Source organism: Dickeya chrysanthemi NCPPB 402 (assembly GCF_000406105.1).
Taxonomy (GTDB): domain Bacteria; phylum Pseudomonadota; class Gammaproteobacteria; order Enterobacterales; family Enterobacteriaceae; genus Dickeya; species Dickeya chrysanthemi.
Genome location: NZ_CM001974.1, coordinates 1,713,507 through 1,828,849, shown reverse-complemented (window position 1 = coordinate 1,828,849; position 115,343 = coordinate 1,713,507). Strand labels below are relative to the sequence as shown.

Annotated in this window: 108 protein-coding genes, 2 tRNA genes, 4 pseudogenes and 1 riboswitch (1 of these 115 only partly in view); of the genes and pseudogenes, 66 read left to right on the top strand and 48 right to left on the bottom strand. The window is 48.5% G+C overall.

What is annotated here, in order from left to right; translation table 11 throughout:
• The 6 genes from hlyD to clsB form a co-directional block, all read left to right on the top strand.
• A protein-coding gene (gene hlyD / locus DCH402_RS08245; RefSeq protein ID WP_040000660.1) for a secretion protein HlyD crosses the window boundary here: on the top strand, nt 1–145 show its 3' portion. It extends 860 nt beyond the left edge of the window; only the last 145 of its 1,005 coding nucleotides appear in the window; its start codon lies off the left edge, out of view; it ends in the stop codon at nt 143–145.
• Nucleotides 135–1,886: an ATP-binding cassette domain-containing protein gene (locus DCH402_RS08240; RefSeq protein ID WP_040000659.1), complete on the top strand. Its 1,752-nt coding sequence runs from the start codon at nt 135–137 to the stop codon at nt 1,884–1,886. Before hlyD ends, DCH402_RS08240 begins: the two co-directional genes overlap by 11 nt.
• Complete coding sequence (locus DCH402_RS08235; RefSeq protein ID WP_050583281.1) at nt 1,870–3,015, top strand: ABC transporter permease; 1,146 nt, start codon at nt 1,870–1,872, stop codon at nt 3,013–3,015. Before DCH402_RS08240 ends, DCH402_RS08235 begins: the two co-directional genes overlap by 17 nt.
• Before the next feature lie 58 nt (nt 3,016–3,073).
• Nucleotides 3,074–4,198 carry an ABC transporter permease gene (locus tag DCH402_RS08230; RefSeq protein WP_040000657.1) on the top strand — a complete coding sequence of 375 codons (1,125 nt, stop codon included), beginning with the start codon at nt 3,074–3,076 and terminating at the stop codon, nt 4,196–4,198.
• 91 nt (nt 4,199–4,289) lie between these two features.
• A complete protein-coding gene (locus DCH402_RS08225; protein ID WP_040000656.1) occupies nt 4,290–5,060 on the top strand; it encodes an endonuclease/exonuclease/phosphatase family protein in 771 nt (256 codons plus the stop codon).
• Nucleotides 5,057–6,259: a cardiolipin synthase ClsB gene (clsB, locus tag DCH402_RS08220; protein ID WP_040000655.1), complete on the top strand. Its 1,203-nt coding sequence runs from the start codon at nt 5,057–5,059 to the stop codon at nt 6,257–6,259. The genes DCH402_RS08225 and clsB overlap by 4 nt, the downstream gene beginning before the upstream one ends.
• A 55-nt stretch (nt 6,260–6,314) precedes the next feature.
• Here the strand turns inward: clsB and DCH402_RS08215 are convergent, their stop codons facing one another.
• From DCH402_RS08215 to moaA, 9 genes are all read right to left on the bottom strand, one after another.
• Complete coding sequence (locus tag DCH402_RS08215; protein WP_040000654.1) at nt 6,315–7,025, bottom strand: Bax inhibitor-1/YccA family protein; 711 nt, start codon at nt 7,023–7,025, stop codon at nt 6,315–6,317.
• 153 nt (nt 7,026–7,178) lie between these two features.
• Complete coding sequence (locus DCH402_RS08210) at nt 7,179–8,213, bottom strand: ABC transporter ATP-binding protein (RefSeq protein WP_040000653.1); 1,035 nt, start codon at nt 8,211–8,213, stop codon at nt 7,179–7,181.
• Entirely contained in the window at nt 8,210–9,802 is a 1,593-nt protein-coding gene (locus DCH402_RS08205; RefSeq protein WP_027712385.1) for an ABC transporter permease, read from the bottom strand. The genes DCH402_RS08210 and DCH402_RS08205 overlap by 4 nt, the downstream gene beginning before the upstream one ends.
• Nucleotides 9,803–9,836: 34 nt before the next feature.
• Complete coding sequence (locus DCH402_RS08200; protein WP_040000651.1) at nt 9,837–10,853, bottom strand: iron ABC transporter substrate-binding protein; 1,017 nt, start codon at nt 10,851–10,853, stop codon at nt 9,837–9,839.
• A gap of 243 nt (nt 10,854–11,096) precedes the next feature.
• On the bottom strand, nt 11,097–11,549 hold the full coding sequence (gene moaE, locus DCH402_RS08195; protein WP_027712387.1) for a molybdopterin synthase catalytic subunit MoaE: 453 nt from the start codon (nt 11,547–11,549) through the stop codon (nt 11,097–11,099).
• A gap of 3 nt (nt 11,550–11,552) precedes the next feature.
• Nucleotides 11,553–11,798 (bottom strand): molybdopterin synthase sulfur carrier subunit, encoded by a 246-nt coding sequence (gene moaD, locus DCH402_RS08190; protein ID WP_040000650.1) that lies wholly within the window; start codon nt 11,796–11,798, stop codon nt 11,553–11,555.
• Nucleotides 11,795–12,277: a cyclic pyranopterin monophosphate synthase MoaC gene (gene moaC / locus DCH402_RS08185; protein ID WP_027712389.1), complete on the bottom strand. Its 483-nt coding sequence runs from the start codon at nt 12,275–12,277 to the stop codon at nt 11,795–11,797. Before moaC ends, moaD begins: the two co-directional genes overlap by 4 nt.
• A gap of 6 nt (nt 12,278–12,283) precedes the next feature.
• Nucleotides 12,284–12,796, bottom strand: a complete 513-nt coding sequence (gene moaB / locus DCH402_RS08180) for a molybdenum cofactor biosynthesis protein B (RefSeq protein WP_012770227.1) — start codon at nt 12,794–12,796, stop codon at nt 12,284–12,286.
• A gap of 45 nt (nt 12,797–12,841) precedes the next feature.
• On the bottom strand, nt 12,842–13,831 hold the full coding sequence (gene moaA, locus DCH402_RS08175; RefSeq protein WP_027712391.1) for a GTP 3',8-cyclase MoaA: 990 nt from the start codon (nt 13,829–13,831) through the stop codon (nt 12,842–12,844).
• A riboswitch (molybdenum cofactor riboswitch) is annotated at nt 13,819–13,963 on the bottom strand. Its footprint overlaps the gene before it by 13 nt.
• Nucleotides 13,964–14,314: 351 nt before the next feature.
• Here moaA and yvcK point away from each other — a divergent pair.
• Nucleotides 14,315–15,235, top strand: coding sequence for a uridine diphosphate-N-acetylglucosamine-binding protein YvcK (gene yvcK / locus DCH402_RS08170; protein WP_040000649.1), 921 nt, complete (start codon nt 14,315–14,317; stop codon nt 15,233–15,235).
• 126 nt (nt 15,236–15,361) lie between these two features.
• On the opposite strand, the gene uvrB is transcribed toward yvcK, so the two are convergent.
• The 5 genes and pseudogenes from uvrB to bioB form a co-directional block, all read right to left on the bottom strand.
• A complete protein-coding gene (gene uvrB / locus DCH402_RS08165; protein ID WP_040000648.1) occupies nt 15,362–17,374 on the bottom strand; it encodes an excinuclease ABC subunit UvrB in 2,013 nt (670 codons plus the stop codon).
• Between the two features lie 733 nt (nt 17,375–18,107).
• Entirely contained in the window at nt 18,108–18,788 is a 681-nt protein-coding gene (gene bioD / locus DCH402_RS08160) for a dethiobiotin synthase (RefSeq protein ID WP_040000646.1), read from the bottom strand.
• Nucleotides 18,781–19,563 carry a malonyl-ACP O-methyltransferase BioC gene (gene bioC / locus DCH402_RS08155; protein ID WP_040000645.1) on the bottom strand — a complete coding sequence of 261 codons (783 nt, stop codon included), beginning with the start codon at nt 19,561–19,563 and terminating at the stop codon, nt 18,781–18,783. The genes bioD and bioC overlap by 8 nt, the downstream gene beginning before the upstream one ends.
• On the bottom strand, nt 19,550–20,704 hold the full coding sequence (bioF, locus tag DCH402_RS08150) for an 8-amino-7-oxononanoate synthase (RefSeq protein ID WP_040000644.1): 1,155 nt from the start codon (nt 20,702–20,704) through the stop codon (nt 19,550–19,552). The genes bioC and bioF overlap by 14 nt, the downstream gene beginning before the upstream one ends.
• Nucleotides 20,705–21,743, bottom strand: a pseudogene (gene bioB / locus DCH402_RS08145) (biotin synthase BioB). It abuts the gene before it with no gap.
• A gap of 89 nt (nt 21,744–21,832) precedes the next feature.
• Here bioB and bioA point away from each other — a divergent pair.
• From bioA to DCH402_RS08090, 11 genes are all read left to right on the top strand, one after another.
• Complete coding sequence (gene bioA, locus DCH402_RS08140; RefSeq protein WP_040000643.1) at nt 21,833–23,116, top strand: adenosylmethionine--8-amino-7-oxononanoate transaminase; 1,284 nt, start codon at nt 21,833–21,835, stop codon at nt 23,114–23,116.
• Nucleotides 23,117–23,690: 574 nt separating this feature from the next.
• Nucleotides 23,691–25,667, top strand: a complete 1,977-nt coding sequence (locus tag DCH402_RS08135) for a glycoside hydrolase family 3 protein (protein WP_050583280.1) — start codon at nt 23,691–23,693, stop codon at nt 25,665–25,667.
• Nucleotides 25,668–25,808: 141 nt separating this feature from the next.
• The gene (locus DCH402_RS08130) at nt 25,809–26,219 is read left to right on the top strand and encodes a CidA/LrgA family protein (protein WP_040000642.1); all 411 of its coding nucleotides are present in this window, start codon (nt 25,809–25,811) and stop codon (nt 26,217–26,219) included.
• Entirely contained in the window at nt 26,219–26,917 is a 699-nt protein-coding gene (locus tag DCH402_RS08125) for a CidB/LrgB family autolysis modulator (protein ID WP_040003498.1), read from the top strand. Before DCH402_RS08130 ends, DCH402_RS08125 begins: the two co-directional genes overlap by 1 nt.
• 228 nt (nt 26,918–27,145) lie before the next feature.
• Nucleotides 27,146–28,033, top strand: coding sequence for a cytidine deaminase (cdd, locus tag DCH402_RS08120; protein ID WP_040000641.1), 888 nt, complete (start codon nt 27,146–27,148; stop codon nt 28,031–28,033).
• Nucleotides 28,034–28,303: 270 nt separating this feature from the next.
• Entirely contained in the window at nt 28,304–30,001 is a 1,698-nt protein-coding gene (locus tag DCH402_RS08115; protein ID WP_040000640.1) for an NAD-dependent malic enzyme, read from the top strand.
• Nucleotides 30,002–30,202: 201 nt separating this feature from the next.
• Complete coding sequence (gene moeA / locus DCH402_RS08110; protein ID WP_040000639.1) at nt 30,203–31,438, top strand: molybdopterin molybdotransferase MoeA; 1,236 nt, start codon at nt 30,203–30,205, stop codon at nt 31,436–31,438.
• Nucleotides 31,438–32,196 carry a molybdopterin-synthase adenylyltransferase MoeB gene (gene moeB, locus DCH402_RS08105; protein WP_040000637.1) on the top strand — a complete coding sequence of 253 codons (759 nt, stop codon included), beginning with the start codon at nt 31,438–31,440 and terminating at the stop codon, nt 32,194–32,196. Before moeA ends, moeB begins: the two co-directional genes overlap by 1 nt.
• A 153-nt stretch (nt 32,197–32,349) precedes the next feature.
• Nucleotides 32,350–32,745 (top strand): acyl-CoA thioesterase, encoded by a 396-nt coding sequence (locus DCH402_RS08100; RefSeq protein WP_040000636.1) that lies wholly within the window; start codon nt 32,350–32,352, stop codon nt 32,743–32,745.
• A 102-nt stretch (nt 32,746–32,847) separates the two neighbouring features.
• A complete protein-coding gene (locus DCH402_RS08095; RefSeq protein ID WP_040000635.1) occupies nt 32,848–33,900 on the top strand; it encodes a glycosyltransferase in 1,053 nt (350 codons plus the stop codon).
• Between the two features lie 301 nt (nt 33,901–34,201).
• Nucleotides 34,202–34,756 (top strand): flavodoxin family protein, encoded by a 555-nt coding sequence (locus tag DCH402_RS08090; protein ID WP_012770253.1) that lies wholly within the window; start codon nt 34,202–34,204, stop codon nt 34,754–34,756.
• A 59-nt stretch (nt 34,757–34,815) separates the two neighbouring features.
• Here DCH402_RS08090 and DCH402_RS21185 read toward each other — a convergent pair whose 3' ends face one another.
• The 4 genes from DCH402_RS21185 to DCH402_RS08070 form a co-directional block, all read right to left on the bottom strand.
• Entirely contained in the window at nt 34,816–34,989 is a 174-nt protein-coding gene (locus DCH402_RS21185; protein ID WP_033580997.1) for a YqaE/Pmp3 family membrane protein, read from the bottom strand.
• Between the two features lie 155 nt (nt 34,990–35,144).
• Nucleotides 35,145–37,349 (bottom strand): discoidin domain-containing protein, encoded by a 2,205-nt coding sequence (locus DCH402_RS08080; RefSeq protein ID WP_040000634.1) that lies wholly within the window; start codon nt 37,347–37,349, stop codon nt 35,145–35,147.
• A gap of 94 nt (nt 37,350–37,443) precedes the next feature.
• Nucleotides 37,444–37,791, bottom strand: a complete 348-nt coding sequence (locus tag DCH402_RS08075) for a DUF3168 domain-containing protein (RefSeq protein ID WP_040000633.1) — start codon at nt 37,789–37,791, stop codon at nt 37,444–37,446.
• 586 nt (nt 37,792–38,377) lie between these two features.
• Nucleotides 38,378–38,467 (bottom strand) — tRNA-Ser (locus tag DCH402_RS08070).
• Nucleotides 38,468–38,561: 94 nt separating this feature from the next.
• Between DCH402_RS08070 and mtfA the strand changes: the two genes are divergently transcribed.
• The 3 genes from mtfA (at nt 38,562) to DCH402_RS08055 (ending at nt 40,971) form a co-directional block, all read left to right on the top strand.
• Entirely contained in the window at nt 38,562–39,329 is a 768-nt protein-coding gene (mtfA, locus tag DCH402_RS08065; protein WP_040000632.1) for a DgsA anti-repressor MtfA, read from the top strand.
• 133 nt (nt 39,330–39,462) lie between these two features.
• A tRNA-Asn gene (locus tag DCH402_RS08060) sits at nt 39,463–39,538 on the top strand.
• 161 nt (nt 39,539–39,699) lie between these two features.
• On the top strand, nt 39,700–40,971 hold the full coding sequence (locus DCH402_RS08055; RefSeq protein WP_040000631.1) for a tyrosine-type recombinase/integrase: 1,272 nt from the start codon (nt 39,700–39,702) through the stop codon (nt 40,969–40,971).
• Nucleotides 40,972–41,106: 135 nt separating this feature from the next.
• Here the strand turns inward: DCH402_RS08055 and DCH402_RS23040 are convergent.
• The 5 genes and pseudogenes from DCH402_RS23040 to DCH402_RS08035 form a co-directional block, all read right to left on the bottom strand.
• A pseudogene (locus DCH402_RS23040) lies at nt 41,107–41,419 on the bottom strand (helix-turn-helix domain-containing protein).
• A gap of 13 nt (nt 41,420–41,432) precedes the next feature.
• Nucleotides 41,433–41,675, bottom strand: coding sequence for a Sec-independent protein translocase subunit TatA (gene tatA, locus DCH402_RS08050; protein ID WP_012885292.1), 243 nt, complete (start codon nt 41,673–41,675; stop codon nt 41,433–41,435).
• Between the two features lie 147 nt (nt 41,676–41,822).
• Entirely contained in the window at nt 41,823–42,899 is a 1,077-nt protein-coding gene (locus DCH402_RS08045) for an alpha/beta hydrolase family protein (RefSeq protein WP_012885293.1), read from the bottom strand.
• 62 nt (nt 42,900–42,961) lie between these two features.
• Nucleotides 42,962–43,339 (bottom strand): DUF1330 domain-containing protein, encoded by a 378-nt coding sequence (locus DCH402_RS08040; RefSeq protein ID WP_012885294.1) that lies wholly within the window; start codon nt 43,337–43,339, stop codon nt 42,962–42,964.
• A gap of 190 nt (nt 43,340–43,529) precedes the next feature.
• Nucleotides 43,530–44,423 carry a LysR family transcriptional regulator gene (locus DCH402_RS08035; RefSeq protein WP_012885295.1) on the bottom strand — a complete coding sequence of 298 codons (894 nt, stop codon included), beginning with the start codon at nt 44,421–44,423 and terminating at the stop codon, nt 43,530–43,532.
• 484 nt (nt 44,424–44,907) lie between these two features.
• On the opposite strand from DCH402_RS08035, the gene DCH402_RS08030 reads away from it, so the two are divergent.
• Nucleotides 44,908–45,603: a heavy metal response regulator transcription factor gene (locus DCH402_RS08030; protein ID WP_040003497.1), complete on the top strand. Its 696-nt coding sequence runs from the start codon at nt 44,908–44,910 to the stop codon at nt 45,601–45,603.
• Nucleotides 45,604–45,611: 8 nt separating this feature from the next.
• Entirely contained in the window at nt 45,612–47,000 is a 1,389-nt protein-coding gene (locus DCH402_RS08025; RefSeq protein ID WP_012885297.1) for a heavy metal sensor histidine kinase, read from the top strand.
• Nucleotides 47,001–47,091: 91 nt separating this feature from the next.
• On the opposite strand, the gene bhsA is transcribed toward DCH402_RS08025, so the two are convergent.
• Entirely contained in the window at nt 47,092–47,346 is a 255-nt protein-coding gene (gene bhsA / locus DCH402_RS21175; RefSeq protein ID WP_071604683.1) for a multiple stress resistance protein BhsA, read from the bottom strand.
• A 305-nt stretch (nt 47,347–47,651) separates the two neighbouring features.
• On the opposite strand from bhsA, the gene DCH402_RS08020 reads away from it, so the two are divergent.
• From DCH402_RS08020 to DCH402_RS08010, 3 genes are all read left to right on the top strand, one after another.
• Entirely contained in the window at nt 47,652–48,776 is a 1,125-nt protein-coding gene (locus tag DCH402_RS08020) for an alpha/beta hydrolase (protein ID WP_012885299.1), read from the top strand.
• A 105-nt stretch (nt 48,777–48,881) separates the two neighbouring features.
• Complete coding sequence (locus DCH402_RS08015; RefSeq protein WP_012885300.1) at nt 48,882–49,541, top strand: flavodoxin; 660 nt, start codon at nt 48,882–48,884, stop codon at nt 49,539–49,541.
• Nucleotides 49,542–49,561: 20 nt separating this feature from the next.
• Nucleotides 49,562–50,248 carry a DUF4405 domain-containing protein gene (locus DCH402_RS08010; RefSeq protein WP_012885301.1) on the top strand — a complete coding sequence of 229 codons (687 nt, stop codon included), beginning with the start codon at nt 49,562–49,564 and terminating at the stop codon, nt 50,246–50,248.
• Nucleotides 50,249–50,389: 141 nt separating this feature from the next.
• On the opposite strand, the gene DCH402_RS08005 is transcribed toward DCH402_RS08010, so the two are convergent.
• The 5 genes from DCH402_RS08005 to DCH402_RS07985 form a co-directional block, all read right to left on the bottom strand.
• Complete coding sequence (locus DCH402_RS08005) at nt 50,390–51,133, bottom strand: NAD(P)H-dependent oxidoreductase (RefSeq protein WP_081642147.1); 744 nt, start codon at nt 51,131–51,133, stop codon at nt 50,390–50,392.
• Between the two features lie 24 nt (nt 51,134–51,157).
• Nucleotides 51,158–51,919, bottom strand: a complete 762-nt coding sequence (locus DCH402_RS08000) for an SDR family NAD(P)-dependent oxidoreductase (protein WP_040000630.1) — start codon at nt 51,917–51,919, stop codon at nt 51,158–51,160.
• 203 nt (nt 51,920–52,122) lie between these two features.
• A complete protein-coding gene (locus DCH402_RS07995) occupies nt 52,123–53,265 on the bottom strand; it encodes an NADH-dependent flavin oxidoreductase (protein WP_012885304.1) in 1,143 nt (380 codons plus the stop codon).
• A gap of 286 nt (nt 53,266–53,551) precedes the next feature.
• A complete protein-coding gene (locus DCH402_RS07990) occupies nt 53,552–54,190 on the bottom strand; it encodes a flavodoxin family protein (protein WP_040000629.1) in 639 nt (212 codons plus the stop codon).
• Between the two features lie 137 nt (nt 54,191–54,327).
• Complete coding sequence (locus DCH402_RS07985) at nt 54,328–55,341, bottom strand: zinc-dependent alcohol dehydrogenase family protein (RefSeq protein WP_012885306.1); 1,014 nt, start codon at nt 55,339–55,341, stop codon at nt 54,328–54,330.
• Between the two features lie 350 nt (nt 55,342–55,691).
• Here DCH402_RS07985 and DCH402_RS07980 point away from each other — a divergent pair, with 350 nt between their 5' ends.
• Nucleotides 55,692–56,687, top strand: coding sequence for an aldo/keto reductase (locus DCH402_RS07980; RefSeq protein ID WP_040000628.1), 996 nt, complete (start codon nt 55,692–55,694; stop codon nt 56,685–56,687).
• A gap of 126 nt (nt 56,688–56,813) precedes the next feature.
• Here the strand turns inward: DCH402_RS07980 and DCH402_RS07975 are convergent, their stop codons facing one another.
• Both DCH402_RS07975 and DCH402_RS07970 read right to left on the bottom strand, forming a co-directional pair.
• A complete protein-coding gene (locus DCH402_RS07975) occupies nt 56,814–57,491 on the bottom strand; it encodes an FMN-dependent NADH-azoreductase (protein WP_012885308.1) in 678 nt (225 codons plus the stop codon).
• A gap of 311 nt (nt 57,492–57,802) precedes the next feature.
• A pseudogene (locus DCH402_RS07970) lies at nt 57,803–58,395 on the bottom strand (NAD(P)H-dependent oxidoreductase).
• Nucleotides 58,396–58,613: 218 nt separating this feature from the next.
• Between DCH402_RS07970 and DCH402_RS07965 the strand changes: the two are divergent.
• From DCH402_RS07965 to DCH402_RS21170, 5 genes are all read left to right on the top strand, one after another.
• On the top strand, nt 58,614–59,516 hold the full coding sequence (locus DCH402_RS07965; RefSeq protein WP_012885310.1) for an AraC family transcriptional regulator: 903 nt from the start codon (nt 58,614–58,616) through the stop codon (nt 59,514–59,516).
• Between the two features lie 679 nt (nt 59,517–60,195).
• Nucleotides 60,196–61,110, top strand: a complete 915-nt coding sequence (locus DCH402_RS07960) for a hypothetical protein (RefSeq protein WP_012885311.1) — start codon at nt 60,196–60,198, stop codon at nt 61,108–61,110.
• Between the two features lie 152 nt (nt 61,111–61,262).
• Entirely contained in the window at nt 61,263–61,457 is a 195-nt protein-coding gene (locus tag DCH402_RS07955) for an AlpA family transcriptional regulator (protein WP_012885312.1), read from the top strand.
• 14 nt (nt 61,458–61,471) lie between these two features.
• Complete coding sequence (locus DCH402_RS07950; RefSeq protein ID WP_012885313.1) at nt 61,472–62,056, top strand: DUF2857 domain-containing protein; 585 nt, start codon at nt 61,472–61,474, stop codon at nt 62,054–62,056.
• Nucleotides 62,046–62,249 (top strand): TraR/DksA family transcriptional regulator, encoded by a 204-nt coding sequence (locus DCH402_RS21170; protein WP_012885314.1) that lies wholly within the window; start codon nt 62,046–62,048, stop codon nt 62,247–62,249. The genes DCH402_RS07950 and DCH402_RS21170 overlap by 11 nt, the downstream gene beginning before the upstream one ends.
• A gap of 175 nt (nt 62,250–62,424) precedes the next feature.
• On the opposite strand, the gene DCH402_RS07940 is transcribed toward DCH402_RS21170, so the two are convergent.
• On the bottom strand, nt 62,425–63,276 hold the full coding sequence (locus tag DCH402_RS07940; protein WP_012885315.1) for a LysR family transcriptional regulator: 852 nt from the start codon (nt 63,274–63,276) through the stop codon (nt 62,425–62,427).
• Nucleotides 63,277–63,376: 100 nt separating this feature from the next.
• Between DCH402_RS07940 and DCH402_RS07935 the strand changes: the two genes are divergently transcribed.
• The 11 genes from DCH402_RS07935 to virB10 all read left to right on the top strand — a co-directional run bounded on the left by DCH402_RS07935 (nt 63,377) and on the right by virB10 (nt 73,900).
• Nucleotides 63,377–64,240, top strand: coding sequence for a DMT family transporter (locus DCH402_RS07935; RefSeq protein ID WP_012885316.1), 864 nt, complete (start codon nt 63,377–63,379; stop codon nt 64,238–64,240).
• Between the two features lie 483 nt (nt 64,241–64,723).
• Nucleotides 64,724–64,957, top strand: coding sequence for a hypothetical protein (locus DCH402_RS07930; protein ID WP_040000624.1), 234 nt, complete (start codon nt 64,724–64,726; stop codon nt 64,955–64,957).
• Between the two features lie 76 nt (nt 64,958–65,033).
• Complete coding sequence (locus DCH402_RS07925; RefSeq protein ID WP_040000623.1) at nt 65,034–65,747, top strand: lytic transglycosylase domain-containing protein; 714 nt, start codon at nt 65,034–65,036, stop codon at nt 65,745–65,747.
• Complete coding sequence (locus tag DCH402_RS07920; RefSeq protein ID WP_040000622.1) at nt 65,744–66,037, top strand: TrbC/VirB2 family protein; 294 nt, start codon at nt 65,744–65,746, stop codon at nt 66,035–66,037. Before DCH402_RS07925 ends, DCH402_RS07920 begins: the two co-directional genes overlap by 4 nt.
• A gap of 10 nt (nt 66,038–66,047) precedes the next feature.
• On the top strand, nt 66,048–68,792 hold the full coding sequence (locus DCH402_RS07915) for a VirB4 family type IV secretion/conjugal transfer ATPase (RefSeq protein WP_040000621.1): 2,745 nt from the start codon (nt 66,048–66,050) through the stop codon (nt 68,790–68,792).
• A 20-nt stretch (nt 68,793–68,812) separates the two neighbouring features.
• Entirely contained in the window at nt 68,813–69,517 is a 705-nt protein-coding gene (locus tag DCH402_RS07910) for a TrbJ/VirB5 family protein (RefSeq protein WP_040000620.1), read from the top strand.
• An 11-nt stretch (nt 69,518–69,528) separates the two neighbouring features.
• Nucleotides 69,529–69,753: an EexN family lipoprotein gene (locus tag DCH402_RS07905; protein ID WP_039356896.1), complete on the top strand. Its 225-nt coding sequence runs from the start codon at nt 69,529–69,531 to the stop codon at nt 69,751–69,753.
• Nucleotides 69,754–69,763: 10 nt separating this feature from the next.
• Nucleotides 69,764–70,828 carry a TrbL/VirB6 family protein gene (locus DCH402_RS07900; protein ID WP_040000619.1) on the top strand — a complete coding sequence of 355 codons (1,065 nt, stop codon included), beginning with the start codon at nt 69,764–69,766 and terminating at the stop codon, nt 70,826–70,828.
• Between the two features lie 222 nt (nt 70,829–71,050).
• A complete protein-coding gene (locus DCH402_RS07890; protein WP_040000617.1) occupies nt 71,051–71,734 on the top strand; it encodes a VirB8 family type IV secretion system protein in 684 nt (227 codons plus the stop codon).
• Nucleotides 71,734–72,639, top strand: a complete 906-nt coding sequence (gene virB9, locus DCH402_RS07885; protein ID WP_040000616.1) for a P-type conjugative transfer protein VirB9 — start codon at nt 71,734–71,736, stop codon at nt 72,637–72,639. Before DCH402_RS07890 ends, virB9 begins: the two co-directional genes overlap by 1 nt.
• Before the next feature lie 19 nt (nt 72,640–72,658).
• Complete coding sequence (gene virB10, locus DCH402_RS07880; RefSeq protein ID WP_040003495.1) at nt 72,659–73,900, top strand: VirB10/TraB/TrbI family type IV secretion system protein; 1,242 nt, start codon at nt 72,659–72,661, stop codon at nt 73,898–73,900.
• A gap of 309 nt (nt 73,901–74,209) precedes the next feature.
• On the opposite strand, the gene DCH402_RS07875 is transcribed toward virB10, so the two are convergent.
• Nucleotides 74,210–75,217: a hypothetical protein gene (locus DCH402_RS07875; protein WP_040000615.1), complete on the bottom strand. Its 1,008-nt coding sequence runs from the start codon at nt 75,215–75,217 to the stop codon at nt 74,210–74,212.
• Nucleotides 75,218–75,254: 37 nt separating this feature from the next.
• Here DCH402_RS07875 and virB11 point away from each other — a divergent pair, with 37 nt between their 5' ends.
• From virB11 to DCH402_RS23030, 11 genes and pseudogenes are all read left to right on the top strand, one after another.
• Nucleotides 75,255–76,274: a P-type DNA transfer ATPase VirB11 gene (gene virB11 / locus DCH402_RS07870; RefSeq protein ID WP_040000614.1), complete on the top strand. Its 1,020-nt coding sequence runs from the start codon at nt 75,255–75,257 to the stop codon at nt 76,272–76,274.
• Complete coding sequence (locus DCH402_RS07865; RefSeq protein WP_040000613.1) at nt 76,271–76,669, top strand: cag pathogenicity island Cag12 family protein; 399 nt, start codon at nt 76,271–76,273, stop codon at nt 76,667–76,669. The genes virB11 and DCH402_RS07865 overlap by 4 nt, the downstream gene beginning before the upstream one ends.
• A 40-nt stretch (nt 76,670–76,709) precedes the next feature.
• Nucleotides 76,710–77,012: a TrbM/KikA/MpfK family conjugal transfer protein gene (locus tag DCH402_RS21160; RefSeq protein WP_071604681.1), complete on the top strand. Its 303-nt coding sequence runs from the start codon at nt 76,710–76,712 to the stop codon at nt 77,010–77,012.
• A gap of 49 nt (nt 77,013–77,061) precedes the next feature.
• The gene (locus DCH402_RS07860; RefSeq protein ID WP_040000612.1) at nt 77,062–77,367 is read left to right on the top strand and encodes a hypothetical protein; all 306 of its coding nucleotides are present in this window, start codon (nt 77,062–77,064) and stop codon (nt 77,365–77,367) included.
• 61 nt (nt 77,368–77,428) lie between these two features.
• Nucleotides 77,429–77,794, top strand: a complete 366-nt coding sequence (locus DCH402_RS22770; RefSeq protein ID WP_081642146.1) for a hypothetical protein — start codon at nt 77,429–77,431, stop codon at nt 77,792–77,794.
• Nucleotides 77,795–78,146: 352 nt separating this feature from the next.
• On the top strand, nt 78,147–79,883 hold the full coding sequence (locus DCH402_RS07850) for a type IV secretory system conjugative DNA transfer family protein (RefSeq protein ID WP_040000611.1): 1,737 nt from the start codon (nt 78,147–78,149) through the stop codon (nt 79,881–79,883).
• Nucleotides 79,884–79,891: 8 nt separating this feature from the next.
• A complete protein-coding gene (gene mobC, locus DCH402_RS07845; protein WP_040000610.1) occupies nt 79,892–80,695 on the top strand; it encodes a MobC family replication-relaxation protein in 804 nt (267 codons plus the stop codon).
• The gene (locus DCH402_RS20750) at nt 80,688–81,497 is read left to right on the top strand and encodes a DNA methyltransferase (RefSeq protein ID WP_233276338.1); all 810 of its coding nucleotides are present in this window, start codon (nt 80,688–80,690) and stop codon (nt 81,495–81,497) included. The genes mobC and DCH402_RS20750 overlap by 8 nt, the downstream gene beginning before the upstream one ends.
• Entirely contained in the window at nt 81,386–81,730 is a 345-nt protein-coding gene (locus DCH402_RS23035; RefSeq protein ID WP_233276337.1) for a site-specific DNA-methyltransferase, read from the top strand. Before DCH402_RS20750 ends, DCH402_RS23035 begins: the two co-directional genes overlap by 112 nt.
• A gap of 256 nt (nt 81,731–81,986) precedes the next feature.
• Nucleotides 81,987–83,402, top strand: coding sequence for a hypothetical protein (locus tag DCH402_RS07830; protein WP_040000608.1), 1,416 nt, complete (start codon nt 81,987–81,989; stop codon nt 83,400–83,402).
• Nucleotides 83,403–83,693: 291 nt separating this feature from the next.
• A pseudogene (locus tag DCH402_RS23030) lies at nt 83,694–84,099 on the top strand (transposase); the annotation flags it as partial.
• Between the two features lie 307 nt (nt 84,100–84,406).
• On the opposite strand, the gene DCH402_RS20745 reads toward DCH402_RS23030, so the two are convergent.
• From DCH402_RS20745 to DCH402_RS07805, 7 genes are all read right to left on the bottom strand, one after another.
• On the bottom strand, nt 84,407–87,529 hold the full coding sequence (locus DCH402_RS20745; RefSeq protein WP_050583279.1) for a hypothetical protein: 3,123 nt from the start codon (nt 87,527–87,529) through the stop codon (nt 84,407–84,409).
• On the bottom strand, nt 87,510–87,725 hold the full coding sequence (locus tag DCH402_RS22250; protein WP_152486902.1) for a hypothetical protein: 216 nt from the start codon (nt 87,723–87,725) through the stop codon (nt 87,510–87,512). Before DCH402_RS22250 ends, DCH402_RS20745 begins: the two co-directional genes overlap by 20 nt.
• The gene (locus tag DCH402_RS23370; protein WP_411431453.1) at nt 87,701–88,057 is read right to left on the bottom strand and encodes an ABC-three component system middle component 1; all 357 of its coding nucleotides are present in this window, start codon (nt 88,055–88,057) and stop codon (nt 87,701–87,703) included. Before DCH402_RS23370 ends, DCH402_RS22250 begins: the two co-directional genes overlap by 25 nt.
• The gene (locus tag DCH402_RS07820) at nt 88,035–89,318 is read right to left on the bottom strand and encodes an ABC-three component system protein (protein WP_040000607.1); all 1,284 of its coding nucleotides are present in this window, start codon (nt 89,316–89,318) and stop codon (nt 88,035–88,037) included. Before DCH402_RS07820 ends, DCH402_RS23370 begins: the two co-directional genes overlap by 23 nt.
• The gene (locus DCH402_RS07815) at nt 89,319–90,374 is read right to left on the bottom strand and encodes an MBL fold metallo-hydrolase (RefSeq protein WP_040000606.1); all 1,056 of its coding nucleotides are present in this window, start codon (nt 90,372–90,374) and stop codon (nt 89,319–89,321) included.
• 322 nt (nt 90,375–90,696) lie between these two features.
• Nucleotides 90,697–90,834, bottom strand: coding sequence for a TIGR02391 family protein (locus DCH402_RS21150; RefSeq protein WP_233276336.1), 138 nt, complete (start codon nt 90,832–90,834; stop codon nt 90,697–90,699).
• 325 nt (nt 90,835–91,159) lie between these two features.
• Nucleotides 91,160–92,104 carry an ArdC family protein gene (locus tag DCH402_RS07805; RefSeq protein ID WP_040000604.1) on the bottom strand — a complete coding sequence of 315 codons (945 nt, stop codon included), beginning with the start codon at nt 92,102–92,104 and terminating at the stop codon, nt 91,160–91,162.
• A gap of 541 nt (nt 92,105–92,645) precedes the next feature.
• On the opposite strand from DCH402_RS07805, the gene DCH402_RS07800 reads away from it, so the two are divergent.
• From DCH402_RS07800 to DCH402_RS07795, 3 genes are read left to right on the top strand one after another with little or no spacing between them, the layout of a single operon-like run.
• Nucleotides 92,646–94,292 carry an ATP-dependent nuclease gene (locus DCH402_RS07800; protein ID WP_233276335.1) on the top strand — a complete coding sequence of 549 codons (1,647 nt, stop codon included), beginning with the start codon at nt 92,646–92,648 and terminating at the stop codon, nt 94,290–94,292.
• The gene (locus DCH402_RS23025; protein WP_233276334.1) at nt 94,283–94,570 is read left to right on the top strand and encodes a hypothetical protein; all 288 of its coding nucleotides are present in this window, start codon (nt 94,283–94,285) and stop codon (nt 94,568–94,570) included. The genes DCH402_RS07800 and DCH402_RS23025 overlap by 10 nt, the downstream gene beginning before the upstream one ends.
• The gene (locus DCH402_RS07795; protein WP_040000603.1) at nt 94,567–96,243 is read left to right on the top strand and encodes a UvrD-helicase domain-containing protein; all 1,677 of its coding nucleotides are present in this window, start codon (nt 94,567–94,569) and stop codon (nt 96,241–96,243) included. The genes DCH402_RS23025 and DCH402_RS07795 overlap by 4 nt, the downstream gene beginning before the upstream one ends.
• Before the next feature lie 47 nt (nt 96,244–96,290).
• On the opposite strand, the gene DCH402_RS07790 is transcribed toward DCH402_RS07795, so the two are convergent.
• Nucleotides 96,291–98,036, bottom strand: coding sequence for an ATP-binding protein (locus tag DCH402_RS07790; RefSeq protein ID WP_040000602.1), 1,746 nt, complete (start codon nt 98,034–98,036; stop codon nt 96,291–96,293).
• 508 nt (nt 98,037–98,544) lie between these two features.
• Here DCH402_RS07790 and DCH402_RS07785 point away from each other — a divergent pair.
• The 3 genes from DCH402_RS07785 to DCH402_RS21145 all read left to right on the top strand — a co-directional run bounded on the left by DCH402_RS07785 (nt 98,545) and on the right by DCH402_RS21145 (nt 101,207).
• On the top strand, nt 98,545–99,297 hold the full coding sequence (locus DCH402_RS07785; RefSeq protein ID WP_040000601.1) for a KilA-N domain-containing protein: 753 nt from the start codon (nt 98,545–98,547) through the stop codon (nt 99,295–99,297).
• A gap of 324 nt (nt 99,298–99,621) precedes the next feature.
• The gene (locus tag DCH402_RS07780; RefSeq protein WP_040000600.1) at nt 99,622–100,899 is read left to right on the top strand and encodes a tyrosine-type recombinase/integrase; all 1,278 of its coding nucleotides are present in this window, start codon (nt 99,622–99,624) and stop codon (nt 100,897–100,899) included.
• Between the two features lie 98 nt (nt 100,900–100,997).
• Nucleotides 100,998–101,207: a hypothetical protein gene (locus tag DCH402_RS21145; protein WP_071604680.1), complete on the top strand. Its 210-nt coding sequence runs from the start codon at nt 100,998–101,000 to the stop codon at nt 101,205–101,207.
• On the opposite strand, the gene DCH402_RS22765 is transcribed toward DCH402_RS21145, so the two are convergent.
• Nucleotides 101,182–101,610, bottom strand: a complete 429-nt coding sequence (locus DCH402_RS22765; RefSeq protein WP_040000599.1) for a hypothetical protein — start codon at nt 101,608–101,610, stop codon at nt 101,182–101,184. The genes DCH402_RS21145 and DCH402_RS22765 overlap by 26 nt on opposite strands.
• A 515-nt stretch (nt 101,611–102,125) precedes the next feature.
• Between DCH402_RS22765 and DCH402_RS07770 the strand changes: the two genes are divergently transcribed.
• Entirely contained in the window at nt 102,126–102,320 is a 195-nt protein-coding gene (locus tag DCH402_RS07770; RefSeq protein WP_040000598.1) for a hypothetical protein, read from the top strand.
• Between the two features lie 84 nt (nt 102,321–102,404).
• On the opposite strand, the gene pilV is transcribed toward DCH402_RS07770, so the two are convergent.
• Together pilV and DCH402_RS07760 are read right to left on the bottom strand one after the other, a co-directional pair.
• Entirely contained in the window at nt 102,405–103,721 is a 1,317-nt protein-coding gene (gene pilV / locus DCH402_RS07765; RefSeq protein ID WP_040000597.1) for a shufflon system plasmid conjugative transfer pilus tip adhesin PilV, read from the bottom strand.
• A 142-nt stretch (nt 103,722–103,863) separates the two neighbouring features.
• Nucleotides 103,864–104,418, bottom strand: a complete 555-nt coding sequence (locus DCH402_RS07760; protein ID WP_040000596.1) for a type 4 pilus major pilin — start codon at nt 104,416–104,418, stop codon at nt 103,864–103,866.
• A gap of 402 nt (nt 104,419–104,820) precedes the next feature.
• Between DCH402_RS07760 and DCH402_RS07755 the strand changes: the two genes are divergently transcribed.
• Together DCH402_RS07755 and DCH402_RS07750 are read left to right on the top strand one after the other, a co-directional pair.
• Nucleotides 104,821–105,222: an H-NS family histone-like protein gene (locus DCH402_RS07755; protein WP_040000595.1), complete on the top strand. Its 402-nt coding sequence runs from the start codon at nt 104,821–104,823 to the stop codon at nt 105,220–105,222.
• A gap of 226 nt (nt 105,223–105,448) precedes the next feature.
• A complete protein-coding gene (locus DCH402_RS07750; protein ID WP_040000594.1) occupies nt 105,449–107,980 on the top strand; it encodes a DEAD/DEAH box helicase family protein in 2,532 nt (843 codons plus the stop codon).
• Nucleotides 107,981–108,350: 370 nt separating this feature from the next.
• Here the strand turns inward: DCH402_RS07750 and DCH402_RS07745 are convergent, their stop codons facing one another.
• The gene (locus DCH402_RS07745; protein WP_040000593.1) at nt 108,351–108,635 is read right to left on the bottom strand and encodes a conjugal transfer protein TraD; all 285 of its coding nucleotides are present in this window, start codon (nt 108,633–108,635) and stop codon (nt 108,351–108,353) included.
• Nucleotides 108,632–108,889 carry a hypothetical protein gene (locus DCH402_RS07740; RefSeq protein WP_040000592.1) on the bottom strand — a complete coding sequence of 86 codons (258 nt, stop codon included), beginning with the start codon at nt 108,887–108,889 and terminating at the stop codon, nt 108,632–108,634. The genes DCH402_RS07745 and DCH402_RS07740 overlap by 4 nt, the downstream gene beginning before the upstream one ends.
• Before the next feature lie 397 nt (nt 108,890–109,286).
• Here DCH402_RS07740 and DCH402_RS07735 point away from each other — a divergent pair, with 397 nt between their 5' ends.
• Complete coding sequence (locus DCH402_RS07735) at nt 109,287–109,793, top strand: hypothetical protein (RefSeq protein ID WP_040000591.1); 507 nt, start codon at nt 109,287–109,289, stop codon at nt 109,791–109,793.
• A gap of 94 nt (nt 109,794–109,887) precedes the next feature.
• Here the strand turns inward: DCH402_RS07735 and DCH402_RS07730 are convergent, their stop codons facing one another.
• Nucleotides 109,888–110,484: a hypothetical protein gene (locus DCH402_RS07730; protein WP_040000590.1), complete on the bottom strand. Its 597-nt coding sequence runs from the start codon at nt 110,482–110,484 to the stop codon at nt 109,888–109,890.
• Nucleotides 110,485–111,386: 902 nt separating this feature from the next.
• Between DCH402_RS07730 and mobQ the strand changes: the two genes are divergently transcribed.
• The gene (gene mobQ, locus DCH402_RS07725) at nt 111,387–112,808 is read left to right on the top strand and encodes a MobQ family relaxase (RefSeq protein WP_040003491.1); all 1,422 of its coding nucleotides are present in this window, start codon (nt 111,387–111,389) and stop codon (nt 112,806–112,808) included.
• 580 nt (nt 112,809–113,388) lie between these two features.
• Nucleotides 113,389–114,444: an HNH endonuclease gene (locus DCH402_RS07720; protein WP_040000589.1), complete on the top strand. Its 1,056-nt coding sequence runs from the start codon at nt 113,389–113,391 to the stop codon at nt 114,442–114,444.
• 217 nt (nt 114,445–114,661) lie between these two features.
• On the opposite strand, the gene DCH402_RS07715 is transcribed toward DCH402_RS07720, so the two are convergent.
• Nucleotides 114,662–115,343, bottom strand: a 682-nt coding sequence (locus DCH402_RS07715) for a hypothetical protein (RefSeq protein WP_233276333.1), incomplete at its 5' end; no start/stop codon positions are given.

Here is a 115,343-nt window from a genome sequence, read left to right as displayed (position 1 = left end):
GCCGAAAAACGTCGAAACCACCGAATTACGCACCGACCTGGTCTACCGGTTACGCATTATCGTGAATGACGCGGACGACGGTCTGCGTCAGGGCATGCCGGTGACCCTCACGCTGGTGCAGAACCGGGCGCGCCATGACCAATGACCCGCCGCTGATCCGCTTCGATGCGCTGGAAAAACGCTTCGCCGGTCTGGAGAAGCCGGCGCTGGCCAAGCTGAGTGCCGAGATTCGTGCCGGTGCGGTTACCGGACTGGTCGGGCCGGACGGCGCCGGCAAAACCACGTTGATGCGGATGCTGGCCGGATTGCTGACGCCCAGCGCCGGCACCATCCGGGTGATGGGGCTCGACCCGATAGCCGATGACCGTCAGCTACACGCCCGGCTGGGTTATATGCCGCAGAAATTCGGGCTGTACGAAGACCTCACGGTAATGGAAAACCTGACGCTGTACGCCGACTTGCGCGGCATTACCGGCGATACCCGGCGCGCCACCTTTGAGCGGCTATTGCAGTTTACCGACCTCACCCGCTTCACGACCCGGCTGGCGGGCAAACTCTCCGGCGGCATGAAACAAAAACTGGGGCTGGCCTGCACTCTGCTGGGTCAACCCAGTGTGCTGCTGCTGGATGAGCCGGGCGTCGGCGTCGACCCGATATCGCGCCGCGAGTTGTGGCGCATGGTGCACGAACTGGCGGACGACGGCATGTTGATACTCTGGAGCACCTCCTATCTGGACGAAGCGGAACAGTGCCGCGACGTGCTGCTGCTCAACGAGGGGGAATTGCTCTATCGGGGAGCGCCCGCCGACCTGACGCAACAGATGGCGGGTCGTTGTCTCTTGCTCGACCAGCCGGGCAGCAATCATCGCCGCCTGCTGCAACAGGCGTTGCGTCAACCGCAGGTGAGCGACGGCGTCATTCAGGGGCGCTATGTGCGGTTGATCCTGAAACCGCAGGCGGACAGTAATGCGCTGCTGCACACGCTCGGCCTGCCGCCGGACAGCGTGCAAAATACCGCGCCGCGTTTTGAAGATGCGTTCATCGACCTGCTGGGCGGCGGCCCCGGCGCGACCTCGTCGCTGACGGCTATCCTGCCGCAACTGGATACGCACCGTGGGGAAACGGTGATCGAAGCCCGCAATCTGACGAAAAAATTCGGCGATTTCGCTGCCACCGACCGGGTGAATTTTCAGGTGCGTCGCGGTGAAATCTTCGGTCTGCTGGGGCCGAACGGCGCCGGCAAATCCACCACCTTTCGTATGATGTGCGGCCTGCTGACGCCGACCGACGGTCAGGCGCTGGTACTGGGTATGGATCTCAAGACCCGCTCCGGACGGGCGCGCCAGCATTTGGGGTATATGGCGCAGAAGTTTTCGCTGTACGGCAACCTGACCGTGGAACAGAACCTGCGCTTTTTTTCCGGTGTTTACGGCCTGCGCGGTCAGCACCAACTGGATAAAGTGAACAGCATGGCGCAGGCATTCAACCTCCACCCTATTTTCCGGCAAACGCCGGATGCGCTGCCGCTGGGTTTTCGCCAGCGCCTGGCGCTGGCCTGTGCGTTGATGCACGAACCGGACATCCTGTTTCTTGACGAACCCACCTCCGGCGTCGATCCGTTTACCCGTCGGGAGTTCTGGCAGCACATTAACGGCATGGTGGACAAAGGGGTAACAATTATGGTCACCACCCATTTTATGGACGAAGCCGAATACTGCGACCGTATCGGATTGGTGTATCGCGGGCGGCTTATCGCCAGCGGCACGCCGGACGATCTCAAGCGACAGGCGGCTTGCGACGACATGCCGGACCCTACCATGGAACAGGCGTTTATTGCTCTGGTACAGGCGTATGATCAGGAGGCGCCGGATGCCGCGGTACATTGACGATCGTCGCTTTTCCTGGCGACGGCTGCGCGCCCTGTGTCTGAAGGAAACCCGGCAGATCCTGCGCGACCCCAGCAGCGCGTTAATCGCGTTTGTCATCCCATTATTGCTGCTGTTTATTTTCGGCTACGGCATCAATCTTGACTCCAGCCGCCTGAACGTCGGCGTGCTGATGGAGCAACACAGCGCCGAGGCCGACAGTCTGGCGCGCGCCTTTACCGGATCGCCGTATCTGGCCGTTACCCTCAGCGATAACCGCCCGGCGCTGATCGAACAGATGCAAGCCGGGCAAATTCGCGGGCTTCTCATCATCCCGGCCGATTTCGCCACCCGGCTGGCGCACCCGCAGGATCGCGCGCCGATTCAGGTGATCACCGACGGCAGCGAACCCAATACCGCGCAGTTCGTGCAGGGGTACGCTCAGGGGGTGTGGCAGCTCTGGCAACAACAGTACGCGCAGGACCACGGCAGCCGTTATCAGGCGCTGATCGAAATACAGACCCGCTACTGGTTCAATGCCGCCGCCATCAGCCGCCATTTCATTATTCCCGGCGCTATCACCATCATCATGACCGTGATCGGCGCCATCCTGACCTCACTGGTGATCGCCCGCGAGTGGGAACGAGGCACCATGGAGGCACTGCTGTCGACGCAGGTCACCCGCACCGAACTGCTGCTCACCAAATTGCTCCCTTATTATGTGTTGGGGATGATCGCCATGGTGCTGTGCGTGGTAGTGGCGGTATTGGTGCTGGGGGTGCCGTATCGCGGCTCGCTATGGCTACTGTTCGGCATGAGCAGCCTGTTTCTCGCCAGTACGCTGGGTATGGGGTTACTGATTTCGACCCTGACCCGCAATCAGTTCAACGCAGCGATGGTGGCGCTCAACGCCGCGTTTCTGCCGGCGGTGATGCTGTCCGGGTTTATCTTTGAAATTCACAGTATGCCAGTGTTGGTACAGGCGGTGTCGTACCTGATCCCCGCCCGCTATTTCGTCAGCACGCTGCAAACCCTGTTCCTGGCCGGGAACATCGGCAGCGTGTTGCTGATGAACCTGTTGTTTCTGATGACGTCGGCGGTGTTTTTCATCGGCCTGACCGCCTGGAAAACCCGGCGCCGGCTCGATTAGGTCAATCATGAGGTTGGTCAGTGCCACATTACCGTTGGTATGCCGAGGGAGAGAAGCCATGTTACATCGCGTGTGGACGCTAATCCGCAAAGAGCTTCAGTCATTGCTGCGTGAGCCGCAGACGCGCGCCATTTTGGTGCTGCCGGTGCTGTTGCAGGTGCTGCTGTTCCCGTTCGCCGCCACGCTGGACGTCACCGACGCTACGCTTGCCATTTACAGCGAAGACAATGGCCCGGCCGCGGTGGAACTGACGCAGCGTTTCGCCGGCGCCAGTGCATTCTCCCGCGTCATCATGCTGCACAGCCCACAGGACATCGCACCCGCGATTGATAACCAGCAAGCGCTGCTGCTGGCGCGTTTCCCCCCTGACTTTTCCCGCCAGTTAGCCAGCGGCGTACCGACCAGCATCCAGCTTTTGCTCGACGGACGCCACTCCAACAGCGCCCAGATCGCCGCCCGTTATATCCAGCAGATAGTGCAGGACTATCTACGGGAACGGGCCGACCTACGGGAACCGGCCGACGACCCGACACTGACGCACCAGAGCGAGTTGGTGATTCGCCACTGGTATAACCCCAATCTGGACTACAAATGGTTCGTGGTGCCGTCGCTGGTGGCGCTGATCACCACCATCGGCGTGTTGATCGTCACCGCCCTGTCGGTGGCGCGCGAACGGGAACAGGGCACGCTGGAACAATTGCTGGTGTCACCGCTGTCTACCGGGCAGATCTTTGTCGGCAAGGCGGTCCCGGCGCTGATTGTCGCCACCGTTCAGGCCAGCATCGTGCTGGCGGCCGGGATTCTGGCTTACCGTATCCCCTTTTCCGGTTCGCTGCTGCTGTTCTACCTCTGCATACTGGTGTACGGGTTATCGCTGGTAGGATTCGGGCTGCTGATTTCTGCGCTCTGCGCTACGCAACAGCAGGCTTTTATCGGCGTATTTGTCTTCGTGATGCCGGCTATTCTGCTCTCCGGGTATGTGTCGCCGGTTGAAAATATGCCGTTGTGGCTGCAACAACTTACCTGGGTTAACCCGGTACGCCATTTCACTGATATCACCAAACAGATCTATCTCAAAAACGCCAGCCTGGCGGTTATCTGGCATGGTATATGGCCGTTGCTGACGATCACCGCCACCACCGGCAGCGCGGCTTACGCTCTGTTTCGACGCAAGATAGGTTAGCCTTGCCGGGTTGGGCTGTAACCCGACGTCAGCGACGTCTTGCCAAACACTGACTACACTGATTTCAGTTACTTGGGTACGAGGGAAAACAATGGATACCATCTCGCAACCGTCGTTGGGTTTTTCGTTTACTGTGCTGACCATTAATACCCACAAAGGGTTCAGCGCACTGAATCGCCGCTTCATCCTGCCGGAACTGCGTGAGGCCGTACGATCGGTCTCCGCGGATATCGTCTGCCTGCAAGAGGTACTGGGTCGTCACTCTACGCACCCGCTACAGGTGGAGCACTGGCCGGATACCCCGCACTACGAATTTTTGGCCGAAACCATGTGGAACGATTATGCCTACGGGCGCAACGCAGTCTACCCGGAAGGCGAACACGGTAACGCGGTGCTGTCGCACTTCCCGATTTTTAGCTATCGCAATCTGGATGTATCGGTATCCGACAAGGCCCGACGCGGTATCCTGCACTGCGTACTGAAAGTGCCCAACCGGGATTTGCACATCCACGTGGTGTGCGTGCACATGGGGCTTACCGCGTCGCACCGGCGGCAGCAATTGGCGCTGTTGTGCGACCTTCTCGACACCCTGCCTGCCGATGCGCCGCTGGTGGTTGCCGGCGATTTCAACGACTGGCAAATGAAAGCCTGCGCCCTGTTAAAACGCCGCGCCGGTCTCGAAGAGGTGTTCAGCCAACATCTGGGTAAACCGGCACGGACCTTTCCGGCCCGTTTCCCGCTATTGCGGCTTGACCGTATCTACGTGCGCAATGCCCGCACTAGCGTCCCCCGATTGCTGCCGAGCAAACCCTGGTCGCACCTGTCCGATCATGCGCCGCTGGCCGTGGAGATACATTTGTGAAAACCGAATGGCGCGACGGCAACCAGATCGACCTGCTGGTAAATGGCGACGAATACTACCCCAGTGTGTTTGACGCCATCCGGCAAGCCCGCAACCGGGTGGTGCTGGAGACCTTTATCTGGTTTGAAGATAAAGTCGGCTACGCGCTGCGGGAGGTACTGATTGCAGCAGCCCGGCGTGGCGTCAGTATCGATGCCACCGCCGACGGTTACGGTTCGCACGACCTGTCGCCCGATTTTCTGGCACCGATGATCGAAGCCGGGGTGCGTTTTCATTTTTACGATCCTCGCCGCCGTCTGTTCGGCCTGATGCGCACCAACCTCTTTCGCCGGTTGCACCGCAAGATAGTGGTGGTAGACGGCCACACCGCCTGGATAGGCGGCATCAATTATTCCGCTGATCACCTGAGCGATTACGGTCCACAAGCCAAACAGGATTACGCGGTGAAAGTGCGCGGCCCGGTGGTGGACGATATCTACCGCTTTGTACTGGCGGCGCTGGCCCATGATGAAGAACCGCGTATCTGGTGGCGACAGCGTTTTCGTCGCGCGACTCGCAACCTGCATCCCGGTAATGCGCAGGCGCTCTTCGTCTGGCGCGACAACGGCCTGCACCGCCGCGACATCGAGCGCCAATACCTGCAAATGCTGCGGCGGGCCACACGTGAAGTGATTATCGCCAACGCCTATTTCTTTCCCGGCTACCGGTTATTACGGGCGATGCGCAAAGCCGCGCGGCGGGATGTGCGGGTACGGCTGATCATTCAGGGGCAACCGGACATGCCGATCGTTCTGATCGGCGCCCGGTTGCTTTACCCCTGGCTGGTGAACGCCGGGGTGGATATTTATGAGTACCGCCGCCAGCCGCTGCACGGCAAGGTCGCGTTGCAGGATGACTACTGGACCACCGTCGGCTCCAGCAATCTGGACCCGCTCAGCCTGGCGCTCAACCTGGAAGCTAATCTGTTTATCAACGACCGGGACTTCAATCAACAGTTGCAGGACAATCTGCACCAGCTTATCCGCGAAGACTGCGTGCAGGTTGACCCCTCGCAACTGCCGAAACGCTCATACTGGCAGGTACTCAAAGGGATGGTGGTGTTCCATTTCCTGAAGCGTTTCCCGTCGCTGGTCGGCTGGCTGCCGGCGCACAGTCCGCAACTAACGCAGGTGGGACCGGCGGATGACAACAGAAAATAACAAAAACAAACGGAGCCAGTTGGCTCCGTTTTTACTTATTTATCAACATCAATACTCAACGACGGCTGCCAAAAATGCGCAGCAGCATCAGGAACAGGTTGATGAAGTCGAGATACAGGGTCAATGCGCCCATGATCGAGTACTTGCGGAAATTATCCCGATCATCCACCGACAGCGCTTCGCCGATGTTTTTCAGCTTCTGCGTGTCGTACGCCGTCAGGCCGACAAACACCAGCACACCGATGTAGGTAATAGCGAGCTGCAACCCTTCGCTCTTCAGCCAGAAGTTCACCAGGGTCGCCAGCAAGATGCCAATCAACGCCATAAACAGCATGCTGCCCATACCGGTCAGGTCGCGTTTAGTGACATAGCCATACAGGCTCATCGCGCCGAACATCCCGGCGGTAATCACAAAGGTGCTGGCGATGGATTCGCCGGAATAGACGATGAAAATGCTGGATAGCGTCAGGCCGGTTAGCGCCGAATACAACATGAACAGCGTGGTGGCAACGCCGCCGCTCAGACGATGCACCATACCGGACAGCACAAACACCAGCCCAAGTTGGGCGATCACCAGTCCGTAAAAGGTAATTTTGCTGGAGAACACCAGTTGCAACACCGCCGGGGTATGGGCGGCATACCAGGAGACGAACGCCGTCAGCAGCAAACCGCAGGTCATCCAGCCATAGACCTGCGCCATATAGGTTTGCAGACCGGTACTGGCCTGTTGAACGATGGAACCGTTAGAACGTGGAAATCGATCCATGATGGAACCTTTGCATAAAGTGAAACAGAACAGGCTTGCGCCCACCTGTCTTTCAGCTTAACACAAAATGCCGCGGGCGGCGGGTAACACTTCCTCAACGGTCATCGCAAGGTGGCATGACATCGGCAGGACGCCGATGCCATGAAACGGCATTCAGTCCAGCCGATGCGCTTGCCCCACTACCGACAGATTGACGCCGCAACCCACGACGATATCTTCCCGGCTGACGCTTTTTAGTTCGATCACCTGCTGGCTGTTCGCCATCCGCAAGCGCAGTGTGGACACGAAGCCGGCAAACTCAATATTCGCCACCACCGCCTGCGGTGTGGCCGACGGCTCGGCCAACGTGACCTGAATCTGCTCCGGTCGCAGCATGATCCGCGCCGCGCTGGCAGATTGATTATCGTCAACCGCGATGTCGCCCAGCGCACACGCGGCGCGGCCGCCTTTCAGTTGTGCCGACAGCACCAGCGTATCGCCGAGAAACGCGGCGGTTCCTTCATCCACCGGGCGCAAATACAGCGACTGTGGCGACCCCACTTGCACCAGCCGCCCCTGCCGCATTACCGCGACCTGATCGGCAAACGACAGCGCTTCAGCCTGATCGTGGGTCACCAGAATCGACGCGACGCCCGCCTCCGCCAACAGCGAGGATACCGCCTGACGGGTAGCGGCGCGCAGGCCGGTATCCAACGCAGAAAACGGTTCATCCAGCAGCATCAACGCCGGGCGCTGAGACAACGCACGCGCCAGCGCCACCCGCTGTTGCTGGCCGCCGGACAACTCATGCGGCCACAGCGCCGCCAGTCGCGAATCGAGCGATACCATCGCCATCAATTCATCAATGCGTCGCTGTTTATCTTGCTTACTGCCATCAAGCCCAAAACCGATGTTCTGCGCCACGGTAAAATGCGGAAACAGCGCGCCGTCCTGCGGCACAAAGCCGATACCGCGCTGGTGGGCCGGCACCCATTGGGTCGCATCCGCCACGACGCGCGTTTGCAGACGCACCGTGCCGCAATCCGGCGCTTCAAAGCCGGCGATGATACGCAACAACGTGGTTTTACCGGAACCGGAGGGGCCGACAATGGCGGTACGGCTGCCCGGCGCCACCTGCAAGTCAATGCCGTCCAGCACCTTAACGGCGTTAAAAGATTTGCCGATGCCATAAAGTTCAAGCGTATTCATAAACCTGCCGTACGTTTCGATTGAGAATAGAGCAACCAGGTCAGCGGAAGCGACAGCACCACCATAATCAGCGCGTAAGGCGCGGCCGCCATATAGTCGATTTCACTGGTCAATGCCCAAAAGCCGGTCGCCAGCGTGCGGGTGCCGTTGGGCGCCAGCAACAGCGTGGCGGTCAATTCGTTGGTAACGGCAAGAAACACCAGCGCCGCGCCGGCTGCTGCGCCCGGCGCCGCCAGCCGCAACGTGATGCGCCACAGCGCCTGACCGGGCGAACACCCCAGGCTGCGTGCAACGTTTTCCAGTTCTACCGGCGCCTGCGCAATACCGGCGCGCAGGTTGATCAATGCACGCGGCATAAACATCAGCACATAGGCCAGCAACAGGGTGAATTCGGTTTGATACAGCGGCCGCAGAGTATGAATGGTCACCGTGACCAGCGCCAGCGCCACCACAATACCCGGCAACGCGCTGGTAATGTAATTGCATCCCTCCAGCAGACGATACAACCGTGACGGATAACGCACCGACAGCCAGGCCATCGGAAACGCGCACAGCGTTACCAACACTGCACCGCTGATACCCAGCCACAATGTCTGGCGCAGCGCGGGCCACAACTCGTCATTACGCCACACGTCCATGCCGCCCAGCCACAGCCAGCGGGTGAGCGTCATCAACGGCACGCCCAGCGCCAGCACGGTTAACGCCAGCGGCAACAACACGTAAGCGAAGCCAGCCACCGGCGACAGCCGCCAGGGCGTCTGGCTGCGGGCGCTGCCGGAACCGACGCGGGCATAGCGCGCGCGTCCGCGGGTCAGCGCTTCCAGCAACAACAACCCCATACAGCACAACACCAGCACGCCCGCCAGCATGTTTGCCGCCAGGCCGTTAAAGGTAGACTGGAACTGTTCGAAAATCGCGGTGGTGAAGGTGTCGAAGCGAATCATGGCGTACAAGCCGTATTCCGCCAGCAAATGCAGCGCAATCAGCAGCGAACCGCCCCATACCGCCAGCCGCAATTGCGGCAGCACCACACGAAAAAAGACGCGCCAGGGCCTGGCGCCCAGCGAGGTCGCGACATCTTCCAGGCTGGGATCAAGCCGGCGCAGCACCGCCGCCGCCGGCAGATAAATAAACGGGAAATACGCGAGAACCGACAGGAACACGCCTGCCGCCAGGCCATTCATGCCGGGCAACAGGCTAATCCAGGCGTAACTCTGGACAAAGGCCGGCACCGCCAGCGGCGCGGTCAACAGTAGCGACCACACCCGGCGACCCGGCAACGTCGTGCGCTCGGTCAGCCAGGCCAGCGCCACCCCGAGCAGCGTGCAGAGCGGCAACGTCACCGCCACCAGCAATACCGTATTGAGCAACAGTTCCCCGACCCGGGGCCGGAACACCAGCGTTTTTACCGTGTCCCAACCGGTATCGAGGGTAATGCCCACCACAAAGCCCAGCGGCAACAACGCCAGCAACGACAACAGCAACGCCATCAGCGCCATGCCGCCGCCGGCTATCCGGTACGGCCGCGCCCCCGGTCGCACCGGTTGGGGCACGCCGACGCCGGCGACTTTCCATTCCACATCGGCCATCTGTCTTATTGGACTCCCGCCCTGCACTGACACATTACAGCAGACCTGCTTCGGTCATCAGCTCAACCACTTTCTTGCCGTTGAGTTTGGCGGCATCCACTTTCGGCGCCTGCAAGTCTTTCAGCGGTTCCAGTTTCGGGTTGGATTCGGCATTCACGCCCACGGCGTATTCAAACGCGGTGTTGGTGCGCAGCACTTCCTGGCCTTTTTTGCCGGTGATCCACTTGATGAACGCCTGAGCCTGTTCTTTATGCTTACTGGAAGCCAGCACGCCGCCGCCGGAGATACTGACGAACGCGCCCGGATCCTGATGTTTGAAGTAGTACAGACGGACGTTTTTGCTGTTTTCGCCGGTTTTGGCGCCGTCAACGAACGGGTAGTAGTGATAGATGACGCCGCTATCGATCTGGCCGGCGTTCACGGCTTTCATCACCGTGCTGTTGCCTTTATACGCCGTGAAGTTGGCTTTCATGGCTTTCAACCATTCCAGCGTCGCTTTCTCGCCTTTCAGCTCCAGCATCGCGCTGACGATCGCCTGGAAATCAGCACCCGACGGAGAAGCCGCCCAACGGCCTTTCCATTCCGGTTTGGCCAGGTCCATCAGTGACGCCGGCAACTGCGCCTCGGTCAGTTTTTCCGGGTTGTAGACAAAGACCGTCGAGCGCGCGGCAATGCCTACCCAGCGACCGTGGGACGGACGATACTGCGGCTCCACTTGCGCCAGCGTGCCGGCATCCAGCGGCGCGAACAGATTGGCGTTATCCACCAGCACCATCGACGGCGAGTTTTCCGTCAAAAACACGTCGGCCGGCGAGGCATTACCTTCCTGCACCAGTTGGTTGCCCAATTCGCTGTCGCCGCCATTACGCAGCGTGACTTTGATACCGGTATCCTGAGTAAAACCTTCCACCCAGGATTTCACCAGATTTTCGTGCTGTGCGTTGTAAATCACGATACCTGACTCCTCCGCCTGTGCGCCGAAGGAGAACCCCATCATCAGGGAAGACGCCAGCAACGTGGCGGGGAACAGAGAAGCTATACGCCGTTTCATACCATTATCCTTTTCACTGTATGGCAATTAACTGTATGACAATAAAAGCGAATCAGGCGGAAAGTTACCGCGGTTCATTATCGTTGCATTAAAATGGAAATAAAAATGATTCTTATTAATTATTTCCTTAACACTATTTTAATGCAAATTTTATAATTCGCTGCTTTTTATCGTTTTTTTTCTGGTGATGAAATCATTTCGGCAAAAATCATGTAGCGGCGACAATCAATCCGCCGCTATCGGCTATGACCAACGATCTGCCGCCTGTCGATCGCTGTCGCGGGCATCGACCCAACGGTCGCCATCCGACGTCGCTTCCCGCTTCCAGAATGGTGCGCGCGTCTTGAGGTAATCCATGATGAATTGCGCCGCATCGAACGATGCCTGGCGGTGGGCGCCACTGACGCCGACAAAGACGATCTCGTCGCCGGGGAACAGTGCGCCTACACGATGAATCAGGCTTACCCGCTGAATCGGCCAGCGCTGCCGCGCTTCATCGACAATCTCTGCCAATGCCTTTTCGGTCATGCCCGGATAATGCTCCAGCGTCAGTGCGCTGACGTGATCGCCCAGATTGTGATTACGCACTTTGCCGGTGAACGTCACCACGGCGCCGTCCGTATCGCTGGTCGCCAGCCAGGCGTACTCGTCGCCGACGCTGAACGGTTCCTGCCCTACCCGAATGCGCGTTTCCATCGCTCAGCCTCCGGTGACCGGCGGGAAAAACGCCACTTCGTCGCCATCCGTCAACGGATGCGTCATCGTCACCAGCGACTGATTGACCGCCGCCAGCAGTTTGCCGTCTTCCAGCGCCAGCGCCCAACGGTCGCCGCGCTCACACAATGCCTGTCGTAACGATGCCACGTTCTGGTATTCCGCGGGCAACGATAATCGGTCGATGCCGGTCAGTTCACGCACCTGCGCAAAAAACAACACCGTAATCATGATGCCTCCGCCCTAAAATCGCCGGATTTACCGCCGCTTTTTGCCAGTAGCCGCACCGGGCCTATCACCATATCCTTCTGCACCGCTTTGCACATGTCGTAAATCGTCAGCGCCGCTACCGAGGCGGCGGTCAATGCTTCCATCTCCACCCCGGTCTTGCCGGTCAGCCGGCACAGGGATTCAATGCGCACCCGGTTATATTCCGGCTGGGCCTCCAGTTCAACGGCGACTTTGCTCAGCAGCAGCGGATGACATAGCGGAATCAGTTCCCAGGTACGTTTGGCGGCCTGAATGCCGGCGATGCGGGCCGTGGCGAAAACATCGCCCTTGTGGTGTCGCCCGTCGATGATCATAGCCAGAGTCTGCGGTGCCATTTCCACAAAGGCTTCGGCACGTGCCTCGCGCACGGTTTCGGCTTTGTCGGAAACATCCACCATGGCCGCCTCACCGGCGGCGTTAATGTGGGTCAGTTGTGCCATAGCTGCTTACTTTTTCAAATGAGGATAGAGGTTACAGGGTTTTTGGCGCGCATCCAGTTGCTCGCGGATAATGCGTTCCCAGGCGGTATGGCAGGCTTTGGTCGAGCCGGGCATGGCGAAAATCGCCGTCTGGTTGGCCAGCCCGGCGATGGCACGAGACTGGATGGTGGCGGTGCCGATCTCTTCGTACGACACCATTCGAAACAGTTCGCCAAATCCCTCGATTTCCCGGTCGAACAACACCCGCAAAGCTTCCGGCGCCAGATCGCCTGAGGTAAAACCGGTGCCGCCGTTAATCAGAATCACCTGCACATCGTCGCGGGCTATCCAGGCGGAAACCTGCGCACGAATGTGATACAGGTTTTCACCGACGATCGCGCTGTCCGCCAGATGATGCCCATCCTGCTGCAATGCCTCGCGCAAATAATCGCCGGATGTATCGTCGTCGGCAGTACGGCGGGAGGATATCGTCATCACCGCCACACGCAGAGGCATAAATTCGCTGCTGACCTTACTCATAAACACTCCGTAACGGTATTCCGTCATACCGTATTGTGCGGCTGCTCAGCCGCCGATAAAGGAAAGATTCGGGGTAATGCCGCTGTTGCCGTCATGCAGGAAATGCGCCTGTCGTTTGCTGCCAAGGCCGCCGGAGATACGCGATTTCAGCGCGTCCAACTGGTCGTCATCCGTCAGCAAATCACGCAGCGGAATGCCCTGCTCGCCGAACAGGCACAGATGCAGGTTGCCGATGGCCGAGACCCGCAGCCGGTTACAGCTCTGACAAAAGTCTTTTTCATACGGCATGATCAACCCCACCTCACCCTGATAATCCGGGTGCGAGAACACCTGCGCCGGGCCGTCGCTGCGTTCACGAACCTGCTGCTGCCAGCCTTGCTGCAACAGACGCTCGCGGATCACCTGGCCGGAAACATGGTGGCGACGAAACATCTCCCGCCCTTCACCGGTTTCCATCAGTTCAATAAAACGCAGTTGAATCGGCCGGGTGCGGATCCACTCGAGAAAGGTGTGCAGGCTACTGTCGTTGACATCGCGCATCAGCACGGTGTTGACTTTCACCCGGCGGAACCCGTTGGCGAAGGCGGCATCGATGCCGTCCATCACCTGACGAAATTTGTCCTGCCCGGTAATGGCATGAAACTGACGGGGATCCAGGCTGTCGACGCTGACGTTAAGGGCGGTCAGCCCGGCTTCGCGCCAGCTCGCCACATCCCGCGCCAGCCGGTAACCGTTGGTGGTGACCGCCAGCGTGCGGATGGCCGGATTTTCGCGGATGGCGGCAATAATATCGACGAAATCGCGCCGTAAAGACGGCTCGCCGCCGGTCAGGCGCACCTTTTCCGTGCCCAGATCGGCGAATGCCCGACCAATACGGCGGATTTCACTTAACGACAGAAAACGATGAGGGGTCGCGCCATTGGGCTGGTAGCCGTCCGGCAGACAATAAGTACAGCGAAAATTACAGACATCCGTTATCGACAGACGCAAATAGTAAAACTTGCGCGCAAACGCATCGGTCAGTTGACTCACCATAAACACCTTTCCAAATACGGGAGATGCGGGCATTTCTACCCTGCACCCTGGTGACCCGCAGGTCACGGCCAGAGAACCCTATCCGCGCTGACACGCGAACGTAGGCTCCGGGGCTAGGAGTTTGATTACCCGGCATCGAGCGCCGATGTCGGACAACCGTGATTACTTCATGAAGTCTATCGCCAAACCAAGCTTTCCGTCACTGGAAATGCGGTATATAAACTTGTATATAGCGGATTTTATTCACTATTTCCACCCGTAGGATAGCGGAAATTCGTTCAACTTTTCTGACCTGCGTCATAGGACGACGTATATCTCCTACTCCTGGTGGGGTACGCCCCGTCAATGCGGATGCGGCACCCAACCGATCGCGTCCGGCGGACAAAAAGCGTTGAAATTTTCTGTTAGTGCTGCGGCCTTACTCAGAGGTGTGCTATATATCCGCTACTTTTTAAGGTAGATAACCGGTATATAAGGGCATTTATGGGCAATCGCACGTTGGCGGAGCTGGGTAGCGTGGTCGCGTTGGGTGGCGGTCACGGGTTGGGACGCGTTATGTCGTCGCTCTCCTTTCTCGGCTCGCGGCTGACCGGCATCGTTACCACCACCGACAATGGCGGCTCCACCGGGCGAATTCGTCGCTCGGAAGGCGGCATCGCCTGGGGCGATACCCGCAACTGCCTTAATCAGTTGATCACCACACCCAGCGTCGCGTCGGCCATGTTCGAATACCGTTTCAGCGGTAATGGCGAACTGTCCGGCCATAATCTCGGCAATTTGATGCTCAAGGCGATGGATCACCTCAGCGTACGCCCGCTGGAAGCCATCAATCTGATACGCAATCTGTTGAAGGTAGATGCGCTGCTGATTCCGATGTCGGAACAACCGGTAGACCTGATGGCGATTGATACGCAAGGCAATCCGGTATACGGCGAAGTGGCGGTAGATCAGCTTGCCGCCCTGCCGCAGGACCTGATGCTCTACCCCGCCGCTCCGGCTACTCAGGAAGCGCTGGCGGCGATTGCCGCCGCAGATTTGATCCTGATAGGCCCCGGCAGTTTTCTTACCAGCCTGATGCCGCCGCTGCTGCTTACCGATCTGGCGCAGGCGTTGCATGATGCGCGCGCGCCGATGGTCTACATCGGTAATCTGGGGGTCGAGCAGAGTCAGATTGCCACCCGTCTGACGCTGGCGCAGAAGCTGCAACTTATCGAAAGCAAGATCGACCGGCGTATTATTGACGCAGTCGTCGTTTCCCCCCGAACCGATACTCAGGGCGTGAACGACCGTCTGATTATCCGGCAACCATTGGGCGCGCAGGATGTGCCGCATCATCATGATCGCGCATTACTCTGTGCGGCGCTGGAGCAGGCTGTGCACGCGCTCGGGCTGTGCGTAGCCTGAGTTTCAGTTTCTGAGTCGCGGTGTATGGGCCACGCCAGGCGTCGGATTGTTCATCACTCAGCCTCTCTCTGTGTATGGGCTGTGTATGGGCCGTGTATCCGCGCAGCGCCGCCGACATCTGTATCATCAGGACGCCGCAATAAACTGCTCGCGCAGCGCGTGGATTTCGTCGCGCAGACGGGCGGCTTCTTCGAACTCCAGATTCTGCGCATGAGCCAGCATCTGGCTTTCCAGCTCGCGGATTTTCTGGTCCAGCGCTTTCGGCGACAGTTGCTGATACTGCGCCGCCGGTTCCGCCGCTTTCTTGCCGCGCCCTTTCCCCCGGCCGTGGGTTGGCTGACCAATCTGCAGAATATCGCCAATCTTCTTGTTCAGACCCTGCGGCACGATGCCGTGTTGCTCGTTGTACGCCTGCTGTTTCTCGCGACGACGTTGGGTTTCGTTGATGGCGCGCTCCATCGACGGCGTAATCTTATCGCCGTACAAAATTGCCTTGCCGTTGAGGTTACGCGCCGCACGGCCGATGGTCTGAATCAGCGAGCGTTCAGAACGCAGGAAGCCTTCTTTATCGGCGTCCAGAATCGCCACCAGCGACACCTCCGGCATGTCCAGCCCTTCACGCAGCAGGTTGATGCCCACCAACACGTCGAACTCGCCCAAGCGCAAATCGCGAATGATCTCCACCCGCTCTACGGTATCGATATCCGAGTGCAGGTAGCGTACCCGCTCGCCGTGTTCCTCCAGATACTCGGTCAAGTCTTCCGCCATGCGCTTGGTTAACGTGGTGACCAGCACGCGTTCATTGATGGCGGAACGCTTGCGGATTTCCGACAACAAGTCGTCTACCTGGGTAGTCACCGGGCGCACTTCCAGTTGCGGATCCAACAGGCCGGTCGGCCGCACTACCTGATCGATTATCTCGCCGCCGGATTTTTCCAGCTCGTAATTGCCCGGCGTCGCCGAAACATAAATGGTTTGCGGCGCCAGCGCTTCAAATTCCTCAAATTTCATCGGCCGGTTGTCCAGCGCCGACGGCAGGCGAAACCCGTACTCCACCAACGTTTCCTTACGCGCCCGGTCGCCACGGTACATGCCGCCCAGTTGCGGGATGGTGACGTGGGATTCGTCGATCACCAACAGACCATCGGCCGGCAGGTAGTCGAACAGCGTTGGCGGCGGCTCGCCCGGCCCGCGGCCAGACAGGAAGCGGGAGTAGTTTTCAATGCCGGAGCAATAGCCCAGCTCATTCATCATTTCCAGATCGAAGGTAGTACGCTGCGCCAGCCGCTGCTCCTCCAGCAATTTATTGTTGGCGAGCAATACCTGACGCCGCTCTGCCAGCTCGACCTTGATCTCTTCCATCGCCTGCAGGATACGTTCGCGCGGCGTAACGTAATGCGTTTTGGGATAAATGGTGTAACGCGGCACCGTCTGCACGATGTGGCCGGTGAGCGGGTCGAACAGCGACAACCGCTCCACCTCTTCGTCGAACAACTCGACCCGCAATGCAATATCTTCGGATTCGGCGGGGAAAACATCGATGATCTCGCCGCGCACCCGAAACGTACCGCGCCCAAACGCCTGATCGTTGCGGGAGTACTGTAGCTCCGCCAGCCGCCGCAGAATGGCACGCTGGTCAATCAGCATGCCCTGCGTCAGGTGCAGCATCATTTTCAGGTAAAGGTCCGGATCGCCCAGACCGTAAATAGCGGACACCGACGCCACCACCACTACATCGCGCCGCTCCAGCAACGCCTTGGTGGCGGACAACCGCATCTGTTCGATATGTTCGTTAACCGAGGCATCCTTCTCGATAAAGGTATCGGAGCTCGGCACATAGGCTTCAGGTTGGTAGTAATCGTAGTAAGAGACGAAATACTCCACCGCATTCTCCGGGAAAAACGCCTTCATCTCGCCATACAGCTGCGCCGCCAGTGTTTTATTGGGTGCCAGCACCATGGTTGGGCGGTTGAGATCGGCAATCACGTTGGCGACGGTAAACGTCTTACCGGACCCCGTGACCCCCAGCAGCGTCTGGTGCGCCAGCCCGTCCTCCAGCCCCTCTTTCAGACGGCGTATCGCCTCAGGCTGGTCGCCGGCGGGTTTGAAGGCAGAATGCAGTTTGAACTCTTTACTCATGAGCAAGACACCCGGATAAAAAACGGTTGGAATCACGCATCGAACGTCGGCCAGGATCGACCGGCGTTGTCGGCAGGGAGAGACACAGCCTAGTATGAAAATCCCCGGCCAGATTTGCCAGCCTCATATTACTGGATATAAAAACAGCATCAAGTAATTCTTAACCATTGACCACACACCAACACGTGCCCTCGTTGACTAGCACAGAGTGATGTGGCTATCCAGCAAAAAATGACGCATTTATCCCCAGAAATACCGTTTCTCAAATTATCTGCACTGACCAGTGCCGGTGATTTATTCAAACAAGGCCGGTTGCAATAAAAGTGACTTGATTTTAATTAAATAATTGATTTTAAATGATTTAACAAAAAAGCGGAGATTAGCGCCAAACCAGGCGCAACCCGCGCCGGCTCTTGGCTGGCGCGTTTTTTCTAACCCTAATGCACACGGTTATCCACAGAAATGGTGGATAACTCCCACAAGCGCCCGCGCTCCCTGTATTGGCGTCTTTCGTTACCTTTCCCCGTCAGAAGCGCACAAGCTGCTTTTAAACAAAATTTCCGCGTTTGACTGGCCGGTTATTATAAAAAAAAGTACTAAATGACACAGACTTAGCAAAAAGAAAACTGCTGGCCCAGTGGATCGGACAGCAGTTTTCAAGATGGTTTTTTCTATCAATTTCAATCAGAAAAGGGGATAAAGCCGCCACTCACGTAACATTCACTTAAACTCGTTAACCTCTTAGTAAAGTGATGTTTAAGTAATCGCCAATATCCTGCTGAAACGGCTCGGATAAATGCGGGATTTCACCCAACAACGGCGCGGGAATGCTCTCCTGCAACGTTTGCAGATAGGCGGCGTGATAGCGACCGGGAGGCTGCACCACATTCGCGACCCATCCTGCCAGACGTAATCCGGCATGCCGTACCGCCTGCGCCGTCAAGAGTGCGTGGTTGATGCATCCGAGCTTCACGCCGACAACCAGAATCACCGGCAACGCTTCTTCCTGCACCCAGTCGGCGAAGGTTTGCCGCCCGGAAAGCGGCGTAAACCAGCCGCCGGCCCCTTCCACCAGCACCCAGTCGGCCTGACGCGCCAGACTGCGCAGGCCGTCGCTGAGGGTGGAAAAGGCAATCGGCCGGTTTTCCTCGGCGCTGACGATATGGGGCGAGGTCGGCGCCAAAAAGGCCAGTGGATTGACCGCTTCATACGGTAATGCCACCACGCTGTTGGCCTGTAGCTGTAAGGCATCGCTATTACGGATGCCGTGCGGCATGACATCACAGCCGGACGCCACCGGCTTATAACCGGCAGTGCGGTATCCGGCGCGGCGGGCCGCCTGCAACAACGCCACGCTGGCGACGGTCTTGCCCACTTCGGTATCGGTTCCGGTCACGAACCAACGTTCAGTCACGGTAAATTACTCCAAAAACGCGTTGATAGGTCAGGGGATACCCCTGTGGGTGGCGACAGTAGTGCATCGCCAACGCCGCCAATTGGCGACGGTTCAGCACGCCGTGTTCGCGGCCATCCCGTAGCCAGGTCGCACCGACGCCTTTCACCGAGCGCATCAGGCTCAGTACATCCGGAAAATGGCAGGTCGCCGGCGCCAGCGAGATTTCGGCGTGGTAGCCACGGCAGACGGAGACAATCGTCTCCAGCGACAAAAAGCGGTTAATACGTCGGGATCCGTCCAGTCGCTGCCAGGCATCGTCCAGTTCAGCCAACGTGCCCTGCGCCAGCGTACAAAAGGCAATCACCCCCCCTGGTCGGGTAACTCGATAAAGTTCGGCCAGCCCGGCGGACAAATCATCGCACCACTGAATTGCCATATTACTGAAACTGATATCCACACAGCCATCCGCCAGCGGCAGGTGTTCGATATCGCCCTGAAGATAGTGCGTTGCCGAGCGTCGCTGACGCGCCACCGCCAGCATTTCCGTCGACAGATCCAGCGCCGTCACCCGTTTTCCGCCCGCCTGCCAGCGGGCGCTGAAATAACCGGTGCCGCAGCCGGCATCCAGCAGTTCGCCGCCGGCATGGCCGTCGACCAGTGTCATCAGGTGTTCGCCGCTTTCGCGTTGCAGGGCGGCGAAGCGGTCGTAATGGGAGGCGGCCCGGCCGAACGCGCGGGCGATCGCCAGTTTATGGGCGCCCGGCGATAGCACATCAGGGTTAGCCAGCGTCATATAACACCTCCAGCAAACGGTCGATATCTTCCGGCTGATGGCTGGCAGTCAGGGTAATGCGCAAGCGAGCGGTACCCGGCGGCACGGTGGGCGGCCGAATAGCGTTGACCCACAACCCTTGTGTCCGCAGTTGTTGCGACAGCGCCAGCGACCAGGCGTTATCGCCGACAATCAGCGGCTGAATGGCGCTTTGCGATGCCAGCAGGCGAAACGGCAGCCCGGCAGCGCCTTCGCGAAACTGCTGAATCCGCTCCGTCAGTACGGCGCGACGGGCTGCGCCGTCGTCACCGCGAATGATTGTCAGCGCCGCCGACAACGCGCAGGCTTGCGCCGGCGGCATGGCGGTGCTGTAAATCAGATGCCGGGCAAACTGCAACAGGTACTCCGCCACCGACTGGCTGCACAACACCGCCGCCCCGCTAACGCCAAACGCTTTGCCGAAGGTGACGATCAGCAATTCAGGTTTTACGCCTTGCTGGTTGCTACAACCGCGGCCTTGCTCACCCACGGTGCCGATGCCGTGGGCATCATCCACCATCAGCCATGCGCCATGTTCACGACAGCGCTGATGCAATGCCGCCAACGGTGCGGTGTCGCCATCCATGCTGAACACGCCTTCGGTGACCACCAGCGTCTGGCCGCCGACCGGTTTCTCCAGCAATTGTTGCAGTGACTCCGGCTGATTATGGTGAAAGCGGCGTAACGCGGCGGGCGACAGGCTGGCGGCTTCCAGTAGCGAGGCATGACTGAGGCGATCCGCCAGAATACGATCGCCTTCCGCCAGCAGCGCGGTGACCACTGCCTGATTCGCCGCAAAACCGGAGATCATCAACAGCGCCCGGTCATACCCCAGCCAGTCGGCCAGTTGTTGCTCCAGTTGCTGATGCATGGTGGTATACCCGGTCACATGGCCGGAACCACCGCTGCCCACGCCGAACTGTTCCGCCCCTTGCCGCCAGGCGCGCACCATCGCCGGATGCTGGCTCAGCCCCAGATAGTCATTACAGGAAAAATTGAGATAACGCCGTTGCTCACGCACCAACCAGCGACCGCTGCCGCCGTCATTAGGCAGACGTACCCGGTAGGCGTCCTGCGCCTGTCGCTGCGCCAGCGCCTGATCAATCCGTTGCTGCCAGCTCATTTACACCGCCGCGTTGTAATATTGATCGGTATCGGCGTGCAGCAGTCGCTCCGCCAGGTGCTGCTGTTGCTGGTTATCGCCGTATTCGGTCTGGGTTTGCTGCGGGTTCAGCCCCAGTTTGCGAAACAGCAGCAAGTCCTTATCTTCTTTCGGATTCGGCGTGGTCAGCAGTTTGCAGCCATAGAAGATGGAATTAGCGCCCGCCATGAAACACATCGCCTGCGTCTGTTCGCTCATCTGCTCACGCCCGGCCGACAGCCGGACATAAGACGTCGGCATCATAATGCGCGCCACGGCAATGGTGCGGATAAAATCGAACGGGTCTACATCCTCGTTTTCCGCCAGCGGCGTCCCCTTCACTTTTTACCAGCATGTTGATCGGCACGCTCTCCGGCGGCGTCGGCAGATTGGCCAGTTGCACCAGTAACCCGGCGCGATCGCGCACCGTTTCGCCCAGACCGACAATGCCGCCGGAGCACACTTTGATGCCGGCGCCACGCACTTTATCCAGCGTATCCAGCCGCTCCTGATAGGTACGGGTGGTGATGATGTCGCCGTAAAATTCCGGCGAGGTGTCCAGATTGTGGTTGTAAAAATCGAGCCCGGCCGCCGCCAGTCGTTCGGCCTGATCGCCGTGCAACGTGCCCAGCGTCATGCAGGTTTCCATGCCCATCTCTTTCACGCCGCGCACCATCGACTCCAGATACGGCATGTCGCGCTCGTGAGGATTTTTCCACGCCGCGCCCATACAAAAGCGGGTCGACCCCGTCGCTTTCGCCTGACGGGCGGATTCCAGCACCTGCTCAACCTGCATCAGCCGTTCGGTTTCAATACCGGTACGGTAACGGGCGCTTTGCGGGCAGTATTTGCAGTCTTCCGGGCAGGCGCCGGTTTTGATGGATAACAGCGTGCTGACCTGCACCTGACGGGGATCAAAGTGCCGGCGGTGCACCTGTTGCGCTTCAAACATCAGTTCCAGAAACGGTTTATCGAACAGGGCCTGCGCCTGTTCCAGCGTCCAGTTTACGCGTTCGGTCATCATCATTGCTCCGGGTAAAAAAGTCTCGCCAGTGTAATTTATGTGGGTATACTGTCAACCAAATTGAGATCAGATTAGTTTACAACAGTATGAATCAAGACGACCTGAACTTTGACAGGCACCATATCTGGCACCCCTACACCTCCATGACCGCTCCCTTGCCGTGTTACCCGGTGACCGCCGCCAGCGGTTGTCAGCTACGGTTGGCCGATGGACGTCAACTGGTGGATGGTATGTCGTCCTGGTGGGCGGCTATTCATGGCTACAATCATCCGCGGCTGAACCAGGCGCTGACGGATCAACTGACGCAGATGTCTCACGTGATGTTCGGCGGCATTACCCACCCGGCGGCGGTGGCGTTGTGCCGCCAGTTGGTGGCGATCACCCCAGCGGCGCTGGAGTGCGTGTTTCTGGCGGACTCCGGCTCGGTGGCGGTGGAAGTGGCGATGAAAATGGCGCTGCAATACTGGCAGGCGCGCGGGGAGCGTCGTCAGCGCTTCCTGACGTTACGGCACGGCTATCATGGCGATACCTTCGGTGCGATGTCGGTATGCGACCCGGACAACTCGATGCATAGCCTCTATCAGGGGTATTTGCCGCCGCATCTGTTTGCCGACGCGCCGTGTGGCGGCGTTGACCAGCCCTGGCAACAGGAAGACATCACGCCGTTTAGCAGATTGCTGCAACAGCACCAGCATGAGATTGCCGCCGTGATCCTGGAGCCGATCGTGCAGGGCGCGGGCGGTATGCGGTTTTATCATCCCGAGTATCTGCGTCAGGCTCGCCAATTGTGCGCTCAGTACGGCATTTTGCTGATCGCCGACGAAATCGCCACCGGCTTTGGCCGCACCGGACGCCTGTTCGCCTGCGAGCACGCCGGCGTCACGCCGGATATTCTGTGTCTCGGCAAGGCATTGACCGGCGGTTACATGACGCTCTCCGCCACGCTGACCACCCGCACGGTGGCGGAAACCATCAGCAACGGCGAAGCCGGGTGCTTTATGCACGGCCCCACCTTCATGGGTAACCCGCTGGCATGCGCCGTCGCCCATGCCAGCCTGACGCTGTTGGCGGAAAACCGCTGGCAGGCGCAGGTAGCCGCGATTGAAGCGCAGTTGCGTCAGGCGTTACTGCCATTGAGAGAAGCGCCGACCGTCGCCGATGTGCGGGTGCTGGGCGCCATCGGTGTGGTGGAAACCCGCCAGCTGGTTAATATGGCGCATCTGCAACGCTTCTTTGTCGAACGCGGGGTATGGATTCGGCCGTTCGGCAAACTGATTTACCTGATGCCGCCCTTCATCATTCAACCGGAAGAATTGCAGACCTTAACCGATGCCGTGCGGCAAGCCGTGTTCACCCCGGCGTTGTGGTAATTCCTGCGCGCCTCAAACCGGGCAATAAATAACGCCCGGTTTGATTTTCTTTTATTTCCGAAATACGTTTGCTCTTCTCTGTCGGGTTATTTTCTTCAGCAGTTCAAATCGGAAAATAACAATAAGAAATTATCACTCATGATGGTGATTGAATAACTCTCATCCATCGACACTCTCTGCGCCAATTCTTTGATCCAGCTTCAGAATCTCTATTTTCCCACTTGAATCCCGAATAAAGACTGGCATAGCGTGACAGGAATTACTCGCTGGCGCTCACTATTATTTTATTCAACTGACACCGCCTGTCCTGGCCTTTTTCCGATGGTCTGTCTGTCGTGTTGAATAGCCCGTCGCGCTGACTGATCGGGCATTGAAATATCGCCCGCTGTTTTTTCCTCTGGCCCATACATAGAGCCTATCCCAGTAGGCGTTATTGGCGCAGCCAGTTTGGACTCGGGAAGCCGCGGAGAAACCGGAGCGTACACGGAGTACGTGAGGATTTCGAGCACTGCCCAGGGCCAAAATGGCCAGTGAAATAGCCCTAATGGGATAGGCTCATAATGAGAAAAACAACATGAAATCACGCTTCTCGCCGCACGCCGCGGCGGTTCTGCCCTGGGTTGCCACGCTGCCCCTGCTGTTTTCCCCACTGGCGGAGGCGGTACAACAAGCCACGCTCGATACCCGCGGAGCCCCGTTGATTACCGTCAACGGCCTGACATTTAAAGATTTGAACCGTGACGGAAAACTCAATCCGTATGAAGACTGGCGCCTGCCGGCGACACAGCGGGCGGCGGACCTGGTATCACGCATGACGCTGGCGGAAAAAGCCGGGGTCATGATGCACGGTTCCGCGCCGACCGCCGGCAGCGTTACCGGCGCCGGTACGCAGTATGACCTCAACGCGGCAAAGACCATGATTGCCGAGCGCTACGTCAACAGCTTTATTACCCGGCTTTCCGGCGACAATCCGGCACAGATGGCTGAGGAAAACAATAAATTGCAGCAACTGGCGGAAGCCACCCGGTTGGGGATTCCCGCCACCATCAGTACCGATCCACGCAGTTCGTTCCAGTCGCTGGTCGGCGTCAGCGTATCGGTCGGTAAATTCAGCAAATGGCCGGAAACCCTTGGCCTGGCCGCTATCGGTGACGAAGAACGGGTGCGGCGCTTTGCCGATATTGTGCGTCAGGAATACCGCGCCGTCGGCATCACCGAAGCCTTGTCGCCCCAGGCCGACCTGTCCACCGAACCGCGCTGGCCGCGCATCGACGGTACTTTTGGCGAAGACCCTGACCTGACCCAAAAAATGGTACGCGGTTATGTCACCGGTATGCAGAACGGCAACAACGGCCTCAACGCGCAGAGCGTGATCTCCATCGTGAAACACTGGGTCGGCTACGGCGCCGCCCAGGAGGGCTGGGACAGCCATAACGTCTACGGCAAATACGCGCAGTTCCGGCAAAATAACCTGCAATGGCACATTGATCCATTCACCGGCGCGTTTGAGGCCCACGCCGCCGGCATCATGCCCACCTACTCGATTTTGCGAAACGCCCGCTGGCACGGCAAACCCATCGAACAGGTCGCCGCCGGATTCAACCGCTTCCTGCTGACAGACCTGTTACGCGGCCAATACGGTTTCGATGGCGTGATCCTCAGCGACTGGCTGATCACTAACGACTGCAAAGGCGACTGCATCACCGGCGTGAAGCCGGGCGAAAAACCGATCCCTCGCGGTATGCCCTGGGGTGTGGAGAACCTGACGCCCGCCGAGCGCTTCATCAAAGCCGTCGATGCCGGGGTCGATCAGTTCGGCGGCGTCACCGACTCGGCCTTGCTGGTGCAAGCCGTGCAAGACGGCAGGCTGAGCGAAGCCCGGTTGGATACCTCCGTCAACCGTATACTGAAGCAGAAATTCCAGATTGGTTTATTCGAACGTCCCTACGTTAACGCCGCGCAGGCCAGCGACATCGTCGGCAAAGCGGACTGGCAACAACTGGCGGACGACACCCAGGCCCGCTCGCTGGTGCTGTTGCAAAACAACAATCTGCTGCCGCTGCGTAAAGGTAGCCGGGTCTGGCTGCACGGTATTGCCGCCACCGCCGCACAGGCTGCCGGTTTTGTCGTCGTCGATACGCCGGAACAGGCCGATGTAGCGCTGATCCGTACCCAGACACCGTATGAACAACCACACAAAAACTTTTTCTTCGGCAGCCGTCACCACGAAGGATCACTGGCGTTTCGTGCTGACAACCCGGACTATCAGGCCATTGTGCGCGCCAGCGCCCGCGTACCGACGCTGGTTAGCCTCTATATGGAACGCCCGGCCATCCTGACCAATGTGGTGGACAAGACCCGTGCGCTGGTCGCCAACTTCGGCGTCAGCGATAGCGTATTACTTGGCCGGCTGACGTCTGGCGCGGCCTACACCGCTAAATTGCCTTTTGAGCTGCCGTCCTCCATGCAGGCGGTGCGCAAGCAACAGCCTGACCTGCCTTACGACAGCGCCAAACCGTTATTCCCCTTTGGCTACGGCCTGCCTCACTAAACGGTGTCGCCCCGGTTTGCCGGGGCACCCCACCTGAAAAAACAGCATGACGGCAACCCACGCCCTTCGTTTTTGTGATTCGTAGCACACTGACAGTATTAGCGTTATCATCATCGTCTACCGTTTATCAGGATTTTCCCTATGCGCAATACCATCACACTGTGCTGGCACTATTTACGCGCTTTCGCAGTGATTTACCTGTGTTTATTCATTGGCAATGCGATATCCGCGCGACTTCCCATTACCATTCCCGGCAGTATTCTCGGCATGCTGGTGCTATTCGCCCTGTTGGCGTCGCAAATTCTGCCGTCACACTGGGTGAAACCGGGCTGTCGGTTATTGATCCGCTACATGGCGCTGTTATTCGTGCCGATTGGCGTCGGGGTCATGAACTATTATGGGGTGCTGCGTGAACAGTTCGCGCCGATCGTCGTCTCCTGTCTGGTTAGCACGTTTGTGGTCATGATCGTGGTCGGTTATACCACTCAGATGATGCACCGTGATCAGGTGCCGCCGGGCCGAAACACGGCAGACGCCAAGGAAGATAAATGATGCTGAATTATCTGTGGTGGTCGCTGCCGCTCACGCTGCTGGTATTCTTTGGCGCCCGCAACGTGGCGATGACGCTGAAAATGCCGTTACTCAACCCATTGCTGGTATCGATGTTGGTGATCATCCCGCTGTTGTTGATTCTGGATATCCCTTATGACCACTATTTCAGCGGCAGTTCCCTCCTCAATAGCCTGCTGCAACCGGCGGTAGTCGCACTGGCATTTCCGTTATATGAACAACTGCATCAAATCCGCGCACGCTGGAAATCCATCATTAGCGTTTGTTTTATCGGCAGCGTCACCGCCATTATTTCCGGCACCGTCATTGCTTTGTGGCTCGGCGCTTCACGGGAAATCGCCGCTTCCGTACTGCCGAAATCGGTCACCACGCCGATCGCCATGGCCGTCGCCAGCGCCATCGGCGGGATTCCGGCTATCAGCGCCATGTGCGTGATCCTGGTTGGCATTGTCGGCGCCGTATTGGGCCACGCGCTGTTTAATCGGCTCAACATCCATGCCAAATCCGCCCGTGGGCTGGCGATGGGGACGGCATCGCATGCATTAGGTACTGCACGCTGCGCGGAAGTCGATTTTCAGGAAGGCGCGTTCAGTTCGCTGGCGTTGGTGATCTGCGGCATCATCACCTCGTTGATCGCCCCGTTTTTGTTTCCGGTGATCGTGCGCCTGATGGGGACATAACCATCGTTGATTGCCTCTGGTATTCCGGTTATCCGAGCCGTTGCCGTAGGTAACGGCTCGCCTCTCCCCATACCTGCCCGCACGCCCGTCAAAACCTGCGAGACATCTCGCATTTGTGATTTATTTTTCATTTATTTCATACGAAAAGTGATAATAATCACAAATAATTACCGTGTACCTGACCAGACTTGGGTTACCACGCCTTGAAACCGGGAAAGAGATCTCACCATGCAAGCACGCTTTCATGACGCATTTACGCAATTATCTGCGGCGTTACAAACCGCGCTGACGCCGATACTGGCGCGTGACGACTTCGCCGCGATGTTGACCGCCGACGAAGTCGACCGACTCTGCGCTCAGAGTCAGCTCGACGCCGACGGCCTGGCCTTCGCACTGCTGCCATTGGCAGCCGCTTGTGCACTTACGCCGGTCTCGGGTTTTCACGTCGGCGCGATAGCGCAAGGCGTCAGCGGCGCCTTTTACTGGGGCGCCAATATGGAATTCGACGGGCTCCCACTGCAACAGACCGTCCACGCGGAGCAAAGCGCCATCAGCCATGCCTGGCTACGCAATGAATCGGCGTTACGGGCGGTAACGGTAAACTACACGCCTTGTGGTCACTGCCGCCAGTTCATGAACGAGCTTAACAGTGCGCCCGAATTGCGGATCTGCCTGCCGGGGCGCGCACCCGCCCCGCTCGGCCACTACCTGCCGGATGCGTTTGGCCCCCGCGATTTAGCGATCAACACCTTGCTGATGGATAATATCGATAACGGATTAACACTGACGACGGACGATACGCTGTGTCGGTTGGCGTTGGCTGCCGCCAACTGCAGCCACGCGCCATACAGCAAGGCGTTCAGCGGCATCGCGCTGGAAACCCGGCAAGGCCGCCGCTATACCGGTCGCTATGCGGAAAACGCCGCCTTCAACCCCAGCCTGCCGCCACTTCAGGCCGCCTTGAATCTGGTCAATCTGGCCGGCGATGCCTTCAGCGATATCCAGCGAGCGGTGTTGGTGGAATCGGGCCATGTTGCGCTCAGCCAGTGGAGTCTGGCGCAACCGTTACTGGCCTCATTCGGCGGTACGGCGCTCCAGCGCACGCTGGCGTATTAATGTGTGATCCGCGCTGCTCGTTGTGGGCAGCGGATTTGTGATGGGAAATTCACATTGTGTGAGTGCAAACATCGTCCGTTCTGCCGTTTTTTGTCGCCGGACGCCAGATATTATGTGACTTTCCCCACATATTTTTCATATGCAAGTCATCTGTAATTATTTTAATTAACAATCCCTGTACATATTTGCTGGGTACTTTAAGATCCGCGCTATCTGTCGCTTCTCGCTGGTTCTCCGAACCCATTTCAGCTACCCAAAGAGTCGAAAGTCATGGAATTGGAATACGAAAGTAAACGCCCACTCTACATCCCTTATGCCGGCCCTATCCTGCTCGAATTTCCCCTGCTGAACAAAGGCAGCGCTTTTACCGAGGAAGAACGCGCTCAGTTCAACCTGCACGGCCTGCTGCCTGAAGCGGTAGAGACCATTGAAGAACAGGCGGAGCGCGCCTGGCGGCAGTATCAGGAATTCAAGAACGACATGGAAAAACACGTGTACCTGCGTAACATTCAGGACACCAACGAAACCCTGTTCTACCGTCTGCTGGCAAACCACCTGAGCGAAATGATGCCGATCATTTACACGCCGACGGTGGGCGCCGCCTGTGAACACTTCTCCGACATTTATCGTCGTGCCCGCGGCCTGTTTATCTCCTACCCTAACCGTGAGCATATCGACGATATGCTGCAAAACGCCACCAAACAAAACGTAAAAGTCATCGTGGTGACGGACGGCGAGCGTATTCTCGGTCTGGGCGACCAGGGTATCGGCGGCATGGGGATTCCGATCGGTAAACTGTCGCTGTACACCGCCTGCGGCGGCATCAGCCCGGCGTACACCCTGCCGGTGGTGCTGGATGTCGGCACCAACAACCCGCAACTGCTCAACGATCCGCTGTACATGGGCTGGCGTCACCCGCGTATTACCGGCGACGAATACTATGAGTTCGTCAACGAATTCATTCAGGCGGTGAAACGCCGCTGGCCGAACGTACTGTTGCAGTTTGAAGATTTCGCGCAGAATAACGCCATGCCGTTGCTGAACCGCTACCGTGATGAAATCTGTAGCTTCAACGACGACATTCAGGGCACCGCCGCTGTAGCGCTGGGCAGCCTGATCGCCGCCAGCCGCGCGGCAGGCAGCCAGTTGCGTGACCAGACCGTCGCTTTCCTTGGCGCCGGTTCCGCCGGTTGCGGTATCGCCGAGCAGATCATCGCCCAGATGAAGTCCGAAGGACTGAGCGACGACGAAGCCCGTTCCCGCGTATTCATGGTGGACCGCTTTGGCCTGTTGACCGACAAACTGCCGAACCTGCTCGACTTCCAGAGCAAACTGGTGCAGAAAAGCGACAAACTGGCGCAATGGGACGTCACCAGCGATGCGATCTCTCTGATGGATGTGATGCGCAACGCTAAACCGACCATCCTGATAGGCGTATCGGGTCAACCGGGTCTGTTCACGGAAGAAATCATCCGTGAAATGCACAGCCACTGCGCCCGCCCGATCGTGATGCCGCTGTCCAACCCGACCTCCCGCGTGGAAGCTCGCCCGGAAGATATCATCCGCTGGACGGATGGTGCGGCGCTGGTCGCAACCGGCAGCCCGTTCGCACCGGTGCAGCACAAAGACAAGGTTTACCCGATCGCACAGTGCAACAACTCCTACATTTTCCCGGGTATCGGTCTGGGCATACTGGCTTGCGGTGCGAAGCGTATCACTGACGGCATGTTGATGGCATCCAGCCGCGCGCTGGCCGACTGCTCCCCGCTGGCCAACCAGGGCGAAGGCGCGCTGTTGCCGGACATCAGCACGATTCAGGATGTTTCCAGGCACATCGCACTGGAAGTGGCGAAAGCCGCACAGTTGCAAGGGGTGGCGGAAGTGACCTCCGAAGATACGCTGGTAAAAGCGATTGCCCACAACTTCTGGCAGCCGCAGTACCGTACTTACAAACGCACGTCCTTCTGATTCGGCGTGTCGATCGCCCTGATATCAGCGCGATTCGCCTTCCAGACGCGGCTTCGGCCGCGTTTTTTTATTCCCTGCCCGCCTGACGCTCGTCATTCTCCCTCCTGGGGATTTCTGCCATAATGGCAACCTTATAGATACATCAATGTCATGCCTGTTCGACCTGCGTCACTATGCAGCGGGCACGCATGTGGAGCTGCCATGGATACTTCGGGTTTACTCTCTCTGGAACAGGCGCGGCATGCCATGCTGGCGCAAGTTTCTGCGCTCACCGATACAGAAACCGTTTCTATCTATCAGGCTGCCGGTCGCATCACGGCTGCCGCAGTGACTTCCCCTATCAATGTCCCGCTATTCGATAATTCTGCGATGGATGGCTATGCCGTGCGGTGTCACGAACTCACTGACCAACCGCTGCCTGTGGCCGGCAAAGCCTTTGCCGGCGCGCCGTTTGACGCCGACTGGCCAGCCGGCAGTTGTATCCGAATCATGACCGGCGCGCCGATTCCCGCCGGTGCCGATGCGGTGGTGATGCAGGAAGAAACTGAACGTGATGCCGACGGCAGGATCCGATTTACTCATGCCGTGAAGCCCGGCCAAAACATCCACCGCATCGGTGAGGATCTCCGCCAACAGGCGCAGGTGCTGCCGGCCGGTACCCGGCTGGGCGCCGCCGAATTACCGTTGCTGGCGTCACTCGGTATCGCCACCATACCGGTAGTGCGTCGCCTGCGGGTAGCGCTGTTTTCCACCGGCGACGAACTACAACCCGTCGGCGAACCGTTACGGGAAGGGCAAATTTACGATACCAACCGCTTTGCCGTGCGCCTGATGTTGGAACAACTGGGCCATGACGTTATCGACCTCGGCATCGTGCGTGATGACCCGGCGGCGCTACGCCAGGCATTTCAGCAGGCGGACCAGGCTGCCGATGTGGTGATCAGCAGCGGCGGCGTTTCCGTAGGCGAAGCGGATTACACCAAACAGATGCTGGAGGCGCTGGGCGATATCCGTTTCTGGAAACTGGCGATCAAACCCGGCAAGCCGTTTGCGTTTGGAAAACTGAGCCATGCCTGGTTCTGTGGGCTGCCGGGCAACCCGGTATCTGCCGCAGTGACTTTCTACCAGTTGGTCCAGCCCTTGCTGGCGCAGTTATCCGGCCATAGCAGTTGGTCATTACCGGCGCGTTTTCGGGTCAAGACGACAACGCCGCTGAAAAAATCCCCCGGTCGGCTGGACTTCCAGCGCGGTATTCTGGCTCGTACCGATCAAGGCAGCCTGGAAGTTCGTACTACCGGGCATCAGGGTTCCCATGTGTTCAGTTCATTCAGTCAGGGCAACTGCTTTATCGTACTGGAGGCGGATCGCGGTCGTGTGGAAGCCGGCGAATGGGTAGACGTCGAGCCCTTTAACTCACTATTGCAGAGCCACTTCTGATGTTGCCTGAACTCACTGATGAAGAAACCCTGCGCTATAACCGGCAAATCGTCCTGCGCGGGTTTGATTTTGACGCGCAGGAGCGGCTGAAAGCGGCACGGGTACTGATTGTCGGGCTAGGCGGCCTGGGTTGCGCTGCCTCGCAATATCTGGCGTCGGCCGGTGTCGGCCAACTGACGCTACTGGATTTTGATACCGTTTCATTGTCTAACCTGCAACGCCAGGTGCTGCATCGCGACGATCGCATCGGGATGCCGAAGGTGGAATCTGCCCGCCTGACCTTAGAGCACATTAACCCGCATGTTCGGATCACCCCGGTTCAGGATAACCTGGAAGACGATGCACTACAGGCATTAGTGACGCAGCACGATGTCGTGGTGGACTGCACCGACAACGTATCAATACGTGATCGGCTCAACCGCGTCTGTTTTATGCAAAAAATACCCCTGGTATCCGGCGCGGCTGTCCGCATGGAAGGGCAAATCAGCGTCTTCACCTATTACCCCGAAGAACCCTGTTATCGCTGTCTTAGTCGATTATTTGGCGACAGTGCGCTCACCTGTGTGGAAGCCGGCGTCATGGCTCCGCTGGTCGGGGTGATCGGCTCATTGCAGGCGCTGGAAACCATCAAACTGCTGGCGCATTACGGCCAGCCGCTGGCAGGTAAGTTACTGTTGTTTGATGCGATGACGATGCAATTTCGCGAAATGCGGTTATCGAAAAACCCGGACTGCGACACCTGCGGGCAGGCGACCTGACGCCGCCCGGTCACCCGCGGACGGAAACCGCAGCAACCGGATAACGCCGCATCTGATTGGCCGATCGGCGCCCCATCATCAGGGGCGTCCAGATCTGCGGCTGGAATTGATGTAAAATAACAGCGTCCAGTTAATTCACAAGGTCGCCGTATCATGACAGAAGCATTACTCGTTGAAGAACGCATTCAGCACTCCATCACCCGGGTCGCCAAGGTCGTCTTTCCCACCAATATCAACCACCATTCCACCCTGTTCGGCGGTACGGCATTGGCGTGGATGGATGAAATCTCTTTTATTACCGCCACCCGTTTTTGCCACAAACCACTGGTCACCGTCTCCACGGAAAAAATCAATTTCAATACGCCGATCCCTTCAGGCACGATTGTTGAATTGGTCGGGCAGGTCAGCCGCGTCGGGCGCACCAGCCTGACGGTGGATGTTTCGGTATATCTGGAGCAAATGTACGCCGAAGGCCGTACTCAAGTCATTACCGGACAATTCAATTTCGTGGCCGTCAATGACGAAGGGCGCCCTATTCCGCTATTCTGATAACGGTGCGTTCATGCTCCTGTGTTAACGCACAAGATTCCGTCAACGGTACTTTCAGGTCACCGTGATATCGTCTAACTCTTCCTTCGACGGGTGAAAATAATGATTTCCGTCTGCATGATAATGAAAAACGAAGCCAGGCATCTTGCCGGTACGCTAGCCTCCATTGCGGCTCATTTTGACGATATTATCGTTGTTGATACCGGTTCCACTGATGACTCCAAAGCTATCGCCAGCCAATTCACCCGCCATGTTTATGACTTCACCTGGACAGCAGACTTTTCCGCCGCGCGCAATGCCTCGCTGAATTACGCTCGTTACGATTGGGTATTGGTGATCGATGCCGATGAAGAGATCGAATCGATTGATATTGGTGCGCTGCATGCGTTGATAGCTGCACACCCACAGGCAATAGGGCGCGTAGAACGCATCAATTATCTCGATGAAGGCAGCGATACCACCACGGTTCGGGAATCGATCAATCGCCTATTTCGCAAAGATCGCTATCACTATAGCGGCATTATTCATGAGCAGGTTATCCCCCTCGACCCCAGTATTTCTCCTGCACCCTCGTTTATTGCGCCGATACGTCTGAATCATGTCGGGTATAAAAAAGAGATCCTACAGCAAACCGATAAGGTTGCCCGCAATATCACCTTGCTGCACCAGGCACTGGAAGCTCAGGCGGATGATCCGTATCTGTTATTTCAGTTGGGTAAAAGTTATTATCTGAAGCGTGATTACCCTATGGCTATTAATTATTTCCAACAGGCTTTACGCTTCGAAACCAATTTTGCGTACGAATACACGGAAGATCTGGTTGAAACGTACGGCTACGCGCTGATCAATCAGGGTGATTACGAGAAAGCAATGGATATCATCCAGTATGAATCTTACTTCTCATCCACCGATTTTGTATTTTTGAAAGCAATGATTCTGATGAATAACGGCCAACTCCAGAATGCCGTTGATTTATTTGTTCAGTGTACCAAAATGCCGGCTGGAAATAAGGAAGGCGTTAACTCCTATAAAGCCAATTATAATATTGGCGTTATTCTCGAGTGCGTCGGCATGAAACAGCAAGCACTGGAATTTTATCAGAAATGCGGTCACTACACCCTGGCGCGCGACGGCATCCAGCGTTTGGTTCATTAAAAGATCGCTCAGGCATCCTCTAACGTCTCCGGAGGATGCCCATTCAGGCAGTGAGTCTATCGGGAGGCTACCTGAATTATTTAAGTTATAGTTTATTCGTTTTATGCATAACATTTCCGTATTTTATTATTCCCGTTGTCGTCGTTGCCATTATAATGGTTACCATCAGGTAACTTAGGTACTTATGGGTAATTCGTTGTTTATAAAAACATAACACGATAATATGCCGACATCCCTGAATATGGTTTATACCCGTCATACTTTACGGTCTTTTTTATCTGTTCACTCACGAGGAAATACTATGAGCAAGATCGCTGTGGTTTACTATTCTGGTTATGGTCACACTAAACTGATTGCTGAACAGGTTGCAGAAAGCGCTCAGGCAAGCCTGATTGCCGTCGACAACAACGGTGATATCACCGACGCTGACTGGGAAACGCTGAATGCCGCAGACGGCATCATTTTCGGCGCACCCACTTACATGGGCAATGTTCCGTGGCAATTCAAGAAATTCGCTGACGCCAGTTCCAAAATCTGGTTTACCCGCGGCTGGCAGGACAAGGTATTTGGCGGTTTCGTCAACAGCGCCAGCCTGAACGGCGACAAGCAAGTCACCCTGATTTATCTGCAAACGCTGGCGGCACAGCACGGCGGTATCTGGGTTAGCCTCGGCCAACTGCCGGCTAATGCTCTGGCTTCTACCCGCAACGATGCAAACAACCTCGGTGGTTCCGCCGGTGCGCTGATTCAATCGCCGTCAGACGCCGGTGCCGATGCAATTCCGGCTGGTGATTTGGAAACCGCTAAACTGTACGGCGCACGCGTCGCTGAAATTACCCGTCGTCTGCACGGCTAATCGCGTCATCTTTCTGACATGCACATGCCCGGTTCTCCGGGCATTTTTCTCTCTCTGCTTTATCCGAGACGACTGCCCGGACGAGTCTGAATCCAAAACGCATGGATCAAACCCGGCACATACCCCAGCAAGGTCAGCAACACATTCAGCAAAAATGCCCAGCCCAATCCTTTGCCCAATAACACGCCGAGTGGCGGCAGGATGATGGTAAACAGAATACGCCAGAAACCCATAGGCAACCTCCATGACAGTTAAATTATCGGGTCGATACGCCAGCATAATCGGTTGAATGTCAGTTTCTGATGACAGTGGGTAAGGTTTTTAATACCGATGAAAAAGCGGACTGAAAAATCAGTCCGCCTGTATGCTCAGGGCTATTGTTCAGAGATTATGGTTGTTGATAGGCCAGTTTGTAGTTACCCGCCGCGACGGTTTTAAACGTCACCTTATCGGGATACCAGCGGATTTCGACTTCGGCCGATGATTGTAGTTTCCACGCAGACGCCGATACTGATAACGAGATCGAGTCAATCGCAGCACTATCATTTTCTGGGTTTTGTGCGTCAATAGCGACAGCAAAAGCGATATTGTCAGGCATAGAAAGTGTATCGGTATAGAGTAAACTCCACTGCGACGCAGTTATTCCAGCAAGCATGGCCGGGGTCATGCCTTGAGCCATCAGTTTTGATGCGTCCGTATCGTTTGCTGTTAGCGTGCCAATCGAAACCCATGCACTGTCACTAAAAACAAACCATTCGGTTAGATTTCTTGACACAGCAACCCTCACAAAGCCGACCCCAGTCTGATTTACCGTAGCAGTTGCCAAGGTTATCGCGTTAAAGCCCTTTATGTTACTAAGCTTCAACGGGATGGCGATTTGTGGCGGATAGAGAATTATCGCGTCAGCGGAGCGGCCTGTCACAATGCTGACAGAGCCGAGCGACATCAGGCTGCTAATTGGGATGTATCCAGACCAATAAAATCCGACCGAATCAATGTCAACTGCGGTAGATGGTGATGCGATCTGCACCAGTGCGCCGTCTGATGACGTGTAATAGTTTGAACCGGAGCGTAGCAAAATTTTTTCGGCAAGCTGAATATCCAGCTCCCCCACCGCTACGAACCCAGCCAGATTACCGATATTGTAGTCTGTTATATACAGACGATAGTAAGCGTAATCAGCCTGCGCTCTCAGGCTGTAAGCCCTGACTTGCCCGGCTACATTACGGGTATCACCGACAACAGAATGCAGATCAACCCATGTTGTTCCGTTGTTGGAACCTTGAAATATCCATGTTTTGGGGCTATTCGAATAGCCATTTTGATTTCGGGTAGCGATGGAATAACCCGCAACTCGGACCGCTGCTGGCATCTGGATTGCGATCCACTGCGGTGATGCTGAAGATGGTGCCCCTGCACTCAACCATGCATCAGTGAGTACGGCATTCGATTTGTTAAACGCCTTCCAGAGCTGGCTAGCCGCATTACCATCAGCGTTATTTGACGACGCAGTGACGATGTATCCGCCCTGCGTGTTACCGGTCATTGCTGGCAGCGCCGAGCGATTTGATCGAGCGTAAATGGAGACCGCCGTTGCTGTTGGTCTTGGACTAAGGCTTGTGGAAAAAAAAGCACCATCACTGCTTAGTGCTACTTTTTCACCAGCGACGGCTTTGGCCGTGCCGTCAAATAAAAGACCTGGCGTGTGATTGTAAACATCGCCGCTATCGTAGCTATCGGTCATGATCGTTGATGTTGACCCCGCCTCCTCCTTCAGTGCATAGGCATCGAAGCTGTAATCCATAGTACCGGTAACGCTGAACGGGAAGGTAAATACCTGATTCGCCGTCGTACCATTACGCGTTACTACCGTATAGCCACGACCGCCGCTGTTTCCACTGCTATTACCGCCGCCGCTATTGCCGCCTGTCGCACTGACAACCAGCTGGTTGCTGCCGGCATCATAATTCAGCGCAACACCCTGCCCAGCCGCCAACGTCGATACCAGCACTTTACGTACCGCGTCGGTGAAATCGGTAATTTGCGCGGCGGTATGGGTGTGGTTTGCCAAATCAGACTGATGCACCACATCGCCCAATCCCAGATTGGCGACAAACTGCGCTTTATCCGGAATATCCGCGCCATTGAGGGTTTTATCCATCATCCGGCTGACGGCATCGGTCAGATCCGGCAGCGTTTTCACCACCACGCTCTGCCCGTTATTGTCCGTCAGCGTCACCTGACCATGTTCGGTCAGCACCTGTTTCCATTGCGCCAGTTGAGATTGATAGCCTGCCAGCATCGCCGCAATCTGCGCCACATAGGCCGCATGATCAAAGGTATCGTTACTGCCCAATACCGGAATTGCGTAACGTACATGATTCTCCGTGCAACCACCGTATTCGCTGGCCAGTACCAGCTCGGTATCCGATACGACGGATGCAATTTCATAAATCCTTACACCGCAATCAGTAAAGATCAGCAACATGCCGCCGGCAATTACGCCATTATTCTTATCCGCCCACAGGGTATTCTCACCCAACACGACTTTGCTGCCAGAAAATAAAGACAAACCACCTGATTTATACCACATAACATGATTCCTTCATTGCATAAAATAGTCAAAAGCAGGCCAGTCCAATACCAAAGTGGACGTTAATACAAGATGAATAGTTAAACTCCCAACATTAACGGGAAATATCAACTTCCAGTGTCATGCGGAATTTCTCGTATTCCACATCAAAGTCGTTATATTCAACAGTTTTATTCGGTTGTAATACTGCCAGCGCCGTTCGCGCCTGTTCACGCAAGGCCCGAGCCTCTGCTACCGTGTGAGCATAACAATCTGCACTGACGGTCACTTTCTGGCTGACCAATTGCTGAGAAGCATTATAATTATTCTCCTGACTCAGTGAAAAAAGAATAAATGGATGCTTCTGATGCGGAGCATCATAATCACAACAAGGTACAGCATAGGCATAAACACGGCCATGAGCCAATTTACCCAACAGTGGATAGATATCTTCTTCAGTCATTTCAAGCAGCCTTATTTAGATAATGAATGAAATCTATTTTCACCAGAGCAGTAAGAAAACAGGTTTATTTGAAAGCATCTCGCTTCGGTCATTATCATAAATGTATTGGGCACCACACTTCTCGCGGTCACTGTTGTGCCATCAGCCAGTAAAAATAACGTCAGACTATTTATTATGATGATGGCAGGTTAAAATCAGAAAAAATCGATTTATACCCAAAATAATTCGAGTTGCAGGAAGGCGGCAAGAGAGAGACAAATTCGTCGGGAACGAATTTGACCAGCCAACGGCTGGCCTCCGGTGAGAGACAGGATGTCTCTCATTTCATCCCGATGAACTTACTCAGGTAAGTGATTCGGGTGAATGAACGCAGCCAACACACCTGCAACTTGAAGTATGACGGGTATAGAAGGTGTATTTACTACGCACTGTAACACTCGTGGCATAAAAGTGATGATTTCATGACGCCTCTGCCAGAAACGTTGTTTCTCAAATGTTAGGCTACGTCGTACACAAAGGGATAGGCGTAAATGAGCAACAAAAGGGCATTGAAACTTGGAAAAGATGCGCGGTAGTAGGAGGTGAGTGGCGGAGAGAGGGGGATTTGAACCCCCGGTAGAGTTGCCCCTACTCCAGTTTTCGAGACTGGTCCGTTCAGCCGCTCCGGCATCTCTCCACGAAAGTGTTGCTTATAATGCCCTGTTTTATGGCATGTTAACAAGAACAAACCGACGCCTTTGAATTCAAGTGATGACTTAGCGAGCAACACCATGATGAAGTGGCAATGGAAATCCCCCACCCCCGACACGTTTCCGGATTGGCAACCGGCATTGTCAATCCCGTTATTGACACCGCTGGCCGAGCCTGAGCAGCAGCACATCGTCATGGTGGCCAGAGAGTTTCTGCGGCAGAAACGTCTGGTGCCGTTACAGGGACTGGTACTTACCGAGCTGATGGCAAAACGCATCGCGCTCTTGTTTGCCCTTCCGGTGCTGGAACTGGGCATCGAGTGGCTTGATGGCTTTCATGACGTTCTCATCCCCCCTGAACCCTTCAGAGTCGATGACGAATGGATGGATGAATTCGGTTTGGTGCATAGCGGCCCCAGTATTCAGTCTGGGCAAAGTTGGGATCAGGGGCCTATCGTGCTGAACTGGCTGGAAATTCAGGATTCATTTGACCTTTCCGGGTTCAATCTGATTATCCATGAAGTAGCGCATAAACTGGATATGCGAGGTAATGAACGCCCTTCCGGTGTGCCATCGATGCCACTACGCGAAATCGCCCAATGGGAGCAAACGCTACATGCCGCGATGGAAGCACTGCGCGAAGAAATTGAGCTGGTAGGAGAAGACGCCGCCAGCATGGATCCCTACGCCGCTACCGACCCAGCAGAGTGTTTCGCCGTGCTGTCTGAATATTTCTTTAGCGCGCCGGATTTATTAGCTGAGCGTTTCCCAACGGTATATCGCAATTTTTGCAGTTTTTACCGACAGAACCCACTTGAAAGGCTGCAGCGCTGGCAAACAAAGCAGTAAGTCGCCGGATTTATCACCCAAACGGCGACGAACCCTGCGGATTGTACAGAAGCCCAGCAGTCAGTACAGAATGTCTGTTTTGCCCGTTGACAGTCAAAGGGCGCACAGATAAGATGCGCCCCGTTCCAACGATTCCTCTGTAGTTCAGTCGGTAGAACGGCGGACTGTTAATCCGTATGTCACTGGTTCGAGTCCAGTCAGAGGAGCCAAATTCTTGTTTTCATGCCGCTTTGCGAATCCCTATGTGATTCAGATTCAATAAGTTAGCGTGAAAAGTCTTCCCGATGCATTTTCAGTTTTCCCTCCGCATCGGGAGAATTTGGTGGTCAGATTTGGGGTCAAGTTGGTTCGATGACGGAGTGACCCCCAAATGTCTCTTAACGACTCAAAAATCCGCAACTTAAAACCATCCGCTAAACCCTTCAAAGTTTCCGATTCTCATGGTCTGTATCTGCTGGTTAATCCAGGCGGTTCACGTCTCTGGTATCTCAAATATCGTATCAATAAAAAAGAATCCCGCCTCGGCTTAGGTGCCTATCCTGATGTCTCTCTGGCTGATGCTCGTCAACAGCGTGACGGTATCCGTAAGCTACTGGTGCAGAATATCAATCCAGCACAACAGCGCTCCGCTGAAAGAGCCACTGCGTTGCCCGAAGAAACCTTCAAGTCTGTTGCACTGAGCTGGCATAAAAGCAACAAAGCATGGTCTGAAAATCATGCCGTCCGTCTGCTCGCCAGCATGAATAACCATATTTTTCCGATCATTGGGCATCTACCTGTCTCTGAACTAAAACCACGTCATTTTATCGACCTGCTGAAAGGGATTGAGAAAAAAGGCCTGCTGGAAGTGGCGGCACGTTCCCGGCAGCATATGTGCAACATCATGCGCCATGCCGTGCATCAGGAGTTGATAGATAACAATCCGGCGGCAAATCTGGACGGTATCATCGCCCCTCCGGTTAAACGCCACTACCCAGCCCTTCCGCTGGAGCGACTATCGGAGCTGTTGACTCGTATCGGGGACTATAAGCAAGGACGAGAATTGACCCGCCTGGCAGTCTCACTCACCCTGCACCTGTTCATCCGTTCCAGCGAACTGCGTTTTGCCCATTGGTCTGAGATCGATTTCAAAAACAATATCTGGACTATTCCTGCCAATCGCGAGGCTATCCCCGGTGTTCGCTATTCCGGGCGTGGCGCTAAAATGCGCACACCGCATATCGTTCCTCTCTCCAGTCAGTCCATCACTATTCTGAAACAGATACGGGAAATATCCGGGCATCAGGAGCTGGTATTTCCCGGTGATCATAATCCGTATAAGCCGATGTGCGAAAACACGATCAACAAGGCACTGCGCCTGATGGGCTACGACACAAAAAGCGACATCTGCGGTCACGGATTCAGAGCAATGGCCTGCAGTGCGCTGATGGAATCTGGGCTGTGGGCGCAGGATGCGGTTGAACGGCAGATGAGTCATCAGGAACGCAATAGCGTTCGAGCGGCTTATATCCATAAAGCAGAATATCTCGATGCCCGTAAAGCGATGATGCAATGGTGGTCGGATTATCTGGATACCAACCGGGAAGAATATGTTGCGCCATACATTTATGCTCAACAACATGAAACGGCTGGAGCAGCCTGATCGATAGCGCTCTTAAGAGCAGGTCCTGATAAAAAAGGATCTGCTTCTAAGACGGAGAGAAAATCTTGCCTCAGCATTTCACAAAAAGTCGAGAAATGTCAGTAAATTGCTCAGACTGCATACGTGAATGAAGGTCTAATGTGGGGTAATCAACAACATAGAATTAGGGTTACTTTCTTGTAACGATGGTACTGCAAGATTAGCGTTGCGAGATCCTCATCGACAGCATAGAAATACGCTTCCGGCGCATCCAGCACCGCCGCAAACCGGCAAACCAGACCAAAACCAGGGCAGCTGACTTCCCGTGCATATGGGCTTAACGGGAACTCGACGTTTCTTTATCCATTCCAGCAAGACAAGCGAGCTCACCCTCTTTTAATCCGGCATTCACTCGGGCGAATCTTAATCGTTTACGAATCGGGCCATTACCGACTTCGCAGATTAACAAGTGAAAGTGCTTCTCACTTGTCTTTTTTATGAATTTCGTCCGGCTGATCGTTAACATGATGATTGCTCAAAGATGGGGGGAGCTTGCTACTTTCATCAGCAGACGTAGCTTTTTCATTTTCCTCATCCATTGCTTTTTTAAAACCTTTAATCGATGCCCCTAAATCAGCACCCAAACTGCTTAATTTTTTCGTCCCAAAGAGTAAAATAATAATTGCCGCGATAATTAATAGCTGCGTGATACTAATGCCACCCATAGATACCTCATCAGTTAACTTTCCTTAATCAGGAATAATATAACTCTATATTGAACAGGGCCAGCGCGAAAACCAAAATTCACCTAGCTAATTAAATTAGCACAGGCTATTAATGATTTTGCGCTGAACTTAAATCCTGTTACTTATTCAGATATGACTATTAAACCAATCAAGCATCACTTCTGGATTTTTACCGAAATAGTTATAGCCCTGAAAACGCTGATCGGTTCCTTCTATCCAGAACAACTTTTTATCCGTGGCAGAGATCGTGTCATAAATTTCCTGCACATTGGAGGGCTTAGTCAGAAAATCATTGCGAACCTGCGCAACCAACGTTGGCACCGTGACTGCTTTAGCATATTCCATCGGCCAGACATCAGCCAGATGATAGCCGGTTCTTCTGTGGAACGCGGTATCAAATTTCTCTACGCCATTAACAATGTGTTGTGCCTCCACTGCTTTCTCAACAAACACCCTCGGCGTCACAGGTTGCAAAGCAAATAATGCTTTAACGTGTGCAAACTCTTTCGGGTGCTTGTGCATCCCCACAATCGTGGCATTTGCGCCCAAGCAACGGCTGTAAAGCGCTGTTTTCATTTTTTTCGTTTCAGAACGCGTTTTCGCATAGCGTAAAGAACCAATCACATCACGATATTCCAGTACACCATGCCCATTAACACCACCGCTTCCCAACCCGCTACGCCCATGATTACGGATATCATAAGCAATGATGTTATAGCCTGCATCGTGTAACACTTTATATTCTGGCAGGAAATTCACCTCGAAACCGCCAAAATTGGTCCAGGGTTCTAAGTGCCCAGGATAGCCATAACGATTACACGGCATAGGGTGGTTACAGATGATAAGTTTATTCGAGTTAGCGGGAATGAACCAACCTTCGACTGTGACACCATCGATGGCAGGGAAAAATATTTCCTCAAATTCCATACCATATTCGTTTGGCCATCTCAAAATAGGCGTACGAGTCGAGTGCGCCATTAAGTCAGCCAATCCGTTGATAAATGCATCGGATGCAGTATCGGCCGTAGCGTCATTCGTAGTCGTTGCGGTGGTGGCTGCAGAAGCACTCGCAGCCATCACCCCCGAAGAGACTGCAGCAACAATCGGAAGTGCAGCAAGAGACAGACCCGTTTTCAACATCTGTCGACGACTTTGTAAAAGGGACTGTTCCTGTACAGTTTTGGTATCGTTATTATGACGCATGTTAGTCTCCTTATTTCCTATCTAAACGTGAGTTGCCGTTAAACCATGGAGGCAATTGCCTTCTATTGTTTCGGCGGCACGAATCCTTCAGTAAGGATTACGGAACCTTCCGTCGATGCAATGCGAAATTTCTTGGCTGCGGTATATTCAGGGGAATTATAAAAGCGCTGTGCATCTGCAAGACTCGGGAATTCAGCAATGGCCATGACTGATTTTGGATGCCCTTCCACAGCGATTGCATTTAAATTAAAGACAGTCACGGTACCATTATATTTCGGTGCCAACGATCCGGCTGCATCCATATACTTCTGGAAACCAGCCTGATCTTTAATATCATAATTTGCGATCATATATCCGCGTGGTTGAATCTCTTGTGCGTGTCCCATGGCAGAAAATACCAAACTCATAGCAGCAATCGCACCGATAAAACATTTTTTCATTATATAAACTCCCCAGTGTGGTTATTGATGCGACGAAAATAGGTCGTCGGTAGTCGTAAATTGAGGAGAGAATAACCGGAAAAAATCGGCTCGATTAGAGGCAATAATTTGCATGCACTTAGAAAGGAATTTTATGAATAGGCCACAGTACGCAGATTCACAACCTAGTTAACTGAGAGTTCATACTCTACTAGCCTTTGTAGCGAAGTGTATCAATCAGAAGGGCGAAGGCTGGTGTATGTTGTTTTCTGCTGGGGTAGTAAAGATGGTAACCTGAGACAGGTGGACACCAGTCTTCCAATACTCGGATTAAACGCCCCGCAGTAATATGCTGAATAACATGGCTTTCGAAAGTGTAAACGAGACCCAATCCGCTTAGCGCCGCATCTTCCAACATTTCGTTATCGTTGATAATCAACGGCCCATTAACCCGCACCTCCAGCGCATCCCCCTCCTTCTCAAACTCCCAAGCATAAATACCGCCGCCTGAACTCTGCCGGTAGCTGATGCAGCGGTGCTCACTCAACTCACGTGGCGTCTTGGGGGTATTTCGTGCAGCAAAGTAGGACGCAGAACCAACAACGGCCATACGAATATCAGGGCTGATCTTGACTGCGATCATGTCTTTGTGCACCTGCTCTCCCATGCGAATACCAGCGTCAAACCGACCAGCAACAATATCAGTCAGACCTTCGTTAACACTGATCTCGACCATGATATCTGGGTAATCGTGTAAGAATGGAGTCAGTGCTGGCAGGAGTACCGTTCTGGCGGCATGTCGAAACGTGGTGATACGGATAGTCCCTGCGGGCTTGCCTCGCTGGGAACTGAGGGCCGCAATTTCATGGTTGATATGTTCAAATGCTGGTTTTAACGCATGGAGTAGTCGCTCCCCTGCATCCGTTAGCGATAAGCTACGGGTGGTTCGGGAGAGTAGGCGTGTATCAAGACGCTGCTCAAGCATGCGTACTGTGTAGCTCAGTGCCGACTGTGACAGTCCAAGTTTTGCAGCTGCTCGCGTAAAGCTACCCTCTTCAGCTACAGCAATAAAGACGGCAAAATCACTAAAATCACCTTTTTTCATTGAAACATCCTACCTCAGTAAGCCGACATGATGATCTACACTGAAACAAAAATTTTAGGTATATCAAATTTTGTATATTTTATTGTAAATTGTGCCATATTCTCAATTGCATTCAAAAATAAATAGGCTCATAGAAAAGACATTATAATCAATCATCTAAAAGATTGGTTTTATCTCTTTTCATTATTCTCATGATTCACTAGGTTCTGTTGAAATAGGCAATAATTAAATCAAATCTGGCAATGCGATTCCTTTTTATCACCGCATACTGTTACATCATCAGCTACTGAATATTCTCTCGTTTCAGAGCAAATCATTATCTGCCTGCAACAGGAAGTCACCCTCTTACCTTTACTTGAATTGGGTACATCTTAACCTGGCTGTCATAAATGTCAGGGGACAGTCAGGCTGGCGTTGGATTGAGGCATTTATACTGTGGAAAAACGCAGATAGGTGCAAAAATAACATGATAGAGACAGGTAACATGCGATTACTACTGGTTGAAGATGAGGAGAAAACCTCATCTTATATCTACCGAGCGCTAAGCGAACTAGGCTATATGGTCGATATAGCTGCCGACGGGATAGAAGGTTTACATCTCGCGGTTCAGTACGACTATGACGCCATAATTCTGGACGTTATGCTGCCGGGAAAAGATGGATACTCAGTACTGGAAGGATTACGCCTCCATAAACAAACACCAGTGCTAATGCTATCAGCTCGCGGCTCAGTCGATGAGCGCGTGAAAGGATTACGGCATGGGGCTGACGATTATTTGTCAAAGCCCTTTTCTTTAATTGAGCTTGTCGCTCGGATTCAGGCGCTACTGCGTCGCCGAGTCAGTGACGGTGCAGATGTCACACAGCTACATATCGATGATATGCATCTCGATCTTCTGGCAAGACGCGTAACTCGTGCAGGGCAACGTCTGGAACTGACAGCTAAAGAATTCGCGTTACTGAGCCTGCTAGCACGACATCAAGGCGAGATTCTGTCGAAAATGATGATTGCCGAGCAGGTATGGGATATGAATTTCGATAGCGATGCCAATGTGGTAGAGGTGGCTGTCAAGCGACTTAGAGCCAAAGTGGACGCCCCCTATACAGTAAAACTGCTCCATACCGTCCGGGGAATGGGATACGTGCTGGAAAATCGCCCCACGCCTCAAGCTGATAAATGAGCAGAACCATGACGAAACTCTCTATATCCATCCGCCTGGCGTTGATGTTCGCCTTGGCTGCTATGGTGATCGTTTCCGGCTACGCCGTCCTACTCCACAACTCTTTGCATGAATCGTTGCGTAACCAAATGCATAAAGAGTTGCAATTTCGCCACTCGCTAATCGCCCCCTATTTAACCTCGCTAACCACGCCAAAAGACTGGCAAATGATTCAGGCTAAATTCGACAATCTCATTCAAGTCGAAGGTGGGAAAGCACAATATTGGATCCTCAGTGAGGATCCCCGCTATCGCATAGGTTCCCCACTCCCAAGTGGCGTCAATTGGGCACAATTAAAAAGTGGTTTTACCAAAATGCCCGACAACGAAGATACCCGCTCATTTTACCTATTGATTACCGATATCCCCTCGCGTGATGAACGTCCAGCTCTGCGTTCCGCAGTAGCGATTGATTCCACCCCTTACTTGGGTACGCTAAACGAATTTACTCGAGTATTAATCATTATCACCGTGGTAGGTGTACTGTTAGTTGCGGTGTTGGGTTTCGTTATTGCGCGTATTGGCATGCGGCCAGTTAACTACCTAAGCAGACAGGCACATACCCTTGCCCCTGGAGACAATAGCCGTCGCCTTGATACCGTAGCTCTCCCAGTTGAACTGCAAAAACTCGCAACCTCATTCAACGGTGTTCTTGCCCGTCAGGAGGTAGCCTGGAAACAGCTAGAAAGTTTTAACGCTGATGTCGCCCACGAATTACGGACACCACTAACCAATCTTATTGGCCAAACTCAACTTGGACTATCGCGAGAGCGTACCTCCCGCGAGTGGGAGGATTTACTCCAGTCTAACCTCGAAGAACTTGAGCGAATGACCTCGATTGTCAATGACATGCTATTTCTTTCTCATGCTCAGGCTGGCCAGTTTGCGAAGCAATTAACTAAAATATCTCTACGCGAGGAAACGTTAAAAACTGCGGAATACGTGGAACCTTCCTTTGCCGAAAAAGCACTCACCCTCCGTATTGATGGTGACGTATTGGTTCAAGTCGATCGTAGACTTTTTCATCGTTCCCTCGCCAATTTATTAGAAAATAGCGCACGGCACGCTCCAGAAAACAGCGAAGTAACAGTAACAATTGAAAAGATTGGTGAGTTGGCTTATATAGCCGTCGCTAACGTAGGCGAGCCTATTGCAGATACGCATTTGAAACGTCTGTTTGAACGTTTTTATCGTGTAGACGCCTCCCGTTCGCGCAGCGATATGCATCATGGACTGGGCCTCTCGATCGTCCGCGCTATCTCGTTAATGCATCACGGGGATGTATTTGCTAAAAGCAAAGATGGCATCAATACATTCGGTTTTTCTCTATCCATTGCTCCACACGAAAAAGAGAAGTAAAAGAGATTTTACATTGTAAGCACCAACAATATAAAGGCGATAACTAATTTCATCGCCTTTATATTATACATTTTTAATAGAGATATACGAACTATCGATAAATGACTGCCACGCCATGTAGTCTATTATCGCCATGGGCAGAAATAATTCTGTAAGCACTAGCCCCAGCCTTACTTGCTTTATCAGCAACTTCATTCTCCAGATCATCCAGCGTAGAAGCGCTACGCACTGAAACAACGCCAATCTTTGTTAAGCCCTCATCCGAGGTCACGCTCTTAGCAGCAAAGGCACTGGTTGAAATAGAGAGAATGACACATGCAGAAAGGATACTTTTAATACGATTCATATAACCACCTTAATAAATTCACTATTCCAGGAAAACCTATTTAACGCAGCCATAATATGATCGCGTACCTGACATACGTATGACCATCCGATAACATTTTTGTCAGGAAGAAAAAATATTATTTTTTTATAAAATCGCTTATCAGTATAAATTCTGACAGCTATGTCAGCCAAATGTCAGCATCTCGACCCTATCAATGGATTACCATTAATTCATGGGGGGCGCATTCATCGCTCTTCTACCGAATACAGTTACCAAGGTAATAATGCGATCAAATTTACGAATATTGTACAACGGAGTTTACTATGAACGATAAAGCATTTAACGAGCAAAGACGTAAGTTTCTGGGTACATCCGCGCTGGTAGTCTCTGGCGTTGCAATGGGGGGAAGCATGTTGATGCCTTCTTTAGCCTCAGCTGCATCCGCAAAATCTACGGCCTCAGCTTCCCCACGTGCGACAGTAACAGTGCCTACCGTGATTGGATACGCCAACGAGAAAGGTCTTACCATCGATCGTGTTACTTATTCCAACAGAAATACACAGACAAATATCGTTGCGAATCTATTCAAACCTGCTGATTTTGATAAGAATAAAAGATACGCAGCCATTGTTGTTACTCACCCGATCGGCGGAGTAAAAGAACAAACTGCCGGCCTTTATGCCCAAAAATTGGCCGAACAGGGCTTTGTCACACTCGCGTACGATGCTTCCTATCAGGGAGAGAGCGGTGGTGAACCCTATCTGATGGAATTACCATCCGCCCGTGTGGACGACATCAGTTGTTCCATCGATTTTCTCAGCACCCTTCCCTATGTTGATGCAGATCGTATCGGTTCACTCGGTATATGCGGCGGCGGCGGATATGTATTAAACGCGGCTCAGACTGAACAACGCGTCAAAGCAGTTGCTACTGTCAGCGCCGCTGACATTGGCGATCTACGGCGAAACGGTCTTGCAAATTCCCGCACCTACGAGCAACGCATGAAACTTCTGAAAGAAGCCTCAGAGCAAAGAACTCGCGAAGCACGGGGAGAACCTATCCGCCTTACCGCAGCAGTGCCGGAATCAACAAAAGATTTCACTGACAGCACACCTGTTATGTACAAAGAGGGCTATGAATACTACCGTACAGCGCGGGCCCAACACCCGAATGCGCCCGCTCGTTCCGTGTTCTCAAGCCTTCCCGCCCAGATGGCATATTACGCATTTGAACAACTTGAAACGATTTCACCACGCCCCGCGCTGATGATCGCTGGTGACAAAGCAGATAGCCTGTATTTTAGCGAGCTTGCTTATCAGAAAACGCAGGAACCTAAGGAACTCTTCCTCGTTCCGGGGGCAAGCCATATTGATATGTATGATAAACCACAATACGTTACACCAGCTGTCACAAAGTTGACGGCCTTTTACCAAAAATATTTAGCGTAAATTGAACATTGCCACACCAGGAAAAAACCGCCCACTGTCTACACTCCAGTGGGCGCAGCACATAAGTATCAACGTAAATTCCATGCATACTATGAGGATTACTGTATGAGAAATTCCACTTTGCGACTCATTACCGTACGGTTATTTATTTTTCTGGCAATGTGCGTCAGCAGTTTAACGGCTATCGCCGCCCCACAGAGTCAGGAAGGAAAGCGTATTTTAGTAGTCTATTTTTCTCAGCCTGAAGATGTCAAGTTAGAAGGCGTTGATGGCGTGTCTGGGGCTAGCGTATTACAGAAAAATAACGAGAAACTCGGTAGCACGCAATATATTGCTCAGCTCATTCAAAAGCAAACTGGCGGAGACCTATTTCGTATCGAAACAGTGAATCCTTACCCTTTGCAGCATGACCCTTTATTACAATATGCTGAAAAAGAACAAAAAGAAAATGCACGTCCAGCAATGAAAGCAAAGATTGAAAATCTTAATAATTATGACACGGTATTTATTGGTTACCCCATTTGGTGGTACAAAATGCCGATGGTGTTATACAGCTTCTTAGAACAACACGACCTACGTGGAAAAACCATCATTCCCTTTACAACGCATGGCGGTAGCCGTTTCTCAGACTCACTTAGTGAAATTGCACGCCTTCAACCGAATGCCAAACTCATTACTCAAGGACTCACGATTTCAAGAAACGATGTGACGGATGATGAGACAGTAACAGACGTTACCAATTGGCTGGATAAGTTGCCTCAATAACAGAAATCGCAGGGTAGTAAATGAAAGCAAAATATAAATTCCAGGTCATTCAAGATACGGTGATGCTGTTAATTTTGTTATCACTGATGGGGTTTCATTTATGGGGTGAAAATATACATGAATGGCTTGGTGTTATTTTTTTCTTTATTATTTTATTGCATAACGGTTTAAATAGCCATTGGTTCCAAAAACTCTTTCAAGGGGAATATTCGGCACTCCGTTTCCTACAAGTATCGGTGAATATTCTCTTAATGTTGATTTTACTTTCCGCAATACTGAGTGGAATAATGCTATCACGGCATGTCTTACCTGACTTGCCGATCCATAGCACATCAGATCTTGTCAGGAAAATACACATGACCAGTGTACATTGGGGGCAGGTTATTATTGCCCTGCATTTAGGTTTGCATTGGAAAATGTTAGCTAATTTTTTCTGCAAGATATGGAGTATTTCACCTATTTCATTATTCGCCACAAAAATAATGCCACTTATTTTTATTGTGATATCAATATACGGCCTTTATACCTTTATTTATCGAGACATGTTGCCATATTTATTGATTCAGGTGGATTTTGCCTTCTTCAACTTTGAAGAGTCGAAAGCAATATTTTATTGGGATTTTTTTGCTGTCATCATTTTTTTCTCTTACCTGACAAGATATTTATTATGGCTATTTTTGTTTAGAGAAAAGCCTACAGGAGGATAATAATGGAAGGATATACCTTCTTGGAATATGTTACACAACAGTATTAAATCGCGAAAAAAAAGATATAATATCAAGTCACTGATTTTGTCAGTGACTTGATTTTTTTACTCTAAAAAAACAGGCTTATTTTGACACATAAAACTACAAGGTCGCCAACTGCTTTTTCAATTGTTCCATATCACGGCTAACTTGCGGAGCTCTCATTACATCATAAGAGCCGAATATAGGCAGAATTTCAAAACCGCAAAATTTATAAACGGATGTGGTCGCAGAAAATAGATCCTCGAGAGAGCGCCCTGCATGCAACTTTTGATTCTTGTCGTTAAATGCTTCTTTTGGCGAATTCATTGTCAAGGATAACAGGAATTTTTTACCCTGCAATTTCCCACCGCTACCGTACTGCCTACTCGGATCATCTGATGTCCGCCCATCCCCCGATATAAAACTTTGCTGTATCATACCTGCGGTGAACACTTCATCGACATACTTTTTATAGATCCAAGGCGCTCCGAACCAGAACATCGGTGACTGAGTAATAACAATATCTGCCCAAAGATGCTTTTGCACTTCCTCATCAATATTGTAACCCTGCTCGATATAAGTTTCCCGTACCTCGTACCCCTTGTTCTTCATCTCATCCTTGATCAAGGCCGTGAACGTATTATTAAGCTTTCCCTCGCTAATACCGGGATATTTTTGATGTGCGTTGATCACAAGAACATTCTGTTTCGTGCTTTGTGGGGCAGCAACGGCACTATCTACAAAGCCAGGTAACAGTGCCGCCGCAGTTACAATGAGCCCCATATTAATGAATGTGCGGCGCTCATATCCCGCGATATTACCCACATCCTTATCTTCATCATCTTTGAACGGTGGATTACTCATTTGGATAGTTCCTATAAGAAAGAGTTAGGCTTGATCGGTAGGCATGATCCACAGCTCACTGACAGATGTATGGCGTGGTCGTGTAACCATATAAGCGACGCCTTCGGCTATATCTTCCGATTGCAGAACCTCGGTAGTCTTATAGAACGTATCGATGCTTTCGCGCATCGGCCCACTATTGTGCGAGCCTAATTCTGTATCGACACCGCCTGGTTCAAGCACACCAACTCGAACATGTTTTTTGGTGATCTCTTGGCGCAACGACTCGGTGAACCCGTTAACACCGAACTTTGTCATGTTGTAAACACCGTAATTCGCCCATGCTACACGGCCAGCAATTGAGGAGATATTTACAATATCGGCAACGCGGCGGAGGCCGTTCTCCGCAGCTTCTAACAAATGAGGCAAAGCCGCATGCGTCATATAGAGCAAACCCTTCTGGTTAATGGCGATCATACGCTCCCATTCATCAGGATCTGCACCAACAATAGGGCCGAGCAACATCAGCCCTGCATTGTTGACCAAAATATCCAGATGTCCAAATCGATCGATCACCTGTTGGACCGCCGCTTCTGCTTGTCCACGGTCAGTTATATCTGCAGGAATGGCAAATGCAGTCCCACCAACCTCTTCAATCTGTCTAACAAGCGCTTCCAACCTTTCTTGTCGGCGGGCAACCAGTGCAACTGATGCTCCCTGTGCAGCAAGAACCAAAGCAGTGGCATGACCGATTCCACTACTCGCCCCCGTCACAAGGGCGGCGGTACCGTTAAGTGTTGATGTCATGAATATATCCTCAGTGAATTATGAAACAGAGCGTTAAACATCACCATGCGAAAGCGATGAAGATAGCTTGCGGTGAACATCAGCCTGATCGAGAAGCATCTGGGCCTTATTCTCAAAAGCCTGTACAGCATCAGCGCCAGCCGCAAAGCGAATGGGAGTGTCGATATTTAATTAATCGATCGTGCATCTATTGCCTAAATATTCTACTTTGCGTTTTTAATGTCGAACCAACCAGGAGTAGCGTCAATCACGTCCCACAACTTACTCGGGATATCGCTGTACGCGATTTTTGACTGGTCTAAAGCGATGTCTATTTCTTCAGAATGTCCCTTTTCTGCCAGCTCTATCCAATCGGGATTAACGACAAGAGTTTTGCCGATCGCCACAAGTGGCAAGCCAAGCTCAAGGGCCTCAGCAGCGTGATTGGGGGTTTTAATCTGCCCAGCGGCAATGACAGGGGCACGTCCATTGATGCGCTCGAGAAGTAGCATCGCTATCGTTTTGTCTTCAGCACTATCTATAGGCAAGGTTTCAAGGATATTTGTGAGTGAAACGTGAATATAGCCAATACCGTGGTTAATTAGCTCATCGATAAGTACATAGGTATCGTCAATTCTCAGTCCCTCCCTATCCGGTTCTTCCGGTGAAAGCCTGTAGCCAAGAATAAACGGTCTAGTAGCATAAGTCTTGATGGCACGTTTTACTTCCTGCACCACGGCCAGCGGGAAACGCAGGCGATTCTCAAGCGATCCGCCCCATTCATCCGTCCGGCGGTTAAATTTTGGTGAAAAGAAATTCTGAATCAGAAAACTATGAGCACCATGCAGTTCAACACCATCAAAACCGGCTTCGATGGCACGACGAGTGGCATCGCCAAAGGCCCTGATGGTCTCTTTGATCTCATCGTGAGTAAGTTGACGCGGCGTAAGCGCCGGCACGCCGAAAGGCCCAGCCTCAGTATTGACCGCGCTAGCACTGACAACATCACCGTTAGGTATCAACTCAGGTATAGCTTTGTTTCCCGCATGAAATAATTGCAAAATCATGGGCGCTCCACCGCTCTTCCCCGCGTCAGCCAACCGCTTCAAACTCGGAATAAAACGATCGTCGTAAGAAGCAAATTCATTGGTGAAACCAATACCGTTTTCCTGAACGTGAGTACAGCCGGTAATGACAAGGCCAACTCCATTTACCCTGCGACGATAGTATGTAATCTCTTCATCAGAGATGCTTCCATCGGTATTACCGGCCCACGTTGTCATGGGAGCCATCACCATACGGTTACGTAGAGTAATTCCGTTGGGGAAAACGAAGGGTTCAAATATTTTATGGAAGTTATTATTCATCGGATTACCTGTTAAAAATAGATTATTCTCGGTCCTATAATCCCACCAATTCATTTCCTCGAATGACTGTACACTGATATCATTCGTGATCATCGCCTTATTTTAAATACCACCTGATATCTGCACAGATGATAATATTTTCGCATCATATAAGTACGAAAAAAAATACGCTGTAAAAAACCGATTATTTCCTAAATTAATAAGTCCATTCATGAAAATAGTAAATGCAGCGTAACGTTTTATAACTTAAAAAAGGGATATTCATCCGCAGAGAGGAAGCGAATAATTACAGTGATGTGGCATGCTGGTATTCACGTATCTGATCTCTGACGTCCTCAATCAATTCTTCACGACTCTTCTGCCAATAAATACGTCCGCGACGCAGGAAGATATGGTGCACGAGATGACCGCCGTGAGCCGCCACCCGCACCGCAAAAGCATCCGTCTCTTCTTGTTTGAATCGGCTATTACCCGTGGTAACAAGCACAACTTGTTTTCCCGTAAGATCTGTCTGCTCAACATAAGCCCAGAGAGGTGTTGCAGGGCGGAACATCCAGGTCGGTGCAACCAGAAAAATTCGCTTAACTGGCGCTAACCCGATAGATTCCACAACGATTTTGGGGAGAATTTCCTTACTTGCATCCGATACAGCATTTCTTTGCCCTGCCATATCGAGAGTATATTCAGCATATATACGAGCAATCGGGGCATTAAATGTCTGGGCAATTTCACGCGCCACAGCCTCAGAATGCCCTGAACGAGAATAGTAGACGACTGCAACGGCACGATTTGATTCCCCAGCAGGCGCATAAACAGGGCTTGGAACATAAGTCCGATCCTTTACGACCATAACGATAAAAGGGATACTCCCAGCAACCAAGGCCAACACCGCTGCATAAACAAACATGCTTTTCTTCCAGCTCACCTTGCTTACCTCTATATAGGCACAGACTAACGGGTTAATCTGCGAAACTGATAGGTGATAAACCGATTTGCAACAACCAGTACACAGCAGCGTGAACGATCAGTGGAATAGTTTTGCCGCTCTACGTCGGTCTGCTTCTAAGAACATCTTATGACGACTTTTCCGAAATGTGCTCTGCTGTCAAGATGAACAAAAGCCTTCTTAGCTTCCTCAAAATCAAAAATGCGGTCGATAACTGGTTTAATACCGGCCATCTCGATCACACGCACGAGATCCTTAAATGCTTCACGGCTACCAACTGAAATATGCCGTAATGTCGCACCGCTCATAAACATATTGATGTAGTCTACGCCCGCGCCCCCAGAACTCACGAAACCAACAAGGGCTATTTCGCCGCCGGGACGGATTGCACGTAGACTTTCCGCTATTGTGCCTGGCCCACCCACTTCCACAATACGATCCACACCTTGCCCGTTAAACAAATCCCGCACACGATCTCCCCAGCGCGGTTCTTCGCGGTAGTTAATAACCTGATCGGCTCCAAGCTCACGTAAACGTTTAGCTTTCTCCGTACTGGATGTCGTCGCAATAACAGAAGCGCCAGCAGCCTTAGCAAGCTGAAGCGCAAAGATAGAGACACCACCTGTTCCTTGAATCAAGACTGTATCACCACAGCGAATAGGAGAACCGTCGGTAAGTGCGCTCCATGCTGTTAATGCAGCACAAGGCAAAGTAGCAGCCTCTTCATAGGAAAGATTATTTGGTATACGAACGAGTGATTCCTGGTTGACGACTTTCTGCTCAACCAGCCAACCATCAGACACACTGCCATAACCATAATGGAAGAGATTAGTCGGCATATGCCCTGCGAACCAACGAGGGTGGAACGTCCCCATTACCCGATCTCCGACGTTAAAATAATCAACCCCCTCCCCAATGGCAATAACTTCACCGGCTCCATCGCTTGTTGGGATCAATCCCTTTAAATGAGGAGCGGGATACTGACCGCGAAGGATTGCGATATCTCTAAAATTCAGTGATACAGCATGAATGCGAACTAATACCTCACCTTGTTGTGGTTGTGGGATGCTCTCCTGTTGTACATGCAGGTCATCAATACTTGTGAAATTATCTAAACGATATGCTTTCATGTAATGTTTCTCACCCTCATCCTTAAATACATAACCATACGTGGACCACACCAAAAATTATTGCCTAATATGTCACATTAATTGCCTAATCCAATCATTACTGTAATAAGGGATTTGAGAATGCTTTTTATTTTTCAGTTCGCAACTACAATGATGCCAGCGATAGCAAAGATTAAGAGAGATATTAATTTTAATAAATCGGATTTATAAATAGGATTTATAACAGAATGCAATATTCTCTATCTAGTTTCACCTTTCAAATTGAGCCAAGATGATACACATCGATTATCTACGAATAACATGATTGGTTTAACGTAAAAACTACCCGCGACATAGTAAAATGGTGAAAAATGAAAAAACGTTTATTGGGCAAAAATGGGCTGGAAGTGTCTACCTTAGGGCTAGGCTGCATGGGGTTAAACCATGCTTACGGAACAGCAATAGATAAGCAACAGGCCATCAGCCTCATCCGAAGTGCATTCGATCAAGGTGTCACCTTCTTCGATACGGCGGAGGTTTATGGACCATTCACTAATGAGGTGCTCGTCGGTGAAGCGCTTGCGCCAATCCGTGACAGCGTCGTAATTGCAACCAAATTCGGTTTCGATATTGATCAAGATACGGGCTATCGCCACGGTACACTAAACAGCCGCCCCGAACACATCAGGCTCGTTGTTGAAGCATCTTTAAAGCGACTGAAAACCGATAGCATTGATCTACTTTATCAGCATCGCGTTGATCCAAACGTACCGATAGAAGATGTCGCTGGCACAGTTAAAGATCTGGTTATTGAAGGAAAGGTCAAACATTTTGGCCTTTCTGAACCCGGGGTCCAAACAATCCGTCGCGCCCATGCTGTCTATCCTGTAGCTGCGGTTCAGAGTGAGTATTCACTGTTTTATCGGGGTGTTGAAAATGAAATATTACCAGTCCTTGAAGAACTCGGCATTGGTTTCGTTCCTTTCAGTCCATTAGGCGCAGGTTTTCTCACAGGAAAGATCGATGAGAATACGGCATTTGAAAACTCAGATTTTCGCGTTGCGGTTCCTCGTTTTTCATCTGAAGCCCGCAAAGCTAACGCCACTCTAGTGGACGTTTTAAAAACGCTTTCACAGCGTAAAGGGATAACGCCAGCCCAATTATCGCTAGCTTGGTTGCTTGCTCAAAAACCATGGATTGTTCCTATACCCGGCACTACAAAGCCACATAGGCTGGAAGAAAATCTGGGCTCGGTCAACGTTGAACTTTCTGCTGAAAACAAGATCGAAATCGATGAAGCATTATCAACAATATCAGTTGTCGGAGAACGTCTGCCAGAAAGTGGAATGAAAATGGTAGGTCTGTAAAGCCGCGGTACCTTCAAAATATAGTAAAACAATTTGGCCGCAACAGATTTTGCGGCCAAATTGTTTGTATCATGCTGAAAATACGTTTATCTCCATGCTCTCGGCGAAGAGATAATTTCAGTCCCTTCAGACCCCGCGTGCCGCCAATAGGTTATTCGCCAGATCAGCAGTGCGCGACAGGGCACTCTGTAGGGAATGGGATAAAGCGTCTCCCCCCTCAGATTGATGTTCAACAGCAATGCAATGGATCTCATTGATGCCAATAAAACCCAGAGCTGTCTTTATCGCAGGGTCAAGATGATTCATATGTGCATATTCTCCCCCCGGATCCATTCCATGATCACCGCGTGAAGATAAAAGTACAACCGGTAGTGGCCGTTCAGAAAAGGCACCAGTGAAAGGATGTCCAGGAACATCGGGAGTATAAAACAGTGTCCGCCCCAACCGAACAATGTTATCTATCCACGCTTTCAGGCTAGATGGCATACCAAAATTGTACATAGGAACCCCCAGAACCAACACATCGGCCCAGAGTAATTCATCGACGAGTTCATTACTTTTTCCCAATACGCGATCGACTTCTACCGGCTCAAGACCCGAACCGAATCCAGCCTCAATCCAGGAATGGTTTATATGATCGGGTGGTTGCAGCCCCACATCACGATAACGAACGGCAGCATCAGGCTGGCGTGATAACCAATACTTTACGAAATCGTGGGTCAAGCGGCGGCTGTAAGAACCATGTAAATCAATTCCGCCTAAACCCGGGCGCGCACTGGCATCAATATGCAGAATTTTTGTCATCTTTTTATCCTTTTCGATAACATTAAATATTTAGCAGGAATTCTGCTATCAGAGTATATTGAGTCAATTAATTTCTATTTATCAATAAATAATGGGTTATTGTAAGAATTGGCACAAAAGATTACTGACTAAAGAGATATTAATATTATCTCCTCGATTAACACTGCTTAATCACGAGGAGACGACATTATAGATTAAAACCAGATATATCCATTTATTTAAAATAGCTATTAATAGATTTAAGAATTGTACCGTCTAGGTTTTTTAGCTCTTTTAAAACATAACGGATGGTAATCAACCAGATATCTATTTTAGGAAAAAACATATGCCAAATGTTCTTTCAGTCTTTCGATATCTTTCTCGATCTCAGGAGCTTTCATTACATCAAAACACGAAAATGACGGCACTGGTTCGACACCGCAAAACTTGTAATTGACCGTATTGTAAGCGAACACATCATCCACCGATTTTCCGGAAAATAAGATCTGTTCTTTGTCATCAAAGGCCTCTTTCGGGGCATTCCACGTCAGCGAAAGCATGTACTGTTTACCTTGCATTTCCCCCCCGAACCATATTGCCGACTTGGATCTTTCCGCGTTCTGCCATCATCCACCAGGAAACACTGTTGCATAAGACCAGCAGTAAAGACTTCATCGACATACTTTTTATAAATCCAAGGTGTGCTGAACCAGTACACGGGAGATTGGGTGATAATAATGTCAGCCCAAAGATGTTTCTCAACCTCTTCATTAATATCATAGCCTCGTTCTATATCGGTGAGTTTCACCGTGTAACCGCGCTTTTCCATTGCCTCTTGAATCACGCTAATTAACGCCTTGTTTAAACTCCCTGACGAAATGCCTTCATAGAACTGATGTGCGTTGATGATCAATACGTTCTTCATAATGTTTCCTGCGTTTGATTGCCTTAAGAGACGTGCGAAAGACAGCATTTGTAGGCAGATAGTATGGCTCGGTGAGTGAAACTCACGCTTGCCAGATATGATTGATTTTTTGCCTAATTCGATTAACCGCTATCAATATCGGCAATATATTTACAGAACAATGTTAGACTTTTCATTACTGAACATATCGGAAAATCTTACTAAAAGGGGAGGAGCAGATGCTAGCTCAAAACGGCAGTGAAAGATTGGCACTATTGGTAGCCAAGATGGCAACTATCGATGGTGATTACGAAACAGCAATCCCTGCACTCTCACTTTATCGCAGAAGCGCCGCCACCGCACCCATGCCTTGTATCTACGGGCTGGGGCTAGGCATTACCGTTCAAGGTGGGAAACGGGTAACTCTGGGGGATAAAATCTTCGACTATGGGCCAGGTCAATCCCTTGTCACCTCTGTCGATTTGCCGGTTGTCTCCCATGTTACCAAAGCCAGTACAGATGAGCCCTATCTGGGAATTCGTCTGAATCTGGATGCCCGGCTTATCTCCCAACTAGTGGCCGATATGGATTTTTCCCATACAGCAAAAACGTGTAGCACCAGTGCAATATCGGTAGTTGAACTTGATGAGAGCCTTTTGGAAGCCATCTGTCGGCTTATTCGACTATTGAATGACCATACGTTACTTCCTCACATCGCCCCTTTAATTCAGCAGGAGATAACCGCGCGGTTACTACACGGACAACATGGCCCAACATTGCGACATCTAGTCACACAGGGATCACCCGGGCAGCAAATTGCCAAAGTTCTGTCATGGCTGAAGCTAAATTTCACCCAGGACTTATCGATGGAGGAATTGGCCGCCAAAGCATATATGAGCCCTTCGGCCTTTCGCCAGCACTTCCGATCGCTGACAGATATGAGTCCCTTGCAATATTTAAAGAACTTGCGATTACAGGAAGCTCGACAGTTGATGATGAACGAAAGTCTTGATGCAAGCAGCGCTGCCGTTCGTGTCGGATATGAAAGCGCATCCCAGTTCAGCCGTGAATATACCCGACTGTTTGGCTCACCTCCGCTCCGAGATATGAAAAAATTAAGGAAATATTCCTCAAGCAAATAAAAATGGGGCACCCCAATGTGTAGATAGATATCAGCTACATACTAACTGACCCAAGTCGAGAGATTTTGGTGTTTAGATTATTGTCAGTTCCATCTTAATAGGACTTAGAATTTTAAGCGCCCTTGAGCCAGTAATGGCTCGAAAGCGTGACGTTTATCCTCAGAATACGGATATTTGGTTTTCAGTATCAGCGCATCACTACACTAAACAACATCAGTATATTTCAGATATAGATGTAAAATGATGATATCCAGAATGGCTTCCAAATCTTCACTGACGAGGGTCGCCTGTATTTCCTAACTCCATCATGAACTCAGCCAGCCTAAAAAAATTAAATAAGTTCCAAAAATTCGTTGAACTTGCTAATTTACACCCCTCGATGGAAAGTTAACGAAGGGGATTTTAAAATAATCAACAGCACTGTAGCCAATTTATAAAAACAGGATCACCACGTCTAGATTCATTGTGAAATAGCACATGAGTAGGCAAAAAACTCACTCATGAAATAAAAATCACAAGAAAAAATATAATTAAATAATTTATCGAAAAAATACAACTATGACTATCAAAACCGATCACCTATCCGGAAATTTATTAGAGACTAACATATGCCATAAAATACTAAAAAGAGAAAGGATCTTCAGGTAATAGATTGCCGTCATATAAATGGAGATTGATCATGACAATAAAAAATAGAAAAATAAATATCACGAAAAATAATCACAACTGGATTACGATACCAGAGGCAATAGTTATAGCGACGAAGACAAGAAAATCACAATTAACAGAAGCTGACATTTATCGCTATGCTTTATATGGATACATCAACCTTTCTATCTATTTTCAATCTCAAGTAATCTTACGAGAAATAAAGTTTTCAAATGCTAAAGTAAAACTTAAAACTATAGGAAGCAACCTGATTAACCAGCTATGCATTCTAGAAAAAAACTGCTTTATCAATAATAGAAGATTAATCGTCATCACCGGAGGAGAATATATTCACTTCAAGCAAAAAGTAATTGATACCACGCTTGTCGGATATGAATACATACTAATTCAACGTTTATTGGCTAGGTCCCTCGGTATCCCACTACCGGTAGTCGGAGAAAATAATATTAACTATGGCCTTACCGTCAACATTGACGATTGCCATTTTCAAATATTTGAAAAAATCAGATATCGTGAAAGGATAAGACTGCAACTCATGAAACTCCCTAAGAATATTGCATTGCATGTTACTGAAAAAAAACCATACCAAAAAACGAATCAATACAGCCATAGTGAATATTTCCCGATTCATGATTTACCAGAAGATGCTTGTTTTGTCATCAGACAGGCCGAGTTTGACAAATTACTTAGTATACATGCCAAAAACGATATTTCCGAAACATCCTCGACGCGTATATCTACACCATTATCTAGACTGTTTTGGCTTGCCTGTAAAAATAATGAGTCTATAAGACCACTAATAAGACAACCTTATAAACTTCTATCCATCTTTGAACAGTGGGCATCAGCCGAAGGCATGACCGACCGGTTCAGCGGCGATACGTTAAAAACGGCGCTTGAACGCGGTTCTCCTACGTCCATTTAGGGCCCAGTTAAAATGAAACTACATACTTCAATCTAAAAACCCGTATTAAGGATTGTGGTGTCCGTAATGCGGGCTCATCAACTTTCCCTCCTCCCCTATCTGTGTTTTTTTACCCACTCCGGGCATATCCCATTTCTGCACTGGAGGTATTTATGACATCTCATCAGTTATTACGGCTGAAACAAGTGGAAGTAAAAACCGGACTAAAGCGCTCACAAATCTACCTGTACATGAAAGAGGGAACCTTTCCTTCTTCAATAAAGATTGGGCCTGCTAGCGTAGCCTGGCTCGAATCTGAAATTGACGGATGGATTAACCTCAAGTTAGCTAACCGCTTAACGCGTTGAAGGGAGGCGTACCTATGTTCCCCTCACTGAATTATGCAGTATTAACAAATGCCCTTGCCGCCCTCAAGGAAGGCAACTTTCGTTATTGTGAAACGTTAGGATTCACATTCGACGAATTGAATACCCTCAATCAGCTGTCCCTCGACGAACTATTCATCGTCATCCGTGCATCCACACAGTTTATGTCGTTCTCTGTCCATCACGAAACTTTACAACAGATCCTGACGTTTTCACGTGAGGAGGCACACCATCAGCAACAGATTAATCGGGCAATAAAATTGAGAGGGTCTATTGCGCTCCTGAATCACTTTTTCGGCCTCACCTCAAATGAGATCTGTACTCGTCGCCGGTTGCTGGGTGTCACCATCCCTTATGGCCGAACGCCTATCCCTGATGAAACTATCGATGCCGAAATCTGGCTGTCATGGCAAAAGAACCGTCATGAAAACCTTGATACTTCTGAAGCGCTGGAAGCGATGATGCAGGTCACTGAATCATTGTCCTCGCGGGAAAAAGGGCCTTCCCTCACCGCCGTCTGGAACCACATCACCCTTTGTGAGAAAGAAGCACTGAACAGGAGGACATCGCATGCCAGATGAGATAGACCGTGATCAGGAGTTTAATGAGCAGCGTCTGGAGGAAATGATTGAACAGAGTCGTTTCAAACCAGCAACCACGCCCTCATTACATTATTGCCGATTGTGCGGTGAACCCATTTCCGAAAAGCGGAGGGAAACTCTTCCGGGCGTGACAACCTGCACAGAATGCCAAACCATTCTTGAACGTCGCTAATACTGATAATATGAAAATACACGTGCAGAAACGTTATATTATCTGCACGTTTTCATTATTTTAATAAATCATTATGCATATTGTGGAGTGGTAATATGCAAAGTTATTTAGATAAGACCTTACAATCAGCTGCGAGCGAAAAACGGACCATCACCAGCAATCAGTAACATTTTTCTTATCTGAACATATCGATCACTACATCAGTCAGGCGGCTGGCAGGATGGTCATCTAAACAGTGGTGACCTTTGACGATTGCGACATCCAGTACTGGTAATTTTGGCAGTTTCTCGCTATTGATGATTTTCATACCCTCCGGAACACTGCACTGAGTAAGAATGGCTAAAGCAAGCCCACTTTTGGCAACAGCTATCTGGCCTGCAATGTACGGACTGTTGTACATAATTCGGCATCCCTGCGTCACCTGTTCAAGACTGCTTATGATTTTTTTTCTGGCCTCACTACCGAATTCATACATTGCTACAGGCAGCGGGGCATCATCGATCGCGTCCTCGGGAAAATAGCCGACCCATACAAGCGGTTCGTGGGACAGAAAATGACCTCGGTCTGGGACGTCGCGGGTAATGATGGCCACATCCAGCGTCCCGGCATCAATTTTGGGCAACAGCAAAGATGAAGGTTCACATAACAGGTTAAGCTCAACAGCAGGATAATGTTGTGAGAAGAACGTGAGAATCTCAGACAGATATGCGGAGGCGTAATCATCAGGTATGCCAAAGCTGACCTTACCGCAAAGTTCAGAACGCCTTATTGCAGATTTCGTCTGAGAATGAAGAAGAAGTAGTTTTTCTGCATAGCTTAGTAACTCGTACCCGGCAGTTGTTAATGAAAGTTTCTTCGAATCCCGGCTGAATAATCTGACGGCAAGAACATCCTCAAGTTTGCGAATATGCATGCTGATAGCGGACTGAGAGCGACAAAGCTGTTCTGCAGCAACTGTCATTGAGCCCTTTTTAACCACAGTCAGGAAGGTTCGCAACCATTGGATTTCTAAATCTCCATCGTTCATAAATGCCTTACCTATCTGTTTATCGAATGGTTAGTTGCCAAATTATTCGTTTTTTTTGCGGAATCATTCAATGTTAATTTGGCACTAGGAGGTAGTACCATTGGAAAAAATTAAATTATCTGCCGGTGTTCATCTTTGCACCATGCTGTTCGGCTTATCGGCTGTTCTCGCTAAACAACTTACTGTTTCTGCATCGTCCATTGTTGCTGGACGAGCCTTTTTTGCGACCCTCACGCTACTGCTTGTATTGGTTTGTACCAGATCATATACCCTCAATAGTCTGACGCGAAAAGATTGGTTTCATTACCTGATGAATGGTGTACTGCTTGCCTTACACTGGGTGTGTTTTTTCACCGGGGTTGAACGAGGAGGTGTTGCTGTTGGCACACTTGGATTCGCCTGTTTTCCTATCTTTGTTTCAGTATTTGGATGGTGCATTTTCCGTTCATATGTCGGATGGCGTGATGTGCTGGCAATGTTTCTGATTGCAGCCGGACTTATTGTTATTTCTCCGAATATCGTGGTAGGAGGAAGCGACCGCAATGCGCTGCTCTGGGCACTAGCGGCCGGGGCCTCCTATGCCATTATTGTTCTGTATAATAACCATGCGAAAACGAGTGGAACCCCTCTGCAGTCATCCTTTATTCAGTGTATGTTTTGCGCCATAGTGGTAACCCCAATGGGCGCAGGAGGGATTATGCAGGCGGATTTTTCATCCCTTCTTCACATCATCTTTATTGGCGTGGTTTGCACTGGAGTGGCTTACAGCATGCTGACGTATGTTCTACGTTATGTGGATGCAGGAAAAGCTGCGGTTATTATATCTCTTGAACCTGTTTGGGCGATTACGTTCAGTATCGTGTGGTTTGGCACTGCGCCAGATACCAGAACATTACTTGGCGGTAGCGTGATAGTTGTAGCCGTCATTGTAAGTGCACTGCCCCAACGTGGCAGAACCACTTGATTTATCGAACATGTTAATAATATGAGAAACGGCTTTTGGTAACGATCTTTTTCTGAATAAAGCTATTAAGGCCGTTTTCTGATTTCGCCGACTACGGCTTCTTTTCAAAAATCCATTTACCTGTTTACCTGATTAGTTTTGTCCATGACGTACAACAGTTCCTGATCAAATTTAAGTTGAGACAACCCACCCGTACAAATAATTAACACACTATTTATTTTCTCTCTCATTCCCATTTTGATTTTAGCATTCCCCTCCTAACACTGATATCGCACGCTAATCGCGTCACCTTCCACTGACGAGCTTGATGGACGTTTATTCGTCCGGGCCGAGTATTGCTCTTTAACAATATGTTTCGGGCTTTCACACAACCACAATTCAGGGTGCCGCTGAATGTTCTCGCTGACCCGTTAAAACCGGAATGCAGAATCGGGATGTGACCCGTTTATTTCATTCGTTGTCGTTCTGATGAGAGGATAATTCATGAGAAAACCCATCTACCACGTATTTGTCACCCAGGAAGGTCCGCCCGATCCGCAGGGCGAAAAAAACACCTACTGGACCAGGGTTGGCGTGGCATTTGCCCATAACGGCAAGCCCGGCCTGAATATTGTTCTGACACCCGGTATTGCGGTTTCCGGCAAACTGGTCCTGCTTGAGCCACGGGAGGATAGCAATCTTCCACAGAGTGCGGAGCCCGGCGAAACGGCGCTTTAACCCTTCTTTATTACTCCTTACTCCGCAGCGTGCCGGATCGACTGACTGGCACGCTGCCTTCAATTCCGAGGCCATCATGCTTTCCACCACTGCCTTTCTGGCGGCGGCCATGCAGTGTGCCGCCAGCATTCATCCGTCCACTGCGCTCGACGTGGCACGGGTGGAATCCGGTTTTAACCCCTATGCCATCGCCGAAATAATTCCGAAGGCAACTCGCTCCCTCGGAGATAACAATGTTATCTCCCATCAGCCCGCCAGCCGGGACAAAGCTGAGCTCATTATTCGCCGCCTTATGGCACAGGGACGCCGTTACTCTGTGGGGCTGATGCAAATCACCAGCACCAATTTCCATCATTACGGCGTGACGGCCTCTGACCTGCTTGATCCCTGCACCAATTTGTTGATTTTTGAACGCATTCTCAGCGACTGCTACCAACGTGGCGGTTCCCTGAAAAGAGCGTTGAGCTGCTATTACTCCGGCAATTTCCGTACAGGACTACAGCCTGAAGCGGCTTTTTCCGGGACCAGCTATCTGCAGCGGATGGGTTATGTTTCGGCATCTTCCCGTTATGCCGTACCGGGCACCCGCGCGGATAAATCCACAACGCCGACTCCCCTCGAAGCCATCCCTGTTGATAAGCCATCCCCTCCCCGTCTGATCTGGCCCGGGACCGTCGTCCGGGGTGTCCCCGCAAAACTCCGTCAGGGGAAAATCGCCATCGCACAGACCTCCGCGCCGTCAGTGCGCCGGAGCCTCTCCCTGTCACCCCGTGAGAAGGAAGAAGAATGACACTATTTCGCAAGCTAAAGGCCGCTGTCAGTCCTGTTTCCGTAGGTGTGCTCATGGTTTTTTCTGCCCCCCCGGCGTTTGCCGATGGTTTCACTCGCGCAAATACCGTGATGGAAAAGGTCTCCACCGGTCTTCATGGTCTGGCGGCCATCACCATCACCGTGGCCGTGATCTGGGTGGGTTACAAGACCCTCTGGAAAGGCGAAAGCCTTTCCCAGTGCGCCTACATCATTATTGGCGGGATCCTGATTGGCGGGGGCAGTGAGATCGGCGCACTGCTGATGAGCTGAGAGGTCATCTATGGCAAAGCTGCTCAAAGCAATGAAACGCCCGGCGGCACTGTGGGGGGTGCCGATGGTGCCCCTGCTGGGTGTCACAGGGTTCACCATCATCGTCGCTGTCTGGACTTCCGTCGCTTTCCTTGCCCTGCTCCCGGTTGAATTTCTGGTGATGAAATCCCTCACCCGGAATGAACCCATGCGGTTCAGCCTGATTGCCGTCTGGCTCAGGGCAAGAGGAAAACCGGCAGCAAACCGGCTGTTTGGCGCAACAGTATTTATGCCCGTTGAGCATGATGCTGTTGATATCACGGAGTTTCTCAACGCCATGAAACTGAATCAATGTGCCACGCTCAGGAAGTACATTCCGTATTCATCGCATATTCATCAGCATGTTGTCCGCTCTCCCAATAGTGACCTCTACTGCACCTGGGAACTGACGGGGATCCCGTTTGACTGCGAATCAGAAAAAACCCTCAGTATTGACTGCAACCAGTTGCACGGACTCATCCGCTCATTCGAGGGGATGCCGGTCACCTTTTATATCCATAACGTGCGGGAGCCGTTTATCGATTCGCTGCATAAGGCATCCGGCAACCCTTACGCAGATGAAATCAGCCGTCTGTATTATGCCTCGCTGGCGGCGGATCCGTTTCGCCGTAACCGCCTGTTCCTGACTGTCTGTTACCGTCCGTTTGTCAGCCTGGAAAAGGCCGGGCGCAGACGCATGAATGACGGCAAGAAACTGAAAGAACTTGACGCTGCACTGCGGGAAATGCTGGAAATCAAAGGCTCGCTCGATGCCGCACTGTCACGCTACGCCGCACGTCATCTTGGCACGTTCACCGAAGATCACGCGGTATTCTCCTCCCAGTTATCCTTTTATGAGTACCTGTTGACGCACCAGTGGCGCAGGGTACGCGTCACCCGCGCTCCTGCGTATTCGATGATGGGGTCGGCGGCGCTGTTCTTTTCTGGCGAGTCCGGGCAGATAAACCACGCCAGCGGCGCACAGTATTTCCGGGGGCTGGAGGTGAAGGAGTTCCCGGAGGAGACCGCGACAGGGATGATGGACTCGCTGCTGTACGCCCCCTGCGATTATATAATTACACAGTCGTACACCTGCATGTCACGTGAAGAAGCCCGCAAGGCCATCAAACGCACCCGACGTCTGTTAATGAGTGCAGATGACGATGCGGTGTCACAGCGACTGGATCTGGATGTGGCACTTGACCTGCTGACCTCGGGGAAGATCGCCTATGGAAAACACCATTTATCCATCATGGTGTTTTCCCGCTCGCTGGACAGCCTGGTGGCCGATACCAGTGAAATCAGCAATGCCCTGAACAACCTCGGCATTACACCGGTTCCCGCCGCGCTTTCTCTTTCAGCCGCGTATCTGGCACAACTGCCCGGCAATTATCGCCTGCGACCCCGCAAGGGAGAGCTGAGCAGTCAGAACTTTGTTGAGCTGGCCGCACTGCACAATTTCTACCCCGGCAAACGCAATAATGCACCCTGGGGGGATGCGATGGCCTTACTGCGCACCCCGTCAGGAGATGGTTACTATCTGAACCTGCATAACACGCTGGCGGACAAGGACGAGTTCAACGAGAAGAACCCGGCCAGTACCTGCATTCTCGGCACCAACGGTTCGGGTAAAACCATGCTGATGACGTTCCTTGAAAACATGCAACAGAAATACGGCCGTCCGGACAGTTTTTCTCCGGATGCGAAAACTAAACGACTGACCACCGTTTATCTGGACAAAGATCGGGGCGCGGAAATGAATATCCGGGCGCTGGGAGGCCGTTACTATCGCATCACGCATGGCGACCCCACGGGTTGGAATCCGTTTTCGCTGTTGCCCACCAAACGCAATATCAGTTTCATCAGTCAGTTGATGAAACTGTTGTGTACGCGTAACGGCGCGACCATCACGCCCCGTGATGAACGCCGGCTGAATGACGCCGTACAGGCGGTGATGAGTAATGAGCCACAGTACCGCATCCATGGGATCACCCGTTTACTGGAGAATCTGCCAGAGCCTGCCACCCGTGAGGCGCAGGAGAACGGTCTGAGTGTTCGTCTGTCGCAGTGGGCGCAGGGTGGCGAGTTTGGCTGGGTCTTTGATAACGTATCGGATACCTTCGATATCAGCCACTGCGATAATTTTGGCATTGACGGCACGGAGTTTCTGGATGATGCCAATGTCTGTGCGCCGATCTCCTTTTACCTGCTGTACCGCATCACCACGCTGCTCGACGGACGACGACTGGTTATCTTCATGGATGAGTTCTGGAAATGGCTGCGGGATCCGATCTTTAAGGATTTCGCCTATAACCGACTGAAAACCATCCGTAAGCTCAACGGGATGCTGGTTGTGGGCACCCAGTCCCCGGCGGAGATCATCAGGGATGAGATTGCGCCCGCCGTGATTGAGCAGTGCGGCACGCAGATCCTGGCGGCCAACCCCAGTGCCGACCGGGCGCACTATGTTGACGGGATGAAATTTGAACCGGAAGTGTTCGATGTGGTGAAAAATCTGGATCCGCAGGCCCGCCAGTATGTGGTAGTGAAAAATCAGTTCAGGCGTGGCGACACAAAACGTTTTGCTGCACGCGTGACGCTCGACCTCTCCGGTGTCGGCAGATACACCAGAGTGATGAGCGGCAGCGCCGACAACCTCGAAATCTTTGATTCCCTGTACCGTGAAGGGATGCAGCCCCATGAATGGCTGGAACCCTACCTGGCTCAGGCACTCTGATGACCCAAAGGAGATCCATGATGAAAAGGCGTTTTCATGCCCTGATTTTCGCGTGCGTCATTGTCAGCCCGCTGGCGCACGCCGGTATTCCGGTCCTTGTTGATGCTGACCCGCTGCGTGAGCTCGAATGGCTGAAAGAAGCGCAGCGCTGGATGCAGACCGCGCAACATTATCAGAGCCAGATCCAGGCGTATAAAAATCAGTTAGCGACGGCCACCGGCGTCCGGGATATTGCAGATTTTGTGGATCAGGCGAAGAGTCTGAAATCGGATCTGGAAAAACTGCGCAAACCCGGCCAGACACTCAATGACCTGCTACTTTCCGGCGGCACCTCCGGGCAGTTCGACTCGCTGTATGAGAAGTACCGGGTTTTCGATACCTGCAATGTCGAACAGTCAGGACGCTATGCAGATACCTGCAAACAGCTGGTCATCAATAAGGCGATCCAGCTTGAGCAGACTGACGAGATCCAAGAACAGGTCAGCCAGACACTGGGCGAGATTAACGGCCTCTCGAACCGTATCGCACTATCCAAAGACTCAAAGGAGTCTCAGGACCTTGCCAACAGCATTCAGCTAAAATCAGTGATGCTGAACACGCTCACTGACCAGTGGGAAATGAGCGTAAAGGCAGCAGAAAAGCGCGAAAAAGTACTGGAGGATGTGCGTATTAAACAGTGGAATCAGCAACAGTTAACTGCGCCAACCCCTGATTTAAACGGCTAAAGGAGTCTCACATGCGTTTATTAACCCTCTCTTTCCTGTCCTTATTATTCATCATTAGTGGCTGCAAAGAAGAAGCCAAAACCACTCAGTGGTACAAAGATCATCCCGATGAGTTAAAAGCGGTGTATGAAAAATGCCAGAAAACCGGCGATGCCTCAGATAACTGTAAAAACGCCAATGAAGCCCATTATCAAATTCAGCAGTTGAATGCCCCCACTCCCGACCTGAACTCATAGTGAGGTTAATATGCCCGGTGGTGTATTTATCGGTGTTGAAAAACACCTGATAGGAGGAGTTACTGACGCCACAAAGGGACTGATGATGTCATACTCCTCCATGATGGTGGGGCTGGCGGCAACGTCAGCCACGCTCTATATCATGTGGCGTGGATACCAGACCCTGGCAGGTAAGTTGTCCACGCCAATGGAGGATGTCACGTGGGACATCATGAGGATGGCAATCATCCTGTCCTTTGTGGCAAATGTCAGCGGTTATCTCGATGGAGTTATTGATTCCATCAATGGCCTGAAGGAGGGATTTTCCGGCAGCGATAATATCTGGCAGTTACTGGATAGTTTGTGGGGTAAAGCGAAGGTATTAGGTAAAACGTTACACGACATGGATAACTCAACATACATAAAAGATGAGGGTATGACGGCTCAATTTTATGTCTGGCTCGGGATATTCGTTTTAATGATTATCACCGCCTTTATTTCAATGATCGCGGAAGTCATGGTTTTACTGCTAAGTATTACAGCTCCCGTATTTATCTTTTGTCTGTTGTATGGCTTTTTACGCCCCATGTTTAACAACTGGCTGCAAAATGTGTTCGCCGCCATATTAACAGTTCTGTTCTCTGCGTTGTCGCTGCACATTGTCGTTAATTATCTAAACTCGCGGTTAGATATTGCAACACAACTGTCTGCACAATCCAACATTGTGGAGCTAGGCGCACAGGTCTGTCTGGCCGGTGTCTGTGCTGCAATACTGGTCTACCTCTCCGCAAAACTGGCCAGCGCGCTGGCCGGGGCCAGTGCAACCGTATCCATGCAGGGGCTGGCGGCAGTGGGTATCGGCGCGGCGGCGTTTGGTGCCGGGAAACTGGCAGCAGGAGCCGGTAAGCAGACTACCCGTACCCTTCAGGACAATATTCAGGGCTGGAGAAATGCCAGTGCGGGTAAACCCGGCAGTGGTCCGGGATACAGTGCGGCTCAGGCACGTAAAAACGCGATTGAGCAGATGATTGCCCGCAACGAAGCCCGGCGACTGGCGCAATCAAGAGAAACGGCCGTTCAAAAATTCCATCGTTAAATCTGTCATCCCTGGTCGAAATCTCCCCGTTACATCCCTTGTGAAAACATAGCCGTGTTTTCATTCCACTGATCTCACTGAGGAAAAACCCCATGAAACGCTTGATTGCTCTGGTTTTGCTGTGCGCGCTTTCCGGATGCGCGCAGTCTCCCCGTCCCCCTGCCTTTGGTGGTCAGGGCATCCCGGTGAACACCCCTCAGATAATGGCGGAGTTAAACAGTCATGAGTGAACAGACCCTCCTTGCGGATTCGCGCACCTTTGAGCAGCAGATGATTGAGCGGGACAAACGTGCCACAAAAGCCGGGTTTATGGTTGGCGGTGCGGGCCTGCTCATCGCCGCACTGGCGCTTACCGCCGTGGTGCTGATGTTGCCGCTCAAACAAACGGTCATTGAGCTGTACGCCGTGGATAATCATACCGGACGAGTGGAACACGTCACCCGTGCATCGAAAACCAGTCTGACGGCTGAGGCCGCTTATCAGAAGGCGATGACGTCCGGTTACGTCAGACTGCGTGAACGGTACGTGTACCCTTCCCTGCAGGACGATTATGCAACAGTACAGGTTTTTAACAGCCCTCCAGTCAACGATGACTACCTGGCGCTGTATGCCGGAAAAGATGCCCCGGACAAGGTCTGGCAGAACGCGGCTCATACCGTGCAAATCGACATCCTGTCAAACCAGATCACCGAAGGCACTGCCCCCGATAAAGTCGCCACCCTCCGATACAAAAAGACTATTCGCCGCCTCGCTGATAACAGTACCCGCACAGAATACTGGGATGCCCGCCTGACCTTTCACTCCGACCCAGGCAAAGAAATGAGCGATACGGAGCGAGAGATTAACCCGTTCGGTTTTACCGTGACCAGTTGGCAGGCAGACCGTGAAATCCGGGGAGGTGAATAGTGAAAAGCATCATCCTTATCGCACTGGCGCTGATGCTGTGCGACACGGCATGGAGCGCGTCCATTCCGCAGGCGAGCCGCTATGATGCCCGCGTTCAGCAGGTTGTCTATAACCCGCTGAACGTTACCGTCGTCAGTACCCGGCCTGGCTTCATGACCACGCTGGTGTTTGACATCGATGAGGCAGTTCTCAGCGCCAGACCCGGTTTTGAGGAGGCATGGGAAGCCACACCGGACGCCAACAGGGTCAACATCCGTCCGGTGGCGCTCGTTCAGGGCGCGCCCGGCGCGGACGGTAATACCACGCAGGTGGTCATCCCGCCCAACAGCCAGGACTGGCACACCAACCTGCTGGTAGTCACCACCCGGCGGCTGTACAACGTCGAGCTGAACGTCATCGATGATAAGTCATCGCAACAGCCTGCTTTCCAGGTGAGTTACCGTTATCCGGGCGAAGACAGGGAGAAGGCCAGCCGAGAGACAGCAGCCAGAGCGCTGGAGCGGGAGCAAAAACAGCAGCAGACTGACATTCAGCAGGCCCTGAATGCCGCGCAGACGCCACGCAACTGGGACTACCTCAAATATCCGGGGCGTGACAGCACCCGTATCGTTCCGGATTTTGCGTATGATGATGGCCGGTTTACGTTCGTGGGCTTCTCCCCGGCCAAATCTATTCCCTCCGTGACAAAAGAGCTGAACGGCCAGGAGCATGTGGTTAACAGCAGTATCCACAGAAAAGGCAACTTCACCGTACTGGCCATTCAGGAGGTCACGCCCCGTCTGGTCCTGCGTTCCGGAAACGCCGTGGTCGGCCTGGAAAATCGTGGTGTCGGTAAGGTCCAGGCCGCTGATGGTGCCACGGTTTCCCCGCAGGTTGAGCGGGTGGAAAAACCTGCAACCCATTGACAACAGAGGAGTCATGCTGATGAACGATGAACACCCGCATCCGGTGCCTGATAGCTCAGTGCCTTCTCCGGCACAACGAAATGATGATATTGCCACGCTGGAGCGCGAGGCCCGTACAAAGCGTGAAGCGGTACTTCTCACAGAGCAGGACGATGAAGAAAATGATCCGCTACAACCCGCCGTCAACAGACTGAAAAAGCGCAGGCGCGGGAAAGCCACCGCTTTTCTGGCGCTCGCCGCCGTTGCGCTGATTGCGCTGGCATGGGCGGGCAACTGGATATACCGCAATCTGCTCTGGCAACCCGGTGAAGAAAAGCGGCAGGATGCTGCGCCACAGACGAACCGGACAGATTACCGGCAGCGTACCGATCTGGGTACTCAAGATACCGAAGCCGAAGCATCGTTACCGGCGGGAAACACCCCGCGCATCACGACAACCCCAGAGGCTGAGATGCCGCCTCAACTCGATAAAGCCCATTTTTTGGTTCGGCGCGATGGTTCCGCCGCTGCGGCTCAAAACCCGGTCCGGACCAGGCAGCAGGAGATGACGCAGGCAACCTCTGACAGGCAACCGTCAGGAACGTCATCCACTGATCAGCAAAACACCACCCCGCCACAACCGGAATCCTCCCCTGCAGCAGTCCGGCGTATTCCTTACAATCCGGACCTGTACGTCCCGGAAAATACCGCTATTCCCTGCTCACTGGATTACCGCTTTGTTTCGGATCGGGCGGGGAAAATCCGCTGCACGATCGCCGACGATATCTGGAGTGCCAGCGGTAATACGAAGCTCATTGAAAAAGGGACCACCGCCACGGGCATTTACCAGACGGGAGCGGAAACTGGGATGACGCACGGACAGGGACGCGCCTTTCTCATCATCACAAAGCTGCGTACCCGCCAGCCCCCTTATCTTGATATTCCGCTGGTCGATACCCGCGCTGCCGGAGGGCTCGGCGAGGCTGGCGTTGATGGCTGGATCGACACGCATTTCAGGGAGCGATTCGGCGGCGCATTACTGGTTGGTATGATCCCTGATATTGGGGCATGGGCATCCAACAGCGCCGGTCAGAAAGATCGTAATACGGACTATACCGAAAACAGTCGTCAGGCGATGGCAGATATGGCGCGAACCACGCTGGAAAACAGCATCAATATCCCGCCGACCATCTACAAAAATCAGAGCGAGATCATCAACCTGATCACCGGACAGGATATTGACTTCTCCGGCATCTATACGCTGAGGATGAAGAGTGAATAATCGAAAATTTCTGTTTGGCGTCACCGCGACAGACGTCATCGTAAGGGACGATTACAACAATGCCGTAGTCAACGACATAATGTCACACCTTAGCGGGATCAGGAGAATAGTCATGACATGTTATCGTGCCGGGGGCGCATTGACAGAGCTCATGATTGACTCACGAGAAGGACAACCGTTCTGCCTCACCATCGGTGAAGGTTCTCTGGACGTAGCACCTTTTACCTCAGACGATATCCGGCTGGCACATAAGCAGATATCGCTGCCTGACGTCACCGATATTATCATTCTTGTGACGACATTAGCCCGCTATGCCGGACTATCACCATCCTTCTCCGTTGATGGAGAATCATCTGCCTTACTGGAATTCAGCTCGTAGTAAATCGCCAGTTGACGCAGCTTTGATATTTCAAGGTTGATAACGGATTTTCCTGCGCTGTTTTCCCGTTCAGAAACAACCGGATTTAGCAGAAATACACGGAAATATCTGACGTTTTCTGTGTCCAGAATTTCATCGATATAATGACCAAACCGTCCTTTCGCCATCAGATCTTTACTGACGTACAGGCGAACAGGTTTACCCTCATGTTTATCAAAGAAATTAATAAGAAAACCCCGCCCATACCGATGCATTAGGGTCCCACCGCCATAGATGACGCCCGCGTACGGGTTAGCCAATCCCTTCTGGATATGCGTTATATATTCATGAAGATAGACCTGACTGTGATGCATGATCCTGAGTCTCAACGCCCTGAACTCATCCTGAGGCAGCGTTTCTTTCGCTTCCTGCCATGTGTCGATAAGGCGCTGAAGCTGGTTAGTTCGCGTATAGCGGCTCCAGCGGGGCTCTTCACCTGTACCGGGCTTATCATCATCCCCGTCAGTTTGTTTTACATGTGCAGGAGTAGCAAGCTTAGCGGGATCGGCTGGCTCGCCATCAGGATCATCAATTGAAGGATCAAAGCAGTTGATATAGTCCGTCAGCTTTTGCTTTGCTTTTCTTTCCGTGAAATCAGCTTCTGATTCGTCCGGACGTCTGTCCTGATCGGCATCTTCGGTGAACTCGACCCATTCACATCCGAACTTGTGAGGATGGGGTGAACGGAAGTGTGCGGCCCTGAATTTTTCACCATCTTCAGCTTTGACGTGATAGTTAACGCCACTGATGGTGACATTACAGTTGCGATCGCTACAGGAAAAAGTGAACCGCTTTCTTTCTCCCTGCTTTCTGGAAAAAAATTCCGTTCGCGCTTCATCAATGGACAAGCAGCGCCCCAGTTCATGGCAATAAGCGAACAGTACCTTCGTCTTCGACATGCTCCCTCCACACATTTATCCGATTCAAGGATATCACATGAAAAACATCTCTCTCGACCGCTATAAGCAGCGATTTTTTGGCGATTTTCTGGCGCTTACCGGACTGACTGAGATCGCCGTTAATCGTCCGGGTGAGCTTTTCACCAAAATTAACGGCATCTGGGAACAGCACGCCGTTCCGCTGGATTATGAGGGCTGCTACAACTTTGCCAGATGCCTGGCGAAGCATCACGGCGACAATATCGAAGATATCAAGCCGGGGCTGTCAGCCACGCTGGAATCCGGCGAACGTTGTCAGGTTATTGTGCCCCCGGCCTGCGAACGAAACACGGTGTCGATCACCCTGCGTAAACCCTCACAGGTGCAAATTCCGCATCAGGACTATATTGCCGCCGGGTTTTATAACAGAGTGACGGGCACGGAAAAAACGCAGACGCACGATCAGGAATTACTGGCCTTATATGACGCAAAAGACATTCCGCGCTTTATGGAGAAATGTGTGAAATACGGTAAAACCATTGCGGTGGCCGGGGAAACCAGTACCGGGAAAACCACCTATATGAAGATGCTGATTGGTTATATCCCCCTTCATCTGCGTATTACGACCATTGAAGATAACCCGGAAATCACCTTATTTATGCATAAAAACTACGTCCACCTTTTTTATCCGTCGGAATCGGCAGATGAAAAAGGGTCAATTGTGACGCCCGCCAGCCTGCTGCGCTGGAATTACCGCATGAATCCCGACCGCATACTGTTAACCGAAGTACGCGGCGGTGAGGCCTGGGATTTTCTCAAGATAACCGGTTCCGGCCATGAAGGCAGTATGACCTCTATCCATGCCGGTTCGGCAATGGAAGCGGTAGACGGTTTTATTACCCGCTGTTATGAAAACCCGCAATGTGCCCGACTCCCTTACACCTTTATGTTACGCAAGGTACTGGACAGTCTGGACGTTATCGTGAGTATCGACCTGGACGGTAATGTGCGCCGGATGAATGATATTTATTTCCGGCCACTGCACCGCAGCGTCTTTTTTGAGGAGATGAAAGCATGATGAAGGTTATCACTGTGCTGCTATCTTCGCTGGTACTTTCCGGCTGTTCTTCAGCCCCACCACCGATGCCTGTTGAATGGGATAAACCGGGCCAGTCAGTCAATACCGGTTTACCGCAATGGCGGGACAACCCGGTTATCATTCCTTCTCCGGTGGTTAAAGATAAATGGTTATTATCCATTCACGCACGGAATTTTAATGAGACACGCTGGACGCCCGCCGTATTTTACGTGGTCGCCCACTCTGCGCGTATTGTTGTTGCTGCACCATCAGGCGCAGAATTCTTTACTGCAAAAAACTGGTTGCGTCGGTATGGCGCAAAAGGCGTTATTGAATATCAGCCTGTATATAACTGTCTGACATGCAGAGACACCCGCATTTATTTTTATCATTAAATACCCACCCTGAAACTAACCTCACAGTAAGGGCTTCATCATGAGATATTCCGCTATTGCGGCGGCAATGCTGTGCATTATTGCCGGGACGCCTGTTTATTCTTTCGCTGCCGACCCGTGCGAAGTTGTACTTTGTATGTACGGTAAAGCAACCGGAAACAATGGAGGAAGTGAATGTCGTTCTGCGGAACGTGCTTTCTTTAATATCGTCAAAAAAAATAAACACGGTTTTTTACCCAATCACACGCTCAATGCCAGAAAAGCTTTCCTGGGAGAATGTGCCAGTGCTGACCCGGAGGCGGTGAATAAAATCCTGTCCAGGTTTGGCAGAGTTAGAGGCTAATACAACACTGCCGTTATCTTAATATATTTCCCTGCATGGAGACAAAAAAGTGGATAAAGAAGATCTGTTTATTTCCAACATTCACTCAACGCATCACGACAGAATATCTGTCACGTGTATCTATGATTTTCTGTCAAAAAAAGCACATCAGGGATGCGGGCTTTATTACGAGATATATGAGAGCCGGTTTATCGGTTTATTACGACATCATCTGTCACAGCTTAATGAATCGGACGCAGAGAAGCTCAGGCGGCATGCCGAAAGTCAGGGAACGAAAATCGATGATGAAACGTACAGTGCGGCATTAAATGCTGAATGGGAATGCCGGGCTGAAATAGCCCGCGAACAGATGTGAATAACAAACATTGATAATGTCTCGAATGACGCCACAGACTGACAGACGGCGGTTTTAAAGCATGCTTATTTTGGCTTCAATTTCGGAGAAATTGTTAAGCCGTAAAATAAGTATGTGGAGCGCGGACAGAAAATTCAATTTCGCAGAAATTGCTAATTTTCAGGCACCGCGCCCACCTGCGAACCTTCGCCCAAAGCGAATTGAGCAGGCCGGGGGGAGCCGAATAAATTTCGCCGCCCCAGCGAGCGAAAAGCTGTCGCCCACGACAGCGGTTTATTTGGGGGGCAAAGCCCCGCACACCGTCAAGCCAGGTAATATTTCCCGCCCCAGCGGGGAAGATTACCGATCAGGCGCGACCAACCCCTTTAAAGCAGCGTTCCCGTTTTTTGGAGCTTGCGAGAAAAAACAGGCGAAACGCGCGTCTTAAAGGGGTTGGTCGCGCGTAGCGTGCGACGGTGTGCCGCCTTTGACGTTGGGGGTTTTGGGGTGGCGTCCAGCCACGACATTACCCCCATGTGACATGCAGGGAGAGCGTTCAGCCCGAGCGTAATGTCACACGCCGTTGCCCGTCATTCGGGCGTTTCAGGAGACTGACGACCATGTGTCGGCTGTTTTCTGAAAGCGCAGATAACAGGCATGAGCGTCGGAGACGTTCAGTGCTTTTCATCAGTTTATGGGCGTCATCAATAGGCGTCGCGCGTGGGCGTGGGGTTTAACGTCCATCGGTGACGCCCATGTGATGCGCCCGTCACACCGAAATCAGACCGGAGATCACTGCAATGGGAACTCATCTGATGCAAAGGCTGAATGCCTTTTCGGATACCTTTTCTGTTTTTCTGCTCTGGCTGCAACATAACCCGGTAATACTGTCCATATTTGCCGGGCTGACACTGCCATTTATTTTTCATCTGCCACGTGAAGAAAGAAAAAATGCCCCCTTCTGGTTAAAACTGGTGGCGGGTGTATCCACCTTCTTTCTCATATTTGGCACCCTGTCACCGCTGACCATTCAGGGGCTGAGTTTTTTCTTCAAAGTACTCGACAATAACATTCTGCTCAGATTATCACTCTGGATACTGACTGTCGGATTTACCCTTGCAGGTTTGGCTTTTCATATTACAGCCCGAAGGCTGCTGACGAGTGAAATCGACAGTCTGAAACACCGGATGATTAAAAAAAGTAAACTGGAGAGAAATGTCAGAACGGATGTTCGTGAAGTCAGGGACATGTTGCCTGACAGCATTGCGTATAATCCGCTGGATTATATTGACCTGAATAACGGTATCTTTATCGGGCTGGACAAAGATGATCAGCCGCAATATATCACCCCTGAAGAATTTCAAACTCAACACGCCGACCTTATCGGCACCACAGGGTCTGGCAAAGGTGTCAGTGCCTGTGTGCTGTTTTATCAGGCGATACTTTCAGGTGAAGGCGTATTTGTCGAAGATCCTAAAAATGATGAATGGGCACCGCATGTACTGCGGGAAGCTTGTCAGAAAGCGAATAAACAGTTTGTTCTTATTAACCTGAATGACCTTCATTTTCAGCTTGATTTACTGGCTGATATTTCTCATGGACAACTGGAGGAACTGTTTAATGCCGGTTTTAGCTTGGGTAAAAAAGGCGAAGGCGCTGACTTTTACCGTATCGCCGATCGTAGGGCAGCGAGAAACACGGCAGCTATTTATGAAAAAGGAATGACGTTACGCGACTTATTCAACACTGACTTTGTAAAATCCCTCAGTGAAGATGTGCCTGCTTTTTATGGCGAGCTTGAAGAAATCGCTTTAGTGAATTCCATTAATGCGCGCAACGGATTTTCCTTAAAGACCATTTTTGATGAAGGCGGATGTTGCTACATCATCGGCTCGATGCGTAATCAGAAAATCATATCGGCCCAGCGAATGATTTTAACCCGCCTGATTCAGATAGCCGAAACCCGTGACCGAATAAAAGGCAAACCTCGCCCGGTCGCTATTTTCCTTGATGAACTCAAGTATCACCTTTCCCGCCCTGCACTTGAGGGGCTTGGCGCAGCGAGGGACAAAGGTGTACATATCATCATGGCCCACCAGTCGGTAAAAGATTTGTATGATTGCCCGGCAGATCTGGAGGGGGATGCCGTTGCCGGTTCGGTGATTGAGAACTGCAAGTTTATGCTGGTTTATCGTCTTCGCGATCCGGACACTGCCGACTGGGTGGCAAGGATGACCGGCTCTATTCTGGTAGACGATGAAATGAGGAAAGTTAAAACGGATATATCCCTGACGGAGAAAATGGATACTGACAGGATGATCCGTCAGGCTGAACGCTATTATATAGACAGCAACATGTTGCTTAACCTCCCCCAATTTGTTGGTTTTGTTTTTACCCAGAATGATCTGGCGAAGGCAACCAAACTATTCCACATACCGACGAAAAAGAAATATATCGACCTGCTTTCGTTTGAGCACACAAAAAACCTGCATACCGAAAAAGAAAGCCAGAGCCACAAACCCTCCATTAACCTGTGAGGCTATCAATGCTTATCCATAACGTTGCTGAAAGAAATGAAGTCGCAAAGCGGAGGATGCAGGCATTACTGTATTTTCTCAAGGAGGAAACATTCTCTGATTTCCGCACTTTAAAAAGAGTGGTCGGATATAAAGGAAAACATAACCATGCGATGTATAACCTGCTCAATAAAGCAGTTGCGATGGGCTTCCTGAATAAACATGAATACCCGGTATTGACCGGAAAAAAATCATTGTGGGGGATCACCATGCAGGGACTGGCAATGGTGGTTAGCGTTAATGACAAGGTTTTCCCCGCCTATTTTGAGCCGGGAAAACTCAGACACTCGACGCTGGAACATCGACTGTTAAACCAGCGGGTCAGGATCGCCCTGGAGGAAAAAGGCGGCACAGGCTGGCTTAATGGCGATCGGGGAGAGTTTATAGCGCGGTACCTGAGTGTCCGGCACCGACCGGATGGCATTATTACCTTAAGCAGCGGTGCCATCGTTGCGGTGGAAACAGAGCGGTCGATGAAAACCCGCGCCCGTTACATCAGCATTATTAACAGTCATCTCGCTGCCAGCGACGCCGGACGCTGGCACTATGCGATGTATGTTATGCCGGATGATAAAACGAAAGAATCGCTGGTCAGGCTGTTTGGCAGCATCAGAACGGTGATAAGGAACAACGTTCCCGTCCCGTTTGATGCGAAGCACCGCGAGATGTTTCTCTTCCGCACCCTTGATGAACTGGAAAATAGTGTCAGTGATAAACAGGGTGGCCCCTCTTCATCAGTGGGTGACGATGACGGGAGGGAACGCCATGTATGACGTTTTGACTCATGGTGACTGCCTTGACGTACTGCTCAGTATGCCGGACAACTCTGTGGACAGCATAGTGACCGACCCGCCCTATGGTATTAAATTCATGGGTAAGACATGGGACTATGATGTTCCTGCACAAGCCATCTGGGAAGAATGTCTACGCGTACTCAAACCCGGTGGTCATCTGTTGTCCTTCGCGGGATCCCGTACTCAACACCGGATGGCAGCGCGTATTGAGGATGCGGGCTTTGAAATACGTGACATGATCGTATTTCTCTACGAGACCAGCAATGCTGCTCAGACCCTCATTGAAAGTTTGTCGCCGGACCAGCTCAAATTGCTGGACGCTGCATTTGGACGTGACGGAATGCTGGGCTGGGTATACGGTTCTGGATTTCCTAAATCTCATCACACGTTAAAACCAGCACTGGAGCCGATTACCCTTGCCCGTAAGCCATTCAGAGGATCCATGGCATCGAACGTTCTCGTTTATGGTACCGGCGCTCTGAATGTCAGAGAATGCAGGATTCCTCTGGCAGAGGGGGAATCTCCCTATGATTATCCAAATGGACCGGGGGGTTCCGATCCTAACCATATGTGGCGAGGCAGAAATAAAGGTGATGGGGGTATCGCCAGGCAAGGAAACCCCGATGGCCTGCCAATCTTATCCATGACGGCAGTGATGAAGTACTTGCTATGTTCCCGGATACTCCTCAACAGGCAGAAATTAGCAGCGCCAGTCGGTTTTTTTATTGTGCGAAAGCCAGCAAAAAAGATCGTGGTGAGCGTAACAATCATCCATGTGTAAAGCCCACCGAGCTGATGCGTTACCTTTGTCGCCTGATTACTCCTCCGGGCGGCACTGTACTTGATCCCTTTATGGGGAGTGGAAGTACCGGCAGAGCTGCGGCGATGGAAGGTTTCTGTTTTATCGGTATTGACCGAGAAGAGGATTATGTGAAAATTGCTCGCAGGCGTATTGAAGCAGCACGTAGTAGCATGGTTCGTTCTGGTGATGCAGGAAGATGCAGTGATAAATGAAGACGGGTTAAATTCCTCTACGAGTCTGTTAGCTCAGATTTGAGTTGACACTGTTATGGCTCAGGGCCATAACATAATCTGACAGGAAAATTCATGGCACAAGCAGATATTCAATGCATTAGTAGGATAAATAAATTAAGTAAAACATTAAACACCCGGATGCACCAGGATATTAATTTCTGAGATGAATGATAATGCTTAAAAATGTATCGCCAGTTCTTCGAAGATGCTTCGTCTTATTAGGTGAAACGCTGAAATGACTCCAGTTTCTTTTGGCCTTTTTGGTGTATATGCCTTAGCGCTGCCTAACGGTATGGGATTTGGTGATGATCCGCCTGTGAGCGCATGGGGGAGTAACGATCACCTGACAGTATGTGCATTGACTCGTAATTGCCATAGCGGAAAACATGGCATTCTCATAATGCGTCGTCGTGATGACGATGTATGGGCAGTACTACGCAGGGAACCAAATTCATTTAGCAAAGAAGAAGCTTTCGCAATCATCAGCCAAGCGTGCGATGAATCAGCGAGCCGCGTTCCATTGCCTCCGGGTTCTCGTAGACGTGCACCGCTATGGGATTTAAAGGGCGGAGAACCAAGTGGCATCTTCAAGTTGCTCGGGCATCCTTGTAGGGAACCTGGCGCATGGATGCTGAATCAACTGTATCTTGCAATGCCTAATCCAGACACTCACTGGGCGAAAGAGTGCCAATCTGATAATTTCCACACCCGACTCTGGGAAGCCATCCTTCTGGCTAGTTTCCGTGAACAGGGAATGTTAGTCACTCAAGATCATGCCTCTCCTGATTTTCACGTGACGAATAGAGCGGGGGGAGAAGCATGGGTAGAGGCTGTAACAGTTAATCCGACAGAACGTTACGACCATGCTACTGCAGGACCAGGAAAAGTTCCTTTAGATAGACGAGAAAGAGTGTTGGGAGTTGCAGCTGAGCGCTACGCGCGGACCTTACGGAATAAGTTGCTAAAAAATTACACCAGTTTGACTCATGTCGAAGGTAAGCCATTTGCCATTGCAATAGCGGATTTTCACGCTCCAGGTTCCATGATGTGGAGCCGTGAGGCTCTGATTACCTATCTCTATGGATTATATGGCAGAGAAAAAGAGAAAGATGGGAAGGTTGTCGTTGAAGCAGAAATTGTTGATTGCCTTTCAAGCGACCCCAAAATCCGTACTGGCTTATTTTTATCACACGATAACATAACACTCTCGGCAGTCATTTTTTCTAACGCAGCTACTTTGTCCAAGCTGAGCAGAGTCCCTATTTCATCCGGCGCTTTAATAGAGGGCTATCGGTATGTGAGAATTGGTGAGTTTGCCGATGACTCTCCAGGGGCTTTACGTGGTATTCCCTTCAGCATGGATGTTACCAGCGAAGAATACCGTTGTTTATGGAAACCTTATGATTATGAGCCTTGGACTGCGGAAATAGAAATTTTTCATAATCCAAACGCGAAAAACCCTATCAGTCCTGCGCTATTTCCAGAGGCCACACATTGGCTTCCTATAAATGGTAAGATAATTTGCAAACGCTATTTTGAGCATAGTATTTTGAAAAGTCAAACCAAGATTCAACCGTCACACATGCCAGTATCAACAGTAGATAGTCTTGTGTTTAAATATACTCACGAGTCAGATGATGAAAATATTTGATTTCAGCTTATATATAGATTTCAATTATTACAGACATACAATAAATCTCTCCACATCAAAAGCGGGATTATTCTTTACAATAGTGGTTTAATTGCTAAGTTTTTAACTTAATCACCTTAAACTCTGAACTAGATATGTCCAATAGCTATATAGCTATTGACGAAAGGAATTTAATCTCATCTAAAAAGTCGGACATCAACAGCATAAGGCTATAAATCCCAAAAAGGTATTGTAAGCAGAGCCGTTTTAGTTCCACGCACTTTTTGAGATTTCCAGATTTTCAGCGTCGTTACATTTCCCGGCATGGGGCAGTGTATGGGCCCGCGCATGCTTGCCGCACTCGGTGATAACAGCAACCTCTTCAGCAGCACAGAAGAAATTCAAAATTGCGCTGGCATTGCATCAATCACCGAGTGAAGCGCTCAAAAATATTTGGTACGCTGGCACTTCCAATGTGCGAAGTTCGTCTGAGAGACTTTCATGGAATAGGCTGCGAAGATGGTTAATTCGTCACACTGAGCCAGACTGTATTATCAGGGACAACGAGAAATGGAAAACTCATCAATCGGCGATCAGCTCTCTGGCATTCAAATGAATAAGGATCATCTACCGCTGCTGGAAGAACAAAACCCGTAATGACGAAACGGAATATTCACTGGCACTGGAAGATCGAAAATCGCCATCACTGATGCCATAAAAAAACTTGTTTAATGCCTCTGGGTATGAAGAGGACATTGCTAGTTCTGCACTACATTAATTATTGGGGAGTAGGTCAAGGCATTACTTACATTTTAGTTTATTAATCAATGGGTAGCAGGTCGACACGGTCAAGCATGGTTGTCATGAGCTGTGATGGATTAATTGTTAGATCACTTCCTTCTACTACGAGTCTTAAATAGAGGTTATTGCATTAGCTTTTTCTTAATTCTCAGGAAGTAGACTCAGTTAAATCAGCTCCGAGGCTTGAGATATCAAAGCCCCGGGATCATCACCTGAATCACTTCTTAATCATCAACCTCAACTTGCCCTAAACTCTTTAACTTAAGGAATCTAGATTGGCACAATCCAGCGGGAATTTTTCTCTTAAGTAGTTCGTAAAAATTTTCATCATGTGTAGAAATTACTATTTGCTTATTATGATTAAGAGCAATCCCTCTAAGCAAATCAATAGTGGACAAAACATTGATTGAATCCATAGAGTGAATTGGATCATCAATTAATATAAGATCAAGTAGCTGCCCGGTTGGAGATTTTGCATTCAACGCCCTCGCTAGAAAAATGCTCAAGCTCAAAATATTCAACTGAGCTGAGCTAAAGTACAGTAGAGGGGAAATTTCTCTCTCGGACTCCTTATCTTTTACCAATATATTTAGGGTAGGCCTGTTCTTCAGCCCAAATCCACAAGCAAATTTCACCTGACTGAAATTAGGATGAGGATCGATCTTTCTATAAATTTCATTAATCAAATCAGTTTGAAAAACGGTGTCAAGTTGACGCTCTAGCACATTATTAATAAGGATTAGTTCGGCACCAATTTTTTCTTTTAAGGATTCATAACCAATTCGTCGTTCAACGATTGACTCCATTTCCTTCCTACAAAGCTCTCTATTGATAACTGGTGTCAGAGCTTCAAGTAGAGCTCTCAACTCACTTAACTTTTCGTCGCAGATATTTGTGCTTCGTTTTTGAGTAAGTACATTCTTAATGGCTGCGACTAGTCGGTCTTCATAATCAGGATATTCTACTGGTGAAATACCTATAAGCGATATGAATTTTGAATTGTAAGATTCTATTCTACTACGTAATTCAGTGACTCTTTCACCACAAAGCTCAAGTTGATTTTTTATTTGTAGGTTATCTAGGGGAAGATCGTTTTTCTTCAACCCATCGTTAATAGATTTAATAGCACTATCATTTTCTGACCATAAAGCTTTACGACCATCTATTTCGAGTTTTATATTCAGAGCCAGAGTCTGAAAATCATCATCGTTACCAGATAGAGCACAATTAAACTCTTTAAGATAGTTGAGGACTAGAGCATAATCTTGATCGGCATCAATTCCTATTAGACTCGTATTAATTTCTGATATGTTCGCGATTACAGAGGTCCTTTTCAAACTAAGGGCCTCAAGTTCTTTTTCTATTTTATTTACATCAACTTGACTCGTTTCAATTCTGGCCGAAAATCCCTTAAGCTCTTCATTAACCTTTATGGATAGCTGATCAGACGACAAGTTGAGAACTATAGCTTTATTTGATACCAACTCTTGCTGCAACGAATTGAGTCTTGACTCAAGAATAGACTTTTTCATCGTCACAGACGATATGCCATCTGTTTTAGAGCGAATATCAACTTCAAGCCTATTTATCACCTCGGATCTTTGCACCAAAAGCTCTGAAATCTTATCTGATAACAGATTTTTAGACTTTACCAAGTTGGTGGTTAATGTATTTCGTTGCTCAGATTTTTCCTTGAGGATACCTTTCAACTTGCTGTTGCTATCTATCGCTTCCTTGAGGGCTTCAAAAGTACCATGATCTTTTTGACACAGTGGACAATTATGCCCAGGATGAGTCGTTAGAATCTCCTCCGCAACAGCTGCTAGCTTCCCAAAAGCGTTGGATTGCGATTCGAGATCTTGTATTGTGAGATTGATACTGGCAAGTCTGCTCTCAATGAGCAAGTTTTCAGCCCTAGCAGCTCGTAGCGCAGAGTAAGTATCAACGCTGATACCAAGCAACGCCAAGTCACTGATACCTAGATCGTAAACATTTTCTGGGATTTTAGTTATTGCGACAAGCAGATCAGTTTGCTCTTTCAACTTTGTGGAAAGCAAAGTTAACTCTGTTGAAGCAGAACTCAATTCAGCATTAAGATTAATCTGATCTTGGGTGGTTTTCTCTATACTTTCATATATACGAGCGGCACCGGATTTTAATAAATCCCAAGTAGCTTTTCGATGCTGCAGATCCGTAAGACGTTTAAGTAACTCGCTCTTTTGAGTGCTTAGCTGCTGTACCCTAATTTCGATCGTTCTGAGCTGCAAATTTTCAGCTTCTACTTCTCGTGTAAGCCCCAATTTTTTACCGTAGAGTAAGCGGTATTTTTCTCCGGCAGAGTGTATGGACTGATTACGGCGAAGATCTTTTTCATAGCGATTAATTTCAGCTACATTTCCGACCTGTACTTGTAGCAAAGCATCTCTTGTAGCTATTTTTCCTAGCGCATCTAACAAAGCTTGCTCTTTAGCAAGCTGGAGAACCAATTCTGCTGAGTCTGTAGAGTTGCTGCTCAATCCTTCAGTAAGCTCATTTAATGCTTGCTCTCTTGTTGCGATTGAAACTAGATCGTGCTGGGCTTTGGCTGCTAATGTCACCAACTCTTCAGATAACGCATCAAGCTTTGTATCGTGCATTTGCTCCGGCAATGCCTGAAGAAAAATCCCAGACTCCCTTAATTCATTAGCTACATAAAAGAACCTCTCAACAATATGATTGTCAACAGGGGCTTCAATTTCAATACACAATTTTTTTTCAGCATTTTTGCATTTCTCAATCTGCTCACCCACGCCCAAGTATGCTGCCTGTACCTCTCTGCGTTGTATTTCGGTTTCTTCACCGTATATGCTGACGAATGCCTGATAACGGTCTTCAGGGTTTATACCACGGATAAAATAATCTATCGCATCTTGTGAAAGAAATATTGTTCGATAGGCCTCGGCTCCTTCGACCAACTTCTTTTCCTTAAAATCGACATCGAAACTATTTTTTCTAATAGTGCCTGGGCTACGCGAGAAGTCCTGGACTGTTGTAGAAACTAAAACGGAAGTTTCAAGATCACTCGGCGCTTCAATATTTCGCAGAATTCGAAGCGCTTCATCATCCTGCTTCGAACCACGTGCAGCAGCTTCAAATACCCCATCGCTGAAACGCTCCGATCCATTAGTCATAGCCCATTCTACTGCATCATAAAATGAACTTTTCCCAAATCCATTAGGAGCATAGAGAGAAATAAAGTTTGCTGGAACGTCAATACCATCTTGGCCCGGCACCATAAAGTCAAATGTCCCATTGGCTTTCTCTAGGTAAGCTCTGAAAGCCTGAACCTCAACTCTCTTTATTTTCATGAATGCCATGCTCCATTAGTAATGTGTCAATCATCTCTAATTTACCCTCTGCTGTCGCAGCAGAATAATTTCTAAGGTAGGACACGAGAGATGATGGCGTGTATTCGACTTTCACACCAAAACTTTGACCAACTGTCAAATTAACTTCAAAGATTTCATAATTCAGACGCTCTAGAGCAAATTCTTTTTCTTCCAAAAGTGATTCTCTGAACATGAATCGAAAACTAATTTTCTAGCTGTAAATTTATCATTTTCAATCAGTAACTTGAGCGATCGACTTACATGTTCTCTGCAAAAGAAGGCTATGTAGACATTCCATCGGGCAATTTTTCTCTCCGACTTGTAACGCAGCGCTACCACATTTTGTATTGCATTCCATGTGTGTTCTAAAACTTCAGGGCTTTCAACCCAACATGCAATACAGCTGACAAACTCAGAGTTTCCGGCCGTAAACAAATCGAATGCAAAATTAGGAAAGTTTTCTTTTAGCTCCCGAATGCGATCATTATTTGCACTTGTTAAATTCATCGGCGTATTTATCCTTAAAAAGTTCCATCAACTGAGCGGAGTTCAGTCCCAGAAATGCTTGTTCATTTCTCGTGATACATTCACGATGAAGGCTGCCTAAAAGTGCAAAACTAAACGGAACATCGCCGCTCTCAAGCCCCATGTCGATGCGTGCACCATCTTCGTATTCATATTCAGCAGCGGGAGCCCCAATATCTTCGACTAAATATTTTATAAAGCTTTTATCTGCAATCGGTTGACTTCCCACATCGCCGCTGGAAACGACCAAAACACCTCCGTGATCAAGTAACCTCCTGGCAGAGGATATGATATTATTCAGATCTCGAAGCCAAGCATCTTTGCTTCGCGAGTAAACGAACCTACTTGTTCTTTCCATGCTTTTTAGATAGTTAAGGTCCATTACTTTTACGTCATTTAGCAAAGAATGCAGAACAAAGAACTCGGCATAAGCAGACCAGAGTTGTAAGTCATACATGGCCTCGTCAGGCTGACCATTAACGATCAACCCTTTATCGTAGAGTGCTAACAGTTCATAAGGCTTAGGAATACCATCGTGAACCAAGCCTTCAGCTTTGTTGTGGAGTTGTCTGCGTAATGCGTTGAGTACTCTTGGACTATTCAGAGTGTAGTTGAATGTATTAGACCTGATTCTGCTGAAACAAAACAAAAATGAGGGAAGTATTGGCGGAAGATCATTTTCCTTCACTATTTCATCAAATCGAGCCATATCGTAGCATAAGACTACTCCGGGCTCTTGAGGCTGTGGCCCGGCCATCTCGATCTCGACCCCGATAAGATATGGTTTTTCATTCACAATAAGATATACCCCGCCGCCTGAAGCTCCTTCAATTTGGGCTTTCGGTGGCAGTCCTTCTAATGTTAAATAAAACGCTTTGTCGAGTTGCTTTATTTTACCCTCATAAGTTTTAAATCTTGTCTCTGCCGTGGCTTCTTTTGCACGATAACCAGGAAATCCCCCAAAAATCGCTTCACTTTTGTGGTCAAACTTATTGCTTTTAAATCTAACTAGAGGTAAGCCACTGACCAAAGGAGTTTTTAATAAGGCGCAATCCTCACTGTGAGGATAAACCTCTAAAATAGTGAGTAGCTGACCATCCCAAGTCTCAACCCTATTCTCTGATTTTAGAGTGTGCTTAGCAGTTAGGATATAGGAAAACTCCTCGGAGAGGCATTGAATCAATACACCACTCCCATCATTTACTTTAACAGCATGTTTTCTAATATATTCATGTATGGACATTTAGAGTACCATTTTTTCTTCACAAACATGTAATCTGTCAGAATATGCAGAATCTTCAGGCAATAGAATATTTCTAATAACTGATTCATAATTGAAATATACATTATTTCCGTCATTTGCATTTAAAATTCTAGCAATTGTTCTTTTATCCGGATGTCCAAATATAGAACTATCTGTCGAAATAACATATCTTTTTGAGGATAACAGTGAAAGCAAACTCTGGCTTGTATTACCTTTACTACCGTGGTGCGAGATTTTCACCATACTGCACTCAAGCGGATTCTCTGGGCTGTAACCTAATGATTTTAGTTTTTGCTCTACTATGTCTGCATGCGAATCCGCCAAAAGCAGAAAATTTATATCTCCAATGTTCAATATAAATGCTATCGAACTACCATTCGGCACTGACCGATCTGATTTGAATCGATCTGCGCAGAAAAAATGAGAAAAAGGAAACTTATGATCACTTTCTGCTTTTGATGTTTTCTTGTCAGCTTGTGAATATTCTCTTTCCCATGCTTTGCCAAGTCGCTGGAGTGCCTTTACAGATGGAGATAATATCGTGAACTCAAATCCCGACCTAATTAATTTAGGAATTTCATTATGAATTACCTGATTATACCAATTGAGTTTGCTGAGTTTTTCCTCCAGGGTTACACCCTGGGAGATGCTGGTCTTAACTTCAGCTCCTGCAACACCTGACACTTCATTCTTTTTACCATCTGGCTCAACGACAACAGATGATATTAGCCCATATGAATTAAACCAAAATTCTTTAACTAGGGAAGGCAGATAGTCATCGTATGACATGCCTTCTAGGATACCGCCAATATGATCGTCATCGACATGAGTAATAATAGCCAAGTCAACAAACTCACCTCTCTCTCGTAATTCATCAAGAAGCAAACGAAGGGGCTTAGCATATCCGTACAATTGACCGAATGTTTCGGCGGGCCCACCATCAATCAATAGATTGAAGGTGGATCCATCCTGCTCATGGCGAAGGAAAAGGCAGTCACCATGTGAAGCGTGAAGGATTTGAATGGTTGTACTCATAATAGCTCCCTAAGTGCTGACCTTGTTCATTATGCCATCAACCATGATGCTTTCGAGAGAGAAATGGCTATCCTCAATCATTTTTTTACTAATCAAGTCCTGAATCTCAAGCAAGATTCTTCTGGGGCTCAGAGGTGCGGGAATACATATCCAAGTACATAGGATGCTCGATCTAAGCAAGGTCGTGTCGATGTCAATATAATGGGCCACGCTAGCATCTTTGACTCGATAGTCAAACAAGACGTTACATCCAAGGCGTCGAAATACTTATGCGTTGACCTTCAGATAGATACGCCAATCCATAAAGTTCATGCAACTCCCCCTATGGTGCGGTTGTAGCTGTTTTATGCGCGCCATCCAGCTTACGATGAATAAGAGAAACCAAGGTAAGAATGTCCAGCGCATCCAGTTCAGACATAGGCCAATTCGTCTTAGGCGCATGGGCTAGTGGATTGCGCACTGCGCTGACCTGTTCCCAGTTGATTGACACACGGCATTGTTAGCAAGATTCATGGTGACTCAACTACGAACTTCTGCTCTTCGCTCGTTGCCGACTGTCATGCTGAATCGTGTTCTAACACAGAATACGGTCAGATCAAGTCTGAGCCAATACATCTAAAGCGATGAGCGGGCTCTTTGCCGCCCGCCCCCGCAGCCTGCGAATTTTTCCTGACACACAGTGCCACGAAAAATTCGTAGGGAGGTTATACCTTTAACACCACCACGACTCTGCCCACAGAAATATATGGTCAAAGCCGCATTCCTTTACGGCTTCTTACATTGCCTCAAGCTTTATCCATCAAATAACGATGCGCTTTTGATGCCGCACTAGCGGCTTTGAAAATAAATCGTTTGTCGTTCTTCAGTGCTTTCAGCCAGGAAGCAATATAGCTTTCGTGCTGGACCTCTCCGACAATCCCAAGATCCGCCATCAGGAACGCGCTTCCCAACTCGGCGATCAACTCCTCAAACGCATAATCCTCACTGCCAAATTTTCCTTTCATTTCACGGTTAAGCCTTTTTTTACCACCGCTCCAGTGAACCAGCTCATGCAGACCGGTAGCGTAGAAATTAGCCGCATCTGAAAACAGATGGCGCTCCGGTAGCCAGACTTCATCAGTTGATGGTTGGAAAAAGGCATTTTGCCCTTTCTCGATGATGTTTGCGCCGCTCTTTCGGAACAGATTTTCAGCCTCCGGCAACGGGTCAAAGGTTGCTTCTGGGTTAACTGTTTCAGTTGTCAGCGGAAGCCCATCAATTTGTTCAATATTGAACACGTTGAAGGTTTTCAGCATCGGGATATGGTCGATTTCGCCGTCTTCGTTTTCCTTCTCTAAGGTTGTATAGAAAATAGCTATAGTACCGTGCTCACCTTTACGAACCTGTCCGCCTACTGCTTGTGCTTGTTTGTAAGTCATCCAGCGTGAATCACCAAAGCCCTGTTTTGACGCGCTGCACCACAACAGCATGATATTCATTCCGCTATACGCGATACCGGTTGCGAAGTTGGAAGGCAACCCAGATATGCCCGACACTCGTTGCCATGGACAAGACCACGGTTTTACACCGGCTTCAAGCGCTGCAATGATGTTGTTGGTGACAGTCTGATAAATATCGGTTTTGGCTTTAGAAAATTTCGTTTTTGAGGAGCCTGACTGCTCCAGCGGGGATACGCTGGTCGCCGCTGCAGTGTTAGGGGCGCTAGTCTGGGTATGCAGGGAAATGATCATGTTTTTCTCCGTCAGTGGTGTGATTTTCGTCTTCGTATCGCCTGACGGTTCGCTTTCCCGACATCGTTCCGGCCAGCAAGGGCGCAGAATGCGTGCCATTTACCCTTGCGGGACGGGTTGTGTTGGGAAACGATTAGCCGGAAGCTGATACGGGGAACGGAAAAAGCGCGGGAGAAAAAACTGACCCTGCATAGTCGGACGTAGCGCCCCTTAGGCCGCAGCGGTGAAACGGTTTTTGGAGTTATAGCGGTTTAATGAATTTAGGCATAATGTAATGTTGTCAGAGCAAACTAAAACTGGTCATAGATTTACAGTTTTCCAGCACAATTTTTCTTTATTGCATCAGACACAATTACAATCGCAGGGATCGTCACTGAATGAACGGCAGCCAAAACCCCATAGCCTCGCGACGGACTTTGCCCATTAACAACTATCTTTGAAGTCTACATGAGAGCAACGACAGAATGGCTACCGTATTATTGGCAACAAATGAACTAACTCATCAATTCATTGGATAACTTGTACTAAGGGAGGAGGTAGAATGAAGCTTGAGGCAATTCGATTATCTGGTTTCCAGTCTTTTGGCAAAGTACCAACCGAATTGAGCTTGGAAGATGTTACTTATCTCATTGGTCCTAATGGATCAGGTAAAACAGCAGTACTTCAGGCTTTATGTCGACTTTTTGCGTTTGATCCAACATTGCGTCGTGTCCAACGATCAGATTTCCATGTCCCTTTTGATGAAGGTGAAGTTCCTCCTGAGAGACAGTTGTGGATTGAAGCTGACTTCCTGTTTCACGAGCTTGCTGAGGATGAGGATAACAGTACCGTGGCTCCTCATTTTGGTCATATGCGACTTGATGAGCCAGAAGGTATTCCACGTGTGCGTTTTCGCCTCACTGCAACTATGGGAATGGATTGGGATATTGAAGAAAACTTAGTATATGTTTTGGATGTCAATGCTGATAGTTCACCTCAAACCACAGCTCAAGTAACACGAGCAGAGCGTAATAATATCCAAATTCACTATTTGCCAGCCAGACGAGATCCTGCAGACCATATTGCTTACGGTGCGAACGCATTACTCGGACGTTTGCTTCGTGCTGTACGTTGGGATGATGAACGTAATGCGATTAGGGGATTAACCAACCAGATAAGCGAGAGCCTAGCAGCTAACCCCTCCATCAATGCTTTCAGTGAAAGTTTGAAATTAACTTGGGCAACCCTACACAAAGGCAAATTTTTCTCTGATCCTAAAATTACATTTGTGGCTTCGGAGATTGAAGCGTTGCTGCGCCATTTATCGGTTTCATTTACTCCCGGCCATGATGGCTCGCTTGTTGATTTCTCTAGGTTGAGTGATGGTCAAAAATCGATGCTTTATCTTTCTCTGGTTCTATCATCTCAAGCGATCGGTAGAGCTGTGCTCGCAGAGGAAGATGTTACATTTGATCCCGACAAATTGCGCCCTCCGATTTTTACGCTGGTCGCAGTGGAAGAACCGGAGAATAGCCTTTCTCCCCATTACTTGGGACGTATCGTCAGTGCCTTGAATACCATGGCAAAGAGTATTGATGCGCAAGCCTTAATTGCTACTCATGCACCATCAATGTTGCGAAGAGTTGATCCTAATTTTATACGATACCTACGACTTACAGAGGAAAGAAAAACACGAATTACGTGTATCAAATTGCCACCTAAAGCAGATGAAGCACATAAATTTGTGAGAGAGGCTATACAAGCATTCCCTGAGATCTATTTCTCACGCTTGGTTGTGCTTGGCGAAGGAGATAGTGAAGAAATCATACTGCCGCGTTTGCTCCGGGTTAAAGGTACTCCTGTTGATGAATCAGCCATTACGGTAGCACCGTTAGGTGGTAGGCATGTAAATCATTTCTGGCGATTGCTTTCCGCACTGCAGATTCCCTATCTGACTTTGCTTGATCTGGATGTAGCTCGGTATGGCGCAGGATGGGGGCGAATTAAATACGTTAACGATCAGCTTGCTGCATTTGAGCCGGAGAAAATACTTCCTACAGAATGGAAAATTACAAGATGGAATGATGAAGCTACGCCAGTAAGAACTCACCATTTTTTTAATGAAGGCACTCAAGACATTTTTGAAGAACTTGAAAACAGATCTGTTTTTTTTCCTTCCCTATGGATTTGGACTTTTCCATGTTGCTAGCTTATCCCGAAGCTTATGGCGTTGAAGAAGAGGAGCCGGACGAGTCAACAATAAAAGCAGTGCTTGGAAAAAGCTATAACAATGTTTCTCAATATAGTGTAGATGAACAGAGTTTGTTCGTTACTTACCATCAACGTTTTAAATTAGGTAGTAAGCCAGCCGCGCACATTGATGCTTTAGCGAAACTAAGCGACAAAGAATTAATTGCGAAGATGCCAAAGTCTCTGAATAGACTAGTTGATGCCGTTATTGCCAAACTTGGAGAATTACCTGAATGATTTCTATTGAAGCATGGCAACCCGCCGATGGATTAACTCTGGAACCAAATGCAAAACGAGCAGCAAAAGCCCGTAAACGTTGTTTGGCTCTTACCGCGGGTCCTGGCGCTGGTAAAACTGAAATGCTTGCACAGCGGGCAGATTTCCTATTACGGACAGGTACATGTCGGTATCCGAAGCGGATTCTCGCTATCTCCTTCAAGGTTGATGCAAGTAGAAATTTAAAAGAGCGCGTCGAACGGCGCTGTGGTGCAGACCTTGCCTCCCGTTTCGACAGCTATACTTTCCATGCATTTGCCAAGCGAATAATCGATCGTTTTAGACCAGTCCTGAAAGGAAGAGATGCATTGGATTCCGGCTATACGATCGTTGAAAAGAAAATCGGTATATCTAGCACCCAAATAGAGTTTAGTGATCTTGTTCCATTGGCTATCAAGATATTGCAAAACTCAAATATTGCCCGTAATGCAATTCGTCAGGCTTACAGCGATATTTTTCTTGATGAGTTTCAGGATTGTACAAATTTGCAGTATGAATTAGTTAAGCTTGCTTTTCTAGGGACTAAAATCCGCCTCACTGCTGTAGGCGATACTAAGCAAAAAATCATGGGTTGGGCGGGAGCGATGGATGGGATTTTTCAAACATTTACTAATGATTTTAATGCAGTACCACTAAACATGTACCGTAATTTCCGATCAAAACCGCAATTACTAAAAGTTCAGAACGAAATAATTCGGGAGCTTGATCCGACCTCTGCCATGCCAGATGAACAACTGAATAGTGACGAAGGTGAGATTCATGTCGAGAGTTTCGAAAACAGCCAAGAAGAAGCCATTTATTTAGCGAACATTATTAATAACTGGATCAATAAAGAACAATTACCACCAGCCGAGATTGCTGTCTTAGTTTCTAAACAGTTAGATCTCTATGCTGACCATTTAATGATGGAGCTGGAATTACGTGGTATCCCATATCGAAATGAACAGCAAATGCAGGATATTACTGTCGAGCCCGCTGCACGTTTAATCGTAGATTATCTTTCATGCCTCTATGGAAAGCGTGAACCTAAGGCTTGGATCCGTTTGATGAATCAGTTGATTCCTTTTGCCGATGAAGAAGTACAGTCCAGTGCGCGAAAGGACTTTGATCGTTTGTTAAAAAAACAGCGCAAAGAAGCAGCTAGTGCTGAACAGCTTGATTCACCTTTTTCTTGTTGGTGGAAGTTTGTGAAGGCGTTTTTAAAGCATATTGGCTCTGATACGATCGTAGCCTTATCACCTGATTACGAATCCCACAAACGTCTACAGGAAGTTTTTCGTGATACCAAAGCACGGATTGAAGAGTTGCTTAAAATTGAATCAGATTTGCCGCAAGCGCTCGGGCGATTTACGGATGACCAAGCAGTCCGGATTCTGACCATTCACAAAAGCAAAGGACTAGAGTTCGATTCTGTAATTATAATGGCGGTTGAAAACGAGATTTTCTTTGGTGACCAAGATGAGAATCGATGTGCATTTTTCGTTGGTGTTTCACGTGCGAAAAGACGATTGATATTAACGCATGCAGACGAGCGACAACGTCCTGCTAACGCCAAACGTTGGGATGTTCACAGAACCGCTCAATCTGAGTATTTTAGTTATGTTACACCGTTTATAGCAGCAGCAATAAAGTGAAGAATTCATATGCCACATTGATTAATTTCATAATATTTCTCGTATTGTTAAACTCGCAGTTGCCATTCGATTTGCTTTCGAGCGGTTGAAATAATTTGATTGAATAACATAACGCTCACCTCAGGTTCCCGATTATTAACAGGAAAGTCAGGAGAACGACTCCCACCAACAAGCAAAACCTTTACAGGTAAATCCACATATTTTAACAGTTCATGCCTATAGGCTATAGCTTGAACATAGTCTCCGTGGTTAAGTGCATGATCTGGGCGCTTGAATTCAATAAGCAAGTATTGACCACTCAAATTTTCATTCAAGAGCAAATCTGGACGTTTGTTGGCTTTATCTCCAATATATGATTTGCCTACTAGATCCTCTATTTGACGGCGCAAAGTAATATTCGAGCTAAAAAGAGAATATTCAGCACCAAATATCCAAAGATTCTTCTCTAGAGCTTTATGCATTATTGATTCAGTAGTTGATTTATCCCGTGCAATCGAATCTAACTGATCAAGAAAAATTCTACGACCTTCTGCTTGTTGAACAAGAAAGGCCATGTCAGCAAGACCAAAATCATTTAAACGCTCAGCTATACCCGCAACATCCGAGGGCATAGCCTCTCCAATATGCTCCAACAATATGCGATAGTCAGAACTCTCCATTGATTCAAGCAACACATTTACAACTAACTCAACTTTGCTTTCCGGTTCTCCATAATATTTGTCAAGGATCTTTTTGATTGCCCGATCTGCAAAGGCACGCTTATATTCGGGAAGAGAAGATAATCTGGTAAGTAGTGATCTTTTTAAACGTGCTTGTGCTAATTGTATTTCACGGCGATACTGCTGCTCATAGGCCATTCGCAAAATTGGTTGAACATAGCTTTCGACCGCTTGTAAAAGCTCGCTATTTTCAACCGTTGCATCCCACCCTGCAGTGATATGATCTCGTAGCCCATCAGCTTCAATTTCACCATAAAGTTTGCGCAGTAGTTTCGATGGGAAATCCTCTGACTGATCCAGACCAAAGAATCTTGGTCGTCCAACAGACTTTCCATCGACACGTAGTGTCACACCCGGCTGACGTAATCCAGCTTTAGCATCACTGATAGTAAAACGCAGTCTAACACTACCAACATTTGCGAGTTCAGTCTCAAATTCTGCGTAATTACCCGATACATCATCAACATCCAGGCATTTTTCATTAACATTGATGGAAAAATCGTCTTGACGTCCGTAATCCTGTAGGAGGATTTGACGTAGTTTATTAGCATCAGGAAAACTTAGGCTCTGATGCAGTTCACTCAGGGTAATCGTTGTTCCATGCTGGTTTACATCACATGAATCACTGTGCAAGTCGATATTTAGCCTCTCAATATCATCTACCTGCGAAAGCTCGTCCAAACGCAATATAAAGCGGCACACACGTCCACGAGCCCGGGTTTCAAGAGTCATGACTGATGCAGCCATCAAACCAGCAAACTTACCTATACCCTTTCGCCCTTTAACCAATCGATTTTTTAAGGCGGTTCGTTCGCCGCGATGTGAACGTCGGTCAGTTGCAATGAATAAATAATGTCGCCTCAATTCCTCTTCAGTCATGCCAGTGCCATTGTCTTTAATGACAATGGGGTCGCCACTGAGTGGCTTAGGGAGCAGGATAGTGACACCTTCTGCATCTGCATCCCATGCATTGTCTACAAGCTCCTTCAATGCACGTTCAGAGGACGGATATTCCTGACTTAATAAAGTGGCAATACGAGAATCAACCTGAAATCTCAAATGAGACTTACTCATATCAAAACCTCTCTGACCGATAGTAACTAAAACCTGAATACTACATTTTCTTTACAACTCGCGTTTACTTTGCTTATGACAATTATGAAAACACATTCGACTCACCATAACCTTTTAGAAATTTTTATAAAAATCATAGGATTATAAGTTAAATCTAAATTTAAGATATGAACTGCGTAATGTGTGAAACATAAGACAGTTTGCACATTAATGCTTATAACATAACCGCATGCAACATGCCGATAGAAACGAGAGCAGCCATGACGAGACTGGCAAAAGATGATCAACAAAACTTGGGATATGAGTTGGGTGGCTATTTTCGATAGCCATGAAGTCTTCTATAACAGAACCCGACAGCACAACTACCTAGGAACCAGCTTTGTAAGTTGGCAAGATCGTGACAGGGATCAAATCTATGCTTTAAATTGTCATCTCTTAGCATTGAAAATAAGTCTATTAGTCCACATTGAAAAGACGGGTATCTGCCCTGATTGAAAATGAGAATAAAATGGCTGAACAATTTGAATTAATTCCTCGGGTTGAAGAAGGGTCGATTATTCCTCAGCGCATGAGCGATGGCTACATTAACGCAACATCCCTATGCCAATCTGTCGGTAAGACGTTCTCAGGCTACAAATCAAGCAAACTAGCCTCTGACTTTATTGCTGAAATGACGAAGCAAACTGGGCTATCTGAAGCACGGTTAATTCACTCTATAGTAGGAGGTAACCCGAAGCTACAGGGCACTTGGGTACACCCCCAGTTAGCTATTAATTTAGCTCAATGGCTTTCACCGAAATTCGCAGTAAAAGTAGCCCAATGGGTTTATGAATGGTCTCAGGGGCAAGTTAAATTTGCCACTCCCTCACACCTTCAACGATACACTCGTAACAGACATAAAATCCCTCACACTCATTTTTCGATGCTAAACGAGATCACCCTGAGTTTGATCGCCCCTCTCGAAATTGCGGGCTACACTCTTCCAGATAACATGATTCCCGATATATCAGAGGGGAGAATGTTCTGCGCTTGGTTAAGAAAGCACCGAGGTATCGAGCCAAATACCTTTGATACCTACAAACACGAGTACATGGATGGACGCGTAGTAGATGCAAAACTCTATCCAGTAGAACTCTATGGTGATTTCCGTCGACATTTTCACGAAGTATGGCTACCACAAAAAGCCCCTGAATACTTTAAGCAGAGAGATTCTTCGGCTTTAGAATATCTTGAAGTCCTACTGCTCCCTGCCCCTCATTGACAAGGTGGTCGATAAAGAGCCCAAAATTATAGCTATCATGGATCAAATATGGTGGTCATTCTGGTGGTCTTGACAGAAAGGGAATTCAGGCTTAGCTTAAATATTAGCCAGTTACTGGCAAAGGCGATCCCAGTCAGAGGAGCCAATTTAAAGAAAGCAGACGTTCACTGACGTCTGTTTTTTTGCTTTTTATCAATTGGTTATCCCCTTCTTCAGGTTCGCCCTCGTTCATCCAAAAACACTCGAAGCCATACCCTTTTGCTGGTAAAAATACTGGTAAAGCTGGTTCGATTTCGTTTTTACCAGCAATCGGAGGGAACCGTCATGTCACTTACTGATACTAAAGTAAAAAATGCTAAGCCGTCAGAAAAGGCGGTAAAGCTTACTGACGGGTTCGGCCTCTACCTGCTGGTACATCCCAACGGTTCCAAATACTGGCAGTTAGGCTACCGCTTCGAAGGGAAACAGAAAGTGTTTTCCATCGGCGTCTATCCTGCTGTTTCTCTGGCTGATGCCAGACAACGCCGGGATGAAGCAAAAAAGCTGCTAGTTTCTGGAATTGACCCTAGCGCTAAAAAGCAGGCTGACAACAAAACCATTCAAGAGAAGCGTAACAACACCCGCGCTTTCAAAACCGTTGCCAAAAGCTGGTTTGCCACCAAAACCACATGGTCAGAAGATTATCAGCGTTCAGTCTGGACACGTCTTGAAACCTACCTGTTCCCTGAAATCGGCAACACAGATATTGGTGAGCTGGATACGGGTGATCTGCTGCTTCCGATCAAGAAGATTGAAACTCTCGGTTTCCTTGAAATCGCTATGCGAGTAAAGCAATACGCTACTGCTATCCTGCGTTATGCTGTTCAACAGAAAATGATCCGTTTTAATCCTGCCTATGACCTTGAAGGTGCTGTTCAGAAGCCACAGACGGAGCACCGCCCCGCTATCGAACTGGAGGAGATACCTGCTCTGCTAGAACGTGTTGCAGGCTATCAGGGACGCAGCAAGCTCACATTACTGGCGATAAAGCTCAACCTTCTGACGTTTGTCCGTTCCAGTGAACTCCGCTTTGCCCGCTGGTCAGAAATCGATTTTAAAAGTGCCTTATGGGTTATCCCGGAACAGCGTGACGTTATCGAAGGGATCAAGCATTCCGGCCGTGGTGCAAAAATGCGAAGAAAGCATTACGTCCCACTGTGCAGTCAGGCAGTATCAATTCTTGAAGAGATAAAAACACTCACCTACGATGTGGGTGGTGATAACGGTTTTATCTTCACAGGTTGTTATGACGCCGTTAAACCTATGAGTGAAAACACCATTAACAAAGCATTGCGTAAAATGGGCTATGACACCAAAACTGACCTATGCGGTCATGGCTTTCGTACCCTTGCGTGTAGTGCTTTGATTGAATCAGGGATCTGGTCCGAAGATGTTGTTGAACTACAGATGAGTCATATGGAGAAGAACAACGTCAGGGCTGCATATACTCATAAAGCTAAACACCTTCAACAACGACGTCTTATGCTGCAATGGTGGGCTGATTTTCTGGATGCTAACAGCAACGGTATGGTTAGGCCGTTTGAGTTTGGGCAGAAGGGATAAATAGCAAAAAGCCACGGATGGCTGACATTTCACTCAACTATTTCGTTAATGATGCGTTATAATCATCGCCTAAATAACACACAGCATGAGGCTAAATCATGGATGAAAGATATATCATTATCCCGCATAAAACCAATCTATCATATAGATTTGACGGCAATGAAGAGACTACTATTGAATTAGAAATGTACCTGATTTTCGATATTGTCAACCAACGAGTCATTACTGTTTGCAACTCATTGGAAGAAGCGCAGATAAAGATTGAAGAGCTAAAAAAACAAGTTAGCTCAAGACCTCGTATGAAATAAAAGGCATTACGTTATATATCCTATGATGCTCTTTAATCATTGGGGCATCAAAATACGCATACATATTGCCACCATCAGGAAACACATACCAACAGCAACCATTGGATTTATGTCCCCATTGCGCACGAATAAATCCTTTTCTAATATTGACACCTTTAGGCCAATCAGTGATTTTCTCTATCAAAAAAGAGTTATCGTCTTTCGTTACTAACGAAAATAAAGAAAACTCATCAATATTAACGATAAAAGGCATCTTCACATATTTCTGATAAACTCTTCCATCTTCATGTAAAAAGAACAGCTCTTTACCACACCAAGGAATTTCATTTTGATCATATTTAGCTGAATTGAGTTCTTTTACATTATCAGGCCAGTTGCTTTGCACGTTAATTAATACTTTCATTTAAACACCTATGTTACTTATGATTTACTATCAATAATAAATAACAAGGCTTTTGTCAAAGAAATAGTTTCGGTTTTTAATCTAAATTAATTTATAGTTTTACCTATTTAGCTTACTCTTAATTAGTTTAAATTTCTGCCGGGTCAATTCTTTGAACCAATCCCCCAAACTCATACCCGAATTCGTAGCAGCCTAATCCTATTGTTCACACAGTTCTGGGACTATACGCAATTTTGAGGGAACAGAGTTTTGGCATACACGATTTTTATCTTATCAACCAATTGAATTGACTAGCAATAGCTCTGAGACTACATTGCAACCGAAAAGGTTCACGCCTGTATACAGGACTACCTATGAACCAGTTTCGCCCCTGAAAGGTACGGAAATACCAGACAAGGGCTAACCTCAACGTTACAAGGATAACGCTATGGCTATCTATCAGTTTACCTATTCCCTTCCTGAAAATCTGCATCTGGCTACTGCTTTTTTGCCATATCCAGCAACGGAGGCTTATCATGTTCGATAGCACACCGCTGGAACAGGAAGAAATTATCGATCAGTGTCGGGCACTAATTTACGCCGTTGTTGAAATTGATAATCCCCAAGCCAAAGAGATCCTGAGCTTTGTTCTGTGGGAGCTTATTGATTTCCTGTATCGGACATTTCACTCCGACAGCACCGACGACACGGAGGGTGAATTTCAGGCATAACGGATGTATATGAAACCGTCAGATCTACCGCAAGGCAGATCTGACGGTTAAAATTCACTCTGATTGCTGTTATTCGTTATTCCATCAATCGGCAATCAGTTTGCCGATGTATGGGCAAGATATTGCCGCACCACCTTGCCTACATTGACAGTAGCTCATTGTGCTTATTTGCCCACTACATGTTGAAGCTGAGTTATTATCACAAATATTGTAAGAACATTGATACAAAGCAATGTTCTTTGAAGTTCCACCCATAGAGGACCAGACTCCATTTACGCACGATAAAATTTTTCCAGATCCATCTCTGCCAATCAAACCATTAGGCGAGCATCCCCAGCCAACATTCGCCTGACCATTAACATAAACAAACTCACCTGCATTTATTCTTCCATTCGCATCAATATTCCCATTAGAGTGAACATAATTCGAATTTAAATTCCCACTTGCCCATACATAAGCGGCATTAACAGTACCATTTGAGTTAATATTTCCTGAACTATAAATATCTCCATTAGCATTCATATAAGTTTTTACTGTTCCTGTAGAATCAGTCGTATAAATAGCATTTTTTGAAGAAATATCTCCTTTAGCTTGAATTACATTAGCATATGTCATCCCATTAATAGTTAAATCATTTCCTACTTCTATATCACCTAAAGATTTTATTGCTCCTGATGTGGTTATTCCAGCCGCAGTGATGTTCTGCGCATTATATATGTTCTGCCCCCCCATATTCAGATCGCCCGTCATAGGGAGTGTTCCATCACGACGAAGGTAAACAGAATACATTGCAGAATCGTATCCCACACGATAAGCCAGAAGTCCCGCAGCGGTGATATTGCTGTAGTCCGTGGAGAGTTCTGACCACTGACCACCATAACCTGATGCAGCGATATCTGTTTTTGTCATTCCACTGTCAATTCCCGCTGCCTGCATAGCTTTACCCAACAAGTCATAACGAACTTTCCCTCCATCAGCCCATACGTTCGTGGTCGTGATCAGGCCATTAATGATGTAGTTGGGAACGTTCCCTGAGCGTCTCAAAAAAATTTTATATGAAGACTTTTGCGCATTAACACCAGAAAAAGAGGAAGGTAATAACCCTTCATTCACCAGCGTCTGATAGGTTATTTCACAGACTGACCCCGAACACGTTCTTGGCCCCGGATCACTTGACTGGCTGCTACTGGATGTCAGGGTAGAAAGCTTGTCATATCGGATATTGATATAGCCATTTACCGCCTCACCCATTTGCTTTATCTGTTCACCCACGGCTTTAGCAACAACTGTTTCCTGTTCATTTTTCATATCCTGAAATTTCATAAAAGTCACTGTTGTTCCAACACCCAGCACCAAAATGAGTTCTAACAGTGAGAACCCTTTCTTATTTTGTTTATTCATTTTCATCGTCCTTTTTATTTTCACGTACCATTTAATTAGCAAAAATTAAAAATAGGTCAAGATATCGACAAAGGATTAATAAAATAAAAAGAATAAATGGCTTTCATTATCTCTCATGGTTCTTTTGCAAAACAATCTGTATCTATAACGATGTGAATATTAATATGTTATTCTCACTCACACTACATGCATCAGACACGTCGCTGATATTGATATTCCCATCAGTATCTTTAACCGTTACTGAACCTACTTGTATGATATAAAAATTTGCTGCTGTAGCAGAAATAAATCTAGCGCATTCAGCCGCAGGCACCCCGTTATAAGTTATAGTAAATGCACTTCCGGGTGTCCCTGCTGGACCTGTATCGTCAGATGCCAAGACAACATTCCCTCTCCACGAATTTACAATATAAAACCCAAGAGCGAACCTCTTTACCATGTTGTCTGGAAATATCCCAGCTTTATACATAGAACCATTAACCATCCCAGAATAAGAATTCGTTGATGCATATACTGACTTGACTCCTGCTTGTATTGCTGCAATATTTTTCACTTCGGCTTCTACACGCTGTGCTGCCTGAACCTTGGGGTAAACAATAAACGCACTGACAACCAATCCGGCAATAACACCTAAAACTAAAAGCAGTTCAAGCAGAGAGAACCCTTTCCTATATTTTCTGTTTTTTAATAACACCATGTTTAGCTCCTTTTCATCCGAACGATGAAAAACAGATAAACAATTACATTGAATCAAACAATAGACAACCACATGTAATTAACGGGTTAACTGACGAGCGGCTGACGCAAGAGAAAGATAATTTATATCCAGATCGTTAAAGCACTCCTTCCTTTATCAGGATACGCTTTTACTTGTCTCCCCGCTGAAACATCGTGTATAGCCATTCCTGCGCTAAACATATCTTTCATCACTTTCTGTGATGCCTCCGGCAATTCGGCTTAAAATAGTGATGTCTTCATGTGGGTAGCGCATTTTGATTTTTTCTTCTTCATGGTTCTCTCCTCATTTCTGTTGATATATACTTTCTTACTGATAAGTATCAATTTTTGATAAAAAACCTAACCTACCGGGAAAAAGATAATGAGTGAAGCGCTTAAAGTATTAAACAACATTCGTACTCTGCGTGCTCAGGCTCGTGAAACCGATCTGGCAACACTGGAAGAAATGCTGGAAAAACTGGCCGCCATTGTTGAAGACCGGCGTGAAGAAGAAGCCAGCGCACAGCAACAAAACGCAGAGCGTCAGGCTAAAATCGAAGCCTTACGCGCCAGACTGTTAGAGGATGGTATTGATCCGTCTGAACTGCTCGACGCAGGTGTTACCAGCAAAACAGCAAAAGCTAAACGCACTCCCCGTCCTGCCAAGTACAAATATACCGACGAAAACGGCAACGAACAGACGTGGACAGGTCAGGGGCGGACACCTAAAGCTATCGCCGCAGCGCTGGAAAGTGGTAAAACGCTGGAAGACTTTGCTATCTAATCAAATGACTCCCTGTTGTATTGGATGCAATGGGGAGCAACTTAATCGGACAGGCTGTTCTGTGCCAGAAGCGAAAGCTATTCGCGAATCCCTCCTACTTTCTGCAACTAAACACATTAAAAAATGTAGATTTAAGTCCAGTTTTGAGGTATGAATTATATTCAGCCTCTTAATTTTCTACATAAAATTATCTTTATTGCCTCGTTACTTTAAAAAAGGAATAAAAATGATTGACTTCACAAATAAATTAAAGAAAAAAGAACTTCCGAAAAGAATTAATCCTATCGATATTTATGAGTCACTGGACAGACGTAGCGAAGCAGGCCCTTTGCGTCCATCACAAAAAACTATTCTAGAAGAATGGTTTAATAAAAAAAGAAATGACAGGGATAACATAATAAAATTACACACAGGGGAAGGTAAAACATTAATTGGATTGCTTATATTACAGTCAAAGATAAATGAAACGAACAGCCCTTGCATGTATGTTTGCCCCAATATTTACTTAGCCAAACAAGCAGTTAAAGACGCAGAGAAATTTGGAATTCCTTATTGTATAATTGACCATAGCAAACAAATACCTGATGACTTTCTAGCTGGAAGAAAAATATTAATAACACATATTCAAAAGTTATTTAACGGAAAAACTGTTTTTGGGCTAGGCAGTAAATCAATAAATGTCAATTCAATTATTTTAGATGATTCGCAAGCTTGTATTGATTCAATTAAGAGTAGCTTTACAATTAAGGTCGATAAAGAAAGTAGTCTTTATACGTCAATTTTAAATATATTCTCCGATGATCTCAGGGAGCAAGGTGAAGGAAGTTATTTAGAAATGGAAAGTGGTATTGGAAGCAATACATTACTTCCAATCTCATATTGGTCATGGATCGATAAGAAAGAACTAGTTGCTCAAGAATTACTTAAGAACATCGAAGATAATAGAGTATCTTTTATTTGGCCTCTAATAAAAAATGAATTACATAACTGCCAAGCCTTTATATCTGGTGAGTCTTTAGAAATCTCACCGATTTTTTCACTCATAGATTCTTTTGGTAGTTTCAGTAAAGCCAAGCATCGATTTCTTATGTCTGCAACAACACAAGATGATTCTTTTTTTATAAAAGGATTAGGTTTTGATGTTGAGGCGGTGAAACAACCTTTAGTTAATCCTGATCTTGTTTGGTCAGGTGAAAAAATGATTTTAATCCCATCATTAATTGATGAATCACTAGATCGTGAAAAAATAATTAATTGGGTACTCCAGCCATTTGAAAAGCGAACTTTCGGTACAGTATGTCTGACACCTAGCTTTTCAAATATAAAACAATTTCAACGCATAGGAGCCACGGTAGCAACTACGGAAACAATTTATGAATGTATAGAACAATTAAAAAAGGGGAATTATAGCAAGGCGGTCGTCTTTGCTAATCGCTACGATGGTATAGATCTTCCTGATAACTCATGTCGTATTTTAGTGATTGATTCCAAACCTTATTCTGAAACATTATCAGATCGTTATGAAGAGGAATGTAGACCAAGTAGTGATATTATTAATGTAAAAACAGCTCAACGCGTTGAGCAGGGGTTGGGGCGTAGTGTAAGAGGTGAAAAAGATTACAGTGTAATAATTATTACAGGCGGAGATCTTGTCCAGTTTTTGAAAAGCCCACTAACGACTAAATATTTTTCCCCTCAGACTAAAATGCAAATTGATATAGGCAGCCAAATAGTTGGATTTGCTAAAGATGAAATTGAAGAAGGAGCTGATGTTGATAAGCTATTTATTGGGTTAATTAACAAATCTTTACAACGTGATAATGGATGGAAGGAGTACTATGTTGAAAGTATGAACGAAATTGATACTCATGATAAAAAAGACAATCTTTATGATCTAATTACGCTAGAGTACAAAGCTGAGAATTTATTTATAAAAGGAGAGATAGATAAGGCATGCGCTATATTGCAAGATATTTGTGATAAACATACCGAAGACGAAATGGAGAAAGGCTGGTACCTTCAACTTCAAGCTAGATATAGATACAGCTTGAGTAAAGTAGAATCAAATAAAATTCAAAAGTCTGCATTCCAAAGAAATAGTAACCTACTTAAACCTAAAGATGGTGTTGTCTATAAAAAAATAAATAATATAAATGCAACGCGAGCAAATAGGATTATCAGATGGATCAGTGCACACAATGATTACCAATCCTTAATGATTTCAGTTGATGGTATTCTGCAAAATATTTCTTTTGGTATTCAATCAGAAAAATTTGAAGATGCCATTCACAACCTAGGTACTTCAATTGGATTTGTCTGCCAAAGGCCTGACAAGGAAATAAAAAAAGGACCGGATAACCTGTGGGGAGATGTAGATGCTCAATACTTTCTTTTTGAATGCAAGAATGAAGTAAACGAGGATAGAGCTGAAATTAATAAAACAGAAGCTGGTCAGATGAACAATCACTGCGGCTGGTTTACGGAAGAGTATGGTGACGTAAAGTGTAAGAAAATAATGATAATAAACACGAGAACCCTCTCATATCATAGCAATTTCAATGAAGAAATATGTGTTATGAGAAAATCAAAACTTAAATTACTAAAAGATAATGTAAGATCATTCTTTAAAGAGTTCAAAGAATATGATCTAAACTCTTTAGATGAAACAATCATACATAAATTCATTGGTCCTCATAAACTTGATATCGAAAGCCTGAAATCAATTTATTCCGAGCCTATAATTAAAGCAAGCAAGTAATTATTAGATCAAGCAGGTGTTATTTTCACAAACACCTGCTTGATAGAAATTTTTTGTGTATCGAGCCAATTTTTATATTCTTAAATGGCAAACAAAGCAAAAAATATTTAACATCAGATAATACATTATATATTTTATAATATCATAACTCACATAGTAGATAGTTTTGACAACATTATGGGCAGTAATGGATTGACCTGTTTAATAATGTTGATGTTACCTGAATGTAAGCAATTCGCTCAGAGCAGACAATCATATTCTGTCACTCCTAATACCTAGACAAGCTACCGCGCCCTCTAGGGCTTGCTCAACAGTTCACCGGCCTAAAAGCAAGTTTTAGGCCGGTTCACCGTTCGGACGTGAAAAATAATTAACATTTGGATTTATTTATAACATTTTCGATATAGACTTGGCCCTGTGCTCTGTAAACCTGAACATCACTCTCATGAAGATTGGGTATATTAAGAAGAACTCCAAAGACTAATTCTTTATCTACATAACCAATATCACATCCTAAGACTTTGGCAACCTCTGCACCGAAAATAATTTTCTGGCGGGTGTTTTCTTTTTTCGTTTGCTGTTTCTTTTTAGCTTCCAAGAAATATAAGCGTTCCTGTGCTGAAGCAATTTGTTGTTTTATATCCTTTCTGGTCATTTATATTTCCCCCAATGTTTTTTCTTGTTGGCATAAGGGACATCCGCATAATCATAACCATTACCAATTTGTTTCTTGACTGACTTAATCTTCAATTTAAATTGTTGCTTCATCTGGCGCTGCTTTGCTTGCTCCCTAATATTGATTACTATTTTTTCTGCTTCTAAATAGGCTTGTTCTGTATCGGTATAAACGCCATCATCTAAAAGTCGTTTGGCTTCCCAATCAATAGCTTCATCGTTATTTTTATACATTACACCTCCTTGTTCTTGTTATATATTATCATTTATCATATTTTTGATAATTATCAATAGAATAATATAATTTTATTTTATGAAGTTACTCTCATTAAATATTTAGCTAAATTATATCACTCCCGCAACCCCATAAAATCAAAACCAATATAGCATTATTATAAATAATCGTTGATAAGTTTTATATTATATAGCTGAATGGTTAGAGTTGCAGGGAAAAATAATCGGATAAATCGCCAAGAGCATACTCTAGTAAGTTACTGAGATTAGCGAGGGGAGACAAATCACCTGCAACATTAAGAATAATTTTTTATATTAACTAAAATCATTCAGAACTAAAGTTTCTTTAGCACATGCCGATATTATCCATATCATCAAATAACTTTAAAAAATTTCTATGTTTAATGAAAAAATAGCGGTTAAAATTTACGATGTATATTGGGAAGGTCCCTATTACTTAGATGACATTCTAAAAGATAAAAATGGAAAAATATTAAAAGAATGGCATTGCCTTTACCAGATTTATGGTAGTCATCCGACTTATGGTAGCAATGTTCTTTTATATATCGGAAAAACAGAGAGAAGTATAAAGGAAAGGATATTAGAACACTACAGTCGCTTTTCTAATCAGTGTGATGAAGTTAAGGTTTTCTTTGCTTCATTTGGTGAATTTATAAACTGGGAAGAACGGAATAAAATTGAAAACTATATTCCTGTAGGAACAGAAAATACTATGCTCATTGCCATTGAGGAACTGTTAATTTATTCGCATCAACCTACTTATAATAGTCAGTCACTTTCTAGCACTAACTTTAAAAAGGAAAACTTCCGTATTTTCAACACAGGAAGAAGGAAGTCACTAATGCCAGAAATCAGTACTCAATTTTACCGTGACAATAAATAATTACATCTATTATTTTATTTTTTAAAAACATTTGGCATAAAATAGATAGAGCAACAAAAAAGGGAACTCTACAAAGCTCCCTTTTTTTTATTTTCTAACTATCCATTAGGATTAAATATGGTGCCATCACAGATGTAATGTTAGAAAGTAAAAAGGATGAGAATATTAGTAATAATACGCCTACGGTTCGCCTTGCTTTTCCATTTACTTCATTAATTTTTAATATTGTCAGAAAGGAGATTGAAATCCACATTGCTGCTAAAGATGAAACAAAAAAAACTATAAGCCTATTTCCACCTCTATCTAAATAGATATCAAACATCATTAATATACTATTAATAATATAAATTACACCGCCATATATGAAAAAAAGCTTTAAGGTTTTTTCGTATGATAACCTCCCTTTTAATATAAACATTACACTACGAATCAAAAAAGAAAAAATAAATATATATATTGTTTGAAAGAAAAATAACTTTAAATCATTTAATACCTTCCCATTCAGATAAAACTCAAATATAGAGTTTGTTATAACTCTTGATATAGTCCAGAAACCAAAATATAGGAATAATATTTTCCTCCATGAAAGTTCATCATTTTTTATTTTAATTGCAAAATATTGTGAGTGTGATAATACTCTTGATAGAGAAACCACAATGTCTTTCGTAAAATATCCTGTAATCTTATCCATTTTTCTATCCTGTAGTTTTGAATCTAAATAGCCGCCCCACAATACTGCAACACATACTGTTTACTGATCTATAAAATTTTAGTAATGGCAACACATCCGAGGCCTTTTGCAGGTATAACCAAAAAGATAAAACAGCGCCAATACTTTATGCTACAAAGGCTGCTCAAAAGTAAAGCACTTTTCTGCACAGCAGTATAATATCGCTCATAGATCTAAAAAAACCATAAGATGCCAGAAACGAGATTGTGTATTAAATAGCTTATGACAATAAAGTCACTTTGTTGTTTCAGCCTAGTTAGATAAAGTGGACATAATAAAATGAAAACCACAAACAGATTATATAAATCCACTACATTTCTAAAACCCCGACCTCTCCGCGTTACTTATTTTTGTTTATTAGTGCTTTTCATTTTACTTGTTAAAATTTAATCCTGATTTCCATAGTTGACCTGTGAATTGTGCAACAGGGAAAACTACCGACAAACTCACCTATTTTCTTGTTTTAGCACTTTCCCGCCTTACGGCGGGATAAATTAACACTCTTTTTGTCCTTCGGACGCCATCTAAACCCCATTACTATAATATCGAAGGAATACTTCGCCCGTTTATCCAGATTGCGCCGCTTAATTCGGCGTTTTGTTTTACAGGGACTCATATATTTCGTATTAATTAAGTAGGGAGGCTTTTACATTGTCTCTATTTTTAATAAGACAATGCCCACTTATACACTGCTACGCAGTGTGTGGGGTCTACCGACGGTTGCCTGCCGCAGGCTAACACCGTTTCCTTCGGAAACAAAGTCAACGTCAACCCCGAAGTTTTTCTTGCGAAAAACTAACGGCAGCATAGTTATCGTTGCGTTTTATATTTTGGTTTTATTTTATATTGAGGTCTTTTATTATATGGCGATATTTCATCTGGAGTTTAAAATTGTGAAACGTTCTGAGGGTATGTCTTCCTGTAGGAAGGCAGCCTATCATGCACGTTGCAGAATAACAGATGATCGCACAGGAAATACCTATGATTTCAGCCACCGAACAGATTTATTCCATCATCTGATATTAGCGCCTGTTTACGCACCTGCTGATATTGTTGAAAGCTCAAGCTCCTTGTGGAATGAAGTTGAAAGGGTTGAGCGTCAGAAAGACGGTCAAACAGCCCGTTATTTTGATGTGGCTATTCCCTGCGAACTGAACAATGAAGACAAGATAAAACTGGTCGTTGAATACTGCCAGAAGAATTTCGTCGATAAAGGAATGATTGCCGATATCGCCTTCCACGATCTTGATGGTAATAATCCCCACGCACATGTGATGTTGACATTAAAACCGATCACCGCTGATGGCTTTGGTAAAAAAGAAAGGAGCTGGAACGACAAGAAAAACGTAATCCTATGGCGTGAAGCGTGGTCTGCTCTTGCCAATCGCTATCTTGAAGCATCAGGCGTGTCAGAACGTATTGATCATCGTTCTATTGAGGCTCAACATAATGAAGCACTCGAACATGCTGCTATTACCTTGGATGCAGAAGAAAAAGCGCTATGGCTTGCCAAAGCAACAGCAACCAGCCGCCCGGCAATGCAACGTGTTCATCGTGCCAAGTGGAACAGTCGAAGCGTTCAGGAAAAACGTGCTGCTGAACAGGCTGTACGCGATGAGATGAAACAGGAAGCTCAGGCCACATATAGTGTCTTCAAAGATTTGGATCTTCAGATCGTTGTTGACCTCAGAAGTTTTACCGTATCGCAGCTTCCTGAACCTGTTGAAATCGTCTTACCTGAAATACAACCTCGAACAGAGTTCTCTGAGACAGGTTCACAGTCAGCATCATCCGAAGAGCAACAGCCTGTTCTGGTTGCTCCTGCGCCTCATACACGCACCAAATTGAAAACCCCATCCTCTTCAACTGCCAGAGCGGTCAAACGCGCTCCTGTTAAAAGCAAGAGGAAGCAGGTTAAACCTCGTCAGGATGGTGTGTTCAAGCGTTTCACTTTACTGGTAGTGGAATATATAAGAGAAAAATTTGTCTGGGCCAGAAAGAAACCAGCCCCTGTTTCCGTTGAAGCTGATCACGATAAGCGTATTGCCGAAAACTATGTGTTTGATGAGGTACAGGGGATCTATGTGCCACGCGCTGAGTATGAAAGGCGTGCCAGATTTAACAAGGATGACTACAAACCGACACCTGATGAGGTCAGACGTTTTCCAAGTCGTCCGGTTAACCCATCACAGACTAAGAGTGAATTTGACTACATACCAACGCTAACAGCAGACAGGAAAAAGCCAGCTTCTAAATTGAAACCACCGGGTTATCATAACGATTAAATATAGAGTAATAGTTTCTGGAAGGGCGAAGCCCACCTTGACTTGTTATTTAAAAGATCTCAGAAAACAGTCAGTAGGCAATAAAGCCACGATGAGCTCAACATCTCAGTCATATCACAGATGCACCCAAGGAGCAGCATATCACTTTCAATCTACTGAGACTCAATAACGAAGCTACAATTATTTAAGGCTTGCTCGAATTCTTCATGCTATATCTTACCAACCAATATTATTTCAATCATATCAGCTTAATCTCTTCAATATGATATTCACTCTGAATAGATTGAGTATCCATAAGTAAAATCATTGAAAAAAACTTGCAGACTCTTTACTTCTGAGACGCCACAATGTATACTTCACCAAGATCCATCAGTTTTATATCTTGGAACTCGCCAGAAATGGCAACTTCCTTTATATTTTACTGAGATAAAAATGATGAAAATTTTTATTAGGATCGTTATCTTAGTGCTGGAGTTCATTCTTGCGCTAATAGAAGACTAACAAGGCCTGAAATTTAGTCGCCCTCTTTAATTAATTTTATTGAGGGTGGCCTTACTCTATTATTTGGGGTATATATATAATGTTAAAACTTATATCAGAATTTGAATTTTTCCAAACAAACAATATGGAACCTATTTATTTAGGAGAAGAAAACGGAAGGTGCTTATTTTGCAACCATCCCTATTCCCCCGAAAAATTCAAGAAAAAGGCTCATGCAGTACCTGAGTTTTTAGGAAATAAAAATATTTTCTTTTATAATGAATGCGATAGTTGTAATAAGCATTTTGGAGATACAATAGAAAGACATTTTGATAATTTCTTGGGGATAAAAAAAACTTTTTTTAAGTGCAGAGGTAAAAATGGAGTTTCAACTACTGTTTTAGATAAAACGGATCATCCAAAACAGTTTGTTGAATTTAACCCTACCTTCAATATATTGCAAATTTCACTATCTCCTGATACTGAATTAGTTACCTTAAATGAAGAAACATGCGAAAGTGTTATAAGAAATAAGAAAAAACCATACAACCCGACTTGGGTATATAAATTCCTTGTAAAAATGGCCTTGTCTATAATGCCTAAAGACAACGTAAGGGAATATATAAATCTAGCTAATTACGTTATTACTGGTGATGAAATACCTTATCCTATAACATTTGATGTTGACGAACACAATAATCCCACACATATTCTTGCCATTCCTGATTTATTAACTTACAATGAAATTTCCTTTTCTGGAAAAATACCATTCCCCAATAGCAAAGTATTTCTTTTCCAGAAAAATGAATCAGATATGGAATATTATATCTTCTCATTTTGCATAGGTAATTATTGTCTTCAAGTACCTCTATTTTCGTATTCTAGTCTTTATAAGATAAGATATAACACCCTTAAAAACAGTAAGTTCAAATATGAAATATCCTTCCCAGCATTGAGCGATCTTAAGTTGGATGACTCACTCCTTAGTGTTTCATCTCATGCAATAAAATCCCTCGCCAATAATGAAATAGTAAAAGAGGAAAGTGATGATTTATTCTTTAGCAATATAAAGATAATTAAGCTTGATGAAACACAATTGCAGATTCAAGCCCCCAAGAAAAGAAAGATATCAGGAAAATTAATTCCAAAAACCTAGCATGTTGTTCTCGTTATCGGAAAGAATACTTTTGACTTATACGAAACCACGCATTTTCTATTCGTATCAGAACATGATTTAGTAATCGAGCTACTTACACTCTCCTTCTGAACACAACATTGTCAGAGAAGATCGCCTTACCAGCTATAAAAGCCACAATAAAATAAGCCCTGTATCAGACAGGGCCATATGAATTAAGATTATAGATTAAAACAGCTTACCAGCTATCATTATTTCGCTTTTCAATAGCATCCCGATAGCGCTGCTGTTCCACAATATCCAGATTTGGGTCGAATAACACACTTGATCCTTTCACAGCAATATCGACATCAATCTCTGATTGGGGAGCATAGGCTTTATGACTTTTAGGCTGCGCATTGGCAAGAGGAATAGATGTCCCATAATATTTTTTATTCCCAGCACAACCAAGATAAGTAACAAGACATGCAAACAGAAAGCACAACGTCCAGACTGTATTGTGTCCATTAAGCGTGTATCCGCTGCCATAAGCGTTTGCAAACACGGCATGAATTCTGACGGCATAGACAATCAGGAATGATGAGAGGACAACAGCCCTGCTTTTCCCGACAGTTAAATGCTTACGTATAAATTTTATCGTTGGCACTAGCGTGACCGCAAACAGCCCAATAGCAATAATAATCAGCCATACAGGGTACAGTCCATATTTTTGTGTGGTGTTCTGCGATACCGTCACAACAGAAAGTACCAAGAAGGCGTTCAGCAGAAAAAGTCTCAGGGCCAACGATGCCTTAACCTTCTTTGATATCTTATGTAGAAACAACACCGGTGCCAGTGATGGTATGTTTATCAGCAGCCCCATGAAAAGCACCCAATAGAAAGTGTTCATAGCGTCTTTTCCTGTAATTACCGAGCCCCTC

Coding starts and splice junctions, on each gene's coding strand:
- cdd (WP_040000641.1), top strand. CDS start 27,146: ATGCAAGCACGCTTTCATGACGCATTTACGCAATTATCTGCGGCGTTA.
- moaA (WP_027712391.1), bottom strand. CDS start 13,831: ATGGTGAGTCAACTGACCGATGCGTTTGCGCGCAAGTTTTACTATTTG.
- bhsA (WP_071604683.1), bottom strand. CDS start 47,346: ATGAATCGTATTAAAAGTATCCTTTCTGCATGTGTCATTCTCTCTATT.
- DCH402_RS08035 (WP_012885295.1), bottom strand. CDS start 44,423: ATGAAAAAAGGTGATTTTAGTGATTTTGCCGTCTTTATTGCTGTAGCT.
- DCH402_RS07975 (WP_012885308.1), bottom strand. CDS start 57,491: ATGACAAAAATTCTGCATATTGATGCCAGTGCGCGCCCGGGTTTAGGC.
- DCH402_RS08000 (WP_040000630.1), bottom strand. CDS start 51,919: ATGACATCAACACTTAACGGTACCGCCGCCCTTGTGACGGGGGCGAGT.
- moaC (WP_027712389.1), bottom strand. CDS start 12,277: ATGGCACAACTGACCCACATTAACGCCGCCGGTGAGGCGGCCATGGTG.
- DCH402_RS08235 (WP_050583281.1), top strand. CDS start 1,870: ATGCCGCGGTACATTGACGATCGTCGCTTTTCCTGGCGACGGCTGCGC.
- DCH402_RS07925 (WP_040000623.1), top strand. CDS start 65,034: ATGCTTTCCACCACTGCCTTTCTGGCGGCGGCCATGCAGTGTGCCGCC.
- DCH402_RS08020 (WP_012885299.1), top strand. CDS start 47,652: ATGAACGATAAAGCATTTAACGAGCAAAGACGTAAGTTTCTGGGTACA.
- DCH402_RS07770 (WP_040000598.1), top strand. CDS start 102,126: ATGTTCGATAGCACACCGCTGGAACAGGAAGAAATTATCGATCAGTGT.
- virB10 (WP_040003495.1), top strand. CDS start 72,659: ATGAACGATGAACACCCGCATCCGGTGCCTGATAGCTCAGTGCCTTCT.
- pilV (WP_040000597.1), bottom strand. CDS start 103,721: ATGAATAAACAAAATAAGAAAGGGTTCTCACTGTTAGAACTCATTTTG.
- DCH402_RS07865 (WP_040000613.1), top strand. CDS start 76,271: ATGATGAAGGTTATCACTGTGCTGCTATCTTCGCTGGTACTTTCCGGC.
- DCH402_RS08100 (WP_040000636.1), top strand. CDS start 32,350: ATGACAGAAGCATTACTCGTTGAAGAACGCATTCAGCACTCCATCACC.
- DCH402_RS07755 (WP_040000595.1), top strand. CDS start 104,821: ATGAGTGAAGCGCTTAAAGTATTAAACAACATTCGTACTCTGCGTGCT.
- DCH402_RS07735 (WP_040000591.1), top strand. CDS start 109,287: ATGTTTAATGAAAAAATAGCGGTTAAAATTTACGATGTATATTGGGAA.
- DCH402_RS07960 (WP_012885311.1), top strand. CDS start 60,196: ATGACAATAAAAAATAGAAAAATAAATATCACGAAAAATAATCACAAC.
- DCH402_RS08040 (WP_012885294.1), bottom strand. CDS start 43,339: ATGAAAAAATGTTTTATCGGTGCGATTGCTGCTATGAGTTTGGTATTT.
- DCH402_RS07780 (WP_040000600.1), top strand. CDS start 99,622: ATGTCACTTACTGATACTAAAGTAAAAAATGCTAAGCCGTCAGAAAAG.
- DCH402_RS08075 (WP_040000633.1), bottom strand. CDS start 37,791: ATGACTGAAGAAGATATCTATCCACTGTTGGGTAAATTGGCTCATGGC.
- DCH402_RS07905 (WP_039356896.1), top strand. CDS start 69,529: ATGCGTTTATTAACCCTCTCTTTCCTGTCCTTATTATTCATCATTAGT.
- DCH402_RS07720 (WP_040000589.1), top strand. CDS start 113,389: ATGTTAAAACTTATATCAGAATTTGAATTTTTCCAAACAAACAATATG.
- virB11 (WP_040000614.1), top strand. CDS start 75,255: ATGAAAAACATCTCTCTCGACCGCTATAAGCAGCGATTTTTTGGCGAT.
- DCH402_RS08130 (WP_040000642.1), top strand. CDS start 25,809: ATGCGCAATACCATCACACTGTGCTGGCACTATTTACGCGCTTTCGCA.
- DCH402_RS23370 (WP_411431453.1), bottom strand. CDS start 88,057: ATGAATTTAACAAGTGCAAATAATGATCGCATTCGGGAGCTAAAAGAA.
- DCH402_RS07740 (WP_040000592.1), bottom strand. CDS start 108,889: ATGTATAAAAATAACGATGAAGCTATTGATTGGGAAGCCAAACGACTT.
- moaD (WP_040000650.1), bottom strand. CDS start 11,798: ATGATTACGGTGTTGTTTTTTGCGCAGGTGCGTGAACTGACCGGCATC.
- DCH402_RS07850 (WP_040000611.1), top strand. CDS start 78,147: ATGGGAACTCATCTGATGCAAAGGCTGAATGCCTTTTCGGATACCTTT.
- DCH402_RS08125 (WP_040003498.1), top strand. CDS start 26,219: ATGCTGAATTATCTGTGGTGGTCGCTGCCGCTCACGCTGCTGGTATTC.
- DCH402_RS07915 (WP_040000621.1), top strand. CDS start 66,048: ATGGCAAAGCTGCTCAAAGCAATGAAACGCCCGGCGGCACTGTGGGGG.
- DCH402_RS07940 (WP_012885315.1), bottom strand. CDS start 63,276: ATGAACGATGGAGATTTAGAAATCCAATGGTTGCGAACCTTCCTGACT.
- DCH402_RS07830 (WP_040000608.1), top strand. CDS start 81,987: ATGACTCCAGTTTCTTTTGGCCTTTTTGGTGTATATGCCTTAGCGCTG.
- DCH402_RS23035 (WP_233276337.1), top strand. CDS start 81,386: ATGTTCCCGGATACTCCTCAACAGGCAGAAATTAGCAGCGCCAGTCGG.
- DCH402_RS07795 (WP_040000603.1), top strand. CDS start 94,567: ATGATTTCTATTGAAGCATGGCAACCCGCCGATGGATTAACTCTGGAA.
- DCH402_RS07750 (WP_040000594.1), top strand. CDS start 105,449: ATGATTGACTTCACAAATAAATTAAAGAAAAAAGAACTTCCGAAAAGA.
- DCH402_RS07800 (WP_233276335.1), top strand. CDS start 92,646: ATGAAGCTTGAGGCAATTCGATTATCTGGTTTCCAGTCTTTTGGCAAA.
- DCH402_RS21185 (WP_033580997.1), bottom strand. CDS start 34,989: ATGGGTTTCTGGCGTATTCTGTTTACCATCATCCTGCCGCCACTCGGC.
- DCH402_RS08055 (WP_040000631.1), top strand. CDS start 39,700: ATGTCTCTTAACGACTCAAAAATCCGCAACTTAAAACCATCCGCTAAA.
- DCH402_RS07730 (WP_040000590.1), bottom strand. CDS start 110,484: ATGGATAAGATTACAGGATATTTTACGAAAGACATTGTGGTTTCTCTA.
- DCH402_RS21170 (WP_012885314.1), top strand. CDS start 62,046: ATGCCAGATGAGATAGACCGTGATCAGGAGTTTAATGAGCAGCGTCTG.
- tatA (WP_012885292.1), bottom strand. CDS start 41,675: ATGGGTGGCATTAGTATCACGCAGCTATTAATTATCGCGGCAATTATT.
- DCH402_RS22770 (WP_081642146.1), top strand. CDS start 77,429: ATGCTTATTTTGGCTTCAATTTCGGAGAAATTGTTAAGCCGTAAAATA.
- DCH402_RS20745 (WP_050583279.1), bottom strand. CDS start 87,529: ATGAAAATAAAGAGAGTTGAGGTTCAGGCTTTCAGAGCTTACCTAGAG.
- DCH402_RS08080 (WP_040000634.1), bottom strand. CDS start 37,349: ATGTGGTATAAATCAGGTGGTTTGTCTTTATTTTCTGGCAGCAAAGTC.
- bioF (WP_040000644.1), bottom strand. CDS start 20,704: ATGAGCTGGCAGCAACGGATTGATCAGGCGCTGGCGCAGCGACAGGCG.
- DCH402_RS08135 (WP_050583280.1), top strand. CDS start 23,691: ATGAAATCACGCTTCTCGCCGCACGCCGCGGCGGTTCTGCCCTGGGTT.
- DCH402_RS08005 (WP_081642147.1), bottom strand. CDS start 51,133: ATGAGTAATCCACCGTTCAAAGATGATGAAGATAAGGATGTGGGTAAT.
- DCH402_RS07760 (WP_040000596.1), bottom strand. CDS start 104,418: ATGGTGTTATTAAAAAACAGAAAATATAGGAAAGGGTTCTCTCTGCTT.
- DCH402_RS07820 (WP_040000607.1), bottom strand. CDS start 89,318: ATGTCCATACATGAATATATTAGAAAACATGCTGTTAAAGTAAATGAT.
- DCH402_RS07950 (WP_012885313.1), top strand. CDS start 61,472: ATGTTCCCCTCACTGAATTATGCAGTATTAACAAATGCCCTTGCCGCC.
- DCH402_RS07875 (WP_040000615.1), bottom strand. CDS start 75,217: ATGTCGAAGACGAAGGTACTGTTCGCTTATTGCCATGAACTGGGGCGC.
- DCH402_RS07890 (WP_040000617.1), top strand. CDS start 71,051: ATGAGTGAACAGACCCTCCTTGCGGATTCGCGCACCTTTGAGCAGCAG.
- DCH402_RS07985 (WP_012885306.1), bottom strand. CDS start 55,341: ATGAAAGCATATCGTTTAGATAATTTCACAAGTATTGATGACCTGCAT.
- DCH402_RS08015 (WP_012885300.1), top strand. CDS start 48,882: ATGAGAAATTCCACTTTGCGACTCATTACCGTACGGTTATTTATTTTT.
- DCH402_RS22765 (WP_040000599.1), bottom strand. CDS start 101,610: ATGAAAGTATTAATTAACGTGCAAAGCAACTGGCCTGATAATGTAAAA.
- DCH402_RS08200 (WP_040000651.1), bottom strand. CDS start 10,853: ATGAAACGGCGTATAGCTTCTCTGTTCCCCGCCACGTTGCTGGCGTCT.
- DCH402_RS07955 (WP_012885312.1), top strand. CDS start 61,263: ATGACATCTCATCAGTTATTACGGCTGAAACAAGTGGAAGTAAAAACC.
- moeA (WP_040000639.1), top strand. CDS start 30,203: ATGGATACTTCGGGTTTACTCTCTCTGGAACAGGCGCGGCATGCCATG.
- DCH402_RS07900 (WP_040000619.1), top strand. CDS start 69,764: ATGCCCGGTGGTGTATTTATCGGTGTTGAAAAACACCTGATAGGAGGA.
- DCH402_RS07790 (WP_040000602.1), bottom strand. CDS start 98,036: ATGAGTAAGTCTCATTTGAGATTTCAGGTTGATTCTCGTATTGCCACT.
- DCH402_RS21160 (WP_071604681.1), top strand. CDS start 76,710: ATGAGATATTCCGCTATTGCGGCGGCAATGCTGTGCATTATTGCCGGG.
- DCH402_RS08095 (WP_040000635.1), top strand. CDS start 32,848: ATGATTTCCGTCTGCATGATAATGAAAAACGAAGCCAGGCATCTTGCC.
- moaE (WP_027712387.1), bottom strand. CDS start 11,549: ATGGAAACGCGCATTCGGGTAGGGCAGGAACCGTTCAGCGTCGGCGAC.
- DCH402_RS08205 (WP_027712385.1), bottom strand. CDS start 9,802: ATGGCCGATGTGGAATGGAAAGTCGCCGGCGTCGGCGTGCCCCAACCG.
- DCH402_RS07815 (WP_040000606.1), bottom strand. CDS start 90,374: ATGAGTACAACCATTCAAATCCTTCACGCTTCACATGGTGACTGCCTT.
- DCH402_RS07980 (WP_040000628.1), top strand. CDS start 55,692: ATGAAAAAACGTTTATTGGGCAAAAATGGGCTGGAAGTGTCTACCTTA.
- mtfA (WP_040000632.1), top strand. CDS start 38,562: ATGATGAAGTGGCAATGGAAATCCCCCACCCCCGACACGTTTCCGGAT.
- DCH402_RS08115 (WP_040000640.1), top strand. CDS start 28,304: ATGGAATTGGAATACGAAAGTAAACGCCCACTCTACATCCCTTATGCC.
- mobQ (WP_040003491.1), top strand. CDS start 111,387: ATGGCGATATTTCATCTGGAGTTTAAAATTGTGAAACGTTCTGAGGGT.
- bioA (WP_040000643.1), top strand. CDS start 21,833: ATGAATCAAGACGACCTGAACTTTGACAGGCACCATATCTGGCACCCC.
- DCH402_RS07805 (WP_040000604.1), bottom strand. CDS start 92,104: ATGATCATTTCCCTGCATACCCAGACTAGCGCCCCTAACACTGCAGCG.
- DCH402_RS07745 (WP_040000593.1), bottom strand. CDS start 108,635: ATGACCAGAAAGGATATAAAACAACAAATTGCTTCAGCACAGGAACGC.
- DCH402_RS08030 (WP_040003497.1), top strand. CDS start 44,908: ATGCGATTACTACTGGTTGAAGATGAGGAGAAAACCTCATCTTATATC.
- DCH402_RS08215 (WP_040000654.1), bottom strand. CDS start 7,025: ATGGATCGATTTCCACGTTCTAACGGTTCCATCGTTCAACAGGCCAGT.
- DCH402_RS21145 (WP_071604680.1), top strand. CDS start 100,998: ATGGATGAAAGATATATCATTATCCCGCATAAAACCAATCTATCATAT.
- DCH402_RS07930 (WP_040000624.1), top strand. CDS start 64,724: ATGAGAAAACCCATCTACCACGTATTTGTCACCCAGGAAGGTCCGCCC.
- DCH402_RS07785 (WP_040000601.1), top strand. CDS start 98,545: ATGGCTGAACAATTTGAATTAATTCCTCGGGTTGAAGAAGGGTCGATT.
- DCH402_RS07995 (WP_012885304.1), bottom strand. CDS start 53,265: ATGAATAATAACTTCCATAAAATATTTGAACCCTTCGTTTTCCCCAAC.
- bioC (WP_040000645.1), bottom strand. CDS start 19,563: ATGACGCTGGCTAACCCTGATGTGCTATCGCCGGGCGCCCATAAACTG.
- DCH402_RS08230 (WP_040000657.1), top strand. CDS start 3,074: ATGTTACATCGCGTGTGGACGCTAATCCGCAAAGAGCTTCAGTCATTG.
- DCH402_RS20750 (WP_233276338.1), top strand. CDS start 80,688: ATGTATGACGTTTTGACTCATGGTGACTGCCTTGACGTACTGCTCAGT.
- moaB (WP_012770227.1), bottom strand. CDS start 12,796: ATGAGTAAGGTCAGCAGCGAATTTATGCCTCTGCGTGTGGCGGTGATG.
- yvcK (WP_040000649.1), top strand. CDS start 14,315: ATGGGCAATCGCACGTTGGCGGAGCTGGGTAGCGTGGTCGCGTTGGGT.
- DCH402_RS08240 (WP_040000659.1), top strand. CDS start 135: ATGACCAATGACCCGCCGCTGATCCGCTTCGATGCGCTGGAAAAACGC.
- DCH402_RS07965 (WP_012885310.1), top strand. CDS start 58,614: ATGCTAGCTCAAAACGGCAGTGAAAGATTGGCACTATTGGTAGCCAAG.
- DCH402_RS08025 (WP_012885297.1), top strand. CDS start 45,612: ATGACGAAACTCTCTATATCCATCCGCCTGGCGTTGATGTTCGCCTTG.
- mobC (WP_040000610.1), top strand. CDS start 79,892: ATGCTTATCCATAACGTTGCTGAAAGAAATGAAGTCGCAAAGCGGAGG.
- DCH402_RS08210 (WP_040000653.1), bottom strand. CDS start 8,213: ATGAATACGCTTGAACTTTATGGCATCGGCAAATCTTTTAACGCCGTT.
- DCH402_RS23025 (WP_233276334.1), top strand. CDS start 94,283: ATGTTGCTAGCTTATCCCGAAGCTTATGGCGTTGAAGAAGAGGAGCCG.
- moeB (WP_040000637.1), top strand. CDS start 31,438: ATGTTGCCTGAACTCACTGATGAAGAAACCCTGCGCTATAACCGGCAA.
- DCH402_RS08090 (WP_012770253.1), top strand. CDS start 34,202: ATGAGCAAGATCGCTGTGGTTTACTATTCTGGTTATGGTCACACTAAA.
- DCH402_RS08225 (WP_040000656.1), top strand. CDS start 4,290: ATGGATACCATCTCGCAACCGTCGTTGGGTTTTTCGTTTACTGTGCTG.
- uvrB (WP_040000648.1), bottom strand. CDS start 17,374: ATGAGTAAAGAGTTCAAACTGCATTCTGCCTTCAAACCCGCCGGCGAC.
- DCH402_RS08045 (WP_012885293.1), bottom strand. CDS start 42,899: ATGCGTCATAATAACGATACCAAAACTGTACAGGAACAGTCCCTTTTA.
- DCH402_RS07910 (WP_040000620.1), top strand. CDS start 68,813: ATGAAAAGGCGTTTTCATGCCCTGATTTTCGCGTGCGTCATTGTCAGC.
- DCH402_RS07920 (WP_040000622.1), top strand. CDS start 65,744: ATGACACTATTTCGCAAGCTAAAGGCCGCTGTCAGTCCTGTTTCCGTA.
- DCH402_RS08010 (WP_012885301.1), top strand. CDS start 49,562: ATGAAAGCAAAATATAAATTCCAGGTCATTCAAGATACGGTGATGCTG.